Source organism: Mesorhizobium sp. WSM2561, from assembly GCF_000513915.1.
Taxonomy (GTDB): domain Bacteria; phylum Pseudomonadota; class Alphaproteobacteria; order Rhizobiales; family Rhizobiaceae; genus Mesorhizobium; species Mesorhizobium muleiense.
Genome location: NZ_AZUX01000022.1, coordinates 1 through 111,895 on the forward strand (window position 1 = coordinate 1; position 111,895 = coordinate 111,895).

Below are 111,895 nucleotides of genomic sequence, written 5' to 3' on the forward strand. Positions count from 1 at the left end.
CCTGGGACATTGCGCGCTCGAATGGCATCGGCGAGCGCCATCCGACAGTTTGCGATAGATGAACTAGCGCTGCCGGACAACAATAGCTACCGCAGCTATGTTAACGTTGGTCGGGACGCGGTGACATGGGCCATCTTCGCCGCGCCGGAATTCTCGCTGACGCCACGAACATGGTGCTTTCCGGTGTTCGGATGCGTTCCGTACCGAGGATACTTCTCCAAAAGGTCTGCGATTGAAACCGCTGTCGAACTTCAGAGACAGGGCCTGGACGTCTATGTGACGGGCATCACTGCATATTCCACGCTTGGCTGGTCAAGTGACCCGCTGCTAAGTACAATGCTCAGCCAAGATGAAACGTATCTTGCAGGGCTAGTTTTCCATGAGCTGGCCCACCAACGCGTCTATGTGAAGGACGATTCCGCATTCAACGAGGCATTCGCTGTCGCCGTCGAAACAACCGGCGTGAGAAAATGGCTGCACGCGGCTGGTGATACCGGCGAATTGCGCCGTTACAAAGCCGACCGGAGGCGCAGAGCTCAATTTCTTGCGCTGGTGTCGCAGACCCGGGACGAGCTAAGCCATGTCTATGACGGCAGCGCTACCTCCGAGCAGAAGCGGGCCGCGAAGATAGCCGCGATCGAACGGCTGCGGATGCGCTACCGAGAGATGCGCGACAGTCGCTGGCGTGGATACCAGGGATACGATGTCTGGTTCGATTCTCCGATCAACAACGCGAAGCTCGCCGCGACTTCCGTCTACGGCGATCAGGTGGCGACGTTTCTCCGCTTGTTCGATTTGTGTTCGGGCGACTATCCACGGTTCTTCGCGTCGGTTCGACGGATCGGAGCGTTAGACAAGGCTTACCGCGCCGAAGCGCTCAAAGCAGCAGATTCATGCGATAGCCGGTCAAATCCGAAGGCCAGAAGCGGCGAGTCGGTCGCCGATGTGCTCGGCAGCCGGCGCAGGTGATTGAATTGACCATTTGTCGGCCGATTTCCTAGGAACTTTGACGTCGGCGGGGCCGGAAGCCGCATGTCGGCCTACAGAAGCCAAAAGCGGACTTGCCTGAACTCCCCCGGCGGATCCTGGACCACAATGGTTGCCGGCGGGCCGTGGCGCCTCAGCCTGCGCCCTACGAGGCCGAAAACCTCACGCTCACGCCGCGCTGCCGAAAATAAGCCTGCATCAGCTTGCGGCCCGAACGGTTGTTCTGCGCCAGTCTGGTCGGATCGAACACCGCCTGTTTTATCCCTTCTCGTGTCATCGCCGCCTTGAGCGTCGCGATATGCGCGTCGATGTCGGCATTGTCCGCCCGGAGGGAGGCATAGATACTTTCGGTCGCCTCGGCCATGGTCGGTTCGCTCACAGGTGTCGTCCTTTGGTTGGTTGAGCGGCGGCTTACCACAGATTCGCGGCTCCGCCGATACCGATGAGACGGCTAGATGGGCGGCAACAGTGTCCCTTGGGACTTAAAAGGGATGCCGATGACGGGCACCGGCGGCTACCGCGCCATAAGGATCGGCATCGACGGATCTTCAAGCATCGAGACGGTGACGCCACCGAAGATGCGCTCGCGCAACCGGGAATGACCGTAAGCGCCCATCACCATCAGGTCGGCGGCGATGTCGAGCGCGTGCCGGCGAAGCACGTCGACGACTGAATGGTCCAGGCTGGGCAGCCGGTCGACCGTGACATTCACGCCATGCCGCGCGAGATAGGCGGCGGCGTCGGCTCCGGGTTCGGCCCCGTGGCGGTACTCGTCCTCCACCGGATCGACCATGACGAGGTGCACCTCATCGGCGCCTGGCAGCAGGCCGAGGGATTCGCGGACGGCACGCGATGCCTCCAGACGGGCGTCCCATGCAATCAGCACGCGTTTCGGCTTCAGGGTCGGCTGCGCCCCCGCGGGGATGAGCAGCAAGGGCTTTCCCGAAGAAAACAATGCGCCTTCGATCGCTTTGCTTTTCAGCGTTTCGTTGGCGAGCAGCTCCGGTCCAATGACCGTAATGTCGGCATAGCGGGCACGGCGGCCGATGGTGTCGTCGGCCCAGCCGGCTTCCGGATATTCGCTGGAGACATCGGCCGAAAGCACGCTGCCGGCGAGAAAAGCCGACAGGTCAGCAGTCCGCTTCTTCAACAGATCCTCGACGGCCCGACGCTCGTCGAGCCAGGCTTCTGAAACGACCGCGGCATACTCCCCGACTGGTGGCGGCGCAGCTACGGCAACGACCAGAACAGCAAGATGGGCGCCGATCTCGTTGCACAGGTCGGCGGCAGGCTTGAGATCACCGTCTCCCTCGTGTGGTCCCGTAACGGCAAGTATCGTCCTGAAAGCCATGGCGGCTGCTCCCGATTTTGCCCCAAAGCCCAATCGTCGTTGCAACAACAGCGAGACGGCCCGGCGCGCTGCTAGCGCTGAGTCAAGAACGCCGCCGGTCATCATTTGATCCGTATCAACATGCCCACGTGCCGACGCCAACAGGTTTCAGGCCGCTGGAGGACGCCAAGAATATCCCCGAACACCGGAGCAGCAGCATCACGGAACGCATTCGTGACTTGGCTGGTTATATCCAGGCGCTGTGGCAGCAAGGGCCTGATGGCGTGGAATTTCAGCGACCACGCTCGCTGGCTTCCCCAGGTTGGGTACAAAACAAAGAGGCATCCGATGATCGTCGAGGATCAGCAATCCGTGGCCGCGATGTTGATGGACCCTGCCGCATATGGCGAGAGCGGACCGGTCGAGGCGATCGAGACCCATATCTCGCGGATCTTCCTGGTTGGCCAGCGCGCCTACAAGATCAAGCGAGCGGTCAAGCTGCCCTATGTCGACTTCTCGACCCCGGCGCTGCGGCTCGCCGCTTGCGAGAAGGAGGTCGAGCTCAACTCCAGGACTGCCCCCGGCCTCTATCTGGGGGTACGGCGCATCACCCGAGAGGCCGGCGGCGAGTTGGCCTTCGACGGAAGCGGCGAACTGGTCGATGCGGCGATCGAGATGGTCCGCTTCGATCAGTCGAAGCTGCTCGATCGAATGGCAGTCGGTGGCGAACTGACGCCTGCGCTGATGACGGATGTCGCGCGCATGATCGTGCGCTATCATCGCGGCGCGCCGGAGGTCCACAAGGGCAGCGGATCCTCGAACCTGGCAGGCGTGCTCGCCATCAACGAAGCCGGCTTTGCCACCAGCCATGTTTTCGAGCAAGCCGAGATAAAGCCATTCACCGGGAATTTTCGCACCACCCTCGCCCGTCATTGCGAGTTGCTCGATCGGCGGGAGACGGCAGGCAAGATCCGACGATGCCACGGCGACCTGCATCTGCGCAACATCTGTCTCTTCGACGGCGAGCCCCGCCTCTTCGATTGCATCGAATTCAATGACCAGATCGCCAGCATCGATGTGCATTACGACCTGGCTTTCCTCCTGATGGACCTCTGGCATCGCGGCTTTCCGGAGCTCGCCAACCTGGTGATGAACCGCTATCTCGACGAAGCAGACGACGAGGACGGCTTCATCCTCCTGCCGTTTTTCATGGCAGTGCGGGCCGCGGTGCGCGCGCATGTCACCGCAACCCAGATCGAGGAAAGCGGTGACGATTCCAGCGGGCTGCTTGCCGAGGCCAGATCCTATTTCGAGCTTGCCCGAACACTTCTCGAGGAAAAGCCTCCTCGGCTGATCGCCATCGGCGGCTTGAGCGGTTCCGGCAAGACGGCCGTTGCCGAGGCACTCGCCGCACATGTTGGCGCGCCGCCCGGCGCACGCATTGTCGAAAGCGACCGCATTCGCAAAGCCCTGCATGGGGTGCCGGCCGAAACGAAGCTGCCGGACAGGGCTTATCGACCTGATGTGTCGGACCGCGTCTACCGCGAAATGGCATGGCGCGCCGACTTGATCCTTGCCGAAGGCGGTTCGGTGGTCGCCGATGCCGTCTTTGACCGGCCGGCCGATCGCGACCGCATCGAGAAGGCGGCAAACGGCAGAGACGTTGCTTTCGCCGGATTCTGGCTGGAGGCGGATCCGCTCGTTCTTTGGCGACGGGTAAGCGAGCGCCGGGGTGGTCCTTCCGATGCCACCATCGATATCCTTTCGCGGAAATTGCAGCGAAAGGCCACCCCGTCCAACTGGCGCAAGGTCGACGCCGATCGAAAGCTCGCCGATATCGCCGCAGAATTGGCCAAGGTTCCGGACGCGGCCGCTTTTGCGCGGGATCCTCCACTCAAGACCGCATCGTGACGGCGACGATCGACGCGCATACAGGGGTAAATGGGCATGACGCAGGAAAAACTGGTGGTTTGCGGCAAATGCGGCGGGGTCAATCGCCTGCCGCCGGCACGCGATGCCGGGGACGCGAAATGCGGAAAGTGCGGCTCCAGGCTGTTCTCGGGTCACCCGGCAGACGTCGATGCACAGAGTTTCGATCGCCAGGTCACGCGAAGCAGCCTCCCCGTCGTCGTCGACATCTGGGCACCGTGGTGCGGTCCGTGCAAGATGATGGCGCCGGCCTATGAAGCGGCAGCCAACGAACTGGAGCCGCATGTTCGCCTGATCAAGCTCAATTCCGACAATGAGCAGGCCGTTGCAGCCAGGCTCGGCATCCGCGGCATCCCGACCATGATCCTCTTCCATGGCGGACAGGAGGTTGCGCGCACATCCGGCGCAATGACGGCGGGACAGATCGTCAGGTGGGTCCGCGATCACCTGCCGGCTGCAGCCTGAAAGCTGCCACTGCGTGGATTTCACTGATCGCCGTGCCCAGCACGACGGGCGATCTGATGGCCGACGCTGAACACACAAGCCATACGATGACCTTAAGATATTCGACATCGGACGACGAATTTTCATATGATGACCTCGCTTTTGGCCCGCACTGGGAGTATGGATCCTCAGGATCCGGCAAAGTTGGGAGGACCCATGCAGCAGGCCGAACATCGAACGTCCCGGCGGTCGTTCGTCTCTCAAGTTGCCGATGCGCTGCGCGACCAGATCGAAGCCGGCTTTTATGCGCCTGGCGATAAATTGCCGACAGAACCAGCGCTGATCGACCGGTTCGGGTTCAGCCGCACCGTGGTCCGGGAGGCCATTGCCGCGCTTCGTGCCGATGGGCTGGTGGAATCGCGGCAGGGCGCCGGCGTCTTCGTTCTCGGCCCGAAACCCGTCGACGAGGGATTGAAGCTGTTCACCGACGAAACGAACAAGATCTCGGACATCATCGAAGAGCTCGAGCTGCGCATCGGCATCGAAGTCGAGGCAGCCGGCCTTGCCGCCGCCCGCAGTTCGCCGGCGCAAGAGGCCGAAATCGAGGCCCAGGTCGAAAGGTTCGCCGACCTCATGGCGCAAGGGCAACCCACGGACGATGCGGACTTCCAGTTCCACATGGCGATTGCCGCCGCAACCAACAACGCCAGGTTCAAGGCCTTCCTCGAACATGTCGGCCGGCGGATGATCCCGCGGGTGAAGTTCAAGACGATGATGGGCGGCGTCGACCCCTTGCCCAATCGCGACCATCCGATCCTGCAGGAGCACAGGGAAATCGCCGATGCGATCCTCGCCCGCGACCCGGAAAAGGCGCGTGAGGCGATGCGCCGCCATTTGGTGACCGGGATAAAGCGCTATCGCGCCCTGACCGTCCGGCGCCCGACAAATCAGGACAACACCGCCGGTTGACTCGTCGGGATACTCATCATATGAATCGAGATGACATCATATTAATTTGTGGGATGAGTTCCTTTGTCGCCAGATGAAATCAAGTCGCGTGTCGCTTCAGGGCTGCTGTCGTTTCCGGTCACGCATTTCAATGAGGATTTCAGCCTCAATCTCGAAAGCTATCGCGCGCATGTCGAATGGCTGTCGGGGTTCGGTGCCGCTGCCCTGTTTGCGGCCGGCGGCACCGGTGAATTCTTCTCGCTGTCGCCGGAAGAGGTCGCCGACGTTACCCGCGCGGCCAAGGATGCCTCCGGAGGCGTGCCGATCATCGCCGGCTGCGGTTACGGCACGGCGCTCGCCACGGAAATCGCCCGCCGCGCCGAGGCTGCGGGAGCCGACGGCCTCCTGCTTCTGCCGCATTATCTGATGGAGGCCTCGCAAGAGGGGATATTTCGCCATGTCAAAGCCGTGTGCCAGTCCACCGGCCTCGGCGTCATCATCTACAACCGTGCGAACTCGGTCGCCAATGCCGACACCGTTGCCCGCCTTGCTGACGCGTGCCCAAACCTAATCGGGTTCAAGGACGGCACAGGCAAGGTCGATCTTGTCCGCCACGTCACCGCAAAGCTCGGCGATCGGCTCTGCTACATCGGTGGCATGCCCACGCATGAGCTGTTCGCCGAGGGCTTCAACGGCGCCGGCGTGACGACTTATTCCTCCGCGGTGTTCAACTTCGTGCCGGAATTGGCACAGCGCTTCTACAGGGCGATGCGGACAGGCGATCGCAATGTGATGGAAGAAATCCTGCACGGCTTCTTCTTCCCGTTCGCGGCTCTGCGCGATCGCGAGCAAGGTTATCCGGTGTCGATCATCAAGGCCGGCGTCGAACTCATCGGACGGACACCCGGCCCGCTTCGGCCGCCGCTGACCGATCTGAAGCCGCAGGAGAAAGACGTGCTGCGCGGACTGATCGAGAAGATCGCCGCCTAGCCGCCGCGAGATCGGCAAATCGTCGGCCGAACGGGATGAGGAGGATCGTCTCGTGCGGCAGCCAAAACGGAAGATCCCAAATGGAAGATCAAGGGAGGAGTGACATGAACAGAAGCATTCATACGATTGCAGCTGTCGTTTTGATGACCGCTGCCGCGCCATCGGCCGTCGCACAGGAAGCGGCGCAGGAGATCCGTATCGTCCTGCCTGAGCAGCCGGCCAATCTGGAGCCCTGCGGCACCATCATCACCAATGTCGGCCAGATACTCAGCCAAAACGTGGTTGAATCGTTGACCGTCATCGATCCGAACAGCGGACAGCCCCAGCCGAAACTGGCGACGGAGTGGACCAGCGTGGACCCGACCACCTGGCGGATCAAGCTGCGCGAGGGCGTCAAATTCCAGGACGGAACCGAACTCAATGCGGATGCGGTCGTCTTCTCCATCAACCGGATGATCAGCGGCAAGCTTACCTGCAGCAACATTGCGAAATTCGGCGATGCCAAACTGACGCTGACGCCGGTCGACAAGCTGACCGTCGAAATAAAGTCGGACAGGCCCGAGCCCATCATGCCGACGCTGTTGAGCGTGGTCATGATCGTCTCGCCGAAGACGCCGGTCGACCAGGCGGTGAACGATCCGGTCGGCACCGGCCCGTTCACGCTGTCGACCTTTTCGCCGCAGACCGTGGTGCTCGACGCATTCGACGGCTACTGGGGCAACAAACCGCAGATCACCAAGGCAACCTATGTCTGGCGACCGGAATCCTCGATTCGAGCCGCCATGGTGGAGACCGGGGAAGCCGACCTGACACCGTCGATTGCCATCCAGGACGCCAGCAATCCGGAGACGGATTTCGCCTACCTGAACTCCGAAACCACCGCCATCCGCATCGATACCGCCGAGCCGCCGCTCGACGACCTGCGCGTGCGCAAGGCGCTCAACCTGGCGATCGACTGGGAAGGCCTTGCGCAGCTGTTCGGCGACGACGTCAAGCGTGCGTCGCAGATGATCGTCTCCGGGATCAACGGCCATGACGATGCGCTCGAGCCCTGGCCGTACGATCCGGAAGAGGCGAAAAGGCTCATCGAAGAGGCGCGCGCGGCGGGTGTCGCGGTCGACACCGAGATCAAGCTCATCGGGCGAAACGGTATCTATCCGAACGGCGCCGAAGCGATGGAGGCTATGATGACGATGTGGCAGGACGCCGGCCTCAACGTCAAGCTTACCATGCTCGATGTCGCCGACTGGCTGCGCTATCTGCAAAAGCCGTTCCCGGCGGAGCGCGGCCCCAATATCCTGCAGATGATGCATGACAACAACAAGGGCGATGCGGCCTTCACGGTGCCGATCTTCTATCGATCGAGCGGCAGCTACTCGACCTTGGCCGACCCGGCATTCGACAAGCAGATAGACGAGGCGCTGGCGGCGACCGGCGAAGCCCGCACCAACAGCTTCAAGGCGATTTTCGGCAAGGCCCGCAACGAAGTGGTGGCGGACATCCCGATGTTCCACATGATCGGCTACACCCGGGTTGGCACCAGGCTGGAATGGAAGCCCGATATCACCACCAACAGCGAAATACCGCTGGCCAATATCGCCATCAAAGACTGAGCGATACGGGGGGCGCCAGGCCGATCGTCGCCCTGCGCCCCCTGACCCGTTGCCTCCGTCGAAATCCGCCGAAGGGCATCCGAAATGATAACCTATCTTGGACGCCGGGCGTCGCACAGCATCCTGTCGGTCATCGGTCTTTTGACGCTGGTTTTTTTCCTGACACGGCTCACCGGCGATCCTTCCGCCTTGTACCTGCCTCTGGACTCGACTGCGGAAGCTCGGGCCGCGTTTGCGCGGTTGAACGGCCTCGATCAGCCGATCCATTGGCAGTTTCTGGGATATCTGCGCGATCTGCTGCAGCTGGATTTCGGTGAATCGCTGCGCCAGAACCGCTCGGCGATGCAGGTCGCGCTCGAGGCGTTCCCGGAAACGCTGAAGCTGGCCGTCGTCGCGATCACGCTGTCGACCGCCTTGGCAATCCTTGTCGGCTCTCTGGCGGCCGCGCGGCCGGGCAGCATCTTCGACCGTATCGCCAGCCTCGTCTCGCTGGCCGGCGCAAGCGCGCCGGATTTCTGGGTCGCCATCGTCGGCATCCTTGTCTTCGCCGTGGGGCTCGGAGTTTTGCCGACATCGGGCACCGGCAGCTGGGCGCACTGGATCATGCCGACCTTCGTGCTGATGCTTCGCCCTTTCGGTCTCCTGGTGCAGGTCGTGCGCGGAACCATGCTGTCGGCGCTTGCCTCTCCATACATCAAGACCGCAAGGGCCAAGGGCCTGCCGCGGCAGAAGATCATCTTCGGGCATGCGCTTCGCAACTCGCTGCTGCCGGTCGTCACGGTCGCCGGCGACCTGGCGACCAGCCTTGTCAACGGCGCCGTCGTCGTGGAGTCGATATTCGGCTGGCCCGGCATCGGCAAGCTGATGATCGATTCGATCATCCAGCGCGACTTTGCCGTCGTCCAGTCGACCATTCTGGTGACGGCAACCGCCATCTTCATCCTCAACATCGCGATCGACCTGCTCTACGCGATTCTCGATCCGCGCATCCGGTACTGAGCCATGACGATCATCACCCCCGACATCAAGCCGGCGGCCGTTCCAGGCAGCGGCCGCGTGATTTTTGCCTATTTGAAGCGCGACAGGCTTGCGCTCGCCGCTGCTATTTTCCTGGCGATCGTCGTCATCGCGGCGGTCCTCGGCCCGTGGCTGGTGGGCGACGCCGCATCGCGGCTCGGGCTGCGCCAGCGCAACCTCGCCCCGTTCTCGCTGGCCAGTGGCTGGATCTACGTCCTTGGCGCCGACACCCTCGGCCGGCCCATCCTGGCCAGGCTGATTGTCGGCGCGCAGAACACGTTCGGCATTGCCGCGGCGGCGGTGTTCGCGTCGATGCTGGTCGGTGGAACGCTGGGCCTGATAGCGGGCTATTCGGAGCGCTGGCACAGCCATCTCATCCTGCGCCTGGCCGATGTCGTCATGAGCTTTCCCTCGCTGCTGCTGGCGCTCATCGTGCTCTACACGCTGGGTCCGAGCATCACCAACCTGGTGATCGTTCTCGCCGTGACGCGCATGCCGATCTACCTCAGAACGGCGCGCGCGGAAGTGCTGGAGCTGCGCGAGCGCATGTTCGTCAGCGCGGCGCGAGCCATGGGCGCGAAGCCGGCCCGGATCATCATCCGGCACATCGCCCCCCTGGTCCTGCCGACATTGGTGACGATTTCCGCCATTGATTTCGCGACCGTCATTTTGTCGGAATCGGCGCTGAGTTTCCTTGGCCTCGGCATTCAGCCACCCGACTTCACCTGGGGTGCGATGGTGGCAAACGGCCGCGGCTATCTCGCCACCGCCTGGTGGATCGCATTCTGGCCAGGCCTTGCAATCATGCTGACGACGCTGTCGCTCAACATCCTCTCGAACTGGGCGCGCACCGTTGCCGATCCGCAGCAACGCTGGCGCCTTCAGACATTGCGAAAAGCTGCCCGATGAGCGACGCGACCATTCTCAAGGTCGAGGGCCTGACCGTCGATTTTCTGTCGGATGATCAGCCGGTACGCGCCGTCGACGATGTCTCTTTCCACGTCAGCCGTGGCGAGACGCTGGTGATCCTCGGCGAAAGCGGTTCGGGTAAGAGCGTCAGCACCAGCACGGTGATGGATCTCATCGACTGTCCGCCAGGCGACATCGTGGCCGGCTCCTGCCTGTTCGATGGCGTCGAACTGTCAGGCCTCGGCGCCGAGGCGCGCAGAAGCATCAACGGCCGCAGGATTGCGATGATCTTTCAGGATCCGCTCGCCTATTTGAACCCTGTCTACACGGTGGGGCGCCAGATCGAGGAGGTTTATGAGAGCCACGGCGCAGGGAGCGGCAAGGGCGCACGCGCCAAGACGATAGAACTGCTTCGGCGCGTCGGCATTCCAGAGCCGCAAACCCGCGTCGACTTCTATCCGCATCAGTTCTCGGGCGGACAGCGCCAGCGCGTGATGATTGCCATGGCGATCGCGTTGAAACCGGACATCCTGATCGCCGATGAGCCGACGACCGCTCTGGACGTCAGCGTGCAAGCGCAGATCCTCGATCTGCTGCGCGATCTCCAGCGCGAAACCGGCATGGCGTTGATCATGATCACCCATGACCTCGAAGTCGCCGCGTCCATGGCGGACCGGATTATCGTCATGAACGGCGGCAAGGTCGTCGAGAGGGGCATCGCCAGGGAGGTCTTCAGCAATCCGCAGCACGCCTATACGCGCCGCCTCATCGCCGCCCTGCCCCATGGCAACGCAGCGGAGGCGCCGAACAGGCGTTCGACGACGATCGCCAATGAAACGCTGCTCAAGGTGGAACATCTCACCAAGCACTATGAGCTTGCTTCCGGAGCTTTTAGCAGCAAGCGGACGTTCAAGGCGGTGGACGACATAAGCTTCGAGGTCAGGAGAGGCGAAACGCTCGGCATCGTCGGCGAGTCCGGGTCCGGCAAATCGAGCGTCGCGCGCATGCTGTTGGGGCTGAACGCGCCAAGCACCGGCAAGGCTGTCTTTGCCGGTGAGAACATCTTCGACATGAACGGGAAGCGCCTCATGGCGTTTCGGCGCAAGGTCCAGATGGTCTTCCAGGACCCATACGGATCGATGAATCCGCGCATGCGCGTTTATTCGATCATTTCCGAACCCTGGGTGATCCACCGCGATATCCTGCCGAAGGACAGGTGGAAGGCTCGAGTGGCAGAGCTCCTGGAATTGGTTGGGCTTTTGCCGGAGCACGCCGAGCGCTACCCCCACCAGTTTTCCGGCGGACAGCGACAGCGCATCGCCATTGCGCGCGCGCTTGCCAGCGAGCCGGAACTGATCGTCTGCGACGAGGCGGTTTCGGCGCTCGACGTCTCTATCCAGGCGCAGGTGATCGACCTTCTGGCCGACCTTAGGACGAGGCTCGGCCTCTCCTATATTTTCATCACCCACGACTTGCCGATCGTGCGCCATTTTGCCGACCGGATCATGGTCATGAAAGACGGACGGATTGTCGAGGAAGGCCAAACCGCGGCGCTGTTCGGGGCGCCTCGCCACGACTATACGCAAAGCCTGCTGCAGGCTGTGCCGCAGCCCAAATGGCTTACGCAGGCTCAATAGTTCCTGGATATCGGCCTCGATTGTCCGCGCGCGCCCAGCTAGCGTTGCCGATTGATGGACCGAATGCGCTTGACAAAATGGCGAGCGCCCGCTCAATTTGACCCATTCACCAGGGGGGTCCCGGCAAGGGGCTGAGATACTGCTGGCTTTCGCGGCGCAGTGACCCGTTGAACCTGATCCAGTTCATACTGGCGTAGGGACGGTGCAAGCGCTTTGCGGGAGTCCATGCCCGAAAACCTGTAACCAGGCAGACCAAAGCGTCTTTTCATCCTTCCGGCACAGAACTGGGTCTCCAATGCATGAGCAAAGGAGCCTCAAAATGAATGCCATCACCCCCGCCGTGTCGACGGGACCGCTGCCCGCCTCGAGGAAAATCCACAAACCCGGCCTGATTCACCCGCAGATCAGGGTGCCGATGCGGGAAATCGCCGTCCATCCGACGGCAGGCGAACCGCCCGTCACCGTTTACGATCCGTCCGGCCCCTATACAGACCCGACTGTCGAAACCAGCATCGAAAAGGGCCTCGCCAGGTTTCGTCATGAATGGGTGACGGCGCGCGGCGACGTCGAATTCCACGATGGCCGCAGTGTCAGGCCGGAGGACAACGGCTTTGCGTCAGGTGAGCGCCTGACGCCGGAATTTCCCGTGCGCCACCGGCCGCTAAAGGCAAAAACGGGCAAAGCGGTGACGCAGCTTGCCTATGCGCGGGCCGGGATCATCACCCCTGAAATGGAGTTCGTCGCCATTCGCGAGAATCTCGGCCGCGAGAGCTTACGCAGCGGGATACAGCGCGACGGCGAGTCTTTCGGCGCGGCGATCCCGGACTTCGTCACGCCGGAATTCGTGCGCAACGAGATAGCGCGCGGACGGGCTATCATTCCCGCCAACATCAACCACCCGGAGAGCGAGCCGATGATCATCGGCCGCAATTTCCTGGTCAAGATCAATGCCAATATCGGCAATTCAGCCGTCACCTCGTCGATGGCCGAAGAGGTCGAAAAAATGGTCTGGGCGATCCGCTGGGGAGCCGACACCGTCATGGACCTGTCGACCGGTCGCAACATCCACAACATCCGCGAATGGATCGTCCGCAATTCGCCTGTGCCGATCGGAACCGTGCCGCTCTACCAGGCGCTTGAGAAGGTCGAAGGGATCGCCGAGCACCTGACCTGGGAAATCTACCGCGATACGCTGATCGAACAGGCCGAACAGGGCGTCGACTATTTCACCATCCATGCCGGTGTGCGGCTGCACTACATCCCGCTGACGGTCGACCGGGTCACCGGCATCGTGTCGCGCGGCGGCTCCATCATGGCCAAGTGGTGCCTGCATCATCACCGCGAAAGCTTCCTCTACGAGCATTTCGAGGAAATCTGCGACATCTGCCGCGCCTACGACGTGTCGTTCTCGCTCGGCGACGGCCTTCGTCCCGGCTCGGTCGCCGACGCCAACGACGCGGCGCAGTTCGCCGAACTGGAAACGCTCGGCGAGTTGACAAAGATCGCCTGGGCCAAGGATTGCCAGGTCATGATCGAGGGGCCGGGCCATGTTCCGATGCACAAGATCAAGGAGAACATGGACAGGCAGCTCGAAGTCTGCGGCGAGGCGCCCTTCTACACGCTTGGGCCGCTGACCACCGACATCGCACCCGGCTACGACCACATTACCTCAGGCATCGGCGCGGCGATGATCGGCTGGTACGGCACGGCGATGCTCTGCTATGTCACGCCCAAGGAGCATCTCGGTCTCCCCGACCGCAACGACGTCAAGACGGGCGTCATCACCTACAAGATAGCCGCGCACGCCGCCGACCTCGCCAAGGGTCATCCGACGGCGAAGCTCCGCGACGATGCGCTGTCGAGGGCGCGGTTCGAGTTTCGTTGGGAAGACCAGTTCAACCTGTCGCTCGACCCCGAAACCGCGCGCTCCTTCCACGACGAGACCTTGCCGAAGGAGGCGCACAAGCTGGCGCATTTCTGCTCGATGTGCGGGCCGAAATTCTGCTCGATGCGCATCTCCCACGACATTCGGGCCGAGGCACAGAAAGAGGGCATGGCGGCGATGGCCGCGAAGTACCGCGAGGGCGGCAATCTTTACATGCCGGTGGACGGCGAACCGCCCATGCCGAAGATGCCGGAGCCGTCATGAGGCTGCTGGTCAAAGGGGCCGGCGTCGCCGGCCTCACCGCCGCCTTCGAACTCGCCGCCCGCGGTGCTGCGGTAACCATTGCCGAGACCCGGCATGGCCTTGGCGGCAACGCATCATGGATGGCCGGCGGCATGCTGGCGCCCTGGTGCGAGCGCGAAAGCGCCGAGCAGCCGGTGCTGGATCTCGGACGCGATGCCGCCGACTGGTGGGATGCGGCCCTGCCGGGTCATGTCAGGCGGGCCGGAACGCTCGTTTTGGCAATGCCGCGGGATGCGGGCGAACTCGACCGGTTTGCAAGCCGCACGTCGGGTCATCGGCGGGTCGACGAAGACGAAATCGCGCTCCTGGAACCCGATCTCGCCGGCCGCTTCCGTCGCGGGCTGTTCTTCCCGGGCGAAGCCCATCTCGACCCACGCCGTGCAATGGCCGCGCTGCATGAAAAACTCGCCGGAAGCGACGTCGAGTTCCGCTTCGGAGTGGACGCCCGGCACATGACGGGATTCGACCGCGAGATCGACTGCATGGGAATGGCGTCCAGCGATGAAAGGCTTCGCGGCGTTCGCGGCGAGATGCTGATCCTGCGTACACCGGACATCTCGCTGTCGCGCCCGGTCAGGCTGCTGCACCCGCGTTTGCCGCTCTATCTGGCGCCGCGCGCCGACCACCATTTCATGGCTGGTGCAACGGTGGTCGAGAGCCTGTCCACGGAGCCGGTCACGGTACGGGCGATGATGGAACTCCTGAACGCCGCCTATTCGGTTCATCCCGCCTTCGGCGAGGCCGCGATCGTTGAGACGGGCGTCGGCATTCGTCCGGCGTTTTCCGACAACCTGCCGCGCGTCGAAGCGCATGGCAGGACCGTCGCGATCAACGGGCTCTACCGCCATGGTTTCCTTCTGGCCCCCGCCATGGCGCGCCGGGCGGCCGACCTTGTTTTCGATTCTGACAAACCGGTGGAAGTTGCTGATGAAACTGACGGTCAACGGCGAAGCGCATGAGATCACCGCCGCCACCCTGGCGGAGCTTCTCGCAGCGCTTGACTACGAAGGCACCTGGCTTGCAACGGCCGTGAACAGCGACCTTGTGCACGCGACTGAGCGGGCGCTGTTCCAGCTGAAGGACGGCGACCGGATCGAAATTCTCTCACCCATGCAAGGAGGTTAGTGACGTGATCGAGCTTTACGGAACCAAGCTTTCGTCGCGCCTGCTTCTCGGCACCGCACAGTACCCCTCGCCCGCCATACTTGCCGATGCGGTCAAGGCATCCTGCGCGTCCGCGGTGACCGTCTCATTGCGCCGCGAAGTGGCCGGCGGCAAGGGTGGCGAGAAATTCTGGTCGCTTATCCAATCGCTGCGGCTGCATGTCCTGCCCAACACCGCCGGTTGTCACTCCGTCAAGGAAGCCGTCACGACCGCAAAGATGGCGCGCGAGGTCTTCGGCACGAACTGGATCAAGCTCGAGGTGATCGGCAATCATGACACGCTGCAGCCTGACGTCTTCGGCTTGGTCGAGGCCGCGCGAATCCTGTGCGACGACGGTTTTGCTGTATTTCCTTACACGACGGACGATCTCGTCGTCGCCGAGCGATTGCTGGAAGCCGGATGCAGGGTGCTCATGCCCTGGTGCGCGCCGATCGGTTCTGCGCTTGGACCGGTAAATATCACCGCGCTCCGCTCGATGCGCGGCCATTTCCCGGATGTCCCGCTGATCGTGGATGCGGGCCTCGGCCGCCCATCTCACGCGGCTCTCGTGATGGAACTCGGCTTCGACGCGGTGCTCCTCAACACGGCAGTGGCCAAAGCCGCCGATCCGATCGGCATGGCGCGCGCGTTCGGCAAGGCGGTCGATGCCGGCCGTGAGGCCTATCGTTCCGGCCTGCTCGAGCCGCGCGACCTGGCCGTCCCATCGACGCCGACAATTGGCCGGGCAGTCTTTCAATGAAACTCGATCCTTTTTATCTGATCGTCGATAGCGCCGCCTGGATTGAAAGGCTGGCGCCGCTCGGCGTCAGGCTGATGCAGCTTCGCGTCAAGAACCTCGCCGAGGCTGCGTTGCGCGCCGAGATCCGCAAGGCGAAGGCCTTGTGCGCCCGATACAAATGCCAGCTCATCATCAATGACTTCTGGCGGCTGGCGATCGAGGAGGACTGCGATTTCATTCATCTCGGACAGGAAGATCTGCAAGCGGCGGACCTTACGCGGATAAGGGCTGCAGGTCTCCGTCTCGGCCTCAGCACGCACGAGCATCTCGAACTCGAAACAGCCCTTGCCGCCAGACCGGACTATATCGCGCTCGGCCCAGTCTATCCGACCATCCTGAAACAGATGAAATGGGCGCCGCAGGGGCTCGAACGGCTTGGCGAATGGAAGCGCCGGATCGCGCCGACACCTCTGGTCGCGATTGGCGGCCTCAACCCCGACCGGCTCGAGGGCGTCTTCGGTTGCGGTGCGGACAGCGCCGCGGTAGTGACCGACATTACATTGAATGCCGATCCGGAAGCGCGAACGCGCGAGTGGCTCGAAAAGACGGGCCGATGGCGTTGAGGCGCGAACCGCATGTGCTTGTCGTCGGCGGATCGGACTCCAGCGGCGGCGCCGGCATAGCCCGCGACATTGAGACGATCTCCGCCCTCGACTTGCGCACCTGCCTTGCCGTTACCACCGTGACGGTGCAGACGCATGAAGCCGTCACGGAAATCCACAAATTGCAACCCGGGCTGGTGGCCGATCAGATGCGTGCCGCGCTGCAAGCCAACGCGGTAGGGGCGATCAAAATCGGCATGCTCGCAACGGAGCAAATCATCGTCGCCGTCGCGGATGTGCTGCGCCAAAACCCACAGATACCGGCAGTCATCGACCCGGTGCTGGTCTCTTCTTCGGGTTGGCCGCTTCTGGACGCAGGCGCTATCGGTGTCCTGAAGCATGAACTCATCCCGCTTTGCCGTCTCGTCACACCCAACCTCATCGAACTGGCTGTCCTTGCCGGCTCAGACCTGGCCATCGACGAGGACGGCGCATTGCAACAAGGTCAGAAATTGCTCACCGCTGGATTGCAGGCCCTGCTGATCAAGGGCGGCCACGCCGCGGGGTGTCGATCGACGGACATCCTGCTGCGCGCCGATCAAGAGCCCATCCGCTTCGATGCGCCGCGTCTTGGCGGATCGATGCGCGGAACGGGTTGCGCGCTGGCCAGCGCCATCGCCGCGCATCTGGCAAACGGAAGCCTGCTTGAAGACGGCGTGCGCAAAAGCAAGCTGTTGGTTTTCGAGAAGCTTCGGAAATCGATCTCTCGGGATTGAGGCAGTTGAGCTTGGCGGCGGAGGCTTTTCTGGGCAGCAAGCTGGCGGCCGGTTCTTCGCCTCCCTTCGGAGAGTCTCTCAGACAGCACGTGAAGTAAATCGCCTTGTCGGGTCTTGTCTCAAGCGATGTCGTCGCGAATGCAGGCCTTCAAATGGCCATCGGACGTGGTTGCCCGCAATGGCGGGACGATTCCGGCGCAAGCGTCGAGGGCAACCGGGCAACGGGTTCGGAAAACACACCCAGTCGGCGGATTTGCCGGGCTTGGAATGTCGCCCTTCAGCACCTGCCGGCCTTGCCTGGCCAGCGGGTCGAGCGACGGAATGGCCGAGAGCAGCGCGCGCGTATAGGGATGCTGCGGCCGGGCATAGAGCGCGGCAGCAGGCGCGACTTCCATGATGCGGCCGAGGTAGAGAACGATCACCGTGTCGCAGATATATTCGACGACGGCCAAGTCATGCGAAATGAACAGCATGGTCAGGCCGAGCCGGACCTGTAGGTCGCGCAAAAGATTGATGATCTGCGCCTGGATGGAGACATCGAGAGCAGAGACCGGCTCGTCGGCGACGATGAATTCAGGTTCGAGCGTAAGCGCCCGGGCGATGCCGATGCGCTGGCGCTGCCCGCCCGAAAATTCGTGGGCGTAGCGATCATAGGCATCGACCGGCAGCTCGACCGCAGCAAGCGCCTTCTCAGCCTTCGCCCGCCGCTCGCGCCTGCTGCCGATGCCCTGAATATCGAGGCCTTCGGTCAGGATCTGACCGATGGTCATGCGCGGCGACAGGCTGGCGAACGGATCCTGGAAAATATATTGCATCTTGCGGCGCTGGCGAGCCAGCGGCCCGGCGCTCAGCTTGGTGATATCGACGCCGTCAAACCTTATTTCGCCGGACGTCGGCTCGATGAGACGCAGTACCGAGCGGCCGATCGTGGTCTTGCCGGACCCGGATTCGCCGACGAGGCCGACCACTTGGCCGCGCGCGATGTCGAAGGAAATATCGTCCAGCGCCCTGACGACGGGGCCGCGCGAGAACGCCGTCGGCGCAAAATGCTTGGCCAAGTTCCTGACCGAAAGGAAGGGAACGTCCACTATCAGAGATCCTCCCAGCGCAAACAACGGCTTTGCTGGGTCGACGTCGCCGCGAACAATGGCGGTACAGCAGTGCGGCAGGCATCGACAGCCAGGGCGCAACGCGGCGCGAAAGAGCAGCCCTTGGGCAGCAAGGCCAGAGATGGAACATTGCCGGCGATGGTCGGCAGCGGCGTTCCTGCTGCCTTCAGCGTAGTAGCCTGGCCAAGCCGCGGCACCGAACGCATCAGCCCGGCGGTGTAGGGATGACGCGGACGGTTGAACACCTCGCTCACCGGACCCGATTCCACGATGCGCCCGGCATACATCACCGCGACCCGGTCGGCGATCTCGGCAACGACGCCTAGATTGTGCGTGACGAACAGAATGCCCATGCCGCGTTGCGCCTGCAGCGCGGCCAGCAGGTCGAGAATCTGGGCCTGGATGGTGACGTCGAGCGCGGTGGTCGGCTCGTCGGCGATCAACAAGGTCGGATCGCACGACAAGGCCATGGCGATGGTGGCGCGCTGGCGCATCCCTCCCGACAGTTCATGCGGGTATTGCCGCGCCCGCCGATCTGGGTCGGGAATTCCGACCTGAGCCAGCAGCCGCACGGCATCAGTGGCCGCATCACGATGCGACCTGCCGAGATGGATGCGGATCGGCTCGGCGATCTGTTCGCCGATGCTGTAGACCGGATTGAGGCTGGTCATCGGCTCCTGGAACACCATGCCGATGTCGTTGCCGCGCACCTTGCGCAGCGACTCGGGATCGAGCCCGGTCAGTTCGGTCACCGTGCCGTCCCTGCGCCGCAGCGCGATCGAGCCCTCTGCGATGCGTCCGATCTTCTTCGGCAGCAGGCCGATGATCGACAGGCTGGTGACCGACTTGCCCGATCCCGACTCGCCGACCAGCGCAACCGTCTCGCCCGAACCTATCACCAGGTCGACGTCCTGCACGGCGGCGATGTCGCGTCCGGCGATACGGAACACCGCCCGCAGACCGGAAATCGAGAGGATCGGAGCGTCCACGGTCAGCGCAGCAAGCCGACGTCGCGAAGGATGATATCGACCTTTGCGGCTTCCTCGTCGTTCAGGCTGCGTTGCGGCCGCGCCATGGTGTTGGAGGCGATGATGCCGAGGCTCCTCATCGCGGTCTTGAAGGCGCCGACCCCGGCCGAGCCGGCGCTCGTCCTGCCGAGCGAGATCCAGACGATCTCGAACAGCTTCAACAGCCGCTCCTGCTCCAGGCGGGCCTCGGCGTGCTGACCCGCCTGCATCAGGTTCCACAGCCTGACGTAGCCGTGCGGGTCGACATTGGCGAGGCCCGGCACGACCCCATGCGCGCCCATCGCAAGCACGCTGTCGACCAGGATCTCGGACCCGGTCATGCCGAAAAAATTCGGATCGTCAGCCATGTCCTTGAGCACATAACGCAGATTGCCGTCATCGCCGCTGGAATCCTTGATGCCGGCGATAGCGCCCTCGCTGGCAAGGCCGACGGTGGTCTGGCGCTCCAGCTTGACATGGACGCAGACCGGGATGTCGTAGGCGACGATCGGGATGTCGACCGCGTCCTTGATGTAGCGGAAGTGATCGCCGATCTCGGGCTGGCTGGTGCGGGCATAGAACGGCGCGGTGACCACGACTGCGTCAGCGCCGGCCGATCTGGCTGTCAGGGCGTGGTTGATGACGCGATCGGTTGTCGGGTCGATGACCCCGGCGAAGATCGGAACGCGGCCATTGTTGACCTTGACCGCGTGCTCGAGGATGGCCCGGCGGCCGGCCTCGTCATGGAAGACCACCTCGCTGGTCGAGCCGAGCACGAACAGGCCGTGAACGCCGCCGTCGAGCAGGTTTTCGATGGTCCGCGTGAACGACGCAAAATCGACACTGAGATCGGAATGGAGTGGGGTGACGACGGGTGGCACGACACCGGTAAACAGGGGCATTTTTTCAAAAACCTTCAGGTCAGTTGAGATCGGAACGAGGGTCGAATGCATCGCGCAGGCCATCGCCGATGAAGTTGATGGCCAGCACGGTGAGCACGAGTACGGCGCCGGGAAACATCCATTGCCAGGGGTATTGCTCGAGCACCACGGTGGAGCGGGCGAGATTGAGCATGTTGCCCCAACTGGCTTCGGGCGGTGCGATGCCGAGGCCGAGGAAGGAAAGGCCGGCTTCGAGCAGAATGGCATTGGCGATCTGCAGCGTGGCGTAGACGACAAGAATGTCGATGCAGTTCGGCAGGCCGTGGCGGAACAGGAGATGCGGCAGCCCCGCCCCCATGCCACGGGCGGCGACGACGAAGTCGCGCTCGCGCAGTTCGAGCAGCCGCGCGCGCACCATGCGCGACAGCACCGGCCATGAGAGCAGCGAGATCACCAGTATGGTCGGCGCGATGCCGGTGCCGGCGATCGAAGCGAGCACGAGCAGGAAGATCACCGGCGGCAGCGTCATTGCGAGGTCGACGAAGCGCATCACCGTGCCGTCGACAAGGCGCCCGCCGAAGCTGGCCACGGCGCCGACCAGGAAACCGATGACGATCGAGATGGCGACCGAGCAGACGGCAACCAGCAGCGAGATCCGTCCGCCTTGCAGCAGCCGGGCCATGACGTCGCGGCCGACGCCGTCGCTGCCGAGCCAATGAATGGCGGACGGTCCCTTGTTGATCGCCCTGAGATCGATGGCGTTGGGGCTGAACGGCCACCATAGGGAATAGGTCGAGACCGCCAGCAGGATGGGGATGACGATAAGCAGACCGGCGCGCGCCGCTCGATTTTCAAAGAAGCGGTCGAGCGCGCGGCGGAGCGGTCCCTTGGTTTGCGGCCCGGCTGTCGGGACGACTGTCGGATCTGGCGCGGTGATCGTCATCACGACACCTGGATGCGCGGATCGACGACGGCATAGACGATATCGGTCAGGAGATTGACCAGAATGACGCAGATGCCGATTACCAGAGTGGCGCCCATGATCACCGGGTAGTCCCTTGTGCCGACGGCGTTGACCAGCAGCAGGCCCATGCCCGGCCAGTTGAACACGCTTTCGAGGAAGATGGCGCCGCCGATCGCGATGCCGACCGTCGACCCGATCAGGGTGATGACCGGTAAAAGCGCATTGCGGGTTGCATGCTTGATGATCACCCAGAATTCGCGCACGCCCTTGGCACGTGCGGTCCGTACATAGTCCTGGTTGAGCACTTCCAGCAGCGACGCGCGCATGTAGCGCATGATCAGCGCGGCGTGTCCGATGGACAGCAGGCAGGCGGGCAGGACCAGGTGCGCGAGCACGTCCGCTACGGAAAAAGGCGCGCCGGCGGTCTGCATGCCGCCTGATGGCGCCCAGCGCAGCAGCACCGAGAAAAAGTATAGTCCCAGAAGTGCCGTCAGAAACGCCGGGCTGGAGATGCCGACGAAGGAAACCACCGACAGCGCGATGTCGGGCAGCGTGTTACGGCGGACGGCGCTGAAGATGCCGGCGGAAATGCCGAGCACGATGGCGATGGCCAGGCCGGTGCCCATCAACAGCGCGGTCGGGCCGATGCGCTCCATGACCAGCGGCAGCACGCCAACGCCGCTGCGCTGGATCGAATAGCCGAAGTCGCCGCCGAGCGCAGCGCGAAGCCAGGCGAGGTATTGCACGGGAAGCGGCTGGTCGAGCCCAAGCCGGTCGCGCAGGACTTCGAGGTCGGAAGCCGACATCGGGCTGGACGGGTTGATATAGGCGTCGATCGGATCGCCGGGCGCCAGCCGCAGCAGGATGAAAATGAGGACGCTCAGGGCGACCAGCATCAACAGTCCTGTAGCGCTGCGGCGGGCAATGAAACTCAGCATTGGCTGTCCGTGGCGATGGTGAGCGGAGCCGGCATCGTGCCGGCCCGTTTCGTTGGCGGGCCGGAATGGCCAGTCAGCCGTTTCACTGGATGTCCCAGCGTTCCGGGTGAGCCGCATAAGGACCGCCGCCCGGCGCCGGCGTCCAGACAAAGTCACGCAGCTTGTTGGAGGCTACGCCATAGCGGTTGGCCACCCATAATGTCGCCCAGGGCAGATCCTTGTTCATCACCTTGCAGACTTGCTGCCAGGATCGATCGATCTTGGCCGGATCGGTCTGGGTGAGCGCAGCGTCCAACGCGGCGCTGAGATCATCGAACTCGATGCGCATGGTGTTGAAGCCTGCCGGCGGAATCTGCGACTTGTTGAGACCCGGGCTGATGCCGGCCGGATTGGGACCGTTCTGCAGGCCGGCATAGACCATCGCAAACGCGTTCCAGTCCGGCGTGCCTTCCTTGTAGACGATGCCGTTATAAGTCGGCGTATCGACGACGCGCGGCACTACATTGATCCCGACCTCGGCCAGCATCGACTGGATGGCAGCCATCACGTTGGCGGCTTGCGGCGAGCCGTAATAGGTCAGCAAGGTGATCGGCTTGTCGCCGTTGATCTTGTCCCAGCCCGCCTCGGCAAGCAGAGCCTTGGCCTTTGCCGGATCATAGGCATAGGGTTCGAGACCTTCGGGAAGCAGGTGCGGCGCGACGTAGCCGCAATTGGCCGGTTTGGCCGCGCCGCCATAGAGGCTCTCGATGATGGCATTGCGATCGATCGCGTACATGATCGCCTGGCGCACGCGAACATCCTTAAAGAGCTCGACCTTCTGGTTGAGGCCGATGTAGTTGACCACATAGGAGGCGCCCTCGATCACCTTGAAATTGCTGTCGCTCTTGAAGGTTACCGCGTCGTCGGGCTCGACATAGGTGAACTGGATTTCGCCGGCGCGCAGCGCCGCGACGGCCGCCGCCGGGCTCTCGAAATACCTGTTGATGAGCACGTCGACCTTCGGCTTGCCGCCGCGATAGTCGTCATCCGCTGCCAGTTCGACATATTGATCGCTGACATAGCGCTTGAACTTGAAGGGGCCGGTGCCGACCGGCGTGGTGGACCACCAGGTGCTCGTGGCCAGCGTTTCCGGCGGCATCGCGGCCAGGGCATGCTCCGGCAGGATCATCACCTGCGAGAGAATCGACAGGAAGGAGCCGTTGGGCTTCGACAATTTGACGACCACGGTGCGATCGTCCGGCGCGTCGACCGACGCGATGTCACCGAGGCGCGCGGCAAACAGGCTGCCGGAGGCCTTGTTCCTGGCAAGCTCAAGCGTGAACTTGACGTCCTTGGATGTGAACGGCTTGCCGTCGTGCCAGCTCTCCTGGGCAAGGTTGAACGTGTAGGTCAGCTTGTCGTCACTGACCTTGTAGTCCTTGGCCAGATCGCCTTCGAGCTCGGTCAGTTCGGCGTTGTAGATGACCAGCGGTTCAAAATAGGTGCTGAGCCAGGTAAAGCCGCCGGTCGCAGCCAGCGGATTGAAGTTCTTGGGAAAGCCGCCGGGGCCGACATCGAACCCCCCGGTGATGGTCTTGACGCCCTGTGCCTGGACGCTGGTGGCAAGGCTAATGCCGCCGAGCAGCAGCCCGGTGATGGCCAGATGACGAGCTATAGTTCTGATGCGCATGGTTTCCTCCCTTGGCAATGTCAGGTAGTCCGGCGTTGGGTCAGGTAATCCGGTTTTTGGCGATGACTTGCTGAATACCCCTGTAGTGGTCGTCGAGGCGCTCGCGCGCCCGGTCGACATCCTTGGCGGCGACCGCCTCGACGATCTCGTGATGGTCGCGCCACGTCGCCAGCGGCGTCGGATTGTCGAGGCTGGTGAAGTTCGAGGCCTTGTTGAACGCCACCCAGAAGATGTCGATCAGCGCGCTCAACATGTGATTGTTCTGGCAGCGGAACAGCAACTGGTGGAATTGCTGGTCCTCTTCGGCAAAGCTTTCCTGGCGCTCGGCGCGCCGCCGCATGCTTTCGGTCAGCTGGCGCAGCGCGGCGATGTCTTCGGCGCTGATCATCTCGATGGTTTTTGCGATCAGGCCGGTCTCAAGGACGCGGCGGATCTCGCGCAGTTCCTCGACGTCGCGCAGCGAATCCTGCAGGCCGTATGCCAGATTATCCAGCAAGGGCTTGAACGAGAATTCCTTGACGAACACGCCAATGCCGCGACGCGTCTCCAGAATGCCGATCGACTCCAGCGCCTTGATCGCTTCGCGCACCGAGTTGCGGCCGACGCCGAGCCGCTGCGCCAGGAAGGTCTCCGGAGGCAAGGGGTCCCCCGCCTTGAGCTGATTGCTCTGGATATATTTCCTGAGGCTCTCCTGCACGCTGACGTGAAGCAGCGGCGGTCGGGTCAGCGGTTCGATCGATTTTTGTTCCGGGTTCAACTTGGTTTCCGAACTCGATTTGGGTTCCGGCATTTTTCTCCCAGCGCCGCTGCAATTGCGGCCGATGGCGCGTCGCAAAGCGGTCGATGCTTGTAGTATAGCGACTTGTAGGATATCCTGCAAGTAAGAGGATACGTCACCTGAATGAAGATCGTCTTGGCCGGCTCAAGCCATTGGCACGCTGAAATGCATCTCGACGCTGCACGTTTTTGCGGCGCCGAGATTGCCGGCATTTGGGATGAGGACGCGCAGCATGCGCGCGCCTTCGCGACGCGCCAGCATTTGCCGTTCATCGCCGACTTTGCGAAAATCCTCTCCAGCCCGCCGGACGCGATCCTGCTGATGGGGCACCCTTCGACGATACCGGCGCGGGCGCGCGCCGTCATCGAAGCCGGCATACCGCTGATCCTGGAAAAGCCGGCGGCGAGCAGCGCCGCAGCGTTGGCTGTGCTCAGCGAGTTGGCGAGGCAGCACCAGGCCTTTGTCAGCGTTCCCCTGCCCAACCGCTTTGGGCCGGCCGCCACTGCCTTTGAACGGCTGCGCAGCCAAGGCCGCGCCGGTGCGGTCGCGCATTGCCAGTTCCGGCTGGTCAATGGCCCGCCGCAGCGCTATGCGGCCGACGGCGTCGCCTGGATGGTGGATCCGGCGATCGGTGGCGGCGGCGCACTGAGGAACCTCGGCATACACGGCGTCAATGCCGCGCTCGGCCTGGCAACCGGCGAGCTCAGGCTAAAAACCGTCTCGATCGAGAACCGCATTCACCGCGCCCCGGTCGAGGACCATGCGCTGCTTGTGCTGGAAGACGCTGCCGGAGCGTTGTTCGTCGTCGAGGCCGGATACACTTTTGCTTCGATGCGCCCCGGCGGCGATTTCGAATGGCGTATCGTCAGTGAGAATGCGACCCTCATCGACTATGGCGAGCGCGCCTTCTGTGCGACGCTCGACAATGGCGCTATCATCGAATTGCCGATCGAATTGCCGGCGACGCGCTACCGCCTGTGCATGAGCGACACGCTCGACCGGCTGGCTCGAAAAGCGCCGCCGGCGACTTCGGTCGATGACTATGTTGCGGCGATGTCGCTGATCGACGCCGCGTATGAAAAGGCAGGACGATGATTGGAATAGGCATTATCGGAGCGGGCGATTTCGGCGCCGCCCATGCAAGGGCAATCAAGCAGGTGCAGGGCCTGCATCTCGTCGCATCGTGCCGCGGGAATAACGATGCCCTGGCCGCCTTCACCAGCGAACATGGTGGTCGCGGCTACACCGACTGGCGCAAGCTGCTCGACGACAAGGATGTCGAGGCAGTCCTCATCGCCAGTCCTCACCATCTCCATGCCGAAATGGCCATCGGCGCGGCGAACGCCGGCAAGCACGTCATGCTGGAAAAACCGATGGCGCCGACGGCGGCGGCCTGCGATGCGATCAACGCCGCCGTGGCCGCTGCTGGCGTCAAGCTGATGGTCGCCCATCTCATGCATTTCGCGCTGCCTTGCATGGCGGCCAGGCAAATGCTTGAGCAAGGAACGCTCGGCCGGCCGCTCGTCGGATCGAGCTGGATCATCAAGCTGTGGATGGAGCACAATCGCCGCGACTGGCATCTGCGCAAGGCCACCGGCGGCGGCATGCTGTTGACGGCCGGCATCCATGCGCTCGACCGCCTCGTCTGGCTCATGGATGACGACGTCGTGTCGGTGAGCGCCATGCTTGGCGCCATGTCCCATGATCAGGCAGCCGACGACACCGCCCTGCTCGGACTGCGCTTCGCCGGCGGCGGGCTCGGCCAGGTGCAGAGCGTCGGCTATCGCAATGGGGCGGCCGGCTACGTCATGGAGCTGGTCTGCGAGCAGGCAACGCTGCGCATCGACATGGACCGCGGCACGATGCTTGGCCGCGACACGGCCTGGACCGACCTGCCCGGCTCGTTCGAGCCGAACTGGATGCATGCCGCGCTGGTGCGCGAATGGAGCGCGATGCGCGATGCCATTGCCGACGACAAGCCGGTGCCGGTCGACGGCGCCTATGGCCGCAAGATCATCGCCATTATCGAGGGCGCCTTTGCGTCGAACGAAACGCGCCGCGAGCACGAGATCGCCGATGCGCCCTGAGCTCGACGATCACCCGAGCCACTTGCCCGCAGACGCGCCGCGCGGCGTCTGGGGCGCGGTGATGCTGGCCATCGACGATCGCGGGGCAATCGACTGGGAAGCGACGGAGGAAACGATCGCCCGGCTCTGCGCATCAGGCGTCGACGGCATCTATTCCAATGGCACGGCCTGCGAATTCCACTGCCAGACCGAGCCCGAGTTCGACCGGCTTTGCGCCTTGGTGGCCGCGATTGCCGGCCGCGCGCGCCTGCCCTTCCAGATCGGCATCAGCCAGTCCAATCCGCGCGTCGCACGCGAGCGGCTGATGCGGGTGTCGGCGCTTCGTCCGGCCGCGGTGCAATTCACCTTGCCCGACTGGTGGCCGCCCAGCGACGGCGAGGTCATGCGCTTCGTCGGCGGCCTTTGCGAGACCGCGCCCGACATGCCGCTGGTGCTCTACAATCCACCGCATGCCAAGCGCCGCCTGACGCTCGAAGGCATCGCCAGGCTGCGTGCAGCGGTGCCGTCGCTGGTCGGCGCCAAATTGCCGGGCGGCGACGCCGGTTGGTACGCCGACATGCGCCGCGAACTGCCGGGATTTTCGGTCTTCGTGCCCGGCCATACGCTGGCGACGGGATTTGCCCAGGGAGCGCATGGCAGCTACTCCAACGTCGCCTGTCTTAACCCCAAGGGCGCGGTAATGTGGTGGCAGACGATCCGCACCGACGTGGCGGCCGCTGCCGAGGTCGAGACGCGCATCCAGGCCTTTCTCGCCACCCACGTACTGCCCTTTCGCGCTCGCTATGACGTCAGCGATGCGGCGCTCGACAAAGCGATGGCGGCGGCCGGCGGCTGGGCGCCGCTTGGCCCGCGACTGCTCTGGCCTTACAGCTCGGTCCCCGACGAGGCGATCGCGACGCTGGCCGAGGCCGCACGCATGACCTTTCCCGAATGGTGGCAGTGACCTCGGCTATCGCATGTGCCTGCCCCCTGATCCAAGGGGAACAACCATGGCCTGTTCCGGAATTGACGCCTGACAGACTCGTGGTCATGCTGGACCGATGACAAGAGGTGTACTGCTGGACCTCGCAGGCGTCATCTATGATGGCGAGACCGCCATACCAGGCGGGATCGACGCCGTCACGCGTTTGCGCCAGGCCGGCTTGGCCATACGCTTCATAAGCAATACCACGCGCTCGTCGAAACAGAGCGTTCTCGAACGTCTGCAGGCGATGGGACTCACCGTTACCAGGGCAGATGTTTTCACCCCGGCGCACGCTGCACGCGATTGGCTGCTTCGCAATGGCCGAGCGCCATATTTGCTGATTCACCCCGGTCTTGCGCCGGACTTTTGCGAACTGCCGGATCGCGACAAGCGCGCCGTCATCGTCGGCGATGCCGGAGACGCCTTCACCTATGGGGCGTTGAATGACGCGTTCCGCGAGCTGAGCGCCGGGGCCGAATTGCTGGCCCTTGCCACCAACCGGACGTTTCGGGATGCCGACGGCGAGCTCAGCCTCGATGCGGGGCCATTCGTCGCGGCATTGGAATTTGCCTCGCTGAAACGCGCAACCGTTCTCGGCAAGCCGTCGTCGGAATTCTTTCTGTCGGCGCTGGCAAGCATGGACTGTCCGCCAGACCAGGCGATCATGGTCGGCGACGACGCCGAGGCCGACATAGCTGGCGCGCTAAGCGCCGGACTGTCGGGCGCATTGCTGGTGAGGACCGGAAAATACCGGCACGGCGACGAGAAACGGTTTGATCCGCGCCCGACCGCAACCGTCGCCGATCTCGCGGCGGCGACCGACTGGATCCTTGCGCGCCGGGACTGAACCGGCCGCACAGCGTGCGCTTCGCTCGAGATATCCGGGCTAGGTCGTCTGGCGCTCCATTTCCACCTCGGCCCCCAGACTTTCGATGTCGCGGAAGATCGAAGCGACAGCCAGCGTGCGCCCTTCGCGCTTGAAGCGGAGCAGGCAATCCCTGGCAACGATGTCGCCATCGATCGCGATCTCGTCCCATTGCACGGCATGGCCGACATAGTTGATGGGAACATCGTAGTGCTGGCTCCAGAAGAACGGCACGGCGACGAACTTCTGGCGATGGCCGAGCATGTTGAGGGCCGCGGTTTGCCCCTGCCGCTCGGCAACCACCCAATGCTCGACCCGAATGTTCTCGCCACTGTGAGGATCCGGCCACCGCGCAATGTCGCCGGCCGCGAAGATGCCTGGTGCGCTCGTCTCCAAAAAGGCGTTTACGACGACACCGCGGTCAAGGGTGAGCCCCGCCGTTTCGGCAAGCCCTGTCCGCGGTCGCACGCCGATGCCGGCGACGACGAGATCCGCCGCCAACGTATCGCCACCGCCGAGTTTCACCTCGCTGGCGTCGATGCTGCTCGCAGTGTCCTCGAGATGGAATACGACACCATTCTCCTCATGCAGGGCGCGGATGAAGTCGGCCATTTGCGGACCCATGATCCGTTCCATGGGCCGTTTTTCCGGCGCCACGACATGAACTTCGATCGAGCGCGACCGTAGCGCCGCGGCAACCTCCAGGCCAATGAAACTGGCGCCAAGCACGACGGCGCGGCGCGCAGTCGTGGCTCGCTCGATGATCGCCTTGCAGTCTGCGAACGAGCGCAGCGTGTGAACATGTGGCTGGTCGGCGCCTTGTATGGTCAGGCGAACCGGTTCGGCTCCGGTCGCCAGGAGTAGCCTGTCGTAGGCAGTCCAGGCCCCGTCCGCGAGCACAACCTCGCCAGAACGCGTATCGATGCTGGCGACATCCGCATTGAGGCGCAGGTCGATGCCGTTCTTCGAATAGAAGCTTTCTCGGCGCAGCGGAATCCAATCCTCCGGTGCTTTGCCGGCGAGGTAGTCCTTGGAAAGATTGGGCCGATCAACCGGCGGCGCTTCGTCGTTGCTGAGCATGACAATGCTGCCTTGATAATGTTCGCGCCGCAGTGTTTCTGCCGCCGCGAAACCGGCGGCGCCGCCACCGACAATGACGATTTTTTCGGGAGCCTGGCTGGAGCCGCCAGGGCGCGGCTTGGACACCGTCCGCTTGCGTTTCTCGCCCACGACTATCCGATCATCGCGTTGTTCCACCGACCAGCACGCGAGTGGACTGAAAGCAGGGGCGCGCAAGGCCTCGCCTGTACGCAAATCAAAACACGCGTGATGCCAGGGACACCGGACGGTGTCTTCCGCCACAAGACCGTCGACGAGCGGCCCGCCATAATGTGTGCATGTCGCGCCGATGGCGAAGATCTCGGCCCCGCGGCGCACCAGCAGCACCGGCTCATCGCCGCAATGGCCGAGGAGCTTTCCGCCGTCGGCAAGGTCGGATAACGCGATACCCTCGACCAGATCCGGCCCGGTTGGTTTGGCATGATCTTCAGCCATTTTCCTCTCCCTTGGCGCGATCCAGAAGATCGCCTGTACGGCCGAGAAGCGGGAAATCGTCAGGTCACCAGCCTCGGAATACCTTCTGCTTGGCCAGCGCGCCTTCAGGTTCTCGGACACCGCTTGTGCCCAAACGTCCGGCCGCGTCATTCGTTGCCAGTTGCGCAGTACACGCCGTCGATTTCCTGGCGTTTGGATTCGTTGCCGAAGGAATGACGCCGTCGCGTAAACTTTTTCGCCGGACATGCGTTGTTCGTTCTCCAAGCCAAGGAGACAGCCATGCAGATGAAATCGGAAATCGCCGGCGAGGCCGCCAAGCAACGCCACATCCAGCGCGGCATCGACGCCAAGGACAAAACGAAGGGCAACGGCAAGCAACAAGGCGCCATGCAGGCCGGAGCACGCAAATATCCCGAGCCGCCCTTTCCCGAGCAGCACCAGCCGAAGCCAGGGCATGAATGGGCGATAGAGCCGGCGCCGCTTTACGACGCGCCATTCTATATCGGATCAAAAAAGCTGGACGGCAAAGTGGCCGTCATCACCGGCGGCGATTCCGGCATCGGCCGAGCCGTGGCCGTGCTCTATGCGCGCGAAGGCGCCGATGTGGCGATCGTCTATCTGTGCGAGGACAAGGATGCTGAAGAAACCAAGAGGGCCGTCGAAGCCGAGGGCCGGCGCTGCACGCTGGTCAAGGCCGACGTCAGCGAACGCGACCACTGCCACAAGGCTGTGACTAAGGTGGTGAAGGAATTTGGCCGGATCGACGTGCTGGTCAACAACGCCGCTTTCCAGGTCCATTCCAGCGACTTCAGTGAGCTGACCGAGGAGCATTTCGACACGACGCTGAAGACCAACCTCTACGGCTATTTCCACATGGCGCAGGAGGCCCTTCCGCATATGAAGCCTGGTTCGGCGATCATCAACAGCGGCTCCATAACCGGCATCGAGGGCTCGAAGCAGCTGGTCGACTATTCGATGACCAAGGGCGGCATTCATGCCTTCACGCGCGCGCTGTCCGGCAACCTCATCGAAAAGGGAATTCGGGTGAACTGCGTGGCGCCAGGCCCGGTGTGGACCCCGCTCAACCCGTCGGACAAGCAAGCCGGCGACGTCTCGAAATTTGGCGCAGACACGCCGATGAAACGGCCGGCGCAACCGGAGGAAATCGCGCCGGCCTATGTGTTCCTCGCCTCGCCGCATTGTTCAAGCTACATCACCGGCGAGATATTGCCGATCATCGGCGGCTACTGAGAACGTGTCGCCCGCACTGCCTCGATCATCGTGGACCTCTCGCCTGTGGCGGAGGTAGCGGCGATCTCAGATATGAAATGGTCGACAGATGTATTTCATTGCCTTGGCGACGGACTATGACGGCACGCTGGCGCACGATGGGATCGTAGTCGAAAAGACGCTTGCAGCCCTCGAACGGTTCAAGAAAAGTGGCCGCAAGCTCATCCTCGTCACTGGCCGCGAACTGCCCGACCTCAAGCGGGTTTTTCCCGAACTCGGCGTGTTCGACAAGGTCGTCGCCGAAAATGGGGCGTTGATCTACACGCCTGCCAGCGAGGAAGAACGTGCGATCTCACCGGCGCCGGCGCCGAAATTTGTCGCCAGTTTGAAGAAACGCGGCGTCAAGCCGCTTTCAGTCGGACGGTCGATCGTCGCGACCTGGGAACCACACCAGGCAACAGTTCTTGAGGTCATCAAGGAACTCGGGCTGGAGCTGGAAATCATCTTCAACAAGGGCGCGGTGATGGTGCTGCCCACCGGCATCAACAAGGCAGCCGGGCTGGCAGCCGCACTTGAGGACCTCAAGCTGTCGCCACACAATGTGGTCGGTATTGGCGATGCTGAAAACGATCATGCGTTCCTGCGGGCCTGCGGCTGCAGCGTCGCTGTCGAGAACGCCCTTGCGGCGGTCAAGGATACAGCGGATCTTGTAACGCGCGGCGCACGTGGAAAGGGCGTCGAGGAACTGATCGAAAAACTGGTAAAGCGTGATCGGGAATTTGTCCGAAAAGGCCGTGACTGCATCCTTCTCGGTTCGGTCGGCGGCGACGAAGTCTATCTGACGCCGACCGACACGGTTCTGATCGCCGGAAGCTCCGGCATCGGCAAATCCACCTTGGCCACCGCGCTGACGGAACGCTTCGTCGAGAACGGATTTCAATTCTGCGTTTTCGATCCGGAAGGCGACTATGATGGCCTCGAAGGCGCCGTCCGGGTAGGCGATGCCTCAAGCGAACCGACAAAGGCACAAGTGCTCGACCTGATCGAAAAGCCCGACACCAATGTGGTCGTCAACGGGCTGGCGTTGCGGGTCAATGAGCGACCAGGCTTCTTTGCCGACCTGCTCCCCGGTCTTGGCAATTTCCGCTACCGTACGGCGAGGCCGCATTGGCTGGTCATCGACGAGGCGCATCATCTTCTGCCCAAGAGGCGCGACGACACGCGCGCCATCCTGTCGTTGGAATTGCCGGGCACTGTCCTGATCACCGTTCATCCGGAAGCGATCTCGACCGACGCCCTGCGTCTGGTCACTGCCGTCATTGCGCTCGGTCCCAAGGCCAAGAATGTCATCAAGGCCTTTTGTCAGGAGACGGACACCAAGCCGCCAAAGGATATTCCCTCGCCAAAAGGCGAGCGTGTGCTGTTCTGGCGGCCGCAAGCCCGCAAGAAAATTGCCATGGTCAAAGCGATCGAGCCGCGCCAGTCGCTCAAGCGTCACAGCCGCAAATATGCAGAAGGTCAACTCGACGAGGCCGGCAGCTTCTATTTCAGAGGTCCCGACAACGCGATGAACCTCCGGGCCCACAACCTGATGATCTTCGCTCAGATTGCCGAGGGCATCGACGACAGAACCTGGGAGCATCACCTGCGCGCCGGCGACTATTCCGAATGGTTTCGCCGACAGATCAGGGACAAGGATCTGGCGCGCGAGACCGCCGAGGCGGAAAAGGACGAAATGCTCTCGGCGCAGGAAAGCCGCAAGCACGTTCTGGATGCGGTGCGTCGCCGTTATACGGCTCCTGCCACCGCCCCGGAGGAATAGAGAGGAATAGGGTGCGAAAGGATCGCCCACGCACATCATTCTCGGAGGCACCGGCCGTGTTGGTTCTCTGCAGCCATGTCGCTTTTACAGCAGGGCGAAGCAGTGGTCGGTTGACCGCGTCATCCACGCCGAGTTCCCTTTCATCCATGGCGTTTTGACTGGTCAGGGTTCACTATATCCAATGGCAAAGAGGCGCAGGTCATAGGCCTCGGGATCGCGACGAAAGATCAACGCGCCCTTCCGTTGGGAATTCTGTGGGACATAGTCGAGCGTAGCGCTGCTATCCTCGACGACCTCATCGCCGTTGCGGAGCTCACCTTTGATCTCGACAGCAGCAACTGATTTCCCCGCCCTGTTTGCAGCGGCGAACTCGACCACGTAGCCCCCCTCGGTGACCGCGACCGCGAGCGGCACCACAACGATCCGGGCGGTCCCATCGCGCGTGCTCACGCCATCGACGACAAGATAACCGAGCACGGCAACCAGGACTACGGAGCTTATGCCCGCCACGACCCACTCCGTGACCGAAGTCCCGGGTTTGCGTGTCTTTGCTTTGTTGTCGGACTGCTGCTTCTGTTGCTTGTCGCCTTTTGCGGGGTTCCTTGTCACAGAATGAGCCTCGCAACCGCCGCCCCGAGCGCGCCAGGAAACGACAGAACCACGACTGCACTGAGTGTCTCCGAAAAGCCGGCGCCATCGGTCCTGCCGAAGGTCCACAAGATGTAGAGGTTCACAAGCATCACCAGGACATAGCCGACGATCGCATAGCGAAAGAAGATGCTGACGAATCCAGCGCCTGGCTCGGGACTGTGCGAGCCGCGGAATTCGAACTCATAGACGAAGGCGTGCATGAGAGCGAGGGTGACCACCACCAGGGCGATTTCCTGCCAGGGCTCCATCTTGTAGGCGATGAGGACGACCTCTTCCGTCGGTGCGATGTTCACCGATAGAAATAGCGCTCCGACCACCATCAGGAACAGCTCTCCGGTGTAGCCGGGCTCGGGAATGTCCTCCTCCTCCAACAAACTCGGGCCGAGCTGAGCGCGTGCCAAGGATGCCCCGAGACTGCCCGGGACAATTTGCACCGCAATTTTGCCAATCACCTCCCGTAGCGGCATTTCGGCGGTCACGATGCCGAAAATAAACAACACCGCCGTAGCCGCCACAGCGGCCACAAGTATCGCCACAAAAGCATCGGCGATGCGGTCGCGCAGCGCCACCGTGTGGCGAAAGCCTCCGTACTTGTGCAGCAGCACCAGCATTGGCAAAGTGACAGCGAGGAACAGGGCGAGCCGCAGTGGGTGAAGGTGAAAGCCCAGCGCCCAGGCCTCCATGGTCATCAACACCGGGGCGGCGAAGATCAACGCTCCGGCAAAGGCACGGCCAAGACCAATCCAGAACTCACGCGGCGTTAGCGCATGCCTGACGATGATCTCGGTTGGCGCCACGTCCGCTCCTCAGAGATAGCCTGCGGGGAACAATGTTTCCTGGACAATCTTGTTCCGGACCGCTGCATCTTCGCCACAGCCGAACGGCGCTGCGATGTTCAAAGCCAAGCCAAACCTGTTGGGAACTCGCGAGCCAGCTTTCCGTTCAACCTCTCGATCGAAATGACAACCCAAAGCCGACACAGCGTCTGGAGTGAAATCATGAAATCGCAGCTCGTCGCCGAAAGCGCCGGACAAAGGACGTTCGTTGTGGTGCTTGATCCCGGCGAGGAAGCGTTCGCGGCGCTCACATCTTTCGCTGTCGATAACGATATTGGCGGCGCCTCGCTGACCGCGCTCGGCGCCTTCGAAAAGGCGACTGTCGGCTGGTTCGACATCGAGGAAAAAACTTATCGGAAAATCCCGGTGCTGGAACAGTGCGAGGTGCTCAGCGCGATCGGCGACGTTGCGATCGGCGACGACGGCAAGCCCAGCCTTCACGTCCATGCGGTGCTCGGATTGCGCGACGGCAGCACGAAGGGCGGACATCTGCTCGATGGCATTGTTCGGCCTACACTCGAAGTCACTTTGGTGGAAACGCCTGGTCATCTGCGCCGCAGAAAACGTCCGGAACTCGGCATCGCCTTGATTGATCTGGATGCCTGAACACGGATCAGGCCAGGTCCGCTGAACTGCGTTCCGGTCCGATCATCCCTTTTGTTTGATTTGTTTAGCATCCGCGGGCGCCTCGGGTGCGGTCTCCCAGCCGAACACGCTGCGGCCGCCGAGCAGATGCGACTGATCGAACTCTCCGGCAACGATTTCCTTCAGACTGGGGCCGGTGACATAGCGTTCGACCTGCCGCGACTGCTCGTCGAGCCGCTTCAAGGCGCCGAGTTCTTCGTCGCGACCGAGCCTGGCCTTGTGGACGGCCGACTTCAGCACGCCGATCGTCTCGTCATAGACCTTCAGCGGCACGGGGAATGGATGCCTGTCCTTGCCGCCATGTGCCAGCGAGAAGCGCCCGGGATCGGAAAACCGGCATGGCGCGCCATGCAAGACCTCGGCGACCAGCGCCAGCGCCCGCACCGTGCGCGCACCGACGCCGGGCACCAGGAGAAGCTCGGAGAAATCGGCGGGGCCACGCTCGGCAGCCGCCGCCATGTTGCCATGAAGACGACGCATGACGACATCGCTTTCGCGAACGTTGTGGTGCGCCGGCATGACCAGATGCGGCAGCATTGGCTGATCGGGCTCCGGTGCGACAGCCACATCACGTTCGAGCGCGGCGAACTCCCTCAGAATGCGATCCGGTCCGAGAACCTGCAGGAGATCCAACTGGCCCTTGCGCGAGGCATCGGCGCGGCGGTCGGTCAGGTTGACGATCTCGCCCTGGTTGGCGCCTTCGATGGCGGCATGCGGCTGGTCGACGAAACTCTTCAGGCCTTCGGACAGCCAGTGATAGCGGCGCGCCACCTTGCTGTCGCCGTTCATGCCCTGCTGCACCACGACCCAGTCGCCGTCATCGGTGACGATAAAGCCATGCAGATAAAGGTCGAAGCCGTCCTGGACGGCGGCGCTGTCAACCTTGGCGACAAGCCGGCTGGCGGTTGCCAGGCCTGCTCCATCGAAGCCGACGCGTTCGCCGATGGCGGCAAGCTCGTGCGGGGTCTTGCGTGAATGCGCGCCGCGGCCGCCGCACACGTGAATACCGAGTTCGCCGGAGAGCGGAGCCAAACCACGTTTCAGGGCACCGATGACGCTGGTCGTGATACCGGAGGAATGCCAGTCCATTCCCATGACGGCGCCAAACGACTGGAACCAGAAGGGATGCGCCAGCCGGCGCAGCAGCTCCTCGCGACCGTAATGGTGAATGATCGCCTCGCACATGACGGCTCCGAGGCGCGTCATACGGTCGCCGAGCCATTTCGGCACGCGTCCGCCATGAAGTGGGAGGTCTGCGCTTCCCGATCGTTGTGCCAAATTTTTCTGCCTGTTTCGACCTATGCCTTGCGTTCAACAGATAGTATCGAAAGCAGTGTGAAGAAGCGATGATGCCAGTTCGCTTGGATTACAAACCGATCGCAATTCAATTCAGCTGGGCCATTCGGGTACCATCGGCGGCCTTGCCGGTTACCGGTCGGCCGGATTTCCGACCGCCGGATCGCGCCGCCTTGAATATCTTCCCACACGCGGCAGCTCGTCGCCAAATTCCACCCACGGCAGCTTCATGTCCCAATAGGCGTGAGCCTGCGGCGCAAAGCGCTCGGGGTGGTCGAAGAAGCCGATCGTCAGATAAAGTTCCTCGGGAAGCCCCTGGTCGAAGTAGGCTATGGATGTCCCGCAATCGGCGCAGAAGGTGCGGAGCACGCCTCGGGTCCTTGAGAATTTTTTTGGCGCGCCGGTGAGCAATCTGAATTGGGCCGGCCGATAGCCGACCCAGACGGTCAGTGGGCTGCCTATCGCCTTGCGACAATCGTCATCGTGATCGGAGCAAATCCAGAACGGGTCACCATGCATCTCAGCACTTATCGAACCGCAAAAACAGGAGCCGGTCTCGATTCTGGTCATCGAACTATCGCTTCTGATCGAGGCGACCGTTGCGGGTACAGGGTCCGCAGGGTGATCGAATAGCGGTGCGCGGAAACCGGCGGGATGCTGTGCTCCCATTCGGTGCGCGCCAGGCCCGTCATCAGGTAAGCCGACCTTGGCTCGAGGGTGACGGTCACGCGAGCCCATCTCGTGCCGTTCTTCCGGCGGAGCCGAAAGCTGCATGGCGCAAGAAGAGAAACGCCGGCCACGGCATCGAACTGCGGCTTGTCGCGATGCCAGCCGATACCCGCGCCGGGCCGATACTCGTTGATCAAGACGTGCACGAAAGCATCGGCGGGCAGCCGCGCAAATGCCGCCACCTTGTCCCTGAGCGGCATCAGAAAAGCAGGGATCGGCGGCGCCTCGACCACCTTGCGTTGGTCAAAATCGTAGCGCAGGCCAAAACCGGCGACGCGCCGGTTTGCGAGATGGCCATGAAAGTCGAAAGGCTGGAAGGCGAGACTTTCGAGCTGCCGCACCAGTTCGGCCTCTTCCGCCGCTGTGATCAGCTCCGGCTGGTAGCGAAATCCTTCCGGCAGGTCGTCACGTGCGTGAAAGTCGGGCGCACGAAACAGGTCGCCTTGCCCAGCGAATTGCGGCTGCCTGGTTTTGAGCGATGGCATCAACCCTAATTGGTGAAGCCAGCCCAAGGCGGCAAGGGGCCGGATCATCGCCTCCATAAGTGGCACGAGGCGGAACCTGGCTTGCCGGGACGGGTTATTGTCCGGACGCATCGAGGGTTAGAAATGCCTTCAACTGTTATCCAAAGCATCAATTACGATCCGGCGACGAGGACCCTCTCCGTATGGTTTGTCCCAAGCGGAAATCGCTACGATTTCGACGACGTGCCGCCCCAGACCTACGCTGCATTCCGCAAGGCCTCGGCAAAAGGCCGGTTTTTCAACACGTTCATTCGAGACCGGTACAGCTACCATCTGGTCCCTCTGCACAGCGATTTTGACAGGTCCGGGCCGATCGGCAGAGAACCTCGATAATTCCCGTCATTGCGCCGGCGGCGTTCCGGGTTGATCGCCGCCCGTGGTCGTCTTCGGGGTCGGGTCCTTGTCGACTTCGGGATTTTGATCGACGGTGTTGGTGTTGCTCTGGGTCGGCTCAGTGCTGCTGGTGCTGCCCTGTGTCGGCTCGGCCTCGTTGCTGCAACCCGCCAGAGCCAGAGTCGCCACCAGCGCCGACAAAAACGACAGTCTCCTCATGGATAATCCCGTCATGGCCAACCGCTCCCTTGCTGCTCGACAACGACGGGTGGTGAATTTGGTTGCAGCGGAATGGCTTGTCTGCTGGCCCAGGACCCTTCTGATCATCGCCGAGCAGGCGCCAAAGGAACAAATCTCGGCGCCGCCACGTTGCATTTCCTGTGCAATGCTTGTGACAGTGAGGTCGTCTTGGCGCCGAGAGCAAATTGGAAGGGTTTTCTGAAAATCGGAGAACTCAGCTCCCCGGTGGCGCTCTACACGGCTGCCTCAACCTCAGAGCGGATCGCTTTCCACACGATAAACCGCGCCACCGGCCATAGGGTGCATCGCGCCTTCGTAGACAGCGATAGCGGCAAGCCGGTCGAGAAGGACGACCAGGTCAAGGGCTTTGAGATCGGCTCGGGTGAGTACGTCGTGCTCGAACCCGATGAGGTCGCAGCCGCTGTCCCCGAGAGCGACAAGACGCTGTCGGTCTCGGTCTTCATCGGCTGTGCCGATGTCGACGATGTGTATTTCGACAAGCCTTATTACCTGGCCCCGTCTGACAAACACGCGGAGGAAGCGTTTGGGCTGATCCGCGAAGGCATGCGCAGGAAGAAGGTCGCCGCCATCGCCCAGACCGTCCTGTTTCGGCGCGTCCGGACCCTGCTCGTCCGCGCCTATGACGAAGGCCTGGTCGCAACGACGCTGAATTTCGACTACGAGGTGCGCTCGGCGGAGGAGGCTTTCGACAGCATCCCCGACTTGAAGATCGAGGGCGAGATGCTCGAACTGGCCGAGCACATTATCAAGACCAAGAAAGGCAAATTCGATCCGACCAAATTCGACGACCGTTATGAGGCGGCGCTCGCCGAGCTTGTGAAGGCAAAGCTCGAAGGCAAGAAGATCGCCGTTCCGAAGCCGGCCAGGCGGGAGAAGGTCGTCGATCTCATGGATGCGCTGCGCCAGAGTGCCGGCGTTGGCACCAAGCAGCCCTCGACAAGAAAGCCCGCGGCAAAGTCAAAGCCAGCGCGCCATGCCAAGGCGAAGCAGACAGCGCCGCGTCGGAAGGCCGGCTGACCGATGGCGCTCGAGACCTACCGCAAGAAGCGCAATTTTTCCGTTACCCCGGAGCCGCAGGGCCGCAGGGCGCCGAGGACCGGCAACAGCTTCGTCATACAGAAGCACGATGCCACCCGGCTCCATTATGATTTTCGTCTCGAAATGGACGGCGTCCTGAAGAGCTGGGCCGTCACAAAAGGGCCGAGCCTGATCCCCGGCGAGAAGCGTCTTGCCGTCCACGTCGAGGACCATCCTCTGGAATATGGCAACTTCGAAGGCACAATCCCGAAGGGCGAGTATGGCGGCGGCACCGTCCTCCTTTGGGACAGAGGCACCTGGACGCCGATCGGCGACGCGCATCGCGGCTATGCGAAAGGCCATCTCGATTTCGAACTTCACGGCGAGAAGCTTGGCGGCCGCTGGCATCTTGTGCGGATGGCCGGAAAGCCCCGGGAGAAGCGCGAGAACTGGCTGCTGATCAAAGGCGACGACGACGCCGCGCGCACCGAACGTGATCCCGACATTCTGGACGAGCGGCCGGAATCCGTCGCGACCGGCCGCAAGATCGACGACGTCGCCGGCGAAGAGCCCGGCTGGTCGTCCAAGACAGGCCGCATTCGCAGGCGCCGCGGCGGCAGCACCAGGCCAGCTCCAGCGGAAGAGGCCCCCGCCACTGTCAGCGTTCCCGAACCGTCAAAGATAAAGGGCGCCAAGAAGGCGGCGCTTCCCGATTTCGTCGAGCCGACGCTGGCGACCCTGGTCTCGTCAGCGCCGTCGGGCGAGCGCTGGCTGCACGAGATCAAATTCGACGGCTACCGGCTACAGGCCAGGATCGAAGCCGGCCGCGTCAAACTGTTGACGCGGAGCGGTCTCGACTGGACGAAGAAATTCGGCAAGGCGGTCGTTTCGGCGCTGGCCGATATCCCTGTCGGGACGGCACTGATCGACGGTGAACTCGTGGTCGAGACGTCAGCCGGCGCATCGGATTTTTCCGCGCTGCAAGCCGATCTCAGCGAGGGCCGCAGTGATCGCTTTCACTTCTACGTTTTCGACCTGCTTCATCTCGACGGCTACGATCTGCGCGACGTTGCGTTAATCAAGCGCAAGGAATTGCTGGAAAAAATCATCGGGAGTAACAGCGGCATCATCAGCTACAGCGGCCATTTTGAGGAGGACGGCGTCCTGGTGCTGCGACATGCCTGTCGGCTGAGCCTGGAAGGCATCGTCTCCAAGCTTCGCGATGCGCCCTACCGCGCCGGCCGCAGCAAGAACTGGGTGAAGTCGAAATGTTCGGCGCGGCAGGAATTTGTCGTGGCCGGCTTTATCCCCTCGACAACCTCGCGCAAGGCGATCGGTTCGCTTGTCCTGGGTGTCTATGACCACGGCAAGCTTCATCATGTCGGGCGCGTCGGCACCGGCTACACAGCGGCGGTCGCCGAGAGCCTGTTCAAGAAGCTCGAGCGGATGCGCGTTCCGTCGAGCCCGTTCGACGAGCGTCTGAGCGCCGAGGAGGCTCGGCAAGTCCGCTATGTCAGGCCGGATCTCGTCGCCGAAGTCGAGTTCCGGGCGTGGACCGCCGACGGCAATCTGCGCCACGCCTCGTTCCGCGGATTGCGCGAAGACAAGCCGGCGAAGGAGATCGTGCGCGAGACGCCGAAGACGAGCAAGGCAGCGCCCCAACCTCAGCGCCGGACCGTCAAGCTTACTCATCCCGACCGCCTTTACTGGCCGGACGAGGGCGTGACCAAGGAAGGTCTCGCCGACTATTATGCCGAGGTCTGGCGCTATGCGTCGCCCTACATCGTCGGCCGAGCGCTGGCGCTGGTGCGATGTCCCAACGGGATTTCGGGCGAGCAATTCTTCCAGAAGCATGCCTGGAAGGGGCTGAACCCCAACATCGTGCTGGTCCACGACCCCAAGGATCCGCCCGACGAGCGGCTGATCAGCATCAATGATCTCGACGGGCTCATCGGTCTGGTCCAGTCGGCGGCGCTGGAGATCCACCCCTGGGGCTCGACGGTGAGCGATTGGGAGCGTCCGGATACGATCATCATGGATCTCGACCCCGGCGAGGGCGTGAGCTGGGAGGCAGTGATCGAAGGCGCCGTCGAGACGCGCGACCGGCTGAAGGATGCAGGGCTTGTCCCCTTCATAAAGACCTCCGGCGGCAAGGGTCTGCACGTCGTGGCGCCGTTGAAGCCGAAAGCCGAATGGCCAGAAGTAAAAGCCTTTACCAAGGCGATTGCCGACTCGATGGCCGCCGACAGTCCCAACCGCTACGTCTCGACCATCACCAAATCGAAACGACGCGGGAAAATCCTTGTCGATTATCTGCGCAACCAGCGTGGTGCGACCGCGGTCGCAGCCTATTCGACAAGAGCACGACCGGGTGCAGCGGTGTCGATGCCGCTTGCCTGGGACGAACTCGGCCCCAGCATCGGACCGGCCTATTTTACCGTCGAGAACACGCCAACGCGGCTTGCCTCGCTGTCGTCGGATCCCTGGCAGGATTTCCACGCGGCCGCAGCGCCAATCGAAGACCGCGCAAAGCGGCGCAAGAAAGCGGCTTGAGACGGCACTGCGAAGCGCATGCATCGGAATAGTCAGGCGATTTGCTCGAACGTGCATTGCTCGGGCGCCTTGTCTGGTCGCCAGCGCAGGAACTTGGTGCCGTGCCGGAAACGGTCGCCGGTGACGTGATCGAAGCGCACTTCGACCACCAGTTCGGGCCGCACCGGCTCCCATTCGCCGCTGCGCTCGGTGCTCCAGCGGCTCGGCCCGCCCGGCGCCTTTCCGGTAAAGCCCGGTGGCTCGCGCATGGCTTCGAGCTTGCGGGTAAGCTCGGCCCTGTCCTCCTTGGCAATGGTCGAGGTGAAACCGACGTGGTCGAGCTTGCCGGCCTCGTTGTACAGACCCAGCAGCAATGATCCGACCTGACGACTGCTGCTGAGATAGCGAAAGCCGCCGACCACACAATCGGCCGACCGCAGCCGCTTCACCTTCACCATCGCGCGCACCCCCGGTTGGTACGGACCGTCCAGCCGCTTGGCGACGACGCCGTCTGTCGCCCCATGTCCGGCATCCCCTAGCCAGGAGCGGGCTTCCTTCACATCGCGCGTGCAGTGCGAAAGCACGATGTTCCTGCGGTTTGCCGAAGCGACGAAAGCCTCAAGGATCGCTCGCCGTTTTTTCAGGGTCCGCGCCAACCAGACGGTTCCGTGCTGATCGCAGAGCATGTCGAACAGGACGATGCTAGCCGGGGTTTCGGCGGACAGCTTGCGGATCCTGCTCTCGGCGGGATGAAGCCGCATCTGGAGCGCGTCGAACGAAAACTTGCCGTCGACCGAGATGACGATTTCCCCGTCGACGACAAAACGGCGCGACGGCAGTTCCTTCAATGTCGCGACGAGTTCGGGAAAATAGCGTCCGAGCGGCTTGCCTGACCTTGCGCGCAACTCGACCGCATCATCCTGCCGAAATGCCAGGCAGCGAAAACCATCCCATTTGCGTTCATACTGCCATCCCTCTCCTTCGGGAATCGCATCGGCCGCCTTTGCCTCCATCGGAGGCGTATCGAGCGGCAGGAGGAAATCGCTGGATCGGCGGGTGCTGTCGAAAGCAGGATCGCGGGGTATGACCTTCATTGTGCTGCCTTTGTCCCCCAGCCCAGCCTGCTCCCAGGCGTTTATTTCCGCTTTCCGGGCTCCGAGCCGATGCTCTTGCGCAGCGCATCCATGATGTTGATCACGTTGCTGGCCGGTTGCTCGGCCTTGGCCTTCGCCTTGGCCGGGCCCTTCTTGCCCTTCTTCTTCGAGGCAATGATCTCCAGCAGCCGCGCCTGGACGGGATCTCCGGTCATGGCGGGATCCCACTGCCTGGTTCGCTCATCGATCAGGGTCGAGACCATACCCATCAGTTTCGGGTCGGGTTTGACGTCATCGATCTTGCCGAAATAATCCTCGGGATCGCGAACCTCTTCGCCATAGCGCAGTGTCCACAGCACAATGCCCTTGCCTCGTGGTTCAAGCATAACGGCGCGCTCGCGGCGGTACATGACCAGCCGCGATATTCCGACTGTCCCTGTCGACTGCATCGCGTCGCGAATGACCGAGAATGCCTCCTCCCCAACCGGGTCGTCAGGGGTGAGATAGTGCGGTTTGTCGTACCAGATCCAGCCGATGCTGTCGGCATCGACAAACATGTCGATGTCGATGGTGCGCGTGCTCTCGAGCGCAACTGCGTCGATCTCGTCGTCCTCGAGCAGGACGTATTCATCCTCGCCGCGCTGGTACCCCTTCACCTCGTCGTCATCAGGAACGGGCTTGCCGCTGACGGCGTCGACATATTGGCTGACCACCCGATGCCCGCTCTTGCGATTGAGCGTGTGGAACCGGACCTTTTCGCTTTCGGTGGTAGCGGGCGTCATCGCAACCGGACAGGTCACCAGCGAAAGCTTCAGATAGCCTTTCCAGAAAGGACGTGGCGCCATCTAGGACCCCCGGCAGGAGTAAAACAGTCGAACGCGGCAGGGCGATCGATTGTTCCAGCAGCTTTTTTTGCGAACCGGGGGCCAATCGCATGGTTCGGCAATTTTTGCCAAGGGTTGATGAAACAATTTGCCCGCAATCGCCGTTTCCCCAGCAAGCTGAATTTGGGCGAGGAGGAGGCCTGAGCAGCACCACGCCAGGGTTTCGGCCTTGGAGGTGAAGACCATGCGCTTTGACGCCTTGAGGTTCAAAGATCGAACGGATGCGGGGCGCCAGCTTGCCGCCGATTTGGCCAGGTTCGCGGCAACCGATCTACTGGTGCTGGCGCTGCCGCGCGGCGGCGTGCCGGTTGGCTTCGAAGTGGCGAAGGCACTCGGTGCCCGGCTCGACGTGCTGCTTGTGCGCAAGATCGGCGCGCCGGGCCATTCCGAATATGGCATCGGCGCGGTCGTCGACGGGGAAAATCCGCAGCTCGTCCTCAACGAGGAGGCGATGGCTTTGGTCCGGCCGTCAGACGAATACGTCGAAGCAGAGAAGCGGCGGCAACTGCTCGAAATCGAACGTCGCAGAAACCTCTATCTCGGAAGCCGGCCTGCGGCTTCGGTCCTGGGCCGGACCGTCATCGTCGTCGATGACGGCATTGCGACCGGAGGCACGGTCAGAGTGGTGCTCAAGGCGCTAAGAAAGGATCGCGCCGCGCATGTCGTCCTGGCCGTCCCGGTCGCACCCCGGGACACGCTGGACCTCATCAAAGCCGATGTGGACGAAGTGGTCTGTCTCGCCACGCCTGAGCCGTTTGTTGCGGTGAGCCGGTATTATGAGGATTTCGAGCAGACCACCGACGCGGAGGTGATCCGGCTGCTGCGTGAGGCGGAGCAGTTTGAGAGCAAATCGTCGACGCGATCTGCCGAAGGAGCACGCCACGGCTAGCAAGGACCGACAACCGATGGAGATCGTCGAGCGCGGCGATATTTCTGCGCGAACTCAAAATGACCAAATCGCGCCATCCGATAGAACCGCTCTTCAGTGGCGAATGGGCCTGAGCCATACGGCCCCTCCCCTTGCGCTCGCAGCCAACCTGAAGCGCGGCCCCGGTCAGGGCCGCGCCACCGCGCGCCAGCGGCGGTTGAGCCGTCAATCGCGCAAACGATTGGCAGCGTGATCCTGGCGCTGCTCAGTCGCGATCTGCCTGGAATCCAGACCGCGTTGCTTCGTGTGCTGGGCCTTGTCGCGGTTGGACAGGACTTTGTTTTCCTCGAGCTTGTCCTTTGGGGTGGTGGTCATGGCGCCTGCACCGGAACCCTTTCCCCGCGCACCCGCTCCGATGTGCTTCTTGCTACCTTTTGCCATGGGCTTGCTCCAATTCTTAGTGGTCGGGACGGTTCTTGTGATGAACGCTCTCCTGATTTTCTCCGCGAAGGATGTTGCGATCGTCAGGGTCAACGAGGTCGGGTGTCTTGGACCTGATTTCCGACCCCTTGCGCAGCGCTTCACGTTCCGCTGCTGATCGCTTCAGGTCGGCCTCTGCGTCGAAATCCTTGCCGGCGCCCTTCGTGTTTTCCCGCTTTTCAATGATGCGCAATTGCTGCTCATGGGTTCTGCGTCCAGCCATTGGTTTCCTCCAAGGTGCCTTGCCGTCGATTTTTTGAGGCCCAGATCGCTGGCGGGACCGTCGACTTCCGGTGATTGCAGTTGGCCACGGTCCTTGCCGCCAATCGTGCGCCACCACGATCTGAGCCTGTCCTTATGGCGATAATGGCAGGGCGGCGGGATCGTTCCGAGATGGCGGCCGAATAAACCGTCTATTCGCTCATCTGCTCCGGGCTGCTCATCCGCATCTGCCATGATCCGTCGGTCTTTCTCCCCGCGGTGTTCCGATGGAACATCAGAGCATCTCCGTCGTTCGGCGACTGATCGCCTAGGTCCACGTCTGACGCCCCGCCGCAGCGAGCGCGTAAAGCTGCAAGAGGATGGACCGCACGATCAAGGACGCCACGGTCAAACGCTTCTACTACGAGAGCCACGATCAGCTCAGGTAACACCTCGCCGACTTCGTTGCCGCCTACAACTTCGCTCGCAGACTCAAGACCCTCAAACGCGATCCAACGGACTCGCGAAAAGGTTACGCCGCCCTGCGCCGAACTGGAACTCGGTCGGGCTTGAGCAGCTCGTATCGATCAAGTGATCAAAAACCCGCACATCTGGCGAAGTCCTAGATGATTCGGCACATTCTTTCGAGCGCACGATGCGATGAAGGGCTGATCGGAACTTTGCTTCCGCATTCTTGGCAGCCGAGGTTGGTTGGAACATGTCGCCCCGAGTCGAACGCATTCACAGCGATGAGCGTCTCCCGGCCGAGGTCGACGTCGTCATCGTCGGCGGCGGCATCCTCGGCTCTACGGCCGCCTATTTCCTGGCGAAGCGTGGCCTCTCTGTGGCTCTGCTCGAGAAGGGCCACGTCGCCTGTGAACAATCGAGCCGAAACTGGGGTTGGTGCCGCCAGCAGAACCGCGATCGGCGCGAACTGCCGCTCTCGGTGATCTCCATGCGACTGTGGGACGAGCTGACGCGCGATATCAATCGGGACCTTGGATTTCGACGCTGCGGTCTCGTCTATGCCACTCACGACGAGGCTGTGCTCGCCGGCTGGGAAAGGTGGCGCCAGGTCGCCAGGGAGTACGAGGTCGACACCCGCATGCTGAGCCGGGCGGAGGTGGCCGAGCGCGTCCCCGAAGCGCGCGACAAATGGGTCGGCGGGACCTATTCGGACCGGGATGGTAAGGCCGAACCTGCGCTCGCCGCGCCGGCTATCGCCGATGGGGCCAGAGCTCTGGGCGCCACCATCCACCAGGAATGCGCCGCGCGGGCGCTCGACTTGGCCAATGGCAAGATTGCGGGCGTGCACACGGAGAAGGGCTACATCAGAACCAGCGCGGTGCTGTGCGCCGCTGGCGCCTGGTCCTCGCGCTTCCTTAGGCCGCTCGGGATCAGTTTCCCCCAAGCGAGCATCCGGCAGACCGCGCTGCGTTCCACCCCGACAATCAACATAGGCGAGGCGGTCTCCACACCCTACTGCACGATCACGCGCCGATTGGACGGCAGCTATACGCTTGCGATCAGCGGGAAGGCGAACCTCGAAATCACGCCCCAGGCTATCCGGTATAGCCGGGAATTCATGCCGCAATTCTTGCGTCGCCTGAAGAACGTCAGGCTCGGCATCGGCCAATCGTTCCTTTCGGGGCCGGATTCAATGCCGGCGCTGCTGACCAGCGACGATCGGATCTTCGAACAGAATCGGGTGCTGGATCCTCCACCCTTAAAATGGCTGGTAAGCCAAGTGGTGGAGAGTGTCCGGAAGACCTTCCCCCAACTCGGCGATATAGAGATCGATAGTGCCTGGGGCGGCTTCGTCGATTGCACGCCGGACGCAGTGCCTGTGGTGTCGCAGGTGGACGGGGTGAAAGGCCTCGTCCTCGCGGCGGGCTGCTCGGGCCACGGCTTCGGTTTGGGCCCGGGGCTTGGCTATCTGGCCGCAGAGCTTGTCGTAAACGACACGCCTTGCGTCGATCCCACACCGTTCCGCCTGTCGCGTCTGGTCGACGGCTCGAAGCTGGACATCGCCGCTATCTGAAGATCAGCCGGAAGTCAGGCCTGACGCGCACCAAGCGAAGTCAAAGTGTCAGCAGACGGGTGAGCGGAATCCCCACGTTCCCTCGCAGTCAAGTCTCCGGGTGCATGAGCGCAACGTGGTAGGAGTTGCACCAGAATCCGCTCGGGAGAGCGCCGCGCTCATCGCGCTCGTCTTTGGCGCAGTTGGAACCGTCGCAGGAGTTCATTCTAGCGTTTTCTGCTTCTGCCGGTAAGGCGAATTGCTCGGCCCATACGCCGCGCCAGCGGCCGGGATGTTTGCCGCAACCTACACACGTGGCAGCGCAAACTTCAACGCCGTGGCTCTGCACTACGGCATCATGCGGGAGACCGGTTTTTACGGCGCTGGGGTGTCATCGACAACGTCTTAACCAACCTGTGGGTGCTCGCCCCCTGCGCGGGGCACGCACGGCTTTATCTCACCCAGCTCTTCCACAGGCGGAGCGGCCCCGCACCTCGTCCACGCCGGGGGCGTCAATCTCGGCGCCGCTTCTTACAAGCGCCCTCGCCCTGCTTCTCCCGGTTGTCCTTGGCCTGGGGCGGTCATTGGCCCGGGACAACACACTGGAGGCACCATGCCCAACACCGCCGAGATCCTTGTCGACACATTTCGACGGCCGTGCGTTACAGGGTTCCGCTCAAGCTTCTGATGATCAAGAACAACATGCTCAACCAGATCGCCTGGGAGCAAATGATGTTCCTTGGCAACCCGCAATTTGCCTGCGAACTCCAGCCGATCGATTTCGCTTTGGCCCCTGAAGCCATGGGTGGCATCGGCTACAGCGTCACCCGGCCTGAGGACGTCGACGGGGTCCTTGATGCCGCTTTTGCCGCGGAAGGTCCGGTGATCATAGAGGCGGTCGTCGACGCGTATGAACCCATGCTGCCGCCGCGCATGCCGGACGAATATCGCAAGAACATACGCACAGCCCTGCGGGAACGCCGGGCCGCAAGGAGATCGAGGCAAACCTCGCTCGCGAGCCGCTGAAGACGATGATGGGCTGAGTTCCCTGGCCGATCAGTCCTTGGTGTAGGCGCCTGGCTGGCGGCCGCTCTTCGGAGCCTTGGCGTCCTTGGAACGTTCGGCCATCGATGGACCGGCGCCGGATGTCTTTTCGGTCGCTGCGCTGGGCGTGGACCGCCTGGGCGGGTCCTGCCCTTCGGATTGATGGGTTTTGTCCTCCACCTCGTCCCTTGACCGGGTCAGGCCCATGCCGCCGGCAGGCTTCTTGTTGCCGGCTGCCTCCTGCGAGAATTGATCCGACGCGTCGGCATCTTTCTTGGCCGGGTACTTGGTCGCGCCATGTTCATAACGGGTCTCGTTTTTGTTCATAGCATTTCTCCGGTTTCACGGATTGTGGCTAAACGCTCCTGTTGCGGTACCGCCGCCAGCGCTCCCGACGGCGGCATATGCGATGCGTGCAGCGCCCGGCCGGCGCGGCTGCCGATATTCGGCACGCTCAGGCGTCCTCAGTCAGGCATCCTGCCATGGCGTGTGCAGGATATCGGCGCCCGGCTGCTCGTCGAAAAGGACCGCGCAGCCGCGCTCCCACGCCACCGGCGACAGTGCGTTGGCCACGACTTCGTCCGGCGAGATGAAATCACCGGTCAGCACCCGCAACTCTTCGACCGCCTTGGCCATCGACACCAATCGCCCTGCGGCGCGGTCGGTGGTGCAGGCGTCGATGACGGAAACGAGATCGATCATTTGGAACTGGCCCATCATAGGCCTCCGCAAACAGCATCCCTTCGCGGCTATGAACGTCGCAACGATCTACAATGTTCCCGGCCTGGTCAAACGGAGGCGAGCTTTCCGAACTTTGCCGACAACGATTCGGCTTCAGCGCAGTGCATGCTGCTAATTTAGGCGGGGTCTATCGCGTCCTTGAGCTTGCTCAGGAATGCCACCAGAGCATCCTCCGGCCGATCGGCCTCGTCGGTCAGCATGTCGATACCCCAGCGTCCGAGAACCGCTTCCTGGACGGCGCTCGGTTGCGGCATGAAGACGAACGATTTCGGACGATTCCTTTCATAACCGGACCGGCGCCAGGTTTCCCAAAGCCGATACAGCAACAGACGGATGTTCATGTCTGACATGCTGTAGCCGATGAACAGGACGGTGCGCCCCAGTGCGTCGGCGCGAAACTTCACGTCCAACGGCGACTCGAACGACAGCCGCTCGAAATAGTCGGACTCCGCCAGGACCAGCGATGCGTCGTCGTCGAAATCGCCGTGATATTTGATGATCTGGGTAACCTCGCCGTTCACCTTGGCGATATCCTTGGCATTGGCCACTTTTACGAACGCGCGGTCGTGGACTTCGAACGCAACCTCAAGGTTTCGATCATAGTTGGTGGTGTAGATGATCGGGAAATCGAGTGACACGATCAGCTTGTGGATCGCCGATCCCTTGACTTTTTCCCGCGAGACGCTCCATTCGCGATCCATCCAGCTGCGCAAGGGGCCGAGACTGCCATGCTTCAGCCGGTAATATTCGGCAAGAGCCTGGTAACTGGACTCAGGCCTGTCGACCACGTCTCGCTCGAGGCCGAGTTCATCCACCATATGCTCGATGAGCTTCTCCCAGGATGGCAGGCCGACGCTCATCGACACCCCCGCCCCAACGAACAAGATCGCTCGTCGCTCTTTCACGGATTGAGCCAGTTGCTCAAGTGCAGACGGCATGGCCAACTCACCAGGCAGTGATCCAACACAACTGCGAACGGCGACCTCTGTTCCGGAGAAGCCGGATCACCGCCAAACCTGTTCAGAAAATCGGGTCTGTTCAGAACTCGGGTGTGTTCGGCAAATGCGGCGCAGACTGGAACCGCTGAGCCAGATCGAAGTTTGGTGTCAGGGAGAGACCATGATGGCCGCCCGACGAGATCAGACCGAAGCGAGAGGCGATATTCAGGCCGGGGCGACAAGGGATAAGACCCCGGGGTTCGACCCTGCCGCGGCACCTGAAGAGACCGACGCCGAAGCGGCCGGTACGCCAAATCCTGTCGCCGAGGCTCGTCCACGGCGACAGCCTGAGTTCACCAATGAAGCAAGCTTCGGCGATGCGATGCGACCGGCAGGAAGCGAGCCTGGTCTTCAGCCGGGCAAGAACTGGCCGGTGCTGGTGATTGCGGCAGTCGTTCTCGTAGCGGCCGCGGCCTTCCTGCTGGCAGCCCTGCTGCGCTAGCGAGATTGGTTTCGAGAGCTTATGGTCCCGAACATGAAACGGGCCCAGGCACCCAAGTAAATCGATTCACCAATTCACAAGCCACTCATGATCATTTTCCCGACTGCCAAAAGGCTCGGGTAATAGCCGCTGTACTTGGGCAGGCTACCGGGCACGTCCAGCATACGACGGTGGTTGAATATATCCATCCGAACCGGCGGCAGCCGGGCCTCGGGCTCGAAATTGCTGACCGGGATGAACATCACCTTGAGCGGCCCGACGCCGGCAACCTCCACAACCGGCTTGCCGCAGGTCCGGCAGACCCCGCGATTGAAGTTCGGCGGCGGACGGTATTTCTTGATGTCCGAAATCGGCATTGATGGCATCTTCGATCGCTTTGCGGCGCCCGATGATCGTGACCCTGAACTTGGCCAGATCAGCGCGTCGCTGCGCCAGCGAAGGCGCAGCATCATGCATGAAGGCAGCACGCTGGCCGGCGAGGAGACTGCCTAGCCGATCTGCATCGGTGATTTTTGCGATTGCGTTCATGGTCCACTCCGATGTAGACAGAAGAAACTTACGCCCCTGATGTAGCCCCTTAAGTAGCCAGTGTCAACAATGTATTCACAAGAAACTTTGAGGTACCATGCAGGACGCACCCAGTCGCCCCTATCACCACGGTGATCTCCGCCGTGCGGTTATCGAGACGGCGTTGGATATGCTTCGGGAGGAGAAGGGCTGGCAGTTCACCCTGCGGGAAGTCGCCCGCCGGGCTGGCGTAAGCCACGCGGCACCCTACAAGCACTTTTCCGATAAGGCCGCGCTGCTTGCGGAGATCGCTATGATTGGGTTCGACCGGCTGCGCGAGTCCCTATCGGCAGCGAAGTCTGAAGCGCCGAAAACTCTGCGCGACGAAATTACTCCGATAGCTCGAGCCTACGTCGCGTTCGGAACGGACAATCCGGCTCTCTACCGCCTGATGTTTAGCGCGGAGGAGGGAAAAGCGGTGGGAATGCATCTCAATGAGCGGGCGCTGGCGGTATTCGACGTTCTCGTCGAAATCCTCCGGCGGGGCCAGGCCGCGGGGAGCATTCGCAAGCGGCCTATAGAAGGTCAGGCGGCAGCCGGCTGGGGGCTCATCCACGGCATGACCATGCTTGCGATCGATGGACTCCTGGTGCCCGAGAAGGTGGGATCGGCCCCCTTGGATGCGGCCTTGAGCACACTGTTGGAGGGGCTGGGAAACCCAGCACTACAACAATAGCTGGTGCCATCCCGCTCGCCCCGCCTACCGTATATCTGTGCCCTTTAATGTTCAGGGCCTTATTCGTAGCCGAGGGCCAGGTCATTGTGAACATCTGTCGCAGCGATCGCAGCCTGGCCGAAGGCGACTGCGATCTGGTTCAGAGCCTTGACCAGGTCGCCGATGGCATACACCCCCTCGACCGAAGTCCGCTGATGCTTGTCGACGATGACATAGCCCTCGTCGCAGCATTTGACGCCCATTGCCAGCGCAAGGTCGGAACGCACCTGGCATCCCATCGCCGGATAGATGACGTCGAAATGGCGCACCTCGCCGTCCTTGAGGATGGCCTGGTAGCCGCTGTCGGTGGGAACAAACTTTTTGAATGCGTCGCAAATAGCAATGTTCTCTTCCGTGGCCACGCGTCGTGTGCTGGCGGAAAAATCTGGAAGATAGCGTGCGATCATTGTGACGTGCTGCGTATACTGCTTGAGGAACAAGGCCTCTCGCAGCACCTGCGCCTCGTGACCGATGACCGCGACCTGACGATCTATGACTTCGTAGCCGTCACAAACCGGGCAAAGGCGTACGCTGCCTTTGGCGATGGCCTCGCGCAGACGCGGAATTGCAGGCACGACATCGACGATACCTGTCGCCAGGAATACCTTTCGGGCGACGATCCGCCCGCCGTTGGTTTCGGCGCCGAACCCGCCTACGGTCGGCTCGACCGATGACGCGTGATCCTGGATCAGTGTCGCTCCGAACTTGGCGGCCTGGGAACGAAGCCGCTGCAGAAGATCGGGGCCGCTGATCCCTTCCGGAAATCCCGGACAGTTGCGGCTTTCCGCAATCAGCCTCGCGCGCGGTTCACCCGCGTCGACCACGACGACCCGATGACGGAACCTGGCGAGATAGATAGCCGCCGCCAGCCCCGCAGGTCCACCGCCAACGATGAGAACATCCGCTTCAGTCGCGGACGAGGCTGAATGTCGGCGTTTGCGCGCGGGTTGATCCATCCGCGCCGAACGCATTCATGGGAAAGATGTTCCAGCGCCGAAATCAAGCCACCGCATCCAAAGCGCGTCGCAATTTGAACGGATTCATGTGACGCGCTATAAGTTGTTGTTTATGCATGTCGTTGTCGCAAAACCGCTGCGCACCCTCGGTTCAAGCCCGAGGGCGTGCTTTCGCGACATGCATTATCGCGGCAAGGCGTCACCACTCGATCGTCGGCCGCGCGATCATCAGCCAGAAAATCCCGAGGACGGCAGCAAAGGCGGGAAAGCCGAAGGCGAACCACAGCCGGAAGAGCCTGGTATACCGGGCCGGCAGCGGGGTCCCCGTTTTGGCGGCTGCAGACGCCAGATTGCGCATTTCCATCTGCATCCATACCACCGGCAGCCAGAACACACCGGTGATGATATAGAGCGCGATGGACAGCACGATCCAGCCTTCGGAGAGCGAGTAGCCCGCCAGCCAGGCGAGCGCGACGCCGGTTATCGGCTGCGCCACGACGGCAGTTGCCGTGAAGAGAAAGTCGGCGACCACGACGATGCGCGCCACTGCCGCAATTGTTGCCGCATTGCCGGTCCTGTGGGCGAGAAGCATGAAGAACGCGATGCCGGCGCCGGTGCCAAGCAGCACGCTGGCACCGATGACATGCAGGAACTTCAGCACGAAATAAAGCATCAGCGCTCCTCCAGGATCGCCAAGGCAACAAAGTGAAGGACGATGATCGGCAAGACCTTCAGGAATGGCCCAAGTGGTTCGTTCCACAGGTCCGGGCGCAGGAAAGTGCCCACGACCAGATAGAACAGCGACAGCGCGATGCCGGCGTAGAGGCCTTTTCGCGCCGTTGGCCGCCAGGCTATGAGTGCGCCGACGACGATGTCGGCAAGAGCGCCGGCGATCACGGCAGGCGCCGACAACATGCCAGCCCCCGTGCTTTGCATGAGGCCGATGCCGTTGCCGTAGCCCGTGGTCAGCGAAACAATCCCTGTCATGATCCAGAAGAACGGCAGCACGACGAAAATTGTAGGCTTTGTGAAATAAAGCCAGGCAAACCATTTCTCCTGCACCGTCGCAGGATTGAGCGCGAGGAACTGCGCCAGGCTTTGTGGCCGCATGCCGGTCAGGGAAATCCAGTCCGACGGATCTCCGAGCGCCCCCCGCGCGATCTCCCTGGCGGCATTGGTGCGCATCGGAGGCCGCCAGCCGAGCATCGCGGCAAAATCGCCGAGGCGGTAGAGAATCCGCGCACCCCATCCCGGCAAGACCAGCCTGGCTGCAGGAGCCCAGCCGAGCCAGCGGCGGAAAGTACCGATGATCTCATCCATGGTCAGCTGTTCGGGACCGGCAAGTTCCAGCGCCAGACGAGACGGACTGCCGGGATTGAGAAAGAAGAGCACAGTCGAGACCACATCATCGAGCTGCACGACCTGCAGCCGGCCGGTATCTGGCATTGACGGCAGGATCGGCAGCGAGGCCAGGCCGCGAAACAATGCACTGGCTCCAAACACAGGCCGGCCGAGCACCACGGAAGGGCGAAGGATTATCCAGTCCAGGTCAAGCGCCATCAGCGCCTGATCGCCGGCATATTTCGTCGCCGAGAACGACGAAGGCTGTGCCCGATCCACACCCATTGCCGAGAAGTGGATCACCTTGGCAACGCCGGCCCGCGCGCAGGCGAGAAAAAGAGCAGCCGCCGCATCGCGATGGACTTGCCCGGTCTTTTCGCGCGGGCTGTCCTGCAGAACGCCGGCACAGTTCACCACGGCATCGACGCCAGTCAGGTGCGGCAGCCAATCCTCAGGGCGAAGTGCTGCGGCCATATCCAGCACCAATGTCTGGTAATCGCGGGCTGCATTTGCCCGAGGACTACGGGTGATGCCGACCACCTCATGTCCTTCGGAAACAAGGCGGGCGCAGATCGAAGCGCCGATCAAGCCGCTGGCTCCAACAACGAGAATTCTCATCGGCCCCCGATCTCCGGTAGCCACGAGATCGTCGCCGTTCTATTCGACGCGTATTTCCTCCACATCGTCGATGTTTTCCGGCGCTGCGAAAGCACATGTCTCTCGGCCAGCTGCTCCAGGTTTGACGATGACCATAGGCGTTCAATCCTCATTCCTGTACTCATGAATGAGACCAAGGATCTGCGAACGGACCAACTCGCGAGCCTCCGGCTGAACGAACGGCATCAAGAGTTCGACCCGTTCCTCGACGCTCTCGGGAAGATCCGCGGCAGGATCGACGAGGTCGTTGCCGTGCGCGTAGAGATTCTCCGTCAGTTTCTTATCAAGGTCGGAAAAAATACCCATTGATCTGCTCCAAACCAGCTTCTCTGCTTAATTGAAGGCTGACGAAAATGTTCCCAGGATGATGGATCCCAACAGCTGCTTCTCCGGCCGAAGCGCTGGGACTGGTCCAGCTCCACTTGTCCGGGCGGCAAGGAACTCAGGCAGTATCTTAATGTGGGAGAATTAGAGAGACATTTGCGCGAGGTGCGAAAAAGCAACGCCAATACAGCTGATTCGTTACGACGTAGGTACTCTCGCAGATGTGGTATTGGCCGTCCGGGGACTCCTGCACACGGTCCCGTGGGATGGTGAAATTATGCGGCAAGTAAGTGTAACCACCGTCTATCCTGGACCGTACCGACGACCGGGGTACGGCGCGGCAATCAGAACCACCGCAACACTTGAATTTCGTCAGTGGGTCAATCTTGTCCTCGTACCAATCATGCGCGCTAGCGGCAGTTGCGGTGGCGATACACATCGTGAAGACGAGGCTTCGCATGGCGTTCCTAGGTGTTTAGCAGGCGCTGCTCGTTCGAGCGTCTACGTACATTACCGTTCCATTGAAAATACCATTGGCCTTGGATCGACCAAGGCTGCTCCAGCAAGCGACGCTCGCAAATGGAATTGCGGTAGGCGATTTGCTGCAGGTCGGTTTGCAGCCACACATTGAATCCCGTCACACTTGTAACTCTCACCTCCCCGGCTGCCGAGATAGCGTCTTTTATCGAAACCGTGGAAACGGCGAATTTGACCGCAGGACGGGAAATGGTGATGTTTGCAGCAAAAGAGAAAGCCACTTCGTTGCTCGGGCAGGCGGTCGGTTTTGCCCGCTGCCTCGGGCTCGCCGCCGCACCGACCTTTGCACTGATGGCCTGGATTTCTACTGTCGGCTCGCCGGGCATGACCATGTGCTCTGCCGCCTCGCCTTTCATGCCGGTCAACGACATGGCCCTGATGTACCTGCTGATGAGCCTCTTTCACGTATCGCCGTGGCTGAAGCTCTTTTCCGCCCGTTCGCAGCACTGCAACACTTCCGTCGCCCAAACCCAAGGAGACTGACAATGCAACACGCTGTCGTTTCACGCGATAACTGGCTGAGCGCCCGCCGGGACCTCCTGCGAGCGGAGAAGGAACTCACGCATCTTCGCGACAAGGTCGCACGCGAGCGGCTCGCGCTGCCATGGGTGCGTATCGACAAGGAATATTTGTTTGACACGCCGGACGGTCCGCGTGCGCTCGCCGACCTCTTCGACGGCCGCTCGCAACTTCTCGTGCAACATTTCATGTTCGCGCCGGGATGGAAGGAAGGCTGCCCAGGTTGCTCGTTCATGGCTGATCACACCGACGGCATGAACAAGCATCTGGCGCATCACGATGTAACCATGATCGCCGTCTCGCGCGCACCGCTTGCCGATATCGAGCGCTACCGCAGACGTATGGGCTGGCAGTTCCGATGGGTGTCCTCGAACGGCAGTCCGTTCAACTACGATTTCCGGGTCAGTTTCACGCCCGAAGAGGTCGCCACCGGGCACATCGACTACAACTATGGCGAATGGCGGGAAACCGGCGTGGAATGGCCTGGCCTGAGCGCCTTCTCCAAGGATGAGGCTGGCACCGTCTTTCACACCTACTCCACCTTCGGCCGCGGTGTAGAGGTGATGATGGGCACCTACGCCATGCTCGACCTCATGCCAATGGGGCGCAACGAAGCTGAGGGAATGGACTGGGTGCGCCGCCACGACCGCTATGCGTAGGCCCCGCGAGGACGGTGGAATGATGCCGGACGGTAAAACGAAAAATATCCGTCGCACCGACAACCCGTTGCTTCCCTATTCGTAACAGTGTTGGATGCTCAGTTCGCCGCGCCGACCCGCTCGCGCTCCCATGTGCGCCTGGAGAGACCCCGCTCGATGCGGCCGCATTAGCGGCCCACCATTCCTTCGCAGGCCAGCATGGAATTTGCGGACTTGGCGGACGGTCAAGCTGTCGAGTTAAGCCGCGATGGACCGCCTTGGAGGATGCAGAGCCTTGAAGAGAAGGCGGCTGGTCTTGTGTTGGCCTTGCAGCCGTCAGCCTGGCTCCTCACGCGTTTCCGAGATAGCTGCCCTTGGGCCGGCGGGCCGACCAAACACTTCGGCGCTTGCGGCTTCGAGCTCGCTCAGAGACCTGGAGAGGGTCGCGCCCCAGACGACATGGACGGCCAGCATCAGAAGATTTCGGTAGAAGGGGTGCCGCCAGGCTGGCGCGAGGATATGGGCAGCGGGAATCCATCCGAGATAGCTGAGCGCCCACACGCCCAGGCCATAAAGGATGCCGTTGCCACGGCGCGTGGGCAGAAGCGCGAAAATCGAGCCGGTCAGGGCTCCAAAGCCGAAATGGGCAAGCAGCGTGCTGGTTCGCGCGCCCTGCTCGTCACCGGCGGTGGCAACGCGCTCGACGATCTCGCGCGGTGGCAAAGGATAACGGTCCCGGTTGTCGAGCAACGGATGAAGGCGCCGCATGGCGATGGTCATCGCCAGCGTGGCCGCAAATCCCGCCAGAGCTCCTGATACGATCCGCTGCAACACCTCCTCCCACGATGATACTGCCAAACGGCAGTCTGGCGCGATTGTTCCGGACTGCCGCTGCGCGCGAGATCGTGGGCGGCCACTCGCCGCAAGGAAACGCGACGAGACTGGCCGAGGGACAATGCAGGAAAAAGTGATGTTGCCGCCAGCGGGCTACTGCTTAGTCGGCGCCGCGGCGGAGTCGGCGATCGCTTGGCTTGCCAGTTCCGCCTTGATGTCGCGCGCCAGTTGCAGATGCTCGAGCACCGTCGGCAAAGTCTCGGAGGCGAAATGCTGAAGGTCGGCATCCTGTCCCGACCCTATCTCCCATTCAAGCAGCTGCACCGTCTTCTGATGATCGGTGATCTGCCCGCTGATATAGGCAATATCAAACCTCGCCCCGTCGAGCTTTTCAAGCTCGGCCCGTTGCCTCTCGTGCTCCTCGTCGAGCCCTTCCGGCAGCGGGATCTTGTTGGTCTCAGCGAGAGATTTCAGTCTCGCGTTCGCCGCCGAGTGGTCGTCGACCATGCGGCCGGCAAATGCCCTGACGGCGGAGTTGCCGGACTTTTTCGCGAGCTTGCCGAATTCGACCTCGGCTGCGCCGCCGGCGGCGGCCAGTTGCGCGAACAGCCGGTCCTGGTAGTTGGTCTGATGAGGCGCCGGCTGGCCCGGCGCCTCCATCCTGGTATCCGGGGCCATGCCGTTCGCGCCTGACGCGCGGCGGCCGGCAGGCTTGACACGCTACTGTTGCCAAACGCGTACACTTCACAGGTCGCGCGCACTTACACGGCAAGCTGGCGCTTGATAGCCAACTCAGGTGCTGCCCCATCTAAGCGGGAGACTGAAATGGCACAAACCAATCAGAATTTGGAGTATCGGCTTCAAGTGCGATGTCCTGAATATCCCCAGTGCCGATTGCGGTCACACGCCAGACTACTCGTGAGTGAGCTGACCGAGCATGTCGATTTGGATGCGCTGGACTGGCTTGTGCGCAAGTAGGTCGGGCGAGGCTACGTCCGAATCGCGCCGAAGATCGACCCGACTAGTCCTCCTTCTTCAAATCTTCAGCTTCGTCCTTCAGCCGCTGCCAGTCAGCGCCGTGCTTGCGAAGCAATGCCCGCGCTTGTTTGGGCGTCACGCCTGTCACCTCCGCGAGGTGCTCAACTTCTAGTTCTGCACCCTTCTTAACTCGGCTCGCGTCGCTCGTGCTCTTGTCCGCCATCTGTTGCGTCCTCCTTGGCCCAAGGACGTTGGCAACGAATGTTGAACGTTGTGGTTCCGTCCCTGTGGAACTAACTGCCGGCCGTGTAGTTCTACCGCCGAAGGAGATCTCAATGCTTCGATTCTTAATCAGTCTTGGCGCGCTGTACGCGGCATTTCAAATTGGCCGCGAGTTCGGCCGCACCGAGTCGGAGGTCATCCAGATTCCACCCGACGATCGTCGTGCGACGGGAAATGGGACAGAGTTCGGCGAGCGGACCTAAGGGTTCTGGTAGCCCCCTAAAGCTTGCGCTATCTACGCGACATTGGCGCGAGCAAAACCAGTTACTCCTCGTCGCCGAAATCCAACGAGGACGCGGCCTGCTTCGGAACAACGCCGGGGCGATGTGGTTTTGTAGGATGACCTACAACGAAACGACCAACCCCGTCCTAACCGGTATCAGGGGGCGTTGCCCGCGCTGCCAAGGGGGGCATCTGTTCAGCACGTATCTCAAGCTGGCGCGGCGTTGCGAGGTATGCGGATTGAATTTCTCGTTCGCCGATCCGGCTGACGGGCCGGCCTTCTTTTCCATGTCAATTGTGGCATTCCCGGCGCTGGCTTTCGCACTATGGTTTCAGCTCACGTATGAGCCGTCCTATTGGATGCATGCGCTCACAACCTTGCCCCTCACCATTGGCGCGTGTGTTGCATTGCTAAGACCGCTCAAAGGCTGGCTAGTTTGCTCGCAGTACTTCCACAAGGCTGAGGAAGGCGCCATCGACCGAGAATGGCATGCAGCCGAAGCTGAGCGCCAACGGCAGCAGCCGCCGAACACGTGAAGTGTATTGGCCAGGGGTAGAGCCGCAGCACCTTTTGGCCCACCAATGCTCTCAACCCAGTTCCGATTCGTCGCTGATACACAGCGCAGAATCATGTCGGATACGGCCATGCCGCGGAGGTGCTTGATATGCAGCTTCACCGCCTCTGGCCCACTGCTCGCGAGGACCAAACGTGGCGAATTATCTGACACTGCCTACGACTACATCGAAGGGTCGGATCAGGGTGGTCGTGGAAACGCCGCGTGGCACCGAAGCAAAGTTGACGTACAAACCCAAGAAGAAGCTGTTCGAGTATACGCGGCCGCTTCCAGCAGGCCTAGCCTACCCCTACGACTGGGGCTTTCTGCCTTCTACACTGGGCGATGATGGCGATGCCCTCGACGGTCTGGTTATCCACGAGGCAGCCAGCGCTCCCGGTGTTGTCATCAAATGCGATCTGCTGGCGCCCTTCGTGTCATGCGGACGGAGAACGCCGAGACCGTGAGAAACGATCGCTATGTATTTTGCCCGCACAGGCAAGATGCGCATAGCGAGTCTCTCCTTGGCGAGAATGTTCCGGATCGGTTGCGATCCGAGATTGAGCAGTTTTTCCTCGCGTCAGTGTCCGGCACCGACAAGCAGATCGAATTCGAAGGGTGGCACGATTCCAGCCAAGCTCTCCGGAACATCCATCGGGCCATGAGAACTTTCGAGCGGAAACAGCGAGCGGCCCAATATGAGAGGAATGTAGGCTGAGAACACAGGCTGCCTGGGCGCCGGTGGCGGGCATTTGCGCCGCCCCTTACCGCAGACAATGCTCTCCCGGAAACTCGCGAGATCGCCAGCTCAGACCTTTTGACCGTCGAGGCTCTGGCAATGCGAACGGGCATAAGCAGTGACCAGGCACAAGAACTGATCGATAGCTTGGCAATGATCGCGCGGCCATCGAGGAAGCCGCGCGGAGCCTTAAGGCGGCGGGAGGGTGACCTCAGCAGCCAATCCCTGTTATCTCACGGCTCGGAATGTTCGCCGCGCCTTATTCGTCTTGTAGGTAAGCCCAGTTGGTGCCTCAATCGGCGCCGGCCCAAATAAAAAGGACAACAGCCAACGAGGCCACAGGTGGCAAACACCACGACCACCCGGTCCGGCCGCGGGCGGACCATTTCGAGCATTGTCCAGTGTGCGGACAAGACTTCGAGAAGCGCCACCTGGGCCAGCTGGGTCATCGTGCTAAGATCGAGCACCAGTTGCTGCAGCCTGTGAATTAAACTGCGCCTTGCGGAGACCGCCAGGAATGAGTGCAAAGCGCCAGGTGCAGCGTGCCTACTACGACTTTTTCGAATTTCGGTGCCGGTGCCCCAGAAAGAGCGGTTTCAGTCCTCAGTCGTCGTTCCCGGAGCCGAGCTGTCTTTGCATCTCGTGCCGCGCGCTCGACCTCGATCAATTCCCGCGCAGCATCCGTCGTACGCTCCTTTCTGTCTCGTTTTTCCCTTTCAGTGAATGCTTGCCTTTGCCGCATTGTTCTCCCCGATCTGACAGCACAGCGCTTTGTTGCCGCACCGAACCATCGTCGCCAGATCGGGTTCCACCCGCACAGCAAAAAGGTGGCCATATCCTTCGGCACGGCGGACTGCATCGCATCGCCAACGACCGCGCCCCGAGGGAATGGGAAGGACGCGGGCTGATCGGAGAGGGTTCAGCACTAGGTCAAAATGTGCCCGACCCGAACGCATTTGGCTCGGCGAGGTCCCCGAACGAAAGACAAACCGCCTGCTAACAAGCCCCGTCCAACGGTCGTCTCGCAAAGAAGCTCTACTCGTCCGCCCTTCTGCCATGTAATTTGCAACAATCCGAGACGCGAGCACTTCACGTCGTTTTCCAGATTGAGCCTCGACCCTTTGGCCGGTCGAACATGCGGCTCAGTAGCGCCATTCGGAGGGGCGGGACGCACCCCTCCTTTAGCTTGTCGGTATCGCCACGACACCTGCGCCCTGCCCACCGCCAGAACCTGCCCTCGGTCTATTCAGCCAAGCCTCCTCGACCGTCTCCCCGAATTCCAGGTCGGAAGAATGGACGAGGTCAGCAACCGGGAGCGATCACCGCTGAGTTCTGGAGGAACGAGTTCCAGAACTTCTATCCCGTCCAGACTCCAGCCGTGCCTGCCTGCCACAGCGGCGCTTGGCCTGCCGTTCAGGAACAACAACGCCCAAGCGAAGTTTGGTGGTCCAGGAGGTAACGACAATGCGCATACTGACAACATTCTTTGGATACTTGTGGCGCTCGAACAGCAAGTCGCCGCCCGACCTTGCGCCGCCCGTCGACGCGATTGTTCGGCTGCTGAAAGAAAAGCAAAAACTCGCTACAAAGAAAGGACTTGGTCGACCAGATCAGACTACTGGCGGCTGACCGCGCTGCGACGCAGGATGTGGCGACGGGGCAGACGGCATCACCGTCACCCTCTGTAGCTTGGGGGACGGATTGGCATCATGCCCAGCTATCGACGGCGACGCCGAGAGAAGGAGATCAGGTTCGCGCCACTTAGCCACCGCTCAATTCCGGCTGGCAGGTCACATGTCTTTACGCGCAAGGCCGCGCGCAGCCTCAAGACCCCGCGGGAAGCCGCTGCGGTCACCGAAATCCTGAGGTTGCCGGCGGCCTCGACCGTGCGGGCGGTTACATAGGAGCGTTGCGATGTCGAGCCCATCACCGGCTACACGGCTCCAAAGCCCCGGTCACTGAAAATCGGCATCGGCGCGAAGTTGCCTCCCTAGATCCGGCGGACGGCAAGTGCGGCATCTGCGGAGAACGGCGGCACCTCAAGCCTCAGCCAGCCGTCCGAATTCGCCTGCCATTCCGCTGTTTGCCTGCCGGCCGCGGTGTCCCAGGCGATGACGCGATAGGTGCCGCGAGCCAACCCGGGCAGCTCCAGGACGGCAGGAATGGGCGCAGTGCCGGCACGCAGCATGCCGTTTCGCCCGATCGTGTCGTTGCGAACCAGCCAGACCACTGCCTGGGAATCGTCGCCGCAGGCGGCGAACCTGGGCTTATCCAGCATCAGCCTGAGGCATGTGACGCCGCTTTCCTTCAGCCAACGGAGATGATTTTCCACGCCGGCCATATCGGCGCGCCGGAACAGGCCATTGAGTTCGGGCCACAGCTTACCGCATCATTCTGCCCGATCGGCGTCCATGCCTCGCCGTCCTCGGTGGCGAAATAGGAACCGGCTAACTTAATCCAAGGCAGGCCGGCAGCCGATCTCGGCGCAGAGTCTCCCACTTCCCCGACCAGCGGTATCGCCAATCTAATATCGTTCAAAGGCATGCCCCGAATTTCGTCGCCGGAGCGGTATAACTGCCGCGGTGGCAAAATGTTTCGCCGGGCTTGGCAGGCCGATGATCCTTACCCCCATCTTGCGGTACAACGATGCCCTGTCTCGACGCCGCGGCACCCTGCCTCAAGAGCGGCGCGGAGCTGGTGATGTCGACCGATCACCAGAGAAGTTGCAGGCCGAACCCTCGCTGCGGAGATGACGAGGGAGCGGAATTGTCGTGCGTCGCTTCGTCGACAAGGGCAGAAATGCCAGGTTGGCGGGTCGCCTGCCCGACCAGAAAAACTTTAGCCGAAGGGGAACCTAACGGTCGCAGGCAAGTTCGGTACGCAGTGTAGGGGAGATTGCGCGTGTGGTTTAATCTCTTCGACTTTATAGTTGTCGTGCGTGCGGTCTTCTCCTTCCTCGGATTCCATCATCCATCCGACAACGATTGGCGAGGCGCGCTTCAGAGCGCCAGCCTGTCATCCGGAGGTCAGCGTCTGCTCACCGACAACACCTGGACTCGGCTCCGCTCACGCTCGCTTGGTCAACTTTCGACGCTTGCACGGCATGTACCGCTCAGGGGACGACGTGATGGAGGCCCGAAAGCAATTGTGGCGGTCGAGAATGGCAATGGCCGGTCGCCTGGCGGGAGCGTCGGCGCGAGCCTTGGCCGACGGTCGCACGTATGAGCAGCGATCCGGCGCGTCCGCCAGGCGAGTACCGGTCCGCGTTTGCCAGCTTCTTCATGGCTGGTTTCGAGTGTTCATCCCATCGACGCGGCGACGGAGTGCGCCTCGATTTGATCCGCGCGACCGCACACGACACGCACGCCCTCGGCGACTATCGCAGTTGTGCTGCCCTTGGGCTTCGCACGATTCGCGACGGCTTGCGCTGGCACCTGATTGAAACAGCGCCAGGAGTTTTCGATTGGTCGGGTTGGATATCGATGATCGAAGCAGCTCAGGCCGCCGGGGTGCAGGTCATCTGGGATATCTTTCACTACGGCTCGCCGGATCATGTCGACCAGGGTGGCTCAGGCTTCACCGAGGCCTATGTTCGATTCGCCGCCGAGGCTGTCCGGGTTCACCGCTCCGTTGCAGGGACAGCTCCCCTAGTATGTCCCATCAATGAAATCTCATTCTTTGCATGGGCGATAGAGGTCGGCTATTTCCCGCGAGTGGGGCCGAAGAAGCAGGGATGGTTCAAGCGGCAGCTTGTGAGGGCAGCGGTTGCGGGCGTCAAAGCGATGCGGGATGCCGAACCTGATTGCAGGTTCATCTGGGCTGAACCGCTAATCCATGTCGCTCCTCGTGACCGCACTCGCGCCGAGCAGCGGCGCGCGGAAAATGTTCGTCAGGGGCAGTTTGAAGCCTATGACATGCTGACGGGCCGTGCCGAGCCCGAACTGGGCGGCAGCGAGGACTGTGTCGACGTCATCGGGCTCAACTTTTATCCGCACAATCAATGGTACTTTCAGGGGCCAACGATACCGATGGGTCACCACGAATACCGGGCACTTTCGGACATGTTGGTCGAGGTCGCTGAGCGCTACAGGAAACCTATGTTTATCGCCGAGACGGGTGCTGAAGGGTCAGGCCGGCCGGCGTGGCTCCACTATGTTTGCGATGAGGTCCGCGACGCGATGAGCCTTGGTACGCCGGTCCAGGGCATATGCCTTTACCCGGTGACCGCGTATCCCGGCTGGGACAATTCGCGCCACGCGGAAGTCGGCTTGTTCTCGACGATACATGCCGACGGTTCGCGCAGTCTTCGCCAGTCGGTTGCAAATGAATTGGAGCGCCAGCGCGCATTGTTCGCGGCAAGTGTTTCGTAGCCGTCGAAAAAAAGCGCGCGACCTTTGGTGGCTTTCGCGGCGGATCACGGCAAGACACGACTTGGGTACCGCTATTCGAGATCAGTATTGATGTTCGCCGCGAGCCATGCCCGAAGGATCGAGCATCGCTCGCTGCGCTGGCACCTGCGCGATGCCGTTTGCCTGCAGGCTTTGTTGAATTCGCGCGAACGTCGCTAAGGCCTGACCGACGACCTGATCCATGTTGTAATAGCGGTACGTCGCCAGGCGCCCAACGAACCAGACGTCGGGGCACGCCGCAGCCAGTGCTTCATAACGTTTGTACAGAGCCTCGTTTTCCGCCCGTGGCACCGGATAATAGGGATCTCCGATATCGGTTGGATATTCGTAGGTCAGGCTGGTTTTCGGGCTCTGCTGGCCGGTCAGATGCTTGTACTCGGTGATGCGGGTATAGTGTTCCGTCTGCGGATAATTGACTACCGCGACCGGTTGAAACTGCTCGCAGTCAAGCGTCACGTGCTCGAACCGCAGTGACCGATAAGGTAGACGACCAAGGCTCCAATCGAAATATTCATCGATCGGCCCGGTGTAGATCATGCGCTGAAAGGGGATCGTGTCGCGAATTTCGCGATAATCGGTTTGCAGCATGATCTTGATCTTAGGGTTATCCAGCATGCGCTGGAACATGCGTGTATATCCGCCAGCCGGCATATTCTGGAAGATGTCGCCAAAGTAGCGGTCATCGCGGTTGGTCCGGGTAGGCACCCGCGCCGTCACCGACTTGCTCAACTGGGCCGGATCGACACCCCACTGCTTCCTTGTATAGCCGCGAAAGAATTTCTCGTAGAGTTCCCTGCCGACCGTGCTCACAACCACGTCTTCGGCGGTGCGAACTTCTTCGACCGTTTCCCGCCGCGAAACGAAGAACTCCTCCAACTGCTCGGATGTGAATTCAAGGCCGTACAGGCGGTTGATGGTGTCGAGATTGATCGGTATCGGCAGCAGTTTTCCGTCGACCGAAGCCAGTACGCGATGTTCGTAAGGCCTCCATTGGGTGAACTGCGAGAGATAGTCGATTATCGATTGGGCATTGGTGTGGAAAATATGCGGCCCATAGCGGTGGATCAGAATTCCCGCCTCATCATAGCAGTCATAGGCGTTGCCGCCGACGTGATTTCGCCGGTCGATGAGCAGAACGCTTTCACGCCGTTGCGATGCAATGCGTTCGGCAAGCACGCTGCCGGCGAAGCCGGCGCCGACAATGAGCCAATCGAACATGGTCAGGCTCTCCTGCGCAACGGCACAATGCTCTTCATGGCATAGGCGCGCTGGATATGGGCAGCCATTGCCTCCCACGTCCGCTCCCACGACATGTTGGCGAGGTAGGCGTCGACCTTCTTCAACAGGAAGTCGCGCGGACGCGACAGAACAGACCGAAGCTTGGGTTCGAGATCTTCGGCGTCGACGATATCGACAAGACCTTCTGCACCATAGGTTCGCACGACATCCACGATCGCCGTAGACACCACCGGCAGTCCGGCCGCCAGGAACTCGGGAGTTTTGGTCGGGCTGATGTAGCGTGTCGCCTCATTGAGCGCGAAGGGCATCCAGCCGGCGCTCCAGTGCCTGAGATAGCGTGGCAGGTCGGCGTAGGACTTGGCGCCCAGCCAATGCAAGTTGCTTGCGCTCGGCAGGCTGAGCGGGTCGATCTTGACCACCGGTCCGAGCATGACGAAATGCACGTCGGGCATTGCCGCAGCCGCCTGCGCGATCATCTCGATGTCGAGCCGCTCGTCGATCACGCCGAAGAAGCCAACTCTCGGGTGAGGTATGTCGACCTGGTCTACAGGGTCATCGCCGGGCTGTCTTGCCTTGTGAAAATGCGCCAGGTCGATGCTGCTTGGGAACGGAAAGATCGACTTGTGGAGGCATCGTTTGGCCTCGTACAGGCTCTGTCCGCCCGTGAAGACGACATCGGCGCGCTGTAACAGCGCCTTTTCCATCTGCGTCAACTCTGCCGGCGCGTTCTTGAAGGCGGAGAGTTCATCCATGCAGTCGTAGACGCACACGTCGTAGCGAAGATGATCGCTGAAACGTAGCGCCATGGGCGTGTAGTACCATACGGTGAGCCGGGCATGCGGGGCTGAGGTGAGGATCTGGTCGACGAACCTGCGCTGGATGGCGTCCGCCTTTGTTGCGGAGATGCCGGCCGGAAGAACCGGGGTTACGGTTCGGATCATCGGCGTCTCATCTTTCACCCGCATGAAGGGGTAGTGTCTTTCCTCGAAGACCGGTTCCTCAAAGTAAATTAGCTGCTGCTGTTTTGAAGCGAGCGTCAGAATGTGCTGTGGGCGTTGGTGTACGAAATTCCATCTTAGGTGAGAAAAACAAAGTAAGATTGACGGTTTTACGGGTATGTCAGGTGATATTTGCTTGCCGCCAGCTATTTTCATACAAGTTATCCCTTCGTGATAGTGCTCTATTCACTCGAAGTAACATATGTTAATCGAGGCTCGTTCGACCTGAGGCCCGCAGGCACACATCTAACTTTCATTGAAGTAAGTTGTTCCACAGAGTTGAACTGCGTGCGTGTCCGAGCGGTGGCGCCGCACTTGCGCGATTGATCCACCGATGAATGGAGCGGCCAGCCAAAGATGCCCAAACCATCCTGCCCACGCGGGCGCCTCGGCCACGCGTGATCTCAACAAATGTGGCGCGCCACAAAACGGTTGAGAACGATTGGTCGTTCAACAAGCGTTAATCGGGGGAGCTATAAGTTAACGGTCCGTGAATCGATTCGGCCGAGTGGCGCACGGGCCAGCGACCGCCTTTTACAACGCCGTGAGAGAGCCAAGACATGAAGTTCAACTTCGAAACCGACGTCTTTCCGCTGTTTCACCCGCAGGCCGTGGATGATCTGAAGGATCCTTGTCCGGTGTTCGACGGCACGCTTTGGCACGTCTTCGGCTCGAGCGGCACCGTCACGACCGAGAACTGGAAGATATTGCATGCCACGGCTCCGGACCTTTATGGGCCGTGGACTGAGCATGAGGCGCTCGACTTGGCGGTAACCGGATCGGGCATAGCGGCACCCGGCGTCATTCATGAATGCGGCGTCTTCCATATGTTTATCCAGACCGAATTCATGAAGTCGGGCGGACGTTGCGAACATTCGGTTTCCAATGATGGCTTCAACTGGGTGGTGCTGAATCCGGCGATATTGTCGCTGCCGGACACCGATGAGGACGGTATCTACGATCCCCATCCGGCGGTTATCGGCGGCAGGCGCTACATCGTCTATTCTGGCATGCCTAAATTCACCAGGGTGCCGCAGCCTGACGTCTATCTGGCGCGCAGCCAATCCGATTCCTGGTTCGGGCCATGGAAACGTCTCGGCAAGATATTGGATCATCTCGACGTTCCCCATCACAATGCGCGCGAACATCCGGACTACGAATGGGGGATCGAGGGCGCCCAACTGGTCGAATTGCCTGACGGTCGCGTGCTTCTCAACGCCACCTGCTTCCTTCCGGACGGTCCGCGCGGAAGTCGTCAGCGCGTATTCTTCGCCATCGCCGACGACGTCCAGGGCCCCTATGTCTCGATCGGCCCCGTGCTTGATCCTGGTGAGCCTGGCGAGAACGGCCATTCGACGGTGATGATCGAGGGCGGGAAACTGACCTTGTTCTACCAGAGCAGACGTGAGGCAACGAACCATCGCTGGCGTTTCGGACTCGCTAGATGCGATCTGGCTCAGCAAGCCCTTTCGCGAGTCGCCTAACAAGAACGACGGCACGAGGCGTCGTAGCTGCGCCATGACCTTTCATCCGCGTTCCTGTCGGTCGAGGCGTCCCCGTTGGTCCAGGCAGAGCTACCCGAAACATCTCCCACGACCTAGGGCAAGACTCGAAGGGGTAGCCGGGCTGCAGGTGCTCAAGCCGAGTGTGATGGGGTCCCCACGGGTCGATATCTATGGTCGCAAAGTTGGCCACTCGTTGCGGCCAACTGGTCCGCAGCCTCGGTCAGGCATCAGTTTCGAGTGACGCTTTCAGTGCGTGACGACGATTGGCTTTGGTGCCGATCAATTTGCGAACGGCGTTGCCAGGTCTTATGGCCCGCTCGGTCACGCGTTGCCAATCTCTGGTCAAAGAATGAGATGCCATGACCAACTTCAGGGCGACGGGGGCTTCTCGTCAGCCATCTCTTGCTCTCGCCGCTCAAGCTCCTTCTGAAGCTTTTGACCTAATGCGACAAGCCTCGGCGACAGGGTTTGATCGCCTTCCAGTCCTAATCGCTTGCGCAGGCTCCGACGATTGTCTTCCGAACGGACCAGATCTCGGAAGCCACGATCGCTCTCTCTGGTTGCCATGGCGGTCACCTTCAGCTTTGAACGCAACTCGTCGATTGCTAAAGGGTTCCATGAGGGGGCGGATTATTTCGCTAAATCGCGTCGCGGCTGAATGGATTCACGGGACGCTAAGTTCTTGTTTTATGCATGTCGTAGTCGCAAAACCGCTTACGCGACATGCATTAAATCTTTCGAGGGGTGATCGGACACCTAAGCGGGACTGAGCGGATACTCTTCCTGCTCATCGAAAGCTACGAACAGGCCCAGGGCAGCAGCGACTTCGAGGATAGCTTCGGTCAGATCGTCATTGGATGCGACCAAATCAGGTGCAGCCTGCCGAACCAGGTTTAATGCCGCTTTGACCGAGACGGTATCCCCAAAGCCGGCCCTGTTGAGAACTGCGGCAATTGCCTGATCTAGAATTGGACCGACACTATGGACGATGCTCATCCACCTTCCCCCCCGGGAATGCGAGACAGTATAATAGCGTGTCTGGGGCCGCGATGCAACCGATGCGCGAAATCGCATGGACCAGGGGCTGCTGATCGGGCGCGACACAGGAGTATCTGGTGGAATCTCCGAGCAGCGATCGGGTAACCGGCTCGCGCGAGGCCTCTTCATTCCAATCGAGCGCTTGATCCGCCTTCACGCCCGCCCGGAGCTCCTTTGCACCCGCAACGTGTCCCCTCACCCGCGGTCCGCCGAGTCCAGAGCTGCCTCCTAGCCCGCCGCCCCACGGCGTGAAAAAGATCTTCGAAGAGGCCCTCGGGGCAGCGGGCTTGATACGCCGGCGCAAACGAGCGAAACGCCCGCACTTCATCCTGCTACCTTACGGACGTGCCTGCCGGCTATTTGCGCAATTGCTCAAGGCCGGACATGAAGCCAACTGCCTTAGTCGGGTGTCAGCTTGCAGCCGCTGATCGATTGAAGACGATCGTCACCTTCGTCCCTTTGCTGGCGCTCGAGTCGACCGCGAGCCGCGCCTTGGCGTTCTCGGTCAGCGAGTGCGCGATCAGGGCTCCGAGCTTGCCTGGCTTGGGCCACGTCTCGCCTTCCGGCAGTCCAATTCCGTCGTCAGCCACTATGACCCGGCAGCCGTCGCCATCGACGATGCTGTGCAGCGTTATCGTGCCGCCTTCGCGCCCCTGGAAAGCATGTTTTAGCGAATTGGTCAGCAATTCGTTGACCACCAGTCCAGCCGGCATGGCGACGTTAATTGACACCGGATATGTGTCCACCCTCATATCGAGGCGGATCCCCTCGACTGCATGCGAGCTCATCACCGCGGACGCGATCTGGCTGAGATAGACGCCAAGATCGACCTCTTCCTTCTGCTCGTCGGCCGTCAGCGTCTGGTAGAGGATCGCCAGGGCGTCGACGCGACCGGCGAGCCGTTCAAACCGTCTCCGGTCGGCCTCAGTCGCATTGCGGCTTTCAAGCCGTATCAGGGCGGTGATCATCTGCAGGTTATTCTTCACCCGGTGCTGCAGTTCGCGCAGCAGCGTGTCTTTCTCGCTGACACGCTCCTCCACCGAGGGCTGATCCGCCGCTTCGCCATGGGCGGATACGTCGACCAGCGCCACCAACCGGAAGCAGATCTTGCCGTTGTCGTCCTCGATGACATTGGAATAAACGTCGACGATCGGCAGCTTGTCCTCGTTGTGCTCCAGCCTGTAGGTGCCGACCAAATCGGTCTCCCGGACCACGGCCTCGGCCAGCGGGCGGTCCTTCTGCTGGTAGAGGCCTGTGCCCGAAAGGGCCGACCAGTTTTCTCGAGTTAGCCTAGCGACCGTCAGGCCTGACAGTTTCTCGAACTCCGGATTGGCGTAGACTACACGCTCCTCAGCGGCCAGGTCTGCAACGGCTATGGCGATCGGCACCTGGTCAAGGAATTTCTTGAACTGTTCGCTTTCCAGTGCGGTTGCGAGTTCAGGTGTGTCAAGCAACTGCTCGACCGCATCGGCCTTGTCTGAAGTGGATGTCATTTGCGCGCCTGTTCTGGGCGTACAATATCAATAATGCAGTGCGCCCGCCATCGCCAAAGCTGGAGCTGCATCGCGCCGTGTCAGGCATCTGACCATAAGACGTGCCTCGCGCAACGGCCCTGGGTAAAACGACATCTTCCGATCGGCCGGCTCCGGCATGCTGACGGCGGGCCAGCGGCTCCGCGAAACCCACCGCGCAGCCGGTCCAGCCCGCCGAGTGAATCGGGGTCCCACGTTCTGCTCAGCTATTCGAAGGAATAGGTGAAACCTCCTTCGGAGGCTCCGACCGTCACCTTCGTCATTTTTTCGCCCTCGAGCGACCGGTTCAGCACGCCACGGCTCAATTCGGGCAGAAGCGTGTTTGTCAAAATGGCGTCGATCATTCGCCCGCCGGATTCGATCTCGGTGCAGCGGGCTTTGACCAGATCCATGACACCGTCACCGATCACCAACTCGGCATCGTTGCTCGAGCGCAGCCGGCGGGCGATCTTGGCGAACTGATGGCGGGTGATCGCTTCGATCATCATGTCCGAGAGCGGGTAGTATGGGATGGTCACCACCCGGCCGAGGAAGGCCGCTGGGAAAACCTTCAGCAGCGGGGCGCGCAATGCTGTGTCGAGATCGTCGAGCCCCGCCCGCACCGTGCCGCTGCTGGTCCGGTCCATGATGACTTCGGAGCCAACGTTCGAGGTGAGCAGGATCAGCGTGTTTTTGAAATCGATCCGCCGGCCTTCACTGTCGTCCATCATTCCCTTGTCGAAGACCTGGAAGAAGATTTCATGCACATCCGGATGCGCCTTCTCGACCTCGTCAAGCAGGATCACCGAATAGGGCTTGCGCCGGACCGCCTCGGTGAGGATGCCGCCCTTGCCGTAGCCGACATATCCGGGTGGCGCGCCCTTCAAGGTAGAGACCGTATGCGCCTCCTGGAACTCGGACATATTGATCGAAATGAGGTTCTGCTCGCCGCCATAGAGCGTCTCGGCCAGGGCCAGCGCGGTTTCGGTCTTGCCGACGCCCGAGGGACCGCAGAGCAGAAAGACCCCCACCGGCTTTTCGGGCGCGCCGAGCCCGGCGCGACTGGTCTGCACGCGCTTGGCAATCATTTCCATGGCGTGATCCTGACCGACCACGCGCTCGGATAGCGTGACGGCGAGCCGTAGCGCCTTCTCGGTCTGGCTCGACAGCATCCGGCCAGTCGGGATGCCGGTCCAGTCCTGCACCACGGCGGCCACGGCGTTGCGGTCGACCGACGGCAGGATCAGCGGCGTCTCGCCCTGCGCTTCTGCGAGTTCGGCCATCAGCTCGCGCAGCCGCGCGAGATCGGCAGCCGGATCGGGTGGAGAAGGATCGGCAGTGGCCGTTGCTTCCGCATCGGTTTCGGGCGCATCGGGTTCAGGCGCTTTGATCTCGGGGGCATCGGCGCCTGCGGTTTCGGCGACCGCCCCCGGAGGCTCCACGGCGTCGAGGGGCACACCCTCGCCGCGCAGCCTGGCGCGCAGTTCGAGTATCTCGCCAACCAGCGCCTTTTCCCGATCCCAACGTTGCTGCGCGGCAGCAAGCGTGAGTTCGGTCTCGGCAAGCCCGGTTTCGACCCGAGCCTGCCGGTCGGCCACGTCGATGCCGATCGCTGCCTCGCGGCCGATGATGGCGCGCTCGACGTCCAGCGCCTGGCGGCGGCGCATGATGTCCTCCACCTCCGCCGGGGTGGCATGCTGCGAAATGGCGACACGGGCGCAGGCGGTGTCGAGAAGACTCACGGCCTTGTCGGGCAGTTGCCGCGCCGGGATGTAGCGGTGGGAGAGGCTGACCGCCGCCTCGATCGCCTGATCGAGTATCTGCACCTTGTGATGCTGCTCAAGAACACCGGCGACACCACGCAGCATGAGAACGGCGACCGCTTCCGACGGCTCATCTATCTTGACGACCTGGAAGCGACGGGTAAGCGCCGGGTCCTTCTCGATGTGCTGCTTGTATTCGGCCCAGGTCGTTGCTGCGATCGTGCGAAGCTCGCCGCGCGCCAGCGCCGGCTTCAGCAGATTGGCCGCATCACCGGTTCCTGCCGCGCCGCCGGCGCCGATCAAAGTGTGCGCTTCGTCGATGAAGAGGATGACCGGCGTTTCCGAGGATTGCACCTCGTCAATGACCGCCTTCAGCCGTTTTTCAAATTCGCCCTTTACGCTGGCGCCCGCCTGCATCAGGCCGACATCGAGCATGCGCACGCTGACGCCCTGCAGCGTCGGCGGCACGTCGCCCTCGGCAATGCGCAAGGCAAAGCCCTCGACGACCGCGGTTTTGCCGACCCCCGCCTCGCCGGTCAGGATCGGGTTGTTTTGCCGGCGCCGCATCAGGATATCGACGATCTGCCTGATCTCGGGATCGCGCCCGACGACCGGATCGATCTTGCCGTCGCGGGCGCGCTGGGTCAGGTCGGTGGCATATTTGGCCAGCGCCGAATCCCCGCCCGGAGCACGCCGCGGTGTTTCGGCGGCGGCAACCGCAGTCGAGGCGCCGGCTTCGAGCGAACCCTCCATGACGTCCGCGAACCGCGCAATGACGCCCTGCGCATCGATCTTGTCGAATTCGCCGCTGATCTTCGACAGCAGGCCTTCCAGCACCGGCGTCTTCAGGCAGGCGAGCAGAATATGCGCACTGCGCACTTCCTCGACGCTGAATTCCAGTCCCGCCAGGCCCCAGGCCTCCTGGATGGCGTGAAAGATATGATCGGAAAATTCCTCGATCGAAGTGGCGCCGTAAGGCAGCTTGTCGACGGCGCGGGTCATATCGGCCGTGAGCCGGCTCGCATCCACCCCGGCGTCTGCCAGTATCAACTGCATATCCGAGCGCTCTGAAAGCACCAGTTGCTCGATGAAGTGAACGAGCTCGACATAAGGATTGCCGCGCAGCTTGGCGGTGTCGGCCGCAGCCTTGAAGGCGCGCAAACAGGTGGGATTGAGCTTGCCGACCAGTTCCTTGCGTTTAAAGCTCTGCGACGACCGGCGCTGTTCCATCGAACTTGCCCCTCCAATCTGCCAGCCAACAAACTGCCACATAAGCAGCGACTTGACAAAGAGCGTTTATGAGCGGGCCGTCCGGGTGTGCGATTCAGTCGATTTCTTCCGTGCCGGCAGGCGCCGGCGCCATCGGCTGCAACGCCATCGAACGCCCCGCCTGTCGGCGATGCGTTCACCGACAGGGTTCGAGAAATGCGCCAGCACTTTTGAGCCCAGCGCGCCGGTTGCAGGCGCGTATTAAGATTGAGCATCAACTAAATTGTGGTAAAGTGTCGCAGTGTGGTAACGTTGGGTCAGGCACGGCCCACGAGCCGCGCGCTGGGGGATGGTGTGCTTGATCTCGCACTCTGGCTGAATCCGCTGGACGGTGAAAATCCGTCAGGGGAGGATTTGCGCAACGATCCAGCCTTTCATGAGCTGGAGCGTCTCACCGAGCCGCAGGTCAAGGTCGTCCATGGCGGCCACAACCAGCCCTCGTCGCAAAGCACCATTCCGGTCGACTGGCCTGCCGTCCTCGACAAGGCGGAGGAATTGCGTGCGCATGGCCGGGATCTGCGCCTGCTCGTCATTGTCACGCGCGCGCTGGCCAATGAGCAGCGGCTCGCCGGGCTCGCGCATGGCCTGACCCTTATTGCGCGGAGCTTCGATCAGCATTGGGAGACCATGCACCCGGCCCTGCGGCCCAGTGCCTCACCACGCGACGCCGCCTTGCGTCGCATCAACGCCCTGCTCGACCTCCAGAACGGCCAGGACGGGCTGCTGGCGGACTTGCGGCGAATGACGTTCTTCGCGCCGCGCCCTATGGGACCGATCAGCGGACGCGATCTGGAACAAGCCGCACTCGACGAGCGGGTCATGCTTCTGGAAGCGGCTTCGGGATTGAATGCGGCGGAAAAGGCAACGCTGGCCAGCGCGCACGGTCAACTGCTGAACCGGGTTCATAGCGGGTGCAAGGCGCAGGCCGATCAAGCCAATGCGGAGATGATGTCGCTCATTGCCGATGCTCAAGCGGCGATCACGGCTCTTGATGCGGTCGAGACGGCTCTCAACGTCCGTCTGCAGGGCGGTGGCGCCGCTGTTCCGGAATTGAAACGGTTTCTGCAGCGTTTGCTGTCGACCCTGGAACGGAATTCGGCAATCGAGACCGCGACGAACGGCGCGGCCGAGCCAGCCCCCACGACTGCAGATCCGGAAATGCCTGCTCGAAACGGTCAAATGCCTGCAAAGGGCCATGGAGCCGATACTATGGCAAGTCTGGCGAGTTACGCGGAACCGAGCACGGGGCTGCCGGATCGGATTTCCTCGCGCGACGACGTCGTGAAATGCCTCGACCTCGTCGTCGCCTTTTATGACCGCACCGAACCGTCGAGCCCGATCCCGCACCTGGCCCGCCGGGTGCGCCGGATGGTGCATATGGATTTCGTTGAACTGATGGAAGATCTCGCCCCGTCGGGGCTGAAGGAATTCCGGCTGCTTGCCGGCGTTCCCGATGCCAAGAAGACGGCCCAGAAGGATGAAAGGTAACGAGCCATGGCAGCTGAAAGCAAAGCGAAAGTCATCGAACGGAACCGCGCTCCGCGCGTGCAGATCGCCTATGACGTGGAAACCTATGGCAGCCCGACGACGATCGAATTGCCGTTCGTCATGGGGGTGATGGCCGACCTATCCGGCGCTTCACAGACCAAGGAAGCGATGAAGTCGGTGCTGGACCGCTCCTTTGTCGAGACCGACGCGAACCGCTTCCCGCGTTTCATGGAGGCGCTTGGACCGCGCGTCAAAGCCCGCGTGAAGAATACGCTGCCCCAGGCGGAGGGCGCCGAGCGGGATGAAGAGCTGGCACTCGATCTTACCTTCACCAAGATGGGCGACTTCGCCCCGGACAAGATTGCCGAGCAAGTCCCGCAACTGGCCGAGATCCTCAAGATGCGTCGCCAGCTCGAGGAGCTGCTCGGCTTCATGGATGGCCGCGTCGACGCTGAAAAGCGCATAGCGCAGCTTCTGAACAACGAGCCGCTTCTTGGCAAGATCGCCAGCCAGGCATTGTCGGACGAAGACAAGGTTGAGGTGTAAGTCATGGCCGAACAGCAAAAGACCGCAGCCGTCGCCGCCGAGGCGGAGACCATCGATCTCGGAGAATTCAGCGGGCTCCTGGAAAAGGATTTCAAGGTCAAGAAGGACGACAGCGAGAAGCTGCAGCAGCTCGTTCGCAATCTCGCGCTGGCGGCACAGTCGCGATCCGACACCACGACCATCTCGTCCAACGCGATCAAGTCAATCAAGTCGCTGATCGCGGGCATCGACAAGATGCTGTCGGAGCAGGTCAACGAGATCCTGCACGCGCCGGAAGTGCGCGAAATGGAAGGCACATGGCGCGGCCTGTGGTATCTCATCAACAACACCGAGACGGATCAGAAGCTGAAGATCCGGGTGATGAACATTTCCAAGGAGCAGCTCGCCGACACGCTTGAAGACTATGAAGGCCAGATGTGGGACCAGAGCCCGATCTTCAAGAAGGTCTATACGGACGAGTATTCGATGCTGGGCGGCGAGCCGATCGGCTGCCTGATCGGCGCCTACGAATTCTCCAACCATCCGCGTGACGTCGGCCTGTTGCGCAACATCTCGGGCGTCTGCGCCTCGGCCCACACGCCGTTCATCGCGGCGGCCTCGCCGCGCCTGTTCCGCATGGACAGCTGGCAGGAACTGCCGAACCCGCAGGACCTGCAGCAGATCGTCTCCAACGCCGCCTACGCCTCGTGGCAATCGCTGCGCGAGAGCGAGGATGCGCGCTATATCGGCCTCACGATGCCCCGCGTCCTGGCACGGCTTCCCTACGGCACGGATACCGTTCCGGTGAAGGGTTTCACCTTCGAGGAAGAGGTCCAGGGCGACCACAACAAATATGTCTGGATGAACGCCGCCTTCCCGATGGGCGTGAACATAAACCGCAGCCACAAGCTCTATGGCTGGGGCACGCAGATCCGCGGCGTCGAGAATGGCGGCACGGTCATCAACCTGCCGGTGCACTCCTTCCCCACCGACGACGGATCGGTGGCGATGAAATGTCCGACGGAAGTCGCCATCGACGACCGGCGCGAGGCGGAACTGGCCAAGCTCGGCCTGATGCCGATCCTGCACCGGAAGAACACGGATCTGGCGGCTTTCATCGGCGCGCATTCGCTGCAGGACGACGAGACCCGCGCCGGCCGGCTGGTCGATCCCGACGCACAGTCGAACGAGCGGCTGAGCGCCAACCTGCCCTATCTGTTCCCGGTTTCCCGGTTTGCGCATTACCTCAAAGCCATTGCGCGCGACAAGATAGGGTCGTTCAAGGAGCGGTCGGACATGCAGATCTGGTTGACCGAGTGGATCAACCGATACGTGCTGGCCAACCCGGCCTTTGCCGACGACAAGGCGCGCGCCAAGCGCCCGCTTGCCGCCGCTGAAGTCCAGGTGGACAGCGTCGAGGGGCGGCCGGGCTACTACAACGCCCGCTTCTATTTGCGCCCGCATTACCAGTTGGAGGGCATCAACGCCTCGCTTCGTCTGGTGTCGGAACTACCGTCCGTAAAGTCTTGATTTGCAGCAACATAATCCTGTTTTGTTTTGAAAACGCTGGAGGAAGACAATGCCCGTGAAAATTGATGGTTTTCTAAAAGTTCCGGATATCAAAGGGCCAAGCGTTCGAGACGGCCATGAGGACGAAATCGAAGTCCACGGGGTCGATTACAAGATAATCGCGCCATACGATCCGAATTCGCTCTCACGCCGCGGTCGCGTGTCGCTGGGGATGATCAAGTTCACCAAGCATTATGACAAGTCATCCCCCTATCTGAAAAAGGCGCTGTTCGACAACAAGGCGCTGGACGAAGTTGTGTTCTCCGCCCGCCGGACCATCGATGGCGAGACCAGCGACTATCTGGTCGTCACCCTGACCGACGCCTCGATCATGGAATACGACATGTCGCAGGCCGAGGACGAGGAAGACCTGATCGAGGAGGAGGTCAGCTTCGCCTACAAGAAGATCAAGTTCGTCTATGACAAGGATGACGAAATCGAAATGGATGTCTATGTCGGCAAGTGAGGCGCGGCGGCCCGGCGCCGACAAGCTACAGGTTACCGGCAGTTCGCGGGCGAAACGCGAGGCGGTCCAGCCCTCTCTTTGGGACCGCCTCGTCAACGACCTGCCGGGCGTCACCTCCGAGATCGACGGGCTGCGCCAGACCTTGCATGACGAGTTGGGCGCCGACCGGCTGGACACGCTGCTTGCCGGCAGCGCGCGGCTTATCGATGCCGACGCGGAGCTGACATCCGATCAGAAGCGGCGTCTGCACCGCCTGGGCTTTCAGACCCAACACCGCGCCGAGATCGAAAGCCGTGGCGTGGTCGTATCGGCACGCGTCCTCAGGGAGGCGGTGCGGCGCGACATCGAGGCCTTGTTCAACACCGAGCGCTTCGAAGCTGTTCCGCTTCTTTCCGATTTCGAAAACGAACAGGCTGCAGACAATCCGCCATCGCTGGCCGATTTTCCCGAGGTGCGCCGAAGCGTGGTCAACTACGGCGTGCCGTCGTTTTCGGGCCGTTCGTCGCGCGACTTTGATCGCGAGGCGCTGGCGCGCGAGATCCGCTCGGTTCTTGCCACGTTCGAGCCGCGTCTCAAGGAAAGCGCAACCAAGGTAGCGGTGACCCTTGGTGACAAAAGTGCGGGCCTGAAGATCGAGATAGACGCTGTGCTGATCATGACGCCGACGCCGGAACGCATGCGCCTGCGCACGACAGTCAACCTCGACAACGGTTTGGCGCGGACCGAATTCAGGGAAAGCTGAGATGGATCGGGTCTTCGTAGAATATTACGAGGAGGAACTGACCCATATCCGCGGACTCGCGGCGGAATTTGCCGACATGCATCCGGCGGTGGCACGCAATCTTTCTCTCGATACCGTCCCCTGCCCGGATCCGTATGTCGAGCGGCTGCTTGACGGCGTCGCTTTCCTCGCTGCGCGCACCCGGTTGAAAGTCGACGCCGAGCGTTCGCGGTTTTCACGCAGCGTCCTGGATGTCCTTTACCCCGATCTGGTTACCCCGGCGCCGGCAACGGCGATGGCAGTGCTGAAACCCGGCCAGCAGGTCCAGTCGATGATTGCCGGCCATGTCATCAAGCGGAACACGCGGCTGGTGTCCAGTCTGCAACCCGGCCTGTCGACGCGCTGCACGTTCACCACCGCGCAGGAAATCACGCTGTGGCCGATAACCATCAATTCGGTCAGCTATTTCCAGGATCGCAGCGGGTTGGCGGCGGCCGGCATAACACCGATCGGCGGCGTAGGCGGCGAGGCGGCGCTGCGCATCACTCTGGGCCGGGCCGGAAAAGGCAAGCTTGGCGAATTGGCGCTCGACCGGCTTGATTTCTATTTTGCCGGACGCACCAAAGCGCCATTGCTGTTCGACGCGATTTTCGGCGCCTGCTCGGCCGTTGGCGCCCGCGCCGAGGGCAAGGCCAATCCGCTGTCGCCGTTGCCGGAACCCGAAATGGTCGGCATCAGCGACGACGAGGCGCTGATGCCTCGTACCCGGCCGACCTTCGAAGGCTACCGCCTGCTGCGTGAATATTTCATGATGCCCGAGCGCTTTCACTACGTGCGGGTTTCAGGACTGCAACCGGTCGTGCGCCGATGCGAGGCCGGGGTCGAGATCATCTTCATGTTCCGGCGCCCGGTGCCCGAGCTTGCCGATGTGACGCCGGCGGATTTCGAACTTTTCGCGACACCGATCATCAACCTGTTCGAGCGTGACTGCAACGTCATCGAACTTGATCCGCGCAGAACGCGGCAGGTGCTGCATGCCGACCGCACGCGGGCGCGCGACTTCGAAATCTATCGGGTGACCCATGTCGAGGACGCCGATGCCGAGGGTCCTGACGCCGAAATTCCAGAACTCTTCAGCCTGGGGCAAAACCGCAGCAATGGCTGGGTCTATTCCACCGAACGGCGCCCTCGCCGGGCCACCGAAGATGAACGGCGCGACGGACTGACCCGGACTTCTTACACCGGGGACGACGTTTTCCTTTCGGTTTCACGGCCGGCCGGAAGCCCGGCGAACCGGCCGCTGAAGCGTCTCGACATCATGGCGCTTTGCACCAACCGCGATCTGCCGATCCTCGACGACAACCCTACCCTGACGCTGGAGACGGGCGATCCGGTCGAAACGGTCCGGCTTACCGGTGCTTTGCGCCCGCCGCAGCCGGCTATCCCGGCGGCGCTGCCCGCGGGCGCCGAAGGCGAATCCCGAGCCGATAATCTCGCATGGCGGCTGGTTGCGCAGCTGGCCCTCAACTTTCTCAGCCTCGCCAAGGAAGGCCGCGGTGTCGATCCGCTGCATGCGTTGCTCGATCTTTACGCCGACCGGGGAGATCCGAGCCTGGCTCGCAACGTGCACTCGATCGTTCGCATCGACTCGCGCTCGGTCATCGAACGGCTGCAGATCGATGGGCCGATGTGCTTCGGACGGGGCACGGAAGTGACATTGCACGTGGACCAATCGGTCCTGGCCGGGCAAAGCACATTGCTGCTTTCGGCCTTGCTTGCACGGCTGTTTGCCCGTCACGCCGGAATAAACGGCTTTGTGCGGACCCGCACGCGGCTGCTGCAGAAGCAGGAGGATGTGCCATGGCCGATGACGCCCGGCAATCGCTACCTGATCTAGGCAAGCTCGATCCGGGCCGGGCCGAAGAGTTGGACGATACGTTCGACTTTTTCGAACTGTTGCGCCGGCTCGAACAACGCGGCGGGCTGTTCGGCTATTCCGGCCGCGCAGATCGCGAGCCGGCAAGGCTCGGACAGCATGTGCGTCTCAGCTTTTCCGCCAAGGACGTGGTTGAATTCCGCGAGGCGAAGGACAAGACGCCGGGGACGGACGGGACACCGGCCCGGGTCACCGTTGCAAATCTCGGGCTGATGGGACCGGAAGGCCCGATGCCGCTTCATTTGACACGCTGGGTGCTCGATCGTCTGTCGCAGCGCTGGTTCACCGGCGCCGACGCACGACAGACCGTCGACACGACGTTCGTGGATTTCGTCAATATTCTCCAACACCGGATGATCGCCCTGTACTATCGGGCCTGGGCGGACGCGCATCCGGCGGTACAGGTTGAACGTGCGGTCGGCGGCCGGGTAAGGGCCATGCTTGAAGCCATGGCGGGAACCGGACTTCCCGGCACCCAAAATCCCGATCTCGACGCCGTGAAGCTTCGCCAGGCGGCGGCGCTCGCCAGCCAGGTCGACGGTCCGGAGCGGCTGACGCTGTTCCTGGCGGAAGCATTCAAGGTGCCGGTCGCGATCAAGGAGTTCGTTGCCACCTGGATGACCATACCGGCGACGCTCCAGACCCGGCTTACCAAGGCTTACGCAGTGCTGGGTCGCGGGGCGACGATCGGCCCGCGCGTTTTCAGCCGCCAAAGCAGGATCGAGCTGCGCGTCGGCCCACTCGGCTATGAGGAGTTCAAGACGTTCCTGCCGGGCGGCCAACGCCTGAAAATGTTCAAGCAGGCGGTTCGCGACATGGTCGGGGAATCGCTGGACGTCGATCTGCGGATCGTGCTCGCGCGCGAAGCTGTGCCGCCGCCGCGTATCGGAGCGGTACAGCTCGGCCGGACTACCTGGCTTGCGCGGCCCACCGAAAGGGGCGATGCTGACGATATGCGGCTGCGGACGATCGTCGGATGGCGGCCGGAAATGGCGGAGGTCGCGGCATGAGTCTGCTGCTGACGCTGGAGCACGGGCCACGCACCCAGGCGGTACGGCAGAGCCGGCTGGACGAGGGTGAACTGGTGATCGGCCGCAGCGCGGATGCGGACTGGCAGATCGACGATCCCGACATGTTCGTTTCACGCGCCCATTGCAGGATCACCGGCGGGCCGGATGGGTATTTCGTCACCGACACATCAAGCAGCGGTTTGTTCATAAACGAGGCCGACAGCCCGCTCGGCACCGGCACGTCGGTCCGTCTTCAGAACGGCATGCGGCTGAGGCTGGGCGACTACATCGTATGCGTCGATCTGCAGACGCCGGTCGCTCAGGCACAAGCGGCCAGCCAATCGTTCGCCGAACGGTCACCGCCGGCATCGCGAGCGCCGGTAAGCATCGGCCGCGATGACTTCTTTTCAGCCACGGTCGAAGAAGAGCCGCGCCGACCGCGTCCCGCCGATCTGCCGAACCCGTTCGAGCAACCCGTTCCAGGAGCGTTCGAGCGCGCCAACCAGCGCAGTTCGCCTGCCTTCGACGACCCGTTCAGCCTCGACCCGGTATCGACGCCGGCGCCGAATGGCGCTGGCTATTCCGAACCGCGTGGTGCGCCGGACACCGCAGACCCATTCAGCTTCGATCCGGTGCCTTCCGGTGCAAGCGAGCCCCTTCCAGGCCAGCCCGTTTCAAGCCAGCCCGTTTCAAGAAAGTCATCTGAATTCGATGACGGTTTCGGTTTCGGGCCGGCCGCGTCGCCCGATTTGAGAAACGGAGCCGGCTCGGCCGGTCAACGCAAACACGTCGCCCCAGAGCCGCAGCCGGCCAATCCCTGGGATCTGCCTGGCCCCGGGGCAGCTATCCCGTCTCCGCCACGTGCTGGCGTTGCCCCCACACCCGCCCCCTCCCCGGCGGCGGCGCAACCGGCGAACATGGCCTTTCGCAGCGCCTTCCTGCGAGGCATGGGCATTGAGGAAGCCGAGTTTCCCGGACGCGACAGCGTCGCGGAAATGGAGAAGTTCGGTCGCGAGTATCGGCTCATGATGGAAGGCCTGATGCAGCTGCTGCGCAAGCGGGCCGAGGAAAAGGGAAACGCGCGCGTCGCCCAGACGGTGGTTGGGGCCTCTGAAGTCAATCCGCTCAAGTTTCTGCCGACGGTCGACGACGCCATCGTGACCCTCATCGCAGACCGCAGCCCCGGATTTCTGGCCGGTGAAGCGGCAATCGCCGACGCCGTCCGCGATCTCGCGCAACATCATGTGCGCGCCTGGCGAGGCGTGCAGTCCGCCTTGCGGCGAATGATTGACCGTTTTGACCCGGCAGCGATCGAGGAAGAGCTCAAATCGAGTTCCGCGATCGGTACCGTGCTTTCGGGCGGGCGCCGCGCCAGGTTGTGGGAGCTTTACCAGAAACGCCATCGTGAAATCGCCCAGAGTGCGGAATCGAGCTTCCTGGGCGAAATCGGCGCTGATTTTCGGGATGCATATGAGGAGGAGTGAAAACATGATCGATCGCCGCGAATTTGTCGTTGCCCTGGGCGCAACCGGGCTGCTTGCTGCTTGCCAGAGCGGTCCGCCAAAACCATCCGCGGTGACCGTCAACCTGACCGGCGCGGCCGGCATGAACCCGGGACCAGGCGGCGGCGACCGGCCGGTGACGGTCCTGGTGATGCGGCTGCGCAGCACCGGCAAATTCAACTCGGCCGATTATTTCGCGCTGCAGGGGGATGCCGGCTCCGCGCTCGCAGGCGATCTCATCGGATCCGACCAGATCTCCGTCGGGCCTGGAAAGACCGCATCCAAAACCATCACGGTCGAGCCGGACGCGGCTGCGCTGGGCTTCGTTGCCCTGGTTCGCGAGCCCGGCGGCCGGACCTGGCGTACAACCAAGTCGGTGTCGTCGGGATCGACAGTTACCGTCAACGTCACGCTTGGCAGCGGCGGCATTTCCGCCTAGTGGCCAGGGCAAGGGTGCTCGATGCAGGAAGTAGCGGCATGAGCGATGCAAACAGGGTGCTGTGGTCCGAGGGCCTGTTTCTCCGGACCCAGCATTTTCAGCAGCAGGATCGCTTTTTCGAGGCGACGGTGCGCGGCGCGTTGCAGGCCGGGCAGCTGCATACGTTCGGCTTTCAGCAGCTGACGCTGGACCAGGCAATGCTCGATGCCGGCCAGGTCTCGATCCTGTCGGCACGCGGCATCTTTCCGGATGGAACCCCCTTCTCCATCCCTGACCTGATGGACGCGCCACGACCGCTGCCGGTCACCGCCGATACCGGCGCCGGACCGGTGCTGGTCGCCCTGCCGCTCGAGCCTGCCGGCGGTGTCGGCTTCGATCCGGCGCACGCCGCATCGACGGGCGCACGCTATCATGGGCGCATCGTTTCGGTGCGCGACGCCGTCCAGGGCGGTTCGGATCCTGAAGAAATCGAAATCGCCCGCCCGCAGGCGCTGCTGATTGCACCGGGAAAATCGGTTGGCGGCTACACCGCCCTGCCGATAGCCGACATCAAAGGAGTTCGCGCCGACGGCGGCGTCTCGCTGGACGAGACGTTCCTGCCGCCGACACTGGTTACCGGGGCGGTGGCCTGGTACCGGCAGCTGCTTCTGGAAGTTGTCACCGGCCTCGACCAGATCGCCGAGGCGCATGGCAAGATGGTCATGGGCGGACCAGGGCGCAGCGTCGAAGACCTGCTGATGCTCAATCTCGCCAATGCGGCGCGTCCGCGATTGGCGCACATGCTGGCTCAGGATGTTTTCCATCCGGCCGAGCTTTACCTGGAGCTTGCCGGTCTTGCCGGTTCAATGGCGACCTATGGCTCGAGCGCGCGACGGCTGAGCGAGCTGCCGGCCTACGATCACATGGCGCCCGGCCCCGCCTATTCGGCGCTGGCCGACGCCTTGCGCTCGCTCATCCTGAGCCTGCGCTACATCGAGCCTAAATCACGCGCACTGCCGGTCATGCGGCATTCGACCAACGTCTGGAAAATCCGCATCGACAACCCGAAGCTGCTGGTGGCCAGCCGGATCGTCATCCGGGTCGGCTCCGAGCTGTCGGAAGATGCGTTGCGCAAGATTTTCGTCAACCAGGCGACCGTCGGTTCGGCCGATCAGTTCGAGGGCTTGTGGAAATCCCGTCTGCCCGGCATTCCACTGAAGCCGCTTCATTCCCAGCCGCGCGAAATCCCCTACGATGGCGATCGGCTGTGCCTTGAGCTCGATCAGAAAAGCGAGCACTGGGCCTCGCTGCTCGATGCCCCCGGCTTCGTCATCGGCGTGTCGGGTGTGCTGCCGAGCGAGCCGCAGGTCGACTGCTATTCGGTAAACAGGTGAGATGATGAGCCGGGATGATCCTTTCGGACTGTCGGAGGATCGCGAACGCACCCGCATACGACTGACCGGCGCACCGATGCCGCGACCGATGACGCCACTGTTGTCGGGTGTGCCAATTAAACGGTCGCGCACCCATCCGAACACGCTGGTCAACGCATTCGCGCCCCTGCTCGAGTTCGCGCCCGAGCTTGAAAGCGCGCTGCCGCCGGAAAACCCGGAAGCGTTGCGCACCCGGTTGCTCGACGAGTTGGTTCGGGCGCGTGACGCGGCAATGGCGGCGGGGTCCTCCCTGGAGCGCGCCGACCAGGCAGCCTGGGTGGTGGCGGCATTGCTCGATGATCTGGCCCTGAACACGCCATGGGGCGGCGCCAGCGCATGGCCGCGCCAGCCGCTTGTGGTGATGCTTCGAGGCGATGTCGATGCCGGCACGCAGTTCTTCACGCGTCTCGATGAACTGGAGCGGCACCCGAACCGGGATCGCGAATTGCTCGAACTGCAATATCATTGCCTGGCGCTCGGCTTCCGCGGCAAATATCGTGTGCCAGGCCGGTCGGGCGACCGCTCGCTCAATGCGGTTCGCGTTGCTGCGGCGCGCTTTCTGCGCGATGCCGATGCCGACGGCGCGCCGCTGTCGCCGAACTGGAAAGGCGTGATCGCATCCGACGAGCCGCAGCGCTTCATCGTGCCGATCTGGGTGATGGGGCTCGGCGCGGCGGTTCTCGCCACTGCAATCTATCTCGGCCTGTCGATGGGACTGAGCAGTCAGGCGGTCGAGCTTTCGACGCTGGTTCGTGCTTTGCCGCCGCGAGCCCGCGGCGAGATCAGCCGGACATCGCCACAGGTCGACGCGCCGCCGCCGGAGGCGGTGGATTTCGCGCTGGTGCCGGAGTTTCAGGCCGGAGCGCCGGCCAATCTCAGGGCTGCGCTAAGCGGCACCGAGAGCGTTTCGCTGGCCAGGCTGATCATTCAGGCCTCCAACCCCGAACTGTTCCAGTCGTCGCGGCCGACACTGACGGAAGGCTTCGAACCGCTGATCGGTTCAATCGCCAAAGTGATCCTCGCCAATCAGGAACTGATCGGAAACATCACCGTGGTCGGCCATACCGACAGTATTCCCTTGCAACGGTCCAATCCGCTTTCCACCAACCAGCGGCTGTCGGAAGCGCGCGCAGCAACCATTACCGAGATGCTGGTCCAGAACGGTGTGCCGCAGGACCGCATTCGTTTCGAAGGACGTGCAGCTACCGATCCAGTGGCCGACGACAGCACCCGCGCGGGACGGGCCTTGAACCGCCGCGTCGAGGTGCTGGTCGAAAAGAGGCTGTGAGATGTTCATCCTGCGCTTCCTCTGGGCGGTTCTGACATCGCGCTGGCTGTGGACGCTGATCGGCATCGCGCTGCTTTCTCTGGTTATCTGGGTGTTCGGCCCGATCGTCAGGGTCGGTGCTTACGAACCCTTCGCCTCGGAAAATGTCCGCATCGTCATCATTGCGCTGCTGGTCATTTTTTGGCTGATCTGGCTGATCGTCGCGCAGCGCCGGGCGATCCGGGCCAACCGCATGTTCGTCGCCGAAATCGCTGCGCCCGTGGTGGAGAAACCGCTGAGCCCCGGCGAAGAGAACGTCGCCGCCGTCGGCGCCAAGTTCGCCGAGGTGATGGTCGAATTGAAGCGCCGCAAGCTGGGCGGACGCAAGTTCCTGCGCGAGATGCCCTGGTACGTGATCGTCGGGCCGCCGGCCACCGGCAAGACCACGGCCTTGCGCCAGTCCGGCCTGAACTTTCCAATCGACCTCACCGACGATCTGCAGGGAGTTGGCGGCACCCGCAACTGCGACTGGTTTTTCTCCGAGAACGCAGTTCTGATCGACACGGCGGGCCGCTATGTGCAGCAGGAGAGCCAGCCCGACGTCGATGCGGCGGAATGGCTGGGCTTCCTCGACCTCTTGAAAAAGCATCGCGGCCGCCGGGCGCTGAACGGCGTGATCGTCGCGCTTTCGATCGATGCGCTTTCAGAGGGCGACGAAGCCATCAAGGCGCATGGCCGCAAGATCCGTCGTCGCCTGGCAGAGCTCAACGACCGGCTCGAAATCCGCCTTCCAGTCTATCTGATGCTGACCAAGGCCGATCTGATCAAGGGCTTCGAGGCTTTCTTCGGCGGCCTGTCGACGGCCTCGCGCGAGCAGGTCTGGGGCACGACCTTCGCGCTGGATGCGCATGTCGACGCAAAGACCATAGAGCGGGAAATCACCACCCTTGCGACGCAACTCGAGCGACGGCTGGTGCCGCGCCTGGAGGACGAGGACAAACTCGCCGCCCGCGCCGAGATTTTCAGGTTTCCCGCTCAGCTGACGAGCCTGTCCGAGCCGATCCAGGTGCTGGTCGAGGCGATGTTCGGCGAAAGCCGCTACGAAGAAGCCGCCTGGCTGCGCGGCCTCTATCTGACGTCGGCGACCCAGGAAGGGGCGCCTATCGACCGGCTGACGGCGGCGCTGTCGTCATCCTTCGGTCTTCCGCCGCGACGGGCCATGCCGGCGCCGCGTGTTGAAAAACGCAGCTTTTTCCTGAAGAACCTGCTGACCGAGGTCATTTTCAGGGAAGCCGGCCTGGGAACGTTCGATCCGCTGGCGCAGCGCCGCCGCGCCTGGATCTGGCGTGGCGCCGCGGCCGCCTGTGCCGCCGCCGCCCTGCTGGCCGGCGCGATGTTCACCTGGTCCTACTATGACAACCGCAATGCGATCGCAGCGCAGGCGGGCCAGTTCGAAGCGCTGCAGGCGCCGCTGACCGCGGCAGCCGCGAGCCCGGCATCGGTGGAGCAGCCCGCCATCGACAGCGCGCTCAATGCGATGGCCGAGGTCGCAAATGCCCGTACCGCACCGCCGAGCAGTGCCCAGGATCTGCTCGGGCCGTCGGCGTCGGCAGAACTGCTGCGGGCGCAGGCCGACACTTACGAGCACGCTTTGCGCAACGTCCTCGAGCCGCACATGGTCGCCCTGCTCGAGGCGACCATGTGGCGGCAGATCCGCGATCCGGATTTCATGCTGGGGGCGCTGAAGACCTATCGCATGATGACGGGCCTGTCGCAGATGGACGCCGATTACGTTGAGAATTGGTGGGTCAAGGACTTGCCGGAATTCGCGCCGGCGGCGCCCTTTCCCACCGCCGACGCGGAAGAGCACCAGCTTGCCGCGATCCGTCGCATGGCGGTCGACGACAGCTACATATCAGCCGATCAGGCGCTGGTTGCCGAGGCGCTGAAAACGGTTTGCACGATTTCGCTACCGGCGCGTGCCTACAGGCAGCTGCTGGCCGACCCGGCGGTGGCCGGACTCAAGGAATGGGTCCCGGCGAATTTCGCCGGCCCCAACGGCGCCAAGGTTTTTGCACGGCGTTCCGACAAGACGCTGCGCGTCGGCATTTCGGGCGCGTTCACCTATTCCGGCTTCCACGATGCCATTCTCGACCGGATCGAGGATGTCGCCGCCCAGGCCGCACTCGATCGGGCGGTCTTTGCCGGAGGCTGTTCGGAAAATTCCGAAACTTCTGTTTCGGCGCTGTCCGAGGATATCCTGAAACTCTATTACGAAGACTACATCGCGCAATGGGACAGCATCCTGCGCGATATCAGGCTCGCGCCATTGGCCGACCTGAATGTCGCCAGCGAGAACCTCAAGGATCTTTCGAGTGCCGACTCCGCGCTGAAGCGCCTGCTTACGGCGGTCGTTCAGGAGACCGAGCTGACCCGATCCGATGAAGCGCCGGCCGACAACAAGGCAGCAGCCAAGGGCACCTCGAAACTGCTCGGCAAGCTGGGGAAGCTTGGAAAGATCGTGAAGACAGGTGCAAAACTGCTGCCACGCGCGGGGTCCGCCGACGAGGTGGATCTTACCGGCAATCTGGTTGCCGAACATTTCAAGCCGCTCAAGGGGGCGATCGCCGAGGTCGACGGCCAGCCGCCGGCACTCGATGCCGCGGTGGTGGCGCTGACCGCACTTTCGAACGTGCTGCAGACGGTCACGGCCAATCCCGACCCGCAGGACGCAATCAAGAAGCAGGGTGGGCTGGCCGAACTGACGGGTGCGGTGGCGAGGCAAGCGCAGATCCTGCCCGATCCGGTCGACGACTGGCTCGGCGGCATTGCCGGCGACACCAGCGGCCTGACCCAGAAGGCGGTCACCTCTGAACTCAACGCCATCTGGCGCGCCGACATCCTGCCGTTCTGCCAGGCAGCCCTGAACGACCGCTATCCGTTCAGCCCCGAAAGCGCGGTCGACGTCAATGTCCGCGATTTCGCCCGCCTGTTCGGGCCGGCCGGGATGATCGACACCTTCATCAACGACCATTTGATCAGCTATGTCGACACCGCCAGCCAGCCATGGAAATGGCGCGCCGATTTTGGCCTCGACGCGGCGGCTCTGGCGGCGTTCGAACAGGCCAGGCGGATCCGCGACGATCTGTTTCCAGGCGGCACCGGGCCGGTGATGAGTTTTACGCTGCAACCGACGGACCTGTCGCCCAACGTCACGCGCGTGACGCTCAATCTCGATGGTCAGAACCTCGTCTACTACAACAACGCGACGCGGCCGCAGCCGATGACCTGGCCCGGCAAGGACGGCACCGGCGTCATCTCGCTGGCCTTCCAGCCGATCGACGGCTCGCCCGAAGTCATGTTGAACGAAACCGGCAGCTGGGCGTGGCTGAGGCTGCTGCGCAGCGGCCGCTTCACCGGCACCTCTTTGTCCGACGTCTACAGCCTGCGACTGGGCACGCAAGGCATGTACGCCGATTTCGAGCTTAAGGCGGCCAGCGTCGAAAATCCCTACAATTTGCAAATGTTCAAGAAATTCTCATGTCCGCCGCAGATATGAGCACTGGATTTTTCGGCAAGATCCCGGCGACGGGCGACTTTGTCGCCTGGAACTTGCCGCGGACTTTCGTCGACCGCTGGGACCGCTGGATGTCGATGGAATTGCGCGCGCGGCCGGATGAAGGTGAGCTCGACCCGCGCGCCTGGCGCTTTATTGTCCAAGCCGGGATTTTTGGTGACCAACCCTGCGCCGGCGTCTGGCGGATGAGCGAGGACCGCGTCGGACGGCGCTATCCTTTCGCGATCATCGGGATTGGGGCTACACCGACGCCTGACGATGCATGGTTCGACGGCGTCGCGTCAATCGTTGATGAAGCGGTCGAATTGCAGAGGACGCAGTCCTGGATCGCCGAAGGCTTGGCCAACCTTGCCGCGCCCAGCAACAGCCATGGCGATCCGAACCGGATTGGCTTCTGGCTTGACGACTGGTCGGTGCATGAGTTCGCGTTCTCGGATATTCACGATCTGGCGGCCAACGCCCTGCCGAAAATGCGCGCCCCGCGCCCTGAGACGGAACATCTCTGATGGGCAGCACCGTCTTTGCAGAAGGCATGGGCTTCTTCCATAAGGGAAGCGGCGGCAAGGGCGTGGCGCCAGGAGATGTGTGCCTGAGCCCGCCTTCCCCGCCGGCAGGCCCGGTTCCGGTTCCATATGTCAACATGCTGTCATCCAGCGATCTCACCAAAGGCAGCAAGAGCGTCAAAATCGAAGGAAATCCGACCGCGCTCGAAAGCTCGTCGGAGGTTGCGACCAGCACCGGCAACGAGCCGGCCACCCAAGGCCTCGGCGCGGGGGTCGTAACGCACAAGATCAAGGGCAAGGGGGTGTTCAAGCTCTGGTCGTTCGTCGTCAAGGTGGAGGGCAAGGGTGTCTGCCGTCATGGCGACACCATGGAGCAGAATACCGCAAGTCCACTCCCGAACACCATCGATACCGCCGCCTTGGTCAACTTCCGCACCTCCCTTCTGGTGAAAGAGAAGAAGAAATGCACGACTGATTATTGCTACGACGATCACTACACCAAGCCAACGAACCCACAGAAAGCCAAGGTCCAGAACCGGCCATGCTGGGAATGCAAACGTAACCTTGACAGGTTGATGAAACGCACGACCGGCAAGAACAAGACCGCGATCAAGCGGCTGCAGGCCAAGGTCAACCGGCAAATTGCGGGGACGGAAGCCCCGCTGATCGCCGATCACCAGCCGACGCAGAAGGCAGCGTGGTATGCGGGCGGATGCAACATAGAGGTCGTCCCACAAGGGTTCAAGGACGCGATGAAAGCGCTTTACGTCAGGCCGCATTGCTCCAGCCATAGCAACAGCCAGCCTGGCCGGCAGTCAAAGGTGGACAACAAGGCGGTCACGGACTTCATGAAGGCTCGGGGGATCTAGGCGATGAGCGCAGCGGGTTTTGCCGGTCTCGACGCTGACTATACGGCGATAATCGATGCGTGGACCGCCGAGCTCCACGCCGTCATGCCCGAGATCGAGGCGTGGTGGGACGCACTGCAGCAACGCCTGAATGCCTCCGGTGAGAACATAGCCAATCTGCATTGGCCCGCCGGGCTGGTGGCCCATCCACGGATTCTGGCGATCTACCGCAAGCACTACTTCAAGGTCCATCGCCTGAACCTTGAACGGTACGCCCAGCAGACCGAGGATGACGACGAGGACGATGAATCGAACTGGGGTGAGGATGGCGACGAAGAGGGCGCCAGCGGCCCCGTGCCGCCCAATCTGCTGCTGGTCGAAATGATGTCCGAATACGACACAGAACTATTCAAGCACTTCAAGTACTTCGTCTACGTCCCGATCGGCGAGGATCCATCTCTCGAAATGTGCTGAGGCTAAAAGAAAATGGCAATCCGGATTGCCCATAGTGTCGAACTCGGCCTGAGCCGGCTTCTCAATGCACCCCAGGACGTTGTCGGTCCCGATCATGGAATCCGCCTTTCGCGCCGCGAGGCCTCTGCTGCATATAGGCCCCTGTTCAAGGCCTACCTCGCTGACTTGGAGGAGACGTTCGACGTGGCTTCCGAAATCTGGGAAGCTGGCCTCGACGAACTGGTCGATGGCGGCCTGACTGCCAATCAGGCGATCACGGCCCAGTTGGATAACGCAGCGGCCGGCCCGGCGAATCATCCGGCGGTGGTGTGGCTCGTGCGGGAATACTGGCTGCGATGCGTTGTGGTGGGAGAAACACTGCCCGCGGCCGACCGCATCGCGCCTGAGGTGTTCCTGCTGCAATGGGTCGCCGATGAAGGCCACAAGGAATATGTAGAACTACTGACGGCCATGCCCTACTGGCCGATCGGGCTTGATGAAAACGGCCGGTGGTGCTGAACGATGGCCTTCGATGTCTGGCTGGAAAACAGGACGCCCTTCGCCGCCGCGACCCACGTCCAATTGAATGCTGACGGCCAAGAAACTCTGATTATGATGCTATCGGCAAGTTTCACGGCAACTGATGAGGGAAAGGAATTCCAGCCAGCGGCCGAACAGATGCCGGTGATCTTTGGCGATGAGCCTTTTGGCGATCCGGCCCTTTCATCGACCCGCTACGAAGCGGACATCGCGCCCGTCAAGCCTGGCGCCGAGGTGATCGTGAATGGCGCCGCGCACGCGCCGGATGGCAGACCGGTACGCGAGATGCAGGTCGGCCTGCGTGTCGGTAACTCGATCCGCAAGGTGCTGCAGGTCGTCGGGGACCGGATCTACGACTCCAGCGGCTACAGCGCGCCGGCGCCTTTCCGGACCATGCCGATCGTCTATGAGCGCGCCTATGGCGGCACTTTGGAAGACTTGCGCACGGACCAGCGCAACCCGGTCGGCGTGGGGTTCCATAACGCCCGGTCTGCAGATCCTGCGGTCAAGACCGAGGCGCCCAACGTCATGTATACGGGCGAAGCGCAGGCCCGACCTGGGGAACCCCTGAGGCCGGCGGGATTCGGGACGATTGGCCGGGGCTGGCAACCGCGCCTGGCTTTCGCCGGTACCTATGACAAGGCTTGGCTCGAAACCCAATGGCCGCTCGCTCCCAAAGACTTCGACACGCGGCATTATATGTGCGCCCCAGCCGACCAGCAGCTGGCGGGCATCGGTGACGGCGAGGATATCACGGTGATCGGCATGACGGCTTCCGGCAGATGGGATTTTCGCCTGCCGCGCATTACGGCCCCGCTGCGGCTCATTTATGACGATCGTGTAGAGGAAAACTCGTTCAAGCCTGACACCGTGCTCATCGAGCCAGACTTGAAGCGCGTGACCCTCAAGGCTCGCTTGGCTATTGTGATCCGGCGCAATGTGCCGGCGCTGCGGGAAATCGCCTTCGGCCACATTTCTCCCGTTTGGATCAATGCGCGTCGCAAGCGAAAACTCTATCTCAATCTTCTCGGCGGTGACGGGACCCTGCGCGATCGCCCGGCGTGGCAGCCGTGAAGCGGCCGCTCTATATCTCGGTCGGAGGCGCCGTCACGCCTGCTGGATTGAACGCGCGGCAGACCATTTCAGCCATTCGCGCCAACCTGTCTGCATTTCAGGAGGTGCCTCTTTCAGAGCCGTTTCCCACCACACAGATCGTGGCACGCATTCCAGCCAAGGCGGGCTTGCGACGCAATGACGGGGTATGGCTCGCCGGCATGGGCGCCCGCGCTCTCAAGGAGGCGATGCTTGACGACAAGGCAACGCCGGACCAGACCGCTGTCCTGCTCGCGCTGCCGGAGAGTTTCCGCGACCATCCGGCGTATGAAGATGTCGAGCGAGGGCGCCTTTTGAATGCCATTTTCGAGCGATGCGGCCTGCGCTTCAATGCCGGCTCGCGCGTATTTGACGGCGGTGCCGCAGCCAGCGCCGGACTGCTCGACTATGCCGGCGATATGCTGGAATCCGGGAGCGTGGCGCAGGTGCTACTCGGCGGTGTGGACAGTCTCGTCAACGAGACCGACATTGCGCGCTTGATGCGAGCCAATCGTCTGAAATCCGAAAGCAATGCTCAAGGGGCAGTCCCTGGTGAGGGCGCTGTCTTCGTGCGGCTGACGCGAGCGCCGGGGAGCGGGCCCGCTGCAATGATTTGCGGGGCGGGCCTGGCTCAAGAGATTGACAGCGTTCTTTCCGAACGCCAGAGTCAGGGCCGTGCGATGGTGGCTTCGCTGCTTGCTGCCTTCAGCGGATCCGGGCCCAAGGAACCCGATATCGAGTTCCTTCTCAGCAATGGAAACGGGGAACGGTACAGCGGGCTCGAACAACTAGTCGGTCGCTCGCGCTTCTACCGCACGCACCGCGAGATATTCCCGACAGCCTACCCCGCGATGACAGTCGGCGACATTGGAGCCGCTAGCGCAGCACTTGTTCTGATGCTGGCGGCCGACAGTTTCATAAGCGGTTACGCGCCGGGCCGCGTCGCGGCCTGCGAGCTCGCATCGGAGGGTGGCAACCGGTCGGCGATCGCACTTACCAGCCTCCGCCAACGCTGAACAGAAGGGACAAGGCCCGGACAAGGCCCCCCTCGGCGAAAACGATCACATCCAGGCCGGGAACTTGCGTGTCCTGCGCCAGTCTGCCAGCGGCGCCTCGGGCGTGGCGATTGCCGCGCGCAACGCATCCAGCCTGAGCCTGCGCATCGAATGGAAAGGCGTGTGGTTGCGCCCGCCCCGTCCCTCGTCCCACCATGCGGCAACGCGATCGGCGGCAGGCAACGGGCTGTCGGTCAGAGATTCAAACGCCTTCCCCAGATCAGCCGGGTCTATCGTGAACAAGTCGGTGTCGTTGAAGTCCACATCGAACAGATCGCGCATCGCCAGCCCGGCGGCAAAGACAAGTTCCGGCTCGCGCATCTTCTCGATCAGCCAGGGCATTACCGACGGATCGCCAAACAGGCCGATTGACGCCGTTGCCGCCACGCGCAGCAGGGGCTGGCCGAGGCGCGTCTGCAGCCAGGCTTTCGCGGCCTTGGCGGGCATCGTCAGCAGGCGTATCTCGATCGCCGCCTCCGCCTGGTCCGTCTCCGTCAGCACGATCTTGTCGATCACTGGGTGCGCGGACCGCGCCTCGCCGAGCAGGCAAGCGGCGAAGGCGGCCGCAAGACGTTCTTTCGCCGTCTCGCCATCAAGACCGGCCAGGACTGCCGGAAGCAGGTCGCGCCGCCCGAGTCCACCGGCGAGCCGAGTGGCGCGCCAGCGCACGTTCGCGTCGGAATGGCTGGCCAGATCATGCAGGCGCGGTCCCGGATCGACGCGATGATGCCAGAGCGCAGACAGCCCAAGGCAGCGCAGTCGCGCATCGCTTGTGTCCAGCCATTTCGCCACGAGCGGTCGCAGATTTTCGCGCGGCGTGCGCGCGATCGCAGCGGAAAGGCTCGACAGACCAGGCTCGCCCAGACTCGCCGCAGAGTTGATCGCGACCTCTGTCAGGTCGGCGTGGCCCCAACGCAATGCCAATACGCCAAGCACGAAAAGTTCACCCGGTTCGGCGTAGTCCGCGAACCTGGCCTGAGCAGCTTCCCAGCCAGCTTTGCCGGCGGCCATGAGCCCTTGGAGATTGGCTTCGAGACGCTGATCGATACGGCCGATACCCGTCTCATCGAGGACGGGACCATCGATCTCCCGGCGACGGCGAAGCCAGAGGAAAGCCGCATCCTCGGCGTGCTGATCCACGATGGCAGCGATGGTTGCAACGCGATGCACGACAGCGCCTCAGTTGAGATGCACGGCCCCGCCGCGGATACGGTTGGTCCCACTCGCCTGGCTGGTCAGCTGGCTACCACGAATGGTCACACGACCATCCCTCTCCAGAATGATTGATGCTAGGCCGCAACGCAGTTCTATGCGCTCTTCGCTCGTGATGACGACACGATCGCCTTCGCGGACCACTTGCAGCTCCCTGTTCTTGTGAGCCGGATCGACGATGCGCCCAACGACCAGCGGTCGTGTCGGATCGCCGTCCTCGAATAGCAGGGCCAGTTCCGAGCCGATCGCGGAAACGTCCAGTTCCGTCAGGCTGCGAGCCGCAATCGCCGTCTCACGCGGATTGCCGACGAAGACCACCAGCGGCGCTCCACCTTCGAAACCAATGAGCAAGCCGATGACGACGCCGTCGATGCGATCAAGCACTTCCATGATGACGCCCTCAATTGTTGTTGATGGTGCTTCCCTTGACGATCACCTCGCCGTCGGCCTTGACGGTGATCTTGCCGCTGCCCTTGAGTGTAATATCCTTCCCGTCAGCGACAATGGTGCCGTCCTTTTTCATCGTGATCGACGCTGAGCCGCATTTGAGCGTGATCGAGTCGCCCGCTTCGATCATCAGATTTTTGCCAACCTTGATCGAGCTGTCCTCCGCTATTTGGATTCCGCTGCCCTTGCCGACCTTGAGCGCGTGCCCGCCTCCGACATCGGTTGCGTCGTCAGCGCCGATTTTTGCTGACCTGCCTTTGCCGATCTGCGACGACTGCGCACCACCGATAGCGAAACTTTGGTCCGCGGCGACCTTCACGCTCTGGGCGGCGCCAATTGTCCAGCTGTCCGCCGCGCCTATCGTGTGCGTCTGTCCGGCCCCCACCGTCATCGAGCGCGATGCACCGATCTGATTCGTCTGGACGGCGCCAACGCTTCGGGTTTCTGCCGCGCCCACTGAATCCACACGCGCCGCACCCACAGTGATCGTCTGCACCAGCGCCACCGTCTGCGTGTGGTTGGCGCCGATCGTCTCGGTCGAGTTTGCCCCGATATTGATCGTCTCGTTGGAGCCCACCGTCAGCGAGCGATCCACCCCCACCGTCTCGGTGTCGTTGTTGCCGATGTCCGTGGTCTGGTCGACGCCGACCTTGACCGTTTTGTTGTTGCCGACGTCCTCGTCGAGGTTGTGGCCGACGGAGTGCTTGGCGTCGTGGTCGATGCGGTCGGACTGGTCGTGCTGCACCAATTTGGTGCGGTCGTTCTTGATCAGAAGGTTGTGGTCCTTCTGCGCCTGGAAGTTGACCAGTTCGGAGCCGGCCTTGTCCTCGAACATCAGCTCGTTGTAGCCACCGCCGCCTTTCGAGGAGTCGGACTTCCAGCCGGATTGCGTGGCGCTGCCCGGCAGTCCGTAGGGCGGCATCTGCGAGGCGTTGTAGACGCGGCCGGTGATGATCGGCAGATCCGGGTCGCCTTCGATGAAGTCGACGATCACCTCCTGGCCGATGCGCGGTATCTGGATGAAACCCCAGCCGCTGCCGGCCCAGGTCTGCGACACCCGCACGAAACAAGAACTGTTCTGGTCCTTCTTGCCGAGACGGTCCCAGTGGAACTGGACTTTTACCCGTGCATATTTGTCGGTGAATATTTCCTCGCCGGACGGGCCGACCACCGTCGCCGTCTGCGGGCCGCGCATGATCGGCCGTGTCGTGACTCGCGGCGGGCGATAGGCCAAGGCGGTCGGCGCCACGCCGAGGATCACCTTGAAGTTCTCGCTTTCGACGTCGGCAAGGGCTCTGTAGCCCGGATCGAACAGCCTGTATTCGGCGCTGACCACCAGATATTCCTGGTTCTGGTCTTCCCTCGGGAAGCCGTCCAGCTTGAACGTGCAGCCGGAATACAGGCCGCGCACGGTGCCGACTGCAGCAATGCGCTGGTGCACGGCCTGGATTTCCTCGCGCCGGATCGCGGCCAGGCTGTCGCCGCGGCCGACGTCGAGATGCGCGCCGGGCTGGCGGTAATTCTCGCCCGCGGCCAGCTTGTGACTGAACGGCTGGGCGGATTTGGCCATCAGGTCGGCGCCCGGCTTCTCGAAATCATAGTCGGTATGGACATAGGCGCCCGGCCGCACCGAGCTGCCCGGAATCCATTCTGTGATGTATTCGACATCGCGCCGGGAGCCCTGCCCTTCAAAGTGATAGGGCACATTTTCATAACCCGGCGCCGGCTTGAGCTTGTTCATGGCATCGGCGAGCACAAGCGTGTGCTTGCCTTCGTCGTGCTCGAAGAAATACAGGATGCCTTCGTGCTCGAGCAGCCGCTGCACGAAATCGAGATCGGTCTCGTCATACTGGACGCAGTATTCGCGCGGCGGATAGGACCCTTGCAGGCGCTTCTCGAATTTTGCCGTGCTGTATTTCGAGAAAACCTCCTCGACAATTTCGATGACGCTCATGTTCTGGAAAATACGGCAATCGGTGGTATTGCCGAGAAACCAGAGCCATGGCCTGATGACGGCTTCGTAGTAGGCCAGACGGTCCTCGATCCGGGTCAGCCGAAACTCGGAGACAAGGCCGCTGAACCAGCGTTTGGGATCGGATTCACCCTCGATCGAAACCGCGCCGCCCAGCATCTTCAGCGGATCGATTTCGGGGCTGCTGCTGACGAACCCGACCGTATAGGCCAAACAACGACTGATCTCATCGCGCCCGACAAGATGCGTGAAGGTCAACAGGTCAGCGCCAACCGGCGTCTGCACAACCGTAGCACGTTCGTTCGGCATGGGTCGTGCCCCCTCCCGCCGCTCGTTTCTGCCTGAGCCTAGCACATGTCTTGCACCGACCAAAGGGGACGCTTGGCGGCTGCAGCCTGGTCGCCTGTGGAATCATCGACTTGAACGCTTCTGTGCCGCCGCTCACAAATTGCTGGTATAATGGGGTGTCCTGGGCGAGTTTCCCGACAGGATCGACGGCGATTTTGAATGTTCATCAGGCTGCAGATCAACAATGTCGTCTCCCTGCCCGCCGGTATGTCGACCGGCTACTCCGCTCGTGATCGCAGCTTTGAAATCGGCCGCGAGGCCTGTGATTGGACCTTGCCCGATCCCGACAAGTTCATCTCCGCCAGACACTGCGAAGTGCGTTACCAGGGAGGCGCGTTCTGGCTGCACGATATCTCGCGCAACGGCACATTCATCAATGGATCGACCCAGCGCATGGCCGGCCCTCACCGGCTCGGTCAGGGCGACCGGTTGCTGATCGGCCGCTATGTCGTCCTGGTTTCGATTGATGACGAGCGCGCCGCGACAGGGCATCCTCAAAGCAGCCACGGTTCGACGCAGCGACAAATGCCTGTCGCAACCGGCCGGCCGCAGGATTTTGGAGACCAGCCTTTCTTCGAACCGGTGGCGCAACGGCCCGGGCAGAGAGCACCGGTGGCTTCGCCGCCCGCGCCTCTCGCTACGACCAGAGACGAGGTGCTGCGGGACATCGCGATCGCAGCCGGCATCGCGCCGGAACTGCTTCAATCGCGTGACCCGCATGAAGTTGCCGCCGAAATCGGCGCGGTGCTGCGGACGGTTGTCGAGGAGCTGGCCCAGCTGCTGAAGGCTCGTGCGGCTGCGAAAATACTGGCCAAGAGCACGCACCGGACGATGATCAGCGCTGCCGACAACAATCCCTTAAAGTTCGTCCCGGGAACCGACGACATCCTCGAAATCATGTTTGCGCGGCGCAGATCCGGCTACCTTGATGCCAGGCACAGTGTCGAAGACGCGTTCCGCGATCTCAAGACGCACGAATTTGCCACCTATGCAGCCATGCAAGCTGCGCTCTCCCGGCTGCTTGACGATTTGTCGCCTGAGGCGATCAGCAAAAAACTCCCGCCGACGTCGTTCACATCGAAGAAGGGCCTGGCCTGGGACGCCTTCGTCGCCAAATGGCGGACCATGGAGGAAGCACACGAAAACGGCATGCTGGACATATTCCTGGCCTATTTCAGCGAAGCCTATGCCAAAGCCGACAAGCAAAAGTAGACTGGAAATCTGGCAGGTGCTCCGGAAATCGGATCGGTTTGCTGCGCTTAGCTTCGGCTGCGGAGCGGATCACGCACCAGGTGGAATGTATCCTTGGCGAGCCCAAAGATACGGCGCTGTCGTTGGCGAAGAAAAATCCTTTCGCAGCGCTGCATCCGGTTCCAATCGACCGTTTCTAAGCTTACGATCATTTTCGACAGTTCGCCAGCGGGTAAGGCTGATTGACCTGGGGGTCTGCGGCACATGTCATGTTACGGCGGGTTAGAAAGATATAGTCGATCTTCCTCCAGACACTGCCCTCGTCAGCAGCGCCTGCAGTCCTTGCGCCTGCAGTTCCTGCGCCTTACCGGGGACCGTCTTGCCCTGATGTGGCGCATACGCCGCACCGACGCGTGGACGGACGTTTGGCGATGAGCTCGAAGGACGATCCTTTCGGCCCAGCGGGCAAGACCGTTATTCGCGCACCGCGCCGGGCTGAGAAATCAGCGCCCGATCCCCAGGGGGCCGTTCCCGACGGCGGGCGCCCCGATCCCTCGCCGGTCAAGGATTCAACGGTTTTCGATCCCGGTGTCGGTCGGCATGCACCGCCGGGCTGGACCTCCGGAACCGTGATTTATCAGGGTGCAGACCCCGGCGCAGCGGCGACAGCCGGCTCAGTTGCGGCGGCGGCGGGCATTCAGCAGGACATCCTGCTGCATGCCACGGACAGCGTCAGATATTCCGCAGCAAATCAGATCCTCGCCGCGGCCGCGCCTTTGCTGATGCTGTTTGGCCAGCTCAGGCTTATGGCTGTCGAAAGACAGGCGGAGCAACTGGCGGAACATGTCGCCGAGGCGATCGAAAAATTCGACCGGACAATGGAGAAAGCCGGTGTTCCCGAAGAAGATGCACGGATCGCTAAATTTGCTCTCTGCGAAACCGCTGACGACCTCATCGGCCACCTGCCTTGGCCCCAGACAGACGCCTGGGCGCAGCACAGCATGCTGTCACAGTTCTTTCAAGTCGTGCCCACCGGCTCGGGCTTCTACCAAGCGCTGAACAAGATACTGGCTGCGCCGGAGGCACACTACGATTTGCTTGAACTGATGCATGCCTGCCTGTCGCTGGGGTTCGAAGGCCAGTATCGAGGCCTTGCGCGCGAGGACAACAATCTCGAACGCGTTCGACGCGACGTCTACGAGACGCTTCGTTACTTCAGGCCGCGCGCCGACGACGACATCTCGCCGCACTGGCAAAGCCTGGCGGTCTCCAGCCCACAGTCGTCGGCCCGGCTGCCGCTCTGGGTGATTGCGGCGGCTGCGTCGGCGCTGCTGACGGCGGCATTCTTCGCATTGCGGGTCTTTATTACCAACGAGGGCGATGCCCTTGCCGGCAGGCTGCTGGCGCTCGATCCGTCGACGCCGATCGCCATCGAACGCGCCAGCGTGGTGCCGTCGGCTGCGCCGGTGAAAGTCGGCCCGCCTGTCGCCGCCCCTACCCGTTCCCAGATCGATCGCATCCATGCGGCACTGGCCAAGACTATCGCGCGCGGCGGGCTGAGCGTCGGCACGCAGGGCAGGTTCATCATCGTGGAGATCAACAATGTCCTGCTGTTCCCGTCCGGCAGGGCCGAGATAAAACCGGAGTTTGGACCAATCGCCGCGGACATCGCCGCCGCGCTGGAACCGGAGCCTGGACCGATCATGATCGTCGGCCACACAGACAATGTGAAGCCGCGAAAATCGAGCCCGTTCAAATCCAACTTCGACCTTTCCATCGCCCGGGCGAAGGCCGTCGCAGCGGTGATGGCGCCACGGTTCAGCAAGCCTTCCCGGATCACCGTCGACGGCAAGGGTGAAGACGAACCGATCGCCGACAATGCGACGCCGGAAGGCCGCGCCCAGAATCGCCGTGTCGACTTAATGATCCCCAAGGAGGAAACGCTGTGAGCACGGCCATTTGGAAGCGCCGATGACGCGCTGGCTGCTGCGGATATTCAGTGCGATCGCGTTGGCCGGTTTCGCGGCAGCCGTCTGGTTTGCCGGACCGTTGATCCGCTTTGCCGATACGCGTCCGCTGGCACCCGTCTGGCTGCGTGTGACGATCATCGGCGTGATCGTTGCGATCGCGACGCTGTTTTATGGAGTGCGTTTCTGGCAAAAGCGAAAGGCGCAAAAGGCGCTCGAGACGATAGTCGCCCGCAACGACGACAGGGACGACGACTCGCAGGTGCTCGAGACTCGGATGAATGAAGCCATCGCTGCGCTCAAGCGGTCGAGCGGCAAGCGCAATTTCCTCTACGAGGTTCCCTGGTACGTCGTCATCGGCCCGCCTGGTGCCGGCAAGACAACGGCGTTGGTCAATTCGGGCCTGAATTTTCCGCTTGCCGGTTCGGGGGACGCCCAGCCAGTGGCCGGCGTTGGCGGCACACGATCCTGCGACTGGTGGTTCACCGACCAGGCGGTGCTGATCGACACCGCCGGGCGCTACACCACGCAGGATTCCAATGCGCAGAGCGACAAGAAGAGCTGGCTCGCCTTCTTGTCGCTGCTCAAGGGATACCGCACCCGGCAACCGATAAACGGGGTTATTCTGGCCATCAGCCTTGCCGATCTCATCAGCCTCGATGATCGGCAGCTTGACGCCCATGTCGTCGAAATACGCAGCCGTCTGCGCGAAATTCACGAAACACTGAAAATCCAGTTCCCGGTGTACCTGCTCTTCACCAAGGCCGACCTTGTCTCCGGTTTCATGGATTATTTTGGCGGCTTCGACGAGCAGCGCCGCCGCAAAGTGTGGGGCGCGACATTCCAGACCGCCGATCGCAGCAAGAACATGGCCGGTGAGGCACCGGCCGAACTCGACGCACTGGCAAAGCGCCTGGCAGAGGAGATGGCCGACCGCCTGCAGGAAGAGGCCGATCCGGTCGCGCGCATAGCCATCTTTGGCTTTCCAGCTCAATTTGACGCGCTAAAAAGCCGTATTGCCGGTTTCGTCGCCGGCATCTTCGATCCGGCCCGCGGCCAGGTGAATGTCAGCCTGCGTGGTCTCTATTTTTCGTCAGGCACGCAGGAGGGGACGCCGATCGACCAGGTGCTGGGCGCAATCGGCCGCAGTTTCGGCAGCGCATCTCGCACCCATCTTTCCGGCACCGGCAAGAGCTTCTTCCTGCATGATCTTCTGACCGGCGTCATTTTCGCGGAATCCGGCTGGGTTTCATACGACAAATCGGCTGAAAGGCGTGCAGCGATCGCCAGGTATGGCGGCCTTGGCGCAATAGCATTGATGGCTGCCGCGGCTCTCGGCACCCTGGCCCTGAGCTTTTCAGCCAACAGGTCGCTGATCGCTTCCACCACGCAAGCTGCAAGCCAGTATCGCGAGACGGCAGACCCGCTCCTCAAAAGCACTGAAGTCGCCGATGTCGACCTTGAAAACGTCATCGGCCCGCTCGACCAGTTGCGTGAGCTGCCGGCCGGCTTCGACACCGGTGACTTGCCGACCCCGATCCAGGAGACGTTCGGCCTCAGTCAGCGGGAAAGACTTCTTTCGGCATCGAAGACAGCTTACCGGCAGGCGCTGGAGCGCATGTTCCGCTCGCGCCTGCTGCTTCAGGCCGAACGGACGATCCAGGCCAGGATGGCTGATCCCACCGCGCTCTACCAACCGCTGAAGATCTACATGATGCTTGGCGGCAAGGCGCCCAAGGTCGACGACGAGCTGATCGTGTCCTGGATGAAGCAGGACTGGGAGCAGAATCGGTATCCGGGTGAAAACAACCGCGAGGGACGGGCGCAACTCGAAAAGCATCTGCGGGCCATGCTTGCGCTGGACGACGCCTATGATCCGGTTTTCGAACTCAACCAGCCACTTGTCGAAGCCGCTCAACGCTCGCTCGGACGCATGAGCCTTGCCGATCGTGCCTCTGCCCTGGTGAAGTCGGCGGTATACGCCGCAGCACTGGACGATTTTTCCGTCTCCGTCAAAGGCGGCCCGGAAGCGCAGCTGTTGTTCGAGCGTGTCGATGGTGGCGATCTGTCGGGCCTGCGCGTTCCCGGTATCTACACCTATAGCGGCTTCAACAACTTCTATCTCGGACAACTCTCGCGCATTGCGCAGATGCTTGTCGACGACCAGTGGGCTCTCGGCGGCGGCGCCGAGCAAGGTGGCATCGACCAGGAATTGCCAAAACTCGGTCCCGAACTTGTCGAGCGCTATGGCAGGGAGTTCGCTGCGGCGTGGAACGGCGTTCTCGACAGACTGAAGTTCAAGGCAATGCTGAAGGACAAGCCGGACTATATCGCGCTCTCCGCCGCCGCGTCACCAAGCTCGCCAATCGACCAGCTTTTTACCGCGATAGCCGACGAAACAGCGCTGACGCGAGAGTCTGGTTCCAGCGAAGAGTCAAGCTCCGAGGCCGAAGCCGGCATGCTTCAAAACCAGCCGCAAAACGCTGCAGATATCGCCAGCGGATTGGCCCGTATCGGCATTCAAATCGCCAGCGGCAAATCGCAAAGCCGGGCCGGCACGGGGTCCGCTCGCGCGCAAAACCAGTACCCCGGTGCGAACATCGAAGCGCAATTCAGATCATTCCAGGCTTTGGTGAACGGTCCCACTGGGCGCCGCCCGATCGATGCACTGACCCAGAATTTCCGCGACATCCATCAAAGCCTGCAATTGGCGGCCGATATCCCTTCGCAAACGGAACGCGCCAACATGAATCTGCAGCTGCAGATATCCACCCTTCGCGCCAATGTCTCGCGGCTGCCCAAGCAACTCGCCCGAATGGTCACTGCGACCGCCGACGAGCTTGACGGCAACGTCGCAGAAACCTCGCTGACGAATTTGAACCAGCTGCTCGACCAGACGGTGACGCGCGCCTGCGAGGAGATGGTCGAGGGCCGTTATCCCTTCGCCAGCGATGGCCCGGAGGATATTGCGATGGCGGATTTCGCGAAACTGTTCGCTCCAGGCGGCCTGATGGACCGGTTCTTCGCACAGAATCTCGCATCGCTGATCGACATGACCGGCCAGGACTGGAACTGGAAACAGGATGCGCGTTTCGGGCGCGACCTGTCGAAGTCGACCTTGAAAAGCTTCCAGCTAGCGGCGGAAATCCGCAACGCCTTTTTTCCTTCAGGTGGTTCGGTGCCGTCGGTCAGTGTCACCTTTACGCCGTTTTCACTGCATGGCGATGCCGATACGGCGATACTCGACGTCGATGGCCAGATCGTCCAAAGCAACCAGGCCGGCAACGCGCCAAGCACGGTGACCTGGCCGAGCGGCATGGCCTCCGCGTCGGCGAGCCTGAGCCTTATGCCAGAGATGCCGGGCCGTGAGTCCGCGATCAAGTTCGACGGCCCGTGGGCACTGAAGCGCCTGCTGGACAAGGCCGATATCACCGGCACCGGCGGCAACACGCAAGCCCGCTTCGTGATCGGCGGACGCGATGTCGCCTATACGGTCCAGGCCAGTTCGGACCAAATCCCTCTCTTCCTTCCTGCGCTTTCCGGGTTCAGCTGTCCAAAGGCGTTTTGAGATGAGCTCTAGATTTTCCAATACGGTGCGGCTGTCCATCGGCGACAGATGGGCGGACGTTGATTTCGATACTCTAACGTTCGAGCCTGTGGCAAACTGGCGCGAGCGAGCGCCTGACGGTGCGCCGCAGAGGACGCTTGAGAAGCGCTTGGTGGCAAAGTGAACAATGTCGCCCTTCCCTTTGAAAGCTTCGGCGTTAGCCACAGAGGCTGTGTCCGTGAGCTCAACGAAGACAGCTATCTGGTCGAGCCGGACACCGGCCTGTGGGTGGTGGCCGATGGAATGGGTGGACATGATGCCGGGGAAGTCGCTTCGGCCAGCATTGTCGATCATCTGGCAACGATCGGCATTGCAAGCTCTGCACCGGATCTGCGCGCGCGCTTCGAGGACCGGCTGAGCCGGGCCAACGCCGAAATCCGCAGGATATCGCAATCCCGCGGAGTAACCATTGGCTCCACTGTCGCCGCCCTGCTGGCGATGGATGGGCGGTTTGCCTGCCTGTGGGCAGGCGACAGTCGCGTCTACCTGATCCGCAACGGCTCGATCTCGCAGATTTCGAAGGACCATACCGAAGTCCAGGAACTTCTCGACAAGGGCATGATCAGCGCAGCCGAAGCGCTCGCCTGGCCGCGCCGCAACGTTATCACGCATGCGGTCGGCGTCAGCGACGAGATCGTCATCGATTTCCAGCAAGGCGAAATCATGCCGGGCGACATATTCGTGCTGAGCACCGACGGGCTGACAGCGCATGTCACAGACGCCGAGATCGAGGCGGCGGCGGTGTCGGCGACACCTCAGGCGGCATGCGAAAACCTGCTGCAGATGGTGCTGGCGCGCGGGGGAACGGACAATGTCACGATCGTGCTCGTCAAGATCGGAGACGGGCGCAATGGGGCCTATCCCGGTCCTTCCAGAGCGGAAGGCTGAGGCTGATGAGCGCCGACGACAAGACGCGGCTATCGCCTGATGTGGCCAGCACAGCCGTCGGCACGCAACTCAGCGGCATCTATGAACTGGACGAGCGGATCGCATTCGGTGGCATGGGCGAAGTCTACCGTGGCCACAACATCCAGACCGGCGACCACGTCGCCATCAAGATCGTATTGCCCGAGTTCGCCCGTGACCAGACGATCCTGTCGCTGTTCCGCAAGGAAGCGTCGATCCTCAATCATTTGTCGCACGATGCGATCGTGCGCTATCACGTCTTCACGATCGACCCCGGTATCGGTCGCCCCTACCTCGCCATGGAATTCGTCGACGGCCAGTCGCTGTTCGATATCATGCGACGTGGCCCGATGCCGACGGAAGACGTGCGTAAGCTCTGCCATCGTCTGGCTTCCGGCTTGAGTGCCGTGCACCAGGCGGGAGCGATACACCGCGACCTCTCCCCGGACAACATCATCCTGCCGGGAGGCCGGGTCGATCGCGCAAAGATCATCGATTTCGGCATCGCGCGGTCGGCGACCGTCGGCGGCGAGACGCTGATCGGCGGAAAGTTCGCGGGAAAGTACAACTACGTTTCTCCCGAGCAGCTCGGGCTGTACAGCGGCGATGTCAGCGAGCAATCCGACATCTACAGTCTGGGCCTGGTGCTGGCCGCTGCCCTGCGCGGGAAACCGATCGACATGAGCGGCTCCCAGTACGAGATCATCGAAAAACGCCGAACCGTTCCGGACCTGTCCGACATCGACGCCGATTTTCGTGGAATTGTCGAGGCCATGCTGCAGCCGGATCCACAGGACCGGCCGATCAGCATGGCCGATATCGCCAGGGCGACACGCGACGACACGGACGAGGAGACAAGGCCGCCAACGTCGATCACGCCGCGCGACCGGACGCCGCGAACCGGGGGAACCGCCGCGCCTGACCCCAAGCTGGCAAGTCAGCCTCCGGCGGCTGCCGGTGAGCAGCGCTTCGTTCCGCATGTCCGGCCGGCGCTTCTGTCCGAGCCAAGGCCTTCGCCAGTTGCCGGTCCTGCTCGGGCGGTCTCGCCAAAGGTCCCGGCAAAGTCGGCCAAGACCCGATCGATCGCAATCGCTGCCTTGGCGATATTGGCTGTCGCGTCGGGTGCAGGCGTTTATCTCAGCGGCGTGATGACGCCTTCCACGCCGACCGCCGGTGATACATCGTTTTTGTCGCCAAAAGCATCCAAACCTGCCCCGACGGCCAGCGCTGCAAATTCGCCGGGCGATGAGCCGGCAAAGGCAGTTCCACCCGATCAGTCACAAACAGAAGCAACTGCGCCGCCAGCCGAAAATCAGGCAGGTGCGGCGGCGGATCATAAGTTGGAGCCGGCACGGCCCGCCGAAGTCCTCTCACCATCCGAGGAAAACCCGGAGCCGGCGGCAGCCGTGGAAAGATCGGAGCCGGCGGCAGCCGAAGCGCAGCCGCCAGCTGAAAGTCAGGCAGATGCCGGGGCGGATCAAAGCTTGCAGCCGACGCGGCCCGCCGAAGTCCTCTCGCCAACCGAGGACACCTCGGAGCCAGCGGCAGCCGAGGCGCCATCGCCAGCTGAAAATCGGGCAGATGCCGCGGCGGATCAAAAGTTGGAGCCGACACGGCCCGCCGAAGTCCTTTCGCCAACCGAGGAACCCCCGGAGCCGGTTCCGCCGCGCATCCAGGTCGCGCCAATGCCGCCGGCCGACAAGGCTTCGCCCCCGGCGCTCCAGCCCGAAATGATGGAGAGCCGGAAGCCCGATCAGCCGGCCAGCCAGCACGCGCGGGCCGAAAACCAGACGGATGATGCGAATGCAAAACGGCAGCGGTACGAGCCGGCGCCAGGCAAACAGCCGGGCGAAGCCACTGTTGCCTTGAACGTGCCGAAACCGGACCTAAAACTGCCGCCGAAAAATGCCCTCGACCACGCTGCGCAACGGGTCTCCTGGGTGCGCGACTTCAACGGCGGCGACTGTTTCTATGCGACGTTGACGTCGGCAACCGAGGCCGCCGTCGCGATCGAAGGATTGGGCACGGAGGTCCAGCCGTTCGAACGAATGCTGTCCGATTTCCAGGCAAGGTTCCGTGTCGAACCGGACATCAGCGTCCGCCTCATTGAGCCGGCTCAATGCGAAGTCACCAACTTTCTGCGCTTTCTGGACCAGATGCCGGCTGACAAGCCGCAGCTTGTTCTCGATCGAACGACGGTGCCGAGCGGCTCGCCGATCGGCGGCACGCTGGTGACGCATGGCGGTCTCATTTCCAGCGTGCTGCTGATCGACCACAGGGGCATGGCATTCAGCCTCGACGATCTTATGCTGGCGCAAGCCGACAAGGCCACTTTCAACATTCCGATCGATCTTGGCGCAGCTGACAAGGCGGCCGGCAAGGTCGTGCCGCAGATCATAATGGTGATCACGGGTCCACAGGATATTCACGCTGCGGCGTTCTCTGCGCCGACACCGGCCGCGCTGCTGCTGCCCAAAATTCTCGACGAGATCGACGCCAACCGAGCTGAGTTCTCCGCAACGGCAAAATACTTCCGGCTCGGCGGGTAGCATGGACGCCGATGGACCTCCGCAACTCGCGTTTTCCCTTCCCGACCGCTGTCCCGCCCGACAATCAGCGTGACCGGCTTCGCGGCCTGCTTGCCCTGAGAGGCCGTATCAGACTTGTGGTCATCTTGGGCGCGACGTTGCTGGCTCTCCTGTCGTCCCACGAAGCGCGCGCCGAATTCACCGTCTGCAATCAGACGCTCGACGTCGTCAATCTCGCTGTCGGCCAAAAGGTCGACAATGCGGACCAGACCGATGGCTGGTGGACCATCGGCGCAAATCAGTGCGTGAACGTCATCCGCGAGGAACTTTCGAACCGCTACATCTACATCTATGCGACGGACGTCTTTGGCCATGCGACCCTGACCGGGTCGACCGAAATGTGCATCGACCGGCGGCGTTTCTCGATCCGCGGCATCGATGAATGCTGGCAGCGCGGCCATATCGCCGCACGATTTCTCGAAGTCGATACGCTTGAACAGGTGCGGTGGACCTTTTTTCTGACCGGAAGCAATCCGTGACGCACAGTATCGACACAAGCTTCAAGTTGAAAAAGCAGGCGCGCGCCGCCCTGCGCAGACGCAGGCTGTGGCGCAGGCTGCTTGCCGGTCTTGCTGTGGCCGTGCTGTTGTCGATCGCTGCCGGCTTCTATCTCACAGCGGATTATTGGTCGTTTGGCGACGAAGATGAGGAGTTGCACGCCGTTGAGGGAACCGACGATGTGCCAGCCGACGCATCTGTCTATGTGCCTGCCATTATCGATCTTGCGGGCGACCCGATGTGGATCACCCTTGCGCCCGACACCGGCGGCGCAACAAAAAGCCAAGTGATCCCGCGGCCGGCAGAACTCGACCAGGCCGGCGTTTCTCCGCAGATCGAAATTCTGTCCGACGTGATGCTTAGCGCCAGCGAAAAGTTCATGACGACGATACCGTCGACGCAAGAAGATTTCGCTTTCTTCCAGGCGCAGCGACAGACCGCGCCGGCACCATCCAACGAGTTGCAAAACGACGTTCAGCCACCGCCCGTTCCAAACGAGGCTCCGGTTGCTTCGGACCCGCTCGGGGGGGCCGATGATGCCGAAGCAGGTTGGGGCGAAACAATCGACTCAGGCGAGGCAGCACTTCCCGCGTTCCAGAAAACCCAGATCGAAAACAACACAAGCGTTGCAAATGTCATCAGTGAACATCAACGATACGAGGCTACCGAGGACATTTTCGTAAAGATCCTCAACGACCGCAGCCTGGACAGTGTTGCCCTGGATGCGCATTTCTCCGCCGAGGATGCCAAGCTGGCAGGCGAAGCCCTGAAGGCGCTTTTCAATCGGGAGAGCCTTGAGCCAGGTCATGTCGTCGCCATGCGCGGTTTCAGGCCGACGCGCGAGACGACATCCAAGTCCCTCATGCAGGTTTCGATCTACGCCAGGAACGTATTTGTCGGCACGCTGACGCGCAATGCCGCCGGTGTGTTTGTGTCTGGTGTCGACCCCTGGGTCCGCGAAGATTTGTTCAACTACTCGGGCGCACAGGCGCAAGGCACGCACAAAAGGCAATACCGGCTGCTCGACGCGATCTACTCGACAGCAGCGCGCAACAAGGTTCCGACCGGCGTGATCGGAGAGGCGATCATGTATCTGTCGCGAGGACAGGATCTGGATGCCTTCGCCAGCGAAGACCAGCGTCTGGTCCTGATCTATTCGCAAAAGCCGCGTGGCAAGGAAGAGACGGCCGGACGGGTGCTGTATGTTGGCGTCCAGGGCAGCGAAAAAAGCCTTGACTGTTTCGTGTTCCAGCAGACCGACGGCCAGTTTGCATGCGTTAGCGGCGACGATCAGGTTCGCTCGCTGACAGTGGCCAACGGCATGGTCACCCCGGTCAACGGGGTCATGACCTCCACTTTCGGCCCACGCAAGCACCCAATCCTCGGAACCGTTCGCATCCACAAGGGCGTGGATTGGGCGGCGCCGCTGGGCACGCCGATAGCCGCCGCCTTCGACGGCGAAATCGTCTTTCAGGGTGATGGAAGCGGATACGGCAACCTGGTGAAGATCTCGCACGGGGACGGCAGCGAGACGCGCTATGCGCATATGCAGAAATTCGCTGACAAGGGCGGTGTCGGCGCGAAGGTGAAGGCAGGCGATATCATTGGCTATATCGGCACCACCGGTCTTTCGACCGGGCCGCACCTGCATTTCGAGCTCTATCGCAATGGGCAGGCGATCGATCCGCTGGGCACGGTTACGGCAATCGCGACGGACGCTTCCGCTGTCGAAACGCTGACCGACCGTATCGTTCAAGTCGAAAGCGGCGGCAAGGCCCGCGCCAAGAACCCGCTTTCTTCGGCGACCGGCGCCGGTCAGTTCATAACCAAGACGTGGATCCGGATGATGAACACCTACCGCCCCGAACTGGCACGGACACTGTCAACCGCCGACCTGCTCGCTCTGCGTTTTGACGCCACCATCTCGCGCGAGATGGTCAGCAATCTGGCGCGCGAAGGCGAAGCCTATCTTCGGGTGCGCGGCCACCAGATCACAGCCGGCCGGCTTTATCTCTGTCATTTCCTGGGGATGGAAGGCGCCCATCAAGTGTTGTCGTCGCCGGGTTCGGCGCAATTGAGTGCCGTGCTCGGATCGGCCGTCATTCAAGCCAACCCGTTTCTCACCGGCAAGTCCGCCAGCTATGTCGTGAGCTGGGCCGAAAGGAAAATGGGGCGGAAGCTGAGCCCGGCGATGGTTGAAGTGAGCCAACAGACAACGACAACGACGGAAGTCCGGCAGACATCGCCCGAGTTCGAAAAATACAAGCAGGCGATCACGGCTATGGTGAGTTCCGTTCAGAATGCGCTGTGAGCCAGCATCCCGCTCTATCTATTTGTTTTAGCCGCATTTCTGCTACGCGTGGCGGTAATAGCGCGCTCTTGCCTTCTCCCCTTGTGGGAGAAGGTGGATTGGCGCGCAGCGCCAAGACGGTTGAGGGGTGTTGG

102 protein-coding genes, 2 pseudogenes and 1 riboswitch are annotated in these 111,895 nt (G+C 62.1%); of the genes and pseudogenes, 63 read left to right on the top strand and 41 right to left on the bottom strand.

Annotated features, from left to right (window positions below; all coding sequences use genetic code 11):
* Positions 1 to 969 (top strand): aminopeptidase (locus M727_RS36820; protein WP_156941560.1); only part of this gene is annotated, 969 nt, incomplete at its 5' end.
* A 163-nt stretch (positions 970 to 1,132) separates the two neighbouring features.
* On the opposite strand, the gene M727_RS0119325 is transcribed toward M727_RS36820, so the two are convergent.
* Positions 1,133 to 1,351, bottom strand: a complete 219-nt coding sequence (locus M727_RS0119325; RefSeq protein ID WP_051505652.1) for a hypothetical protein — start codon at positions 1,349 to 1,351, stop codon at positions 1,133 to 1,135.
* Between the two features lie 150 nt (positions 1,352 to 1,501).
* Positions 1,502 to 2,338 carry a universal stress protein gene (locus M727_RS0119330; RefSeq protein WP_027154046.1) on the bottom strand — a complete coding sequence of 279 codons (837 nt, stop codon included), beginning with the start codon at positions 2,336 to 2,338 and terminating at the stop codon, positions 1,502 to 1,504.
* Positions 2,339 to 2,698: 360 nt separating this feature from the next.
* Here M727_RS0119330 and M727_RS36825 point away from each other — a divergent pair, with 360 nt between their 5' ends.
* From M727_RS36825 to M727_RS0119400, 14 genes are all read left to right on the top strand, one after another.
* A complete protein-coding gene (locus M727_RS36825) occupies positions 2,699 to 4,228 on the top strand; it encodes a bifunctional aminoglycoside phosphotransferase/ATP-binding protein (protein ID WP_245268707.1) in 1,530 nt (509 codons plus the stop codon).
* Between the two features lie 36 nt (positions 4,229 to 4,264).
* Positions 4,265 to 4,711, top strand: coding sequence for a thioredoxin TrxC (gene trxC, locus M727_RS0119340; protein ID WP_027154047.1), 447 nt, complete (start codon positions 4,265 to 4,267; stop codon positions 4,709 to 4,711).
* Positions 4,712 to 4,906: 195 nt separating this feature from the next.
* The gene (locus M727_RS0119345; protein WP_027154048.1) at positions 4,907 to 5,659 is read left to right on the top strand and encodes a FadR/GntR family transcriptional regulator; all 753 of its coding nucleotides are present in this window, start codon (positions 4,907 to 4,909) and stop codon (positions 5,657 to 5,659) included.
* A gap of 63 nt (positions 5,660 to 5,722) precedes the next feature.
* Positions 5,723 to 6,628, top strand: coding sequence for a 5-dehydro-4-deoxyglucarate dehydratase (kdgD, locus tag M727_RS0119350; protein WP_027154049.1), 906 nt, complete (start codon positions 5,723 to 5,725; stop codon positions 6,626 to 6,628).
* A gap of 104 nt (positions 6,629 to 6,732) precedes the next feature.
* Positions 6,733 to 8,241: an ABC transporter substrate-binding protein gene (locus M727_RS0119355; RefSeq protein ID WP_027154050.1), complete on the top strand. Its 1,509-nt coding sequence runs from the start codon at positions 6,733 to 6,735 to the stop codon at positions 8,239 to 8,241.
* 84 nt (positions 8,242 to 8,325) lie between these two features.
* Entirely contained in the window at positions 8,326 to 9,240 is a 915-nt protein-coding gene (locus tag M727_RS0119360; RefSeq protein ID WP_027154051.1) for an ABC transporter permease, read from the top strand.
* Between the two features lie 3 nt (positions 9,241 to 9,243).
* The gene (locus M727_RS0119365; RefSeq protein WP_027154052.1) at positions 9,244 to 10,167 is read left to right on the top strand and encodes an ABC transporter permease; all 924 of its coding nucleotides are present in this window, start codon (positions 9,244 to 9,246) and stop codon (positions 10,165 to 10,167) included.
* Complete coding sequence (locus M727_RS0119370) at positions 10,164 to 11,804, top strand: ABC transporter ATP-binding protein (protein WP_027154053.1); 1,641 nt, start codon at positions 10,164 to 10,166, stop codon at positions 11,802 to 11,804. Before M727_RS0119365 ends, M727_RS0119370 begins: the two co-directional genes overlap by 4 nt.
* Positions 11,805 to 11,905: 101 nt before the next feature.
* Positions 11,906 to 12,022, top strand: a riboswitch (TPP riboswitch).
* Positions 12,023 to 12,123: 101 nt separating this feature from the next.
* Positions 12,124 to 13,953: a phosphomethylpyrimidine synthase ThiC gene (gene thiC, locus M727_RS0119375; RefSeq protein ID WP_036262753.1), complete on the top strand. Its 1,830-nt coding sequence runs from the start codon at positions 12,124 to 12,126 to the stop codon at positions 13,951 to 13,953.
* Positions 13,950 to 14,951, top strand: a complete 1,002-nt coding sequence (gene thiO, locus M727_RS0119380; protein ID WP_027154055.1) for a glycine oxidase ThiO — start codon at positions 13,950 to 13,952, stop codon at positions 14,949 to 14,951. Before thiC ends, thiO begins: the two co-directional genes overlap by 4 nt.
* Positions 14,920 to 15,117, top strand: coding sequence for a sulfur carrier protein ThiS (gene thiS, locus M727_RS0119385; protein ID WP_027154056.1), 198 nt, complete (start codon positions 14,920 to 14,922; stop codon positions 15,115 to 15,117). The genes thiO and thiS overlap by 32 nt, the downstream gene beginning before the upstream one ends.
* Positions 15,118 to 15,121: 4 nt before the next feature.
* Positions 15,122 to 15,895: a thiazole synthase gene (locus M727_RS0119390; RefSeq protein ID WP_027154057.1), complete on the top strand. Its 774-nt coding sequence runs from the start codon at positions 15,122 to 15,124 to the stop codon at positions 15,893 to 15,895.
* Positions 15,892 to 16,497, top strand: a complete 606-nt coding sequence (locus M727_RS0119395; RefSeq protein ID WP_027154058.1) for a thiamine phosphate synthase — start codon at positions 15,892 to 15,894, stop codon at positions 16,495 to 16,497. Before M727_RS0119390 ends, M727_RS0119395 begins: the two co-directional genes overlap by 4 nt.
* Positions 16,488 to 17,252, top strand: coding sequence for a hydroxymethylpyrimidine/phosphomethylpyrimidine kinase (locus M727_RS0119400; RefSeq protein ID WP_027154059.1), 765 nt, complete (start codon positions 16,488 to 16,490; stop codon positions 17,250 to 17,252). Before M727_RS0119395 ends, M727_RS0119400 begins: the two co-directional genes overlap by 10 nt.
* A 119-nt stretch (positions 17,253 to 17,371) precedes the next feature.
* On the opposite strand, the gene M727_RS0119405 is transcribed toward M727_RS0119400, so the two are convergent.
* From M727_RS0119405 to M727_RS0119435, 7 genes are all read right to left on the bottom strand, one after another.
* Positions 17,372 to 18,343: an oligopeptide/dipeptide ABC transporter ATP-binding protein gene (locus M727_RS0119405; protein WP_036262756.1), complete on the bottom strand. Its 972-nt coding sequence runs from the start codon at positions 18,341 to 18,343 to the stop codon at positions 17,372 to 17,374.
* Entirely contained in the window at positions 18,343 to 19,350 is a 1,008-nt protein-coding gene (locus tag M727_RS0119410; RefSeq protein ID WP_027154061.1) for an ABC transporter ATP-binding protein, read from the bottom strand. The genes M727_RS0119405 and M727_RS0119410 overlap by 1 nt, the downstream gene beginning before the upstream one ends.
* Before the next feature lie 2 nt (positions 19,351 to 19,352).
* The gene (locus M727_RS0119415) at positions 19,353 to 20,270 is read right to left on the bottom strand and encodes a dihydrodipicolinate synthase family protein (protein WP_036262759.1); all 918 of its coding nucleotides are present in this window, start codon (positions 20,268 to 20,270) and stop codon (positions 19,353 to 19,355) included.
* Positions 20,271 to 20,289: 19 nt separating this feature from the next.
* Positions 20,290 to 21,192 (bottom strand): ABC transporter permease, encoded by a 903-nt coding sequence (locus tag M727_RS0119420; RefSeq protein ID WP_036262728.1) that lies wholly within the window; start codon positions 21,190 to 21,192, stop codon positions 20,290 to 20,292.
* Complete coding sequence (locus M727_RS0119425; RefSeq protein ID WP_027154064.1) at positions 21,192 to 22,151, bottom strand: ABC transporter permease; 960 nt, start codon at positions 22,149 to 22,151, stop codon at positions 21,192 to 21,194. The genes M727_RS0119420 and M727_RS0119425 overlap by 1 nt, the downstream gene beginning before the upstream one ends.
* 82 nt (positions 22,152 to 22,233) lie before the next feature.
* Positions 22,234 to 23,820 (bottom strand): ABC transporter substrate-binding protein, encoded by a 1,587-nt coding sequence (locus tag M727_RS0119430; RefSeq protein WP_027154065.1) that lies wholly within the window; start codon positions 23,818 to 23,820, stop codon positions 22,234 to 22,236.
* 40 nt (positions 23,821 to 23,860) lie between these two features.
* Positions 23,861 to 24,610, bottom strand: a complete 750-nt coding sequence (locus M727_RS0119435) for a FadR/GntR family transcriptional regulator (RefSeq protein ID WP_027154066.1) — start codon at positions 24,608 to 24,610, stop codon at positions 23,861 to 23,863.
* A gap of 111 nt (positions 24,611 to 24,721) precedes the next feature.
* Here M727_RS0119435 and M727_RS0119440 point away from each other — a divergent pair, with 111 nt between their 5' ends.
* The 4 genes from M727_RS0119440 to M727_RS0119455 all read left to right on the top strand — a co-directional run bounded on the left by M727_RS0119440 (position 24,722) and on the right by M727_RS0119455 (position 28,496).
* Positions 24,722 to 25,693, top strand: coding sequence for a Gfo/Idh/MocA family oxidoreductase (locus tag M727_RS0119440; RefSeq protein WP_027154067.1), 972 nt, complete (start codon positions 24,722 to 24,724; stop codon positions 25,691 to 25,693).
* Positions 25,690 to 26,685 carry a Gfo/Idh/MocA family oxidoreductase gene (locus M727_RS0119445; RefSeq protein WP_027154068.1) on the top strand — a complete coding sequence of 332 codons (996 nt, stop codon included), beginning with the start codon at positions 25,690 to 25,692 and terminating at the stop codon, positions 26,683 to 26,685. The genes M727_RS0119440 and M727_RS0119445 overlap by 4 nt, the downstream gene beginning before the upstream one ends.
* Positions 26,675 to 27,628 (top strand): dihydrodipicolinate synthase family protein, encoded by a 954-nt coding sequence (locus M727_RS0119450; protein ID WP_036262730.1) that lies wholly within the window; start codon positions 26,675 to 26,677, stop codon positions 27,626 to 27,628. Before M727_RS0119445 ends, M727_RS0119450 begins: the two co-directional genes overlap by 11 nt.
* A gap of 97 nt (positions 27,629 to 27,725) precedes the next feature.
* Positions 27,726 to 28,496: a TIGR01458 family HAD-type hydrolase gene (locus M727_RS0119455; RefSeq protein WP_027154070.1), complete on the top strand. Its 771-nt coding sequence runs from the start codon at positions 27,726 to 27,728 to the stop codon at positions 28,494 to 28,496.
* A 39-nt stretch (positions 28,497 to 28,535) separates the two neighbouring features.
* Here M727_RS0119455 and M727_RS0119460 read toward each other — a convergent pair whose 3' ends face one another.
* Positions 28,536 to 30,068 carry an FAD-dependent oxidoreductase gene (locus M727_RS0119460; protein WP_027154071.1) on the bottom strand — a complete coding sequence of 511 codons (1,533 nt, stop codon included), beginning with the start codon at positions 30,066 to 30,068 and terminating at the stop codon, positions 28,536 to 28,538.
* A gap of 279 nt (positions 30,069 to 30,347) precedes the next feature.
* Here M727_RS0119460 and M727_RS0119465 point away from each other — a divergent pair, with 279 nt between their 5' ends.
* Positions 30,348 to 31,319, top strand: a complete 972-nt coding sequence (locus M727_RS0119465; protein ID WP_027154072.1) for an SDR family oxidoreductase — start codon at positions 30,348 to 30,350, stop codon at positions 31,317 to 31,319.
* Positions 31,320 to 31,407: 88 nt separating this feature from the next.
* The gene (locus M727_RS0119470; RefSeq protein WP_027154073.1) at positions 31,408 to 33,120 is read left to right on the top strand and encodes an HAD-IIB family hydrolase; all 1,713 of its coding nucleotides are present in this window, start codon (positions 31,408 to 31,410) and stop codon (positions 33,118 to 33,120) included.
* 162 nt (positions 33,121 to 33,282) lie between these two features.
* On the opposite strand, the gene M727_RS0119475 is transcribed toward M727_RS0119470, so the two are convergent.
* A complete protein-coding gene (locus tag M727_RS0119475) occupies positions 33,283 to 33,729 on the bottom strand; it encodes a TIGR02588 family protein (RefSeq protein WP_027154074.1) in 447 nt (148 codons plus the stop codon).
* On the bottom strand, positions 33,726 to 34,568 hold the full coding sequence (locus tag M727_RS0119480) for a TIGR02587 family membrane protein (protein ID WP_023801354.1): 843 nt from the start codon (positions 34,566 to 34,568) through the stop codon (positions 33,726 to 33,728). The genes M727_RS0119475 and M727_RS0119480 overlap by 4 nt, the downstream gene beginning before the upstream one ends.
* A 201-nt stretch (positions 34,569 to 34,769) precedes the next feature.
* Between M727_RS0119480 and M727_RS0119490 the strand changes: the two genes are divergently transcribed.
* Positions 34,770 to 35,213, top strand: coding sequence for a PPC domain-containing DNA-binding protein (locus M727_RS0119490; RefSeq protein ID WP_023801352.1), 444 nt, complete (start codon positions 34,770 to 34,772; stop codon positions 35,211 to 35,213).
* Between the two features lie 42 nt (positions 35,214 to 35,255).
* Here the strand turns inward: M727_RS0119490 and M727_RS0119495 are convergent, their stop codons facing one another.
* The 3 genes from M727_RS0119495 to M727_RS0119505 form a co-directional block, all read right to left on the bottom strand.
* A complete protein-coding gene (locus tag M727_RS0119495) occupies positions 35,256 to 36,530 on the bottom strand; it encodes a DUF763 domain-containing protein (protein WP_027154075.1) in 1,275 nt (424 codons plus the stop codon).
* Positions 36,531 to 36,680: 150 nt separating this feature from the next.
* Complete coding sequence (locus M727_RS0119500; RefSeq protein WP_027154076.1) at positions 36,681 to 37,118, bottom strand: GFA family protein; 438 nt, start codon at positions 37,116 to 37,118, stop codon at positions 36,681 to 36,683.
* Positions 37,115 to 37,762, bottom strand: coding sequence for an alpha-ketoglutarate-dependent dioxygenase AlkB (locus M727_RS0119505; RefSeq protein WP_036262735.1), 648 nt, complete (start codon positions 37,760 to 37,762; stop codon positions 37,115 to 37,117). The genes M727_RS0119500 and M727_RS0119505 overlap by 4 nt, the downstream gene beginning before the upstream one ends.
* Positions 37,763 to 37,885: 123 nt before the next feature.
* Between M727_RS0119505 and M727_RS36830 the strand changes: the two genes are divergently transcribed.
* Positions 37,886 to 38,134, top strand: a complete 249-nt coding sequence (locus tag M727_RS36830) for a KTSC domain-containing protein (protein WP_051505654.1) — start codon at positions 37,886 to 37,888, stop codon at positions 38,132 to 38,134.
* 6 nt (positions 38,135 to 38,140) lie between these two features.
* Here the strand turns inward: M727_RS36830 and M727_RS0119510 are convergent, their stop codons facing one another.
* A complete protein-coding gene (locus M727_RS0119510) occupies positions 38,141 to 38,368 on the bottom strand; it encodes a lipoprotein (RefSeq protein WP_245268702.1) in 228 nt (75 codons plus the stop codon).
* Between the two features lie 174 nt (positions 38,369 to 38,542).
* Between M727_RS0119510 and M727_RS0119515 the strand changes: the two genes are divergently transcribed.
* Together M727_RS0119515 and ligD are read left to right on the top strand one after the other, a co-directional pair.
* On the top strand, positions 38,543 to 39,412 hold the full coding sequence (locus M727_RS0119515; RefSeq protein WP_027154079.1) for a Ku protein: 870 nt from the start codon (positions 38,543 to 38,545) through the stop codon (positions 39,410 to 39,412).
* 3 nt (positions 39,413 to 39,415) lie between these two features.
* Positions 39,416 to 41,965, top strand: coding sequence for a DNA ligase D (ligD, locus tag M727_RS0119520; RefSeq protein ID WP_027154080.1), 2,550 nt, complete (start codon positions 39,416 to 39,418; stop codon positions 41,963 to 41,965).
* 32 nt (positions 41,966 to 41,997) lie between these two features.
* On the opposite strand, the gene M727_RS0119525 is transcribed toward ligD, so the two are convergent.
* Both M727_RS0119525 and M727_RS0119530 read right to left on the bottom strand, forming a co-directional pair.
* Positions 41,998 to 43,038, bottom strand: a complete 1,041-nt coding sequence (locus M727_RS0119525; RefSeq protein WP_084646801.1) for an ATP-dependent DNA ligase — start codon at positions 43,036 to 43,038, stop codon at positions 41,998 to 42,000.
* Positions 43,039 to 43,079: 41 nt separating this feature from the next.
* On the bottom strand, positions 43,080 to 43,883 hold the full coding sequence (locus M727_RS0119530; protein ID WP_027154082.1) for a Ku protein: 804 nt from the start codon (positions 43,881 to 43,883) through the stop codon (positions 43,080 to 43,082).
* Between the two features lie 223 nt (positions 43,884 to 44,106).
* On the opposite strand from M727_RS0119530, the gene M727_RS36835 reads away from it, so the two are divergent.
* The gene (locus M727_RS36835; protein ID WP_036262767.1) at positions 44,107 to 44,811 is read left to right on the top strand and encodes a phosphoribosyltransferase; all 705 of its coding nucleotides are present in this window, start codon (positions 44,107 to 44,109) and stop codon (positions 44,809 to 44,811) included.
* A 204-nt stretch (positions 44,812 to 45,015) separates the two neighbouring features.
* Here M727_RS36835 and M727_RS0119540 read toward each other — a convergent pair whose 3' ends face one another.
* Together M727_RS0119540 and M727_RS0119545 are read right to left on the bottom strand one after the other, a co-directional pair.
* The gene (locus M727_RS0119540) at positions 45,016 to 45,231 is read right to left on the bottom strand and encodes a hypothetical protein (RefSeq protein WP_027154083.1); all 216 of its coding nucleotides are present in this window, start codon (positions 45,229 to 45,231) and stop codon (positions 45,016 to 45,018) included.
* A 16-nt stretch (positions 45,232 to 45,247) separates the two neighbouring features.
* Complete coding sequence (locus tag M727_RS0119545) at positions 45,248 to 45,493, bottom strand: hypothetical protein (RefSeq protein WP_027154084.1); 246 nt, start codon at positions 45,491 to 45,493, stop codon at positions 45,248 to 45,250.
* 696 nt (positions 45,494 to 46,189) lie between these two features.
* Here M727_RS0119545 and M727_RS0119550 point away from each other — a divergent pair.
* Together M727_RS0119550 and M727_RS43100 are read left to right on the top strand one after the other, a co-directional pair.
* Positions 46,190 to 47,512 carry an FAD-binding oxidoreductase gene (locus tag M727_RS0119550; protein WP_027154085.1) on the top strand — a complete coding sequence of 441 codons (1,323 nt, stop codon included), beginning with the start codon at positions 46,190 to 46,192 and terminating at the stop codon, positions 47,510 to 47,512.
* Between the two features lie 627 nt (positions 47,513 to 48,139).
* Positions 48,140 to 48,534, top strand: a pseudogene (locus tag M727_RS43100) (thiamine pyrophosphate-dependent enzyme); the annotation flags it as partial.
* Positions 48,535 to 48,547: 13 nt separating this feature from the next.
* Here the strand turns inward: M727_RS43100 and M727_RS0119560 are convergent.
* The 3 genes from M727_RS0119560 to M727_RS0119570 form a co-directional block, all read right to left on the bottom strand.
* On the bottom strand, positions 48,548 to 48,862 hold the full coding sequence (locus M727_RS0119560) for a hypothetical protein (RefSeq protein ID WP_027154087.1): 315 nt from the start codon (positions 48,860 to 48,862) through the stop codon (positions 48,548 to 48,550).
* 141 nt (positions 48,863 to 49,003) lie between these two features.
* Positions 49,004 to 49,252, bottom strand: coding sequence for a hypothetical protein (locus tag M727_RS0119565; RefSeq protein WP_027154088.1), 249 nt, complete (start codon positions 49,250 to 49,252; stop codon positions 49,004 to 49,006).
* Between the two features lie 140 nt (positions 49,253 to 49,392).
* Complete coding sequence (locus tag M727_RS0119570) at positions 49,393 to 50,214, bottom strand: SIR2 family protein (RefSeq protein ID WP_027154089.1); 822 nt, start codon at positions 50,212 to 50,214, stop codon at positions 49,393 to 49,395.
* Positions 50,215 to 50,398: 184 nt separating this feature from the next.
* Between M727_RS0119570 and M727_RS0119575 the strand changes: the two genes are divergently transcribed.
* Positions 50,399 to 50,716, top strand: a complete 318-nt coding sequence (locus M727_RS0119575) for a hypothetical protein (protein WP_027154090.1) — start codon at positions 50,399 to 50,401, stop codon at positions 50,714 to 50,716.
* Between the two features lie 74 nt (positions 50,717 to 50,790).
* Here M727_RS0119575 and M727_RS36840 read toward each other — a convergent pair whose 3' ends face one another.
* Complete coding sequence (locus M727_RS36840) at positions 50,791 to 51,072, bottom strand: hypothetical protein (protein WP_245268703.1); 282 nt, start codon at positions 51,070 to 51,072, stop codon at positions 50,791 to 50,793.
* Here M727_RS36840 and M727_RS43105 point away from each other — a divergent pair.
* Entirely contained in the window at positions 51,056 to 51,208 is a 153-nt protein-coding gene (locus M727_RS43105; protein WP_156941561.1) for a hypothetical protein, read from the top strand. The genes M727_RS36840 and M727_RS43105 overlap by 17 nt on opposite strands.
* A 133-nt stretch (positions 51,209 to 51,341) precedes the next feature.
* Positions 51,342 to 51,959 (top strand): TetR/AcrR family transcriptional regulator, encoded by a 618-nt coding sequence (locus M727_RS0119590; RefSeq protein WP_027154092.1) that lies wholly within the window; start codon positions 51,342 to 51,344, stop codon positions 51,957 to 51,959.
* A gap of 59 nt (positions 51,960 to 52,018) precedes the next feature.
* On the opposite strand, the gene M727_RS0119595 is transcribed toward M727_RS0119590, so the two are convergent.
* The 4 genes from M727_RS0119595 to M727_RS0119610 form a co-directional block, all read right to left on the bottom strand.
* Complete coding sequence (locus M727_RS0119595) at positions 52,019 to 52,969, bottom strand: NAD(P)/FAD-dependent oxidoreductase (RefSeq protein ID WP_245268704.1); 951 nt, start codon at positions 52,967 to 52,969, stop codon at positions 52,019 to 52,021.
* A gap of 184 nt (positions 52,970 to 53,153) precedes the next feature.
* Positions 53,154 to 53,627: a DUF2269 family protein gene (locus M727_RS0119600; protein ID WP_027154094.1), complete on the bottom strand. Its 474-nt coding sequence runs from the start codon at positions 53,625 to 53,627 to the stop codon at positions 53,154 to 53,156.
* Positions 53,627 to 54,913 (bottom strand): SDR family oxidoreductase, encoded by a 1,287-nt coding sequence (locus M727_RS0119605; RefSeq protein WP_027154095.1) that lies wholly within the window; start codon positions 54,911 to 54,913, stop codon positions 53,627 to 53,629. The genes M727_RS0119600 and M727_RS0119605 overlap by 1 nt, the downstream gene beginning before the upstream one ends.
* 141 nt (positions 54,914 to 55,054) lie before the next feature.
* Positions 55,055 to 55,258 (bottom strand): hypothetical protein, encoded by a 204-nt coding sequence (locus M727_RS0119610; protein WP_023801320.1) that lies wholly within the window; start codon positions 55,256 to 55,258, stop codon positions 55,055 to 55,057.
* A gap of 645 nt (positions 55,259 to 55,903) precedes the next feature.
* On the opposite strand from M727_RS0119610, the gene M727_RS0119615 reads away from it, so the two are divergent.
* Both M727_RS0119615 and M727_RS0119620 read left to right on the top strand, forming a co-directional pair.
* On the top strand, positions 55,904 to 56,296 hold the full coding sequence (locus M727_RS0119615) for a hypothetical protein (RefSeq protein WP_348627173.1): 393 nt from the start codon (positions 55,904 to 55,906) through the stop codon (positions 56,294 to 56,296).
* Positions 56,297 to 56,298: 2 nt separating this feature from the next.
* Positions 56,299 to 56,991: a thioredoxin family protein gene (locus M727_RS0119620; protein WP_027154097.1), complete on the top strand. Its 693-nt coding sequence runs from the start codon at positions 56,299 to 56,301 to the stop codon at positions 56,989 to 56,991.
* Between the two features lie 315 nt (positions 56,992 to 57,306).
* Here the strand turns inward: M727_RS0119620 and M727_RS36845 are convergent, their stop codons facing one another.
* The 3 genes from M727_RS36845 to M727_RS0119635 form a co-directional block, all read right to left on the bottom strand.
* Complete coding sequence (locus M727_RS36845) at positions 57,307 to 57,801, bottom strand: hypothetical protein (protein WP_051505660.1); 495 nt, start codon at positions 57,799 to 57,801, stop codon at positions 57,307 to 57,309.
* Positions 57,802 to 57,957: 156 nt separating this feature from the next.
* Entirely contained in the window at positions 57,958 to 58,482 is a 525-nt protein-coding gene (locus M727_RS36850) for a DUF4142 domain-containing protein (RefSeq protein ID WP_084646802.1), read from the bottom strand.
* Between the two features lie 343 nt (positions 58,483 to 58,825).
* Entirely contained in the window at positions 58,826 to 59,005 is a 180-nt protein-coding gene (locus M727_RS0119635; RefSeq protein WP_027154098.1) for a DUF3606 domain-containing protein, read from the bottom strand.
* A 398-nt stretch (positions 59,006 to 59,403) separates the two neighbouring features.
* Between M727_RS0119635 and M727_RS36855 the strand changes: the two genes are divergently transcribed.
* Both M727_RS36855 and M727_RS43110 read left to right on the top strand, forming a co-directional pair.
* Complete coding sequence (locus M727_RS36855; protein ID WP_036262742.1) at positions 59,404 to 59,823, top strand: DUF983 domain-containing protein; 420 nt, start codon at positions 59,404 to 59,406, stop codon at positions 59,821 to 59,823.
* A 229-nt stretch (positions 59,824 to 60,052) separates the two neighbouring features.
* The gene (locus M727_RS43110) at positions 60,053 to 60,307 is read left to right on the top strand and encodes an inorganic diphosphatase (RefSeq protein ID WP_245268705.1); all 255 of its coding nucleotides are present in this window, start codon (positions 60,053 to 60,055) and stop codon (positions 60,305 to 60,307) included.
* 1,534 nt (positions 60,308 to 61,841) lie between these two features.
* On the opposite strand, the pseudogene M727_RS43115 reads toward M727_RS43110, so the two are convergent.
* Positions 61,842 to 61,975 (bottom strand): annotated as a pseudogene (locus M727_RS43115) (circadian clock protein kaiC); the annotation flags it as partial.
* Positions 61,976 to 62,043: 68 nt separating this feature from the next.
* Between M727_RS43115 and M727_RS41595 the strand changes: the two are divergent.
* Entirely contained in the window at positions 62,044 to 62,208 is a 165-nt protein-coding gene (locus tag M727_RS41595) for a hypothetical protein (RefSeq protein ID WP_156941562.1), read from the top strand.
* A gap of 361 nt (positions 62,209 to 62,569) precedes the next feature.
* Here the strand turns inward: M727_RS41595 and M727_RS0119655 are convergent, their stop codons facing one another.
* The gene (locus M727_RS0119655; protein WP_156941563.1) at positions 62,570 to 62,911 is read right to left on the bottom strand and encodes a hypothetical protein; all 342 of its coding nucleotides are present in this window, start codon (positions 62,909 to 62,911) and stop codon (positions 62,570 to 62,572) included.
* 889 nt (positions 62,912 to 63,800) lie between these two features.
* Between M727_RS0119655 and M727_RS0119660 the strand changes: the two genes are divergently transcribed.
* Positions 63,801 to 64,949: a beta-glucosidase gene (locus tag M727_RS0119660; protein WP_051505657.1), complete on the top strand. Its 1,149-nt coding sequence runs from the start codon at positions 63,801 to 63,803 to the stop codon at positions 64,947 to 64,949.
* Between the two features lie 81 nt (positions 64,950 to 65,030).
* On the opposite strand, the gene glf is transcribed toward M727_RS0119660, so the two are convergent.
* Entirely contained in the window at positions 65,031 to 66,206 is a 1,176-nt protein-coding gene (gene glf, locus M727_RS0119665; protein WP_027154101.1) for a UDP-galactopyranose mutase, read from the bottom strand.
* 2 nt (positions 66,207 to 66,208) lie between these two features.
* Positions 66,209 to 67,168, bottom strand: a complete 960-nt coding sequence (locus M727_RS0119670) for a glycosyltransferase (RefSeq protein ID WP_245268706.1) — start codon at positions 67,166 to 67,168, stop codon at positions 66,209 to 66,211.
* Positions 67,169 to 67,785: 617 nt separating this feature from the next.
* Here M727_RS0119670 and M727_RS0119675 point away from each other — a divergent pair.
* On the top strand, positions 67,786 to 68,709 hold the full coding sequence (locus tag M727_RS0119675; protein ID WP_027154103.1) for a hypothetical protein: 924 nt from the start codon (positions 67,786 to 67,788) through the stop codon (positions 68,707 to 68,709).
* 777 nt (positions 68,710 to 69,486) lie between these two features.
* Here M727_RS0119675 and M727_RS0119685 read toward each other — a convergent pair.
* From M727_RS0119685 to tssH, 3 genes are all read right to left on the bottom strand, one after another.
* A complete protein-coding gene (locus M727_RS0119685) occupies positions 69,487 to 69,726 on the bottom strand; it encodes a hypothetical protein (protein ID WP_027154105.1) in 240 nt (79 codons plus the stop codon).
* Between the two features lie 452 nt (positions 69,727 to 70,178).
* Positions 70,179 to 71,261: a histidine kinase dimerization/phosphoacceptor domain -containing protein gene (locus M727_RS0119690; protein ID WP_027154106.1), complete on the bottom strand. Its 1,083-nt coding sequence runs from the start codon at positions 71,259 to 71,261 to the stop codon at positions 70,179 to 70,181.
* Positions 71,262 to 71,506: 245 nt separating this feature from the next.
* On the bottom strand, positions 71,507 to 74,272 hold the full coding sequence (gene tssH / locus M727_RS0119695; RefSeq protein ID WP_027154107.1) for a type VI secretion system ATPase TssH: 2,766 nt from the start codon (positions 74,270 to 74,272) through the stop codon (positions 71,507 to 71,509).
* A 333-nt stretch (positions 74,273 to 74,605) separates the two neighbouring features.
* On the opposite strand from tssH, the gene tssA reads away from it, so the two are divergent.
* The 18 genes from tssA to M727_RS0119785 are packed head-to-tail and all read left to right on the top strand — an operon-like array spanning position 74,606 to position 94,675.
* A complete protein-coding gene (gene tssA, locus M727_RS0119700; protein ID WP_027154108.1) occupies positions 74,606 to 75,799 on the top strand; it encodes a type VI secretion system protein TssA in 1,194 nt (397 codons plus the stop codon).
* A gap of 6 nt (positions 75,800 to 75,805) precedes the next feature.
* Positions 75,806 to 76,345 carry a type VI secretion system contractile sheath small subunit gene (tssB, locus tag M727_RS0119705; RefSeq protein ID WP_027154109.1) on the top strand — a complete coding sequence of 180 codons (540 nt, stop codon included), beginning with the start codon at positions 75,806 to 75,808 and terminating at the stop codon, positions 76,343 to 76,345.
* Between the two features lie 3 nt (positions 76,346 to 76,348).
* Complete coding sequence (tssC, locus tag M727_RS0119710; RefSeq protein ID WP_027154110.1) at positions 76,349 to 77,854, top strand: type VI secretion system contractile sheath large subunit; 1,506 nt, start codon at positions 76,349 to 76,351, stop codon at positions 77,852 to 77,854.
* Between the two features lie 49 nt (positions 77,855 to 77,903).
* Complete coding sequence (gene tssD, locus M727_RS0119715) at positions 77,904 to 78,359, top strand: type VI secretion system tube protein TssD (protein ID WP_023801311.1); 456 nt, start codon at positions 77,904 to 77,906, stop codon at positions 78,357 to 78,359.
* A complete protein-coding gene (tssE, locus tag M727_RS0119720; RefSeq protein ID WP_027154112.1) occupies positions 78,346 to 79,101 on the top strand; it encodes a type VI secretion system baseplate subunit TssE in 756 nt (251 codons plus the stop codon). The genes tssD and tssE overlap by 14 nt, the downstream gene beginning before the upstream one ends.
* A 1-nt stretch (position 79,102) precedes the next feature.
* Complete coding sequence (gene tssF / locus M727_RS0119725) at positions 79,103 to 80,977, top strand: type VI secretion system baseplate subunit TssF (protein WP_027154113.1); 1,875 nt, start codon at positions 79,103 to 79,105, stop codon at positions 80,975 to 80,977.
* The gene (gene tssG / locus M727_RS0119730; RefSeq protein ID WP_027154114.1) at positions 80,941 to 82,026 is read left to right on the top strand and encodes a type VI secretion system baseplate subunit TssG; all 1,086 of its coding nucleotides are present in this window, start codon (positions 80,941 to 80,943) and stop codon (positions 82,024 to 82,026) included. The genes tssF and tssG overlap by 37 nt, the downstream gene beginning before the upstream one ends.
* Positions 82,023 to 83,510: a type VI secretion system-associated FHA domain protein TagH gene (tagH, locus tag M727_RS0119735; RefSeq protein ID WP_027154115.1), complete on the top strand. Its 1,488-nt coding sequence runs from the start codon at positions 82,023 to 82,025 to the stop codon at positions 83,508 to 83,510. Before tssG ends, tagH (M727_RS0119735) begins: the two co-directional genes overlap by 4 nt.
* 4 nt (positions 83,511 to 83,514) lie before the next feature.
* Positions 83,515 to 83,967: a type VI secretion system lipoprotein TssJ gene (gene tssJ, locus M727_RS0119740; RefSeq protein WP_027154116.1), complete on the top strand. Its 453-nt coding sequence runs from the start codon at positions 83,515 to 83,517 to the stop codon at positions 83,965 to 83,967.
* Positions 83,968 to 84,005: 38 nt separating this feature from the next.
* Complete coding sequence (gene tssK / locus M727_RS0119745) at positions 84,006 to 85,340, top strand: type VI secretion system baseplate subunit TssK (RefSeq protein ID WP_023801305.1); 1,335 nt, start codon at positions 84,006 to 84,008, stop codon at positions 85,338 to 85,340.
* Between the two features lie 4 nt (positions 85,341 to 85,344).
* Positions 85,345 to 86,667 carry a type IVB secretion system protein IcmH/DotU gene (icmH, locus tag M727_RS0119750; RefSeq protein WP_027154117.1) on the top strand — a complete coding sequence of 441 codons (1,323 nt, stop codon included), beginning with the start codon at positions 85,345 to 85,347 and terminating at the stop codon, positions 86,665 to 86,667.
* A gap of 1 nt (position 86,668) precedes the next feature.
* Positions 86,669 to 90,205, top strand: coding sequence for a type VI secretion system membrane subunit TssM (gene tssM / locus M727_RS0119755; RefSeq protein WP_027154118.1), 3,537 nt, complete (start codon positions 86,669 to 86,671; stop codon positions 90,203 to 90,205).
* Complete coding sequence (gene tagF, locus M727_RS39200; protein ID WP_051505658.1) at positions 90,202 to 90,729, top strand: type VI secretion system-associated protein TagF; 528 nt, start codon at positions 90,202 to 90,204, stop codon at positions 90,727 to 90,729. The genes tssM (M727_RS0119755) and tagF overlap by 4 nt, the downstream gene beginning before the upstream one ends.
* Positions 90,729 to 91,595, top strand: a complete 867-nt coding sequence (locus M727_RS39205; RefSeq protein ID WP_051505659.1) for a DUF4150 domain-containing protein — start codon at positions 90,729 to 90,731, stop codon at positions 91,593 to 91,595. Before tagF ends, M727_RS39205 begins: the two co-directional genes overlap by 1 nt.
* Positions 91,596 to 91,598: 3 nt before the next feature.
* Positions 91,599 to 92,048: a hypothetical protein gene (locus tag M727_RS0119770; protein ID WP_027154119.1), complete on the top strand. Its 450-nt coding sequence runs from the start codon at positions 91,599 to 91,601 to the stop codon at positions 92,046 to 92,048.
* Positions 92,049 to 92,060: 12 nt separating this feature from the next.
* Positions 92,061 to 92,546 carry a hypothetical protein gene (locus tag M727_RS0119775; RefSeq protein ID WP_027154120.1) on the top strand — a complete coding sequence of 162 codons (486 nt, stop codon included), beginning with the start codon at positions 92,061 to 92,063 and terminating at the stop codon, positions 92,544 to 92,546.
* 3 nt (positions 92,547 to 92,549) lie between these two features.
* Positions 92,550 to 93,641, top strand: coding sequence for a DUF2169 domain-containing protein (locus tag M727_RS0119780; protein ID WP_027154121.1), 1,092 nt, complete (start codon positions 92,550 to 92,552; stop codon positions 93,639 to 93,641).
* Positions 93,629 to 94,675, top strand: coding sequence for a hypothetical protein (locus M727_RS0119785; RefSeq protein WP_027154122.1), 1,047 nt, complete (start codon positions 93,629 to 93,631; stop codon positions 94,673 to 94,675). The genes M727_RS0119780 and M727_RS0119785 overlap by 13 nt, the downstream gene beginning before the upstream one ends.
* Positions 94,676 to 94,720: 45 nt before the next feature.
* Here M727_RS0119785 and M727_RS0119790 read toward each other — a convergent pair whose 3' ends face one another.
* The 3 genes from M727_RS0119790 to tssI form a co-directional block, all read right to left on the bottom strand.
* Positions 94,721 to 95,725 (bottom strand): hypothetical protein, encoded by a 1,005-nt coding sequence (locus M727_RS0119790; RefSeq protein WP_156941564.1) that lies wholly within the window; start codon positions 95,723 to 95,725, stop codon positions 94,721 to 94,723.
* Positions 95,726 to 95,893: 168 nt separating this feature from the next.
* Entirely contained in the window at positions 95,894 to 96,319 is a 426-nt protein-coding gene (locus tag M727_RS0119795) for a DUF6484 domain-containing protein (RefSeq protein WP_027154124.1), read from the bottom strand.
* Between the two features lie 7 nt (positions 96,320 to 96,326).
* A complete protein-coding gene (tssI, locus tag M727_RS0119800; protein WP_027154125.1) occupies positions 96,327 to 98,654 on the bottom strand; it encodes a type VI secretion system tip protein TssI/VgrG in 2,328 nt (775 codons plus the stop codon).
* A 198-nt stretch (positions 98,655 to 98,852) separates the two neighbouring features.
* Between tssI and tagH (M727_RS0119805) the strand changes: the two genes are divergently transcribed.
* The 7 genes from tagH (M727_RS0119805) (at position 98,853) to M727_RS0119845 (ending at position 111,761) form a co-directional block, all read left to right on the top strand.
* A complete protein-coding gene (tagH, locus tag M727_RS0119805) occupies positions 98,853 to 99,905 on the top strand; it encodes a type VI secretion system-associated FHA domain protein TagH (RefSeq protein ID WP_027154126.1) in 1,053 nt (350 codons plus the stop codon).
* A 410-nt stretch (positions 99,906 to 100,315) separates the two neighbouring features.
* A complete protein-coding gene (tssL, locus tag M727_RS0119815) occupies positions 100,316 to 101,833 on the top strand; it encodes a type VI secretion system protein TssL, long form (RefSeq protein WP_027154127.1) in 1,518 nt (505 codons plus the stop codon).
* Positions 101,834 to 101,855: 22 nt separating this feature from the next.
* Positions 101,856 to 105,419, top strand: a complete 3,564-nt coding sequence (gene tssM / locus M727_RS0119820; protein WP_027154128.1) for a type VI secretion system membrane subunit TssM — start codon at positions 101,856 to 101,858, stop codon at positions 105,417 to 105,419.
* 159 nt (positions 105,420 to 105,578) lie between these two features.
* The gene (locus M727_RS0119830; protein WP_027154129.1) at positions 105,579 to 106,346 is read left to right on the top strand and encodes a protein phosphatase 2C domain-containing protein; all 768 of its coding nucleotides are present in this window, start codon (positions 105,579 to 105,581) and stop codon (positions 106,344 to 106,346) included.
* Positions 106,347 to 106,351: 5 nt separating this feature from the next.
* Entirely contained in the window at positions 106,352 to 108,913 is a 2,562-nt protein-coding gene (locus M727_RS0119835; RefSeq protein ID WP_027154130.1) for a serine/threonine-protein kinase, read from the top strand.
* Between the two features lie 11 nt (positions 108,914 to 108,924).
* Positions 108,925 to 109,431: a DUF1036 domain-containing protein gene (locus M727_RS0119840; RefSeq protein WP_027154131.1), complete on the top strand. Its 507-nt coding sequence runs from the start codon at positions 108,925 to 108,927 to the stop codon at positions 109,429 to 109,431.
* Complete coding sequence (locus M727_RS0119845; RefSeq protein ID WP_027154132.1) at positions 109,428 to 111,761, top strand: M23 family metallopeptidase; 2,334 nt, start codon at positions 109,428 to 109,430, stop codon at positions 111,759 to 111,761. The genes M727_RS0119840 and M727_RS0119845 overlap by 4 nt, the downstream gene beginning before the upstream one ends.
* Positions 111,762 to 111,895: the final 134 nt, after the last annotated feature.

Bases quoted from the DNA above. Each gene is read 5' to 3' on its own strand.
- M727_RS0119325 (WP_051505652.1), bottom strand. From the start codon at position 1,351: ATGGCCGAGGCGACCGAAAGTATCTATGCCTCCCTCCGGGCGGACAAT.
- M727_RS0119330 (WP_027154046.1), bottom strand. From the start codon at position 2,338: ATGGCTTTCAGGACGATACTTGCCGTTACGGGACCACACGAGGGAGAC.
- M727_RS36825 (WP_245268707.1), top strand. From the start codon at position 2,699: ATGTTGATGGACCCTGCCGCATATGGCGAGAGCGGACCGGTCGAGGCG.
- trxC (WP_027154047.1), top strand. From the start codon at position 4,265: ATGACGCAGGAAAAACTGGTGGTTTGCGGCAAATGCGGCGGGGTCAAT.
- M727_RS0119345 (WP_027154048.1), top strand. From the start codon at position 4,907: ATGCAGCAGGCCGAACATCGAACGTCCCGGCGGTCGTTCGTCTCTCAA.
- M727_RS0119355 (WP_027154050.1), top strand. From the start codon at position 6,733: ATGAACAGAAGCATTCATACGATTGCAGCTGTCGTTTTGATGACCGCT.
- M727_RS0119360 (WP_027154051.1), top strand. From the start codon at position 8,326: ATGATAACCTATCTTGGACGCCGGGCGTCGCACAGCATCCTGTCGGTC.
- M727_RS0119365 (WP_027154052.1), top strand. From the start codon at position 9,244: ATGACGATCATCACCCCCGACATCAAGCCGGCGGCCGTTCCAGGCAGC.
- M727_RS0119370 (WP_027154053.1), top strand. From the start codon at position 10,164: ATGAGCGACGCGACCATTCTCAAGGTCGAGGGCCTGACCGTCGATTTT.
- thiC (WP_036262753.1), top strand. From the start codon at position 12,124: ATGAATGCCATCACCCCCGCCGTGTCGACGGGACCGCTGCCCGCCTCG.
- thiO (WP_027154055.1), top strand. From the start codon at position 13,950: ATGAGGCTGCTGGTCAAAGGGGCCGGCGTCGCCGGCCTCACCGCCGCC.
- thiS (WP_027154056.1), top strand. From the start codon at position 14,920: ATGAAACTGACGGTCAACGGCGAAGCGCATGAGATCACCGCCGCCACC.
- M727_RS0119395 (WP_027154058.1), top strand. From the start codon at position 15,892: ATGAAACTCGATCCTTTTTATCTGATCGTCGATAGCGCCGCCTGGATT.
- M727_RS0119400 (WP_027154059.1), top strand. From the start codon at position 16,488: ATGGCGTTGAGGCGCGAACCGCATGTGCTTGTCGTCGGCGGATCGGAC.
- M727_RS0119415 (WP_036262759.1), bottom strand. From the start codon at position 20,270: ATGCCCCTGTTTACCGGTGTCGTGCCACCCGTCGTCACCCCACTCCAT.
- M727_RS0119420 (WP_036262728.1), bottom strand. From the start codon at position 21,192: ATGACGATCACCGCGCCAGATCCGACAGTCGTCCCGACAGCCGGGCCG.
- M727_RS0119425 (WP_027154064.1), bottom strand. From the start codon at position 22,151: ATGCTGAGTTTCATTGCCCGCCGCAGCGCTACAGGACTGTTGATGCTG.
- M727_RS0119430 (WP_027154065.1), bottom strand. From the start codon at position 23,820: ATGCGCATCAGAACTATAGCTCGTCATCTGGCCATCACCGGGCTGCTG.
- M727_RS0119435 (WP_027154066.1), bottom strand. From the start codon at position 24,610: ATGCCGGAACCCAAATCGAGTTCGGAAACCAAGTTGAACCCGGAACAA.
- M727_RS0119440 (WP_027154067.1), top strand. From the start codon at position 24,722: ATGAAGATCGTCTTGGCCGGCTCAAGCCATTGGCACGCTGAAATGCAT.
- M727_RS0119445 (WP_027154068.1), top strand. From the start codon at position 25,690: ATGATTGGAATAGGCATTATCGGAGCGGGCGATTTCGGCGCCGCCCAT.
- M727_RS0119450 (WP_036262730.1), top strand. From the start codon at position 26,675: ATGCGCCCTGAGCTCGACGATCACCCGAGCCACTTGCCCGCAGACGCG.
- M727_RS0119455 (WP_027154070.1), top strand. From the start codon at position 27,726: ATGACAAGAGGTGTACTGCTGGACCTCGCAGGCGTCATCTATGATGGC.
- M727_RS0119460 (WP_027154071.1), bottom strand. From the start codon at position 30,068: ATGGCTGAAGATCATGCCAAACCAACCGGGCCGGATCTGGTCGAGGGT.
- M727_RS0119465 (WP_027154072.1), top strand. From the start codon at position 30,348: ATGCAGATGAAATCGGAAATCGCCGGCGAGGCCGCCAAGCAACGCCAC.
- M727_RS0119470 (WP_027154073.1), top strand. From the start codon at position 31,408: ATGTATTTCATTGCCTTGGCGACGGACTATGACGGCACGCTGGCGCAC.
- M727_RS0119490 (WP_023801352.1), top strand. From the start codon at position 34,770: ATGAAATCGCAGCTCGTCGCCGAAAGCGCCGGACAAAGGACGTTCGTT.
- M727_RS0119500 (WP_027154076.1), bottom strand. From the start codon at position 37,118: ATGACCAGAATCGAGACCGGCTCCTGTTTTTGCGGTTCGATAAGTGCT.
- M727_RS0119505 (WP_036262735.1), bottom strand. From the start codon at position 37,762: ATGCCATCGCTCAAAACCAGGCAGCCGCAATTCGCTGGGCAAGGCGAC.
- M727_RS36830 (WP_051505654.1), top strand. From the start codon at position 37,886: ATGCCTTCAACTGTTATCCAAAGCATCAATTACGATCCGGCGACGAGG.
- M727_RS0119510 (WP_245268702.1), bottom strand. From the start codon at position 38,368: ATGACGGGATTATCCATGAGGAGACTGTCGTTTTTGTCGGCGCTGGTG.
- ligD (WP_027154080.1), top strand. From the start codon at position 39,416: ATGGCGCTCGAGACCTACCGCAAGAAGCGCAATTTTTCCGTTACCCCG.
- M727_RS0119525 (WP_084646801.1), bottom strand. From the start codon at position 43,038: ATGAAGGTCATACCCCGCGATCCTGCTTTCGACAGCACCCGCCGATCC.
- M727_RS0119530 (WP_027154082.1), bottom strand. From the start codon at position 43,883: ATGGCGCCACGTCCTTTCTGGAAAGGCTATCTGAAGCTTTCGCTGGTG.
- M727_RS36835 (WP_036262767.1), top strand. From the start codon at position 44,107: ATGCGCTTTGACGCCTTGAGGTTCAAAGATCGAACGGATGCGGGGCGC.
- M727_RS0119540 (WP_027154083.1), bottom strand. From the start codon at position 45,231: ATGGCAAAAGGTAGCAAGAAGCACATCGGAGCGGGTGCGCGGGGAAAG.
- M727_RS0119545 (WP_027154084.1), bottom strand. From the start codon at position 45,493: ATGGCTGGACGCAGAACCCATGAGCAGCAATTGCGCATCATTGAAAAG.
- M727_RS0119550 (WP_027154085.1), top strand. From the start codon at position 46,190: ATGTCGCCCCGAGTCGAACGCATTCACAGCGATGAGCGTCTCCCGGCC.
- M727_RS0119560 (WP_027154087.1), bottom strand. From the start codon at position 48,862: ATGAACAAAAACGAGACCCGTTATGAACATGGCGCGACCAAGTACCCG.
- M727_RS0119565 (WP_027154088.1), bottom strand. From the start codon at position 49,252: ATGGGCCAGTTCCAAATGATCGATCTCGTTTCCGTCATCGACGCCTGC.
- M727_RS0119570 (WP_027154089.1), bottom strand. From the start codon at position 50,214: ATGCCGTCTGCACTTGAGCAACTGGCTCAATCCGTGAAAGAGCGACGA.
- M727_RS0119575 (WP_027154090.1), top strand. From the start codon at position 50,399: ATGGCCGCCCGACGAGATCAGACCGAAGCGAGAGGCGATATTCAGGCC.
- M727_RS43105 (WP_156941561.1), top strand. From the start codon at position 51,056: ATGTCCGAAATCGGCATTGATGGCATCTTCGATCGCTTTGCGGCGCCC.
- M727_RS36840 (WP_245268703.1), bottom strand. From the start codon at position 51,072: ATGCCGATTTCGGACATCAAGAAATACCGTCCGCCGCCGAACTTCAAT.
- M727_RS0119590 (WP_027154092.1), top strand. From the start codon at position 51,342: ATGCAGGACGCACCCAGTCGCCCCTATCACCACGGTGATCTCCGCCGT.
- M727_RS0119595 (WP_245268704.1), bottom strand. From the start codon at position 52,969: ATGCGTTCGGCGCGGATGGATCAACCCGCGCGCAAACGCCGACATTCA.
- M727_RS0119600 (WP_027154094.1), bottom strand. From the start codon at position 53,627: ATGCTTTATTTCGTGCTGAAGTTCCTGCATGTCATCGGTGCCAGCGTG.
- M727_RS0119605 (WP_027154095.1), bottom strand. From the start codon at position 54,913: ATGAGAATTCTCGTTGTTGGAGCCAGCGGCTTGATCGGCGCTTCGATC.
- M727_RS0119610 (WP_023801320.1), bottom strand. From the start codon at position 55,258: ATGGGTATTTTTTCCGACCTTGATAAGAAACTGACGGAGAATCTCTAC.
- M727_RS0119620 (WP_027154097.1), top strand. From the start codon at position 56,299: ATGCAACACGCTGTCGTTTCACGCGATAACTGGCTGAGCGCCCGCCGG.
- M727_RS36850 (WP_084646802.1), bottom strand. From the start codon at position 58,482: ATGGCCCCGGATACCAGGATGGAGGCGCCGGGCCAGCCGGCGCCTCAT.
- M727_RS0119635 (WP_027154098.1), bottom strand. From the start codon at position 59,005: ATGGCGGACAAGAGCACGAGCGACGCGAGCCGAGTTAAGAAGGGTGCA.
- M727_RS36855 (WP_036262742.1), top strand. From the start codon at position 59,404: ATGACCTACAACGAAACGACCAACCCCGTCCTAACCGGTATCAGGGGG.
- M727_RS41595 (WP_156941562.1), top strand. From the start codon at position 62,044: ATGCGCATACTGACAACATTCTTTGGATACTTGTGGCGCTCGAACAGC.
- M727_RS0119660 (WP_051505657.1), top strand. From the start codon at position 63,801: ATGAGCAGCGATCCGGCGCGTCCGCCAGGCGAGTACCGGTCCGCGTTT.
- glf (WP_027154101.1), bottom strand. From the start codon at position 66,206: ATGTTCGATTGGCTCATTGTCGGCGCCGGCTTCGCCGGCAGCGTGCTT.
- M727_RS0119670 (WP_245268706.1), bottom strand. From the start codon at position 67,168: ATGATCCGAACCGTAACCCCGGTTCTTCCGGCCGGCATCTCCGCAACA.
- M727_RS0119675 (WP_027154103.1), top strand. From the start codon at position 67,786: ATGAAGTTCAACTTCGAAACCGACGTCTTTCCGCTGTTTCACCCGCAG.
- M727_RS0119685 (WP_027154105.1), bottom strand. From the start codon at position 69,726: ATGAGCATCGTCCATAGTGTCGGTCCAATTCTAGATCAGGCAATTGCC.
- M727_RS0119690 (WP_027154106.1), bottom strand. From the start codon at position 71,261: ATGACATCCACTTCAGACAAGGCCGATGCGGTCGAGCAGTTGCTTGAC.
- tssH (WP_027154107.1), bottom strand. From the start codon at position 74,272: ATGGAACAGCGCCGGTCGTCGCAGAGCTTTAAACGCAAGGAACTGGTC.
- tssB (WP_027154109.1), top strand. From the start codon at position 75,806: ATGGCAGCTGAAAGCAAAGCGAAAGTCATCGAACGGAACCGCGCTCCG.
- tssC (WP_027154110.1), top strand. From the start codon at position 76,349: ATGGCCGAACAGCAAAAGACCGCAGCCGTCGCCGCCGAGGCGGAGACC.
- tssD (WP_023801311.1), top strand. From the start codon at position 77,904: ATGCCCGTGAAAATTGATGGTTTTCTAAAAGTTCCGGATATCAAAGGG.
- tssE (WP_027154112.1), top strand. From the start codon at position 78,346: ATGTCGGCAAGTGAGGCGCGGCGGCCCGGCGCCGACAAGCTACAGGTT.
- tssF (WP_027154113.1), top strand. From the start codon at position 79,103: ATGGATCGGGTCTTCGTAGAATATTACGAGGAGGAACTGACCCATATC.
- tssG (WP_027154114.1), top strand. From the start codon at position 80,941: ATGGCCGATGACGCCCGGCAATCGCTACCTGATCTAGGCAAGCTCGAT.
- tagH (WP_027154115.1), top strand. From the start codon at position 82,023: ATGAGTCTGCTGCTGACGCTGGAGCACGGGCCACGCACCCAGGCGGTA.
- tssJ (WP_027154116.1), top strand. From the start codon at position 83,515: ATGATCGATCGCCGCGAATTTGTCGTTGCCCTGGGCGCAACCGGGCTG.
- tssK (WP_023801305.1), top strand. From the start codon at position 84,006: ATGAGCGATGCAAACAGGGTGCTGTGGTCCGAGGGCCTGTTTCTCCGG.
- icmH (WP_027154117.1), top strand. From the start codon at position 85,345: ATGAGCCGGGATGATCCTTTCGGACTGTCGGAGGATCGCGAACGCACC.
- tssM (WP_027154118.1), top strand. From the start codon at position 86,669: ATGTTCATCCTGCGCTTCCTCTGGGCGGTTCTGACATCGCGCTGGCTG.
- tagF (WP_051505658.1), top strand. From the start codon at position 90,202: ATGAGCACTGGATTTTTCGGCAAGATCCCGGCGACGGGCGACTTTGTC.
- M727_RS39205 (WP_051505659.1), top strand. From the start codon at position 90,729: ATGGGCAGCACCGTCTTTGCAGAAGGCATGGGCTTCTTCCATAAGGGA.
- M727_RS0119770 (WP_027154119.1), top strand. From the start codon at position 91,599: ATGAGCGCAGCGGGTTTTGCCGGTCTCGACGCTGACTATACGGCGATA.
- M727_RS0119775 (WP_027154120.1), top strand. From the start codon at position 92,061: ATGGCAATCCGGATTGCCCATAGTGTCGAACTCGGCCTGAGCCGGCTT.
- M727_RS0119780 (WP_027154121.1), top strand. From the start codon at position 92,550: ATGGCCTTCGATGTCTGGCTGGAAAACAGGACGCCCTTCGCCGCCGCG.
- M727_RS0119790 (WP_156941564.1), bottom strand. From the start codon at position 95,725: ATGGCCGCCGGCAAAGCTGGCTGGGAAGCTGCTCAGGCCAGGTTCGCG.
- tssI (WP_027154125.1), bottom strand. From the start codon at position 98,654: ATGCCGAACGAACGTGCTACGGTTGTGCAGACGCCGGTTGGCGCTGAC.
- tagH (WP_027154126.1), top strand. From the start codon at position 98,853: ATGTTCATCAGGCTGCAGATCAACAATGTCGTCTCCCTGCCCGCCGGT.
- tssL (WP_027154127.1), top strand. From the start codon at position 100,316: ATGAGCTCGAAGGACGATCCTTTCGGCCCAGCGGGCAAGACCGTTATT.
- tssM (WP_027154128.1), top strand. From the start codon at position 101,856: ATGACGCGCTGGCTGCTGCGGATATTCAGTGCGATCGCGTTGGCCGGT.
- M727_RS0119835 (WP_027154130.1), top strand. From the start codon at position 106,352: ATGAGCGCCGACGACAAGACGCGGCTATCGCCTGATGTGGCCAGCACA.
- M727_RS0119840 (WP_027154131.1), top strand. From the start codon at position 108,925: ATGGACCTCCGCAACTCGCGTTTTCCCTTCCCGACCGCTGTCCCGCCC.